General features: G+C 44.6%; 124 protein-coding genes and 2 pseudogenes (2 of these 126 cut by a window edge). 18 read left to right on the top strand and 108 right to left on the bottom strand.

The features are described from left to right. The 4 genes from ABTV53_RS11480 to ABTV53_RS11465 form a co-directional block, all read right to left on the bottom strand. On the bottom strand, positions 1 to 924 hold the 5' portion of the coding sequence (locus ABTV53_RS11480) for an ABC transporter substrate-binding protein (RefSeq protein WP_433753022.1). 393 nt of this gene lie to the left of the window's left edge; 924 of the gene's 1,317 nt are visible here — the first part of the coding sequence; its start codon is at positions 922 to 924; its stop codon lies off the left edge, out of view. Between the two features lie 169 nt (positions 925 to 1,093). Next, complete coding sequence (locus ABTV53_RS11475) at positions 1,094 to 1,945, bottom strand: response regulator transcription factor (protein WP_433753021.1); 852 nt, start codon at positions 1,943 to 1,945, stop codon at positions 1,094 to 1,096. A gap of 23 nt (positions 1,946 to 1,968) precedes the next feature. Next, on the bottom strand, positions 1,969 to 3,825 hold the full coding sequence (locus tag ABTV53_RS11470; RefSeq protein WP_433753019.1) for a histidine kinase: 1,857 nt from the start codon (positions 3,823 to 3,825) through the stop codon (positions 1,969 to 1,971). Between the two features lie 194 nt (positions 3,826 to 4,019). Next, on the bottom strand, positions 4,020 to 4,787 hold the full coding sequence (locus ABTV53_RS11465) for a helix-turn-helix domain-containing protein (RefSeq protein ID WP_433753017.1): 768 nt from the start codon (positions 4,785 to 4,787) through the stop codon (positions 4,020 to 4,022). Positions 4,788 to 4,939: 152 nt separating this feature from the next. Between ABTV53_RS11465 and ABTV53_RS11460 the strand changes: the two genes are divergently transcribed. Further along, positions 4,940 to 7,204 (top strand): FAD-dependent oxidoreductase, encoded by a 2,265-nt coding sequence (locus ABTV53_RS11460; RefSeq protein ID WP_433753015.1) that lies wholly within the window; start codon positions 4,940 to 4,942, stop codon positions 7,202 to 7,204. A 242-nt stretch (positions 7,205 to 7,446) separates the two neighbouring features. Here ABTV53_RS11460 and ABTV53_RS11455 read toward each other — a convergent pair whose 3' ends face one another. The 23 genes and pseudogenes from ABTV53_RS11455 to ABTV53_RS11345 form a co-directional block, all read right to left on the bottom strand. Next, positions 7,447 to 7,869, bottom strand: a complete 423-nt coding sequence (locus tag ABTV53_RS11455; protein ID WP_433753014.1) for a DUF1801 domain-containing protein — start codon at positions 7,867 to 7,869, stop codon at positions 7,447 to 7,449. A 19-nt stretch (positions 7,870 to 7,888) separates the two neighbouring features. Next, positions 7,889 to 8,683 (bottom strand): phosphotransferase, encoded by a 795-nt coding sequence (locus ABTV53_RS11450; protein WP_433753013.1) that lies wholly within the window; start codon positions 8,681 to 8,683, stop codon positions 7,889 to 7,891. A 17-nt stretch (positions 8,684 to 8,700) separates the two neighbouring features. After that, on the bottom strand, positions 8,701 to 8,976 hold the full coding sequence (locus ABTV53_RS11445; protein WP_433753011.1) for a hypothetical protein: 276 nt from the start codon (positions 8,974 to 8,976) through the stop codon (positions 8,701 to 8,703). 176 nt (positions 8,977 to 9,152) lie between these two features. Beyond that, entirely contained in the window at positions 9,153 to 9,692 is a 540-nt protein-coding gene (locus tag ABTV53_RS11440; RefSeq protein ID WP_433753009.1) for a GNAT family N-acetyltransferase, read from the bottom strand. Between the two features lie 204 nt (positions 9,693 to 9,896). After that, the gene (locus tag ABTV53_RS11435; protein ID WP_433753007.1) at positions 9,897 to 11,084 is read right to left on the bottom strand and encodes a glycoside hydrolase family 5 protein; all 1,188 of its coding nucleotides are present in this window, start codon (positions 11,082 to 11,084) and stop codon (positions 9,897 to 9,899) included. Positions 11,085 to 11,374: 290 nt separating this feature from the next. Continuing rightward, entirely contained in the window at positions 11,375 to 12,403 is a 1,029-nt protein-coding gene (locus ABTV53_RS11430) for an alpha/beta fold hydrolase (RefSeq protein WP_433753005.1), read from the bottom strand. A 60-nt stretch (positions 12,404 to 12,463) separates the two neighbouring features. Further along, positions 12,464 to 12,949 carry a hypothetical protein gene (locus ABTV53_RS11425; RefSeq protein WP_433753003.1) on the bottom strand — a complete coding sequence of 162 codons (486 nt, stop codon included), beginning with the start codon at positions 12,947 to 12,949 and terminating at the stop codon, positions 12,464 to 12,466. 146 nt (positions 12,950 to 13,095) lie between these two features. Beyond that, on the bottom strand, positions 13,096 to 13,629 hold the full coding sequence (locus tag ABTV53_RS11420) for a GNAT family N-acetyltransferase (protein ID WP_433753001.1): 534 nt from the start codon (positions 13,627 to 13,629) through the stop codon (positions 13,096 to 13,098). 51 nt (positions 13,630 to 13,680) lie between these two features. Then, on the bottom strand, positions 13,681 to 14,148 hold the full coding sequence (locus tag ABTV53_RS11415; RefSeq protein ID WP_433752999.1) for an NUDIX domain-containing protein: 468 nt from the start codon (positions 14,146 to 14,148) through the stop codon (positions 13,681 to 13,683). 46 nt (positions 14,149 to 14,194) lie between these two features. Then, complete coding sequence (locus ABTV53_RS11410) at positions 14,195 to 14,761, bottom strand: hypothetical protein (RefSeq protein WP_433752997.1); 567 nt, start codon at positions 14,759 to 14,761, stop codon at positions 14,195 to 14,197. Continuing rightward, on the bottom strand, positions 14,758 to 15,300 hold the full coding sequence (locus ABTV53_RS11405; protein WP_433752995.1) for a GNAT family N-acetyltransferase: 543 nt from the start codon (positions 15,298 to 15,300) through the stop codon (positions 14,758 to 14,760). Before ABTV53_RS11405 ends, ABTV53_RS11410 begins: the two co-directional genes overlap by 4 nt. Beyond that, positions 15,297 to 15,803, bottom strand: coding sequence for a GNAT family N-acetyltransferase (locus ABTV53_RS11400; RefSeq protein ID WP_433752993.1), 507 nt, complete (start codon positions 15,801 to 15,803; stop codon positions 15,297 to 15,299). Before ABTV53_RS11400 ends, ABTV53_RS11405 begins: the two co-directional genes overlap by 4 nt. A gap of 25 nt (positions 15,804 to 15,828) precedes the next feature. Then, positions 15,829 to 16,186, bottom strand: a pseudogene (locus ABTV53_RS11395) (NIPSNAP family protein). 413 nt (positions 16,187 to 16,599) lie between these two features. Next, entirely contained in the window at positions 16,600 to 17,142 is a 543-nt protein-coding gene (locus ABTV53_RS11390; RefSeq protein ID WP_421888792.1) for a GNAT family N-acetyltransferase, read from the bottom strand. Positions 17,143 to 17,205: 63 nt separating this feature from the next. Then, on the bottom strand, positions 17,206 to 17,736 hold the full coding sequence (locus ABTV53_RS11385) for an AAA family ATPase (protein WP_433752991.1): 531 nt from the start codon (positions 17,734 to 17,736) through the stop codon (positions 17,206 to 17,208). Positions 17,737 to 17,748: 12 nt separating this feature from the next. After that, a complete protein-coding gene (locus ABTV53_RS11380; RefSeq protein WP_433754159.1) occupies positions 17,749 to 18,234 on the bottom strand; it encodes an N-acetyltransferase family protein in 486 nt (161 codons plus the stop codon). Between the two features lie 64 nt (positions 18,235 to 18,298). Continuing rightward, on the bottom strand, positions 18,299 to 18,826 hold the full coding sequence (locus ABTV53_RS11375; RefSeq protein WP_421888790.1) for an AAA family ATPase: 528 nt from the start codon (positions 18,824 to 18,826) through the stop codon (positions 18,299 to 18,301). 189 nt (positions 18,827 to 19,015) lie between these two features. Next, entirely contained in the window at positions 19,016 to 20,080 is a 1,065-nt protein-coding gene (locus ABTV53_RS11370; protein WP_433752989.1) for a polysaccharide deacetylase family protein, read from the bottom strand. 219 nt (positions 20,081 to 20,299) lie between these two features. Then, positions 20,300 to 21,355 carry an ABC transporter substrate-binding protein gene (locus tag ABTV53_RS11365; RefSeq protein ID WP_433752988.1) on the bottom strand — a complete coding sequence of 352 codons (1,056 nt, stop codon included), beginning with the start codon at positions 21,353 to 21,355 and terminating at the stop codon, positions 20,300 to 20,302. Positions 21,356 to 21,399: 44 nt separating this feature from the next. Then, positions 21,400 to 22,374, bottom strand: coding sequence for a galactofuranose ABC transporter, permease protein YjfF (gene yjfF, locus ABTV53_RS11360; protein WP_421888787.1), 975 nt, complete (start codon positions 22,372 to 22,374; stop codon positions 21,400 to 21,402). Then, positions 22,364 to 23,407 carry an ABC transporter permease gene (locus tag ABTV53_RS11355; protein WP_421888786.1) on the bottom strand — a complete coding sequence of 348 codons (1,044 nt, stop codon included), beginning with the start codon at positions 23,405 to 23,407 and terminating at the stop codon, positions 22,364 to 22,366. Before ABTV53_RS11355 ends, yjfF begins: the two co-directional genes overlap by 11 nt. 4 nt (positions 23,408 to 23,411) lie before the next feature. Continuing rightward, entirely contained in the window at positions 23,412 to 24,923 is a 1,512-nt protein-coding gene (locus ABTV53_RS11350; RefSeq protein WP_433752986.1) for a sugar ABC transporter ATP-binding protein, read from the bottom strand. 85 nt (positions 24,924 to 25,008) lie between these two features. Next, positions 25,009 to 26,031: an ABC transporter substrate-binding protein gene (locus ABTV53_RS11345; RefSeq protein WP_421888784.1), complete on the bottom strand. Its 1,023-nt coding sequence runs from the start codon at positions 26,029 to 26,031 to the stop codon at positions 25,009 to 25,011. A 242-nt stretch (positions 26,032 to 26,273) separates the two neighbouring features. Here ABTV53_RS11345 and ABTV53_RS11340 point away from each other — a divergent pair, with 242 nt between their 5' ends. From ABTV53_RS11340 to ABTV53_RS11330, 3 genes are read left to right on the top strand one after another with little or no spacing between them, the layout of a single operon-like run. Further along, positions 26,274 to 28,085 (top strand): cache domain-containing sensor histidine kinase, encoded by a 1,812-nt coding sequence (locus tag ABTV53_RS11340; protein ID WP_433752983.1) that lies wholly within the window; start codon positions 26,274 to 26,276, stop codon positions 28,083 to 28,085. After that, positions 28,082 to 29,680, top strand: a complete 1,599-nt coding sequence (locus tag ABTV53_RS11335; protein ID WP_433752982.1) for a response regulator — start codon at positions 28,082 to 28,084, stop codon at positions 29,678 to 29,680. The genes ABTV53_RS11340 and ABTV53_RS11335 overlap by 4 nt, the downstream gene beginning before the upstream one ends. Continuing rightward, positions 29,673 to 30,638 carry a sugar ABC transporter substrate-binding protein gene (locus ABTV53_RS11330; protein WP_433752980.1) on the top strand — a complete coding sequence of 322 codons (966 nt, stop codon included), beginning with the start codon at positions 29,673 to 29,675 and terminating at the stop codon, positions 30,636 to 30,638. Before ABTV53_RS11335 ends, ABTV53_RS11330 begins: the two co-directional genes overlap by 8 nt. 451 nt (positions 30,639 to 31,089) lie before the next feature. Here ABTV53_RS11330 and ABTV53_RS11325 read toward each other — a convergent pair whose 3' ends face one another. The 4 genes from ABTV53_RS11325 to ABTV53_RS11310 all read right to left on the bottom strand — a co-directional run bounded on the left by ABTV53_RS11325 (position 31,090) and on the right by ABTV53_RS11310 (position 34,155). Continuing rightward, positions 31,090 to 31,614: a GNAT family N-acetyltransferase gene (locus tag ABTV53_RS11325; RefSeq protein ID WP_433752979.1), complete on the bottom strand. Its 525-nt coding sequence runs from the start codon at positions 31,612 to 31,614 to the stop codon at positions 31,090 to 31,092. A gap of 74 nt (positions 31,615 to 31,688) precedes the next feature. Beyond that, positions 31,689 to 32,135, bottom strand: a complete 447-nt coding sequence (locus ABTV53_RS11320; RefSeq protein WP_433752977.1) for a GNAT family N-acetyltransferase — start codon at positions 32,133 to 32,135, stop codon at positions 31,689 to 31,691. Between the two features lie 139 nt (positions 32,136 to 32,274). Further along, the gene (locus ABTV53_RS11315; protein WP_433752976.1) at positions 32,275 to 33,216 is read right to left on the bottom strand and encodes a hypothetical protein; all 942 of its coding nucleotides are present in this window, start codon (positions 33,214 to 33,216) and stop codon (positions 32,275 to 32,277) included. A gap of 93 nt (positions 33,217 to 33,309) precedes the next feature. Beyond that, a complete protein-coding gene (locus ABTV53_RS11310; RefSeq protein WP_433754157.1) occupies positions 33,310 to 34,155 on the bottom strand; it encodes a methyltransferase domain-containing protein in 846 nt (281 codons plus the stop codon). 193 nt (positions 34,156 to 34,348) lie between these two features. Between ABTV53_RS11310 and ABTV53_RS11305 the strand changes: the two genes are divergently transcribed. Beyond that, entirely contained in the window at positions 34,349 to 34,822 is a 474-nt protein-coding gene (locus tag ABTV53_RS11305; RefSeq protein ID WP_421888775.1) for a MarR family winged helix-turn-helix transcriptional regulator, read from the top strand. 41 nt (positions 34,823 to 34,863) lie between these two features. Then, positions 34,864 to 35,313: a DUF1569 domain-containing protein gene (locus ABTV53_RS11300; protein WP_339302889.1), complete on the top strand. Its 450-nt coding sequence runs from the start codon at positions 34,864 to 34,866 to the stop codon at positions 35,311 to 35,313. 42 nt (positions 35,314 to 35,355) lie between these two features. Here the strand turns inward: ABTV53_RS11300 and ABTV53_RS11295 are convergent, their stop codons facing one another. From ABTV53_RS11295 to ABTV53_RS11240, 12 genes are all read right to left on the bottom strand, one after another. Then, positions 35,356 to 35,952 (bottom strand): HAD-IA family hydrolase, encoded by a 597-nt coding sequence (locus tag ABTV53_RS11295; protein ID WP_433752974.1) that lies wholly within the window; start codon positions 35,950 to 35,952, stop codon positions 35,356 to 35,358. Positions 35,953 to 36,000: 48 nt separating this feature from the next. Further along, positions 36,001 to 36,936 carry an acetamidase/formamidase family protein gene (locus ABTV53_RS11290; protein WP_433754155.1) on the bottom strand — a complete coding sequence of 312 codons (936 nt, stop codon included), beginning with the start codon at positions 36,934 to 36,936 and terminating at the stop codon, positions 36,001 to 36,003. An 86-nt stretch (positions 36,937 to 37,022) separates the two neighbouring features. Then, on the bottom strand, positions 37,023 to 37,502 hold the full coding sequence (locus ABTV53_RS11285) for a DinB family protein (protein WP_433752972.1): 480 nt from the start codon (positions 37,500 to 37,502) through the stop codon (positions 37,023 to 37,025). Positions 37,503 to 37,540: 38 nt separating this feature from the next. Beyond that, on the bottom strand, positions 37,541 to 38,335 hold the full coding sequence (locus ABTV53_RS11280; RefSeq protein ID WP_433752971.1) for an aminoglycoside N(3)-acetyltransferase: 795 nt from the start codon (positions 38,333 to 38,335) through the stop codon (positions 37,541 to 37,543). Between the two features lie 54 nt (positions 38,336 to 38,389). Beyond that, entirely contained in the window at positions 38,390 to 38,929 is a 540-nt protein-coding gene (locus tag ABTV53_RS11275; protein ID WP_433752970.1) for a phosphotransferase-like protein, read from the bottom strand. 54 nt (positions 38,930 to 38,983) lie between these two features. Then, positions 38,984 to 39,466: a DinB family protein gene (locus ABTV53_RS11270; protein WP_433752968.1), complete on the bottom strand. Its 483-nt coding sequence runs from the start codon at positions 39,464 to 39,466 to the stop codon at positions 38,984 to 38,986. 30 nt (positions 39,467 to 39,496) lie between these two features. Next, positions 39,497 to 40,153 carry a DUF4367 domain-containing protein gene (locus tag ABTV53_RS11265; RefSeq protein WP_433752966.1) on the bottom strand — a complete coding sequence of 219 codons (657 nt, stop codon included), beginning with the start codon at positions 40,151 to 40,153 and terminating at the stop codon, positions 39,497 to 39,499. A gap of 6 nt (positions 40,154 to 40,159) precedes the next feature. Further along, positions 40,160 to 40,747 (bottom strand): helicase, encoded by a 588-nt coding sequence (locus tag ABTV53_RS11260; RefSeq protein ID WP_433752964.1) that lies wholly within the window; start codon positions 40,745 to 40,747, stop codon positions 40,160 to 40,162. A 128-nt stretch (positions 40,748 to 40,875) separates the two neighbouring features. Next, on the bottom strand, positions 40,876 to 41,271 hold the full coding sequence (locus ABTV53_RS11255; RefSeq protein ID WP_433752963.1) for a VOC family protein: 396 nt from the start codon (positions 41,269 to 41,271) through the stop codon (positions 40,876 to 40,878). 34 nt (positions 41,272 to 41,305) lie between these two features. Beyond that, positions 41,306 to 41,833, bottom strand: a complete 528-nt coding sequence (locus ABTV53_RS11250; protein ID WP_433752961.1) for a YfiT family bacillithiol transferase — start codon at positions 41,831 to 41,833, stop codon at positions 41,306 to 41,308. Positions 41,834 to 42,116: 283 nt separating this feature from the next. Next, on the bottom strand, positions 42,117 to 42,518 hold the full coding sequence (locus ABTV53_RS11245) for an NUDIX hydrolase (protein WP_433752959.1): 402 nt from the start codon (positions 42,516 to 42,518) through the stop codon (positions 42,117 to 42,119). 53 nt (positions 42,519 to 42,571) lie between these two features. Continuing rightward, on the bottom strand, positions 42,572 to 43,000 hold the full coding sequence (locus tag ABTV53_RS11240) for a hypothetical protein (RefSeq protein WP_433752957.1): 429 nt from the start codon (positions 42,998 to 43,000) through the stop codon (positions 42,572 to 42,574). 129 nt (positions 43,001 to 43,129) lie between these two features. Between ABTV53_RS11240 and ABTV53_RS11235 the strand changes: the two genes are divergently transcribed. Continuing rightward, the gene (locus tag ABTV53_RS11235) at positions 43,130 to 44,320 is read left to right on the top strand and encodes an IS701 family transposase (RefSeq protein ID WP_433749661.1); all 1,191 of its coding nucleotides are present in this window, start codon (positions 43,130 to 43,132) and stop codon (positions 44,318 to 44,320) included. 83 nt (positions 44,321 to 44,403) lie between these two features. Here the strand turns inward: ABTV53_RS11235 and ABTV53_RS11230 are convergent, their stop codons facing one another. After that, the gene (locus tag ABTV53_RS11230; RefSeq protein WP_433752955.1) at positions 44,404 to 44,928 is read right to left on the bottom strand and encodes a DNA topology modulation protein FlaR; all 525 of its coding nucleotides are present in this window, start codon (positions 44,926 to 44,928) and stop codon (positions 44,404 to 44,406) included. Positions 44,929 to 45,125: 197 nt separating this feature from the next. Continuing rightward, positions 45,126 to 45,329, bottom strand: a complete 204-nt coding sequence (locus ABTV53_RS11225; protein WP_036670472.1) for a helix-turn-helix domain-containing protein — start codon at positions 45,327 to 45,329, stop codon at positions 45,126 to 45,128. A 171-nt stretch (positions 45,330 to 45,500) separates the two neighbouring features. Here ABTV53_RS11225 and ABTV53_RS11220 point away from each other — a divergent pair, with 171 nt between their 5' ends. Beyond that, positions 45,501 to 45,788 carry a hypothetical protein gene (locus tag ABTV53_RS11220; protein ID WP_433752953.1) on the top strand — a complete coding sequence of 96 codons (288 nt, stop codon included), beginning with the start codon at positions 45,501 to 45,503 and terminating at the stop codon, positions 45,786 to 45,788. 268 nt (positions 45,789 to 46,056) lie between these two features. Here ABTV53_RS11220 and ABTV53_RS11215 read toward each other — a convergent pair whose 3' ends face one another. From ABTV53_RS11215 to ABTV53_RS11145, 15 genes and pseudogenes are all read right to left on the bottom strand, one after another. Then, on the bottom strand, positions 46,057 to 46,380 hold the full coding sequence (locus tag ABTV53_RS11215; RefSeq protein WP_433752951.1) for a hypothetical protein: 324 nt from the start codon (positions 46,378 to 46,380) through the stop codon (positions 46,057 to 46,059). 373 nt (positions 46,381 to 46,753) lie between these two features. Next, positions 46,754 to 47,696 (bottom strand): annotated as a pseudogene (locus tag ABTV53_RS11210) (IS30 family transposase). A 571-nt stretch (positions 47,697 to 48,267) separates the two neighbouring features. Beyond that, on the bottom strand, positions 48,268 to 48,909 hold the full coding sequence (locus ABTV53_RS11205) for a DUF4304 domain-containing protein (RefSeq protein WP_433752949.1): 642 nt from the start codon (positions 48,907 to 48,909) through the stop codon (positions 48,268 to 48,270). 213 nt (positions 48,910 to 49,122) lie between these two features. Continuing rightward, entirely contained in the window at positions 49,123 to 49,665 is a 543-nt protein-coding gene (locus tag ABTV53_RS11200) for a GrpB family protein (protein ID WP_433752948.1), read from the bottom strand. A gap of 230 nt (positions 49,666 to 49,895) precedes the next feature. Next, positions 49,896 to 50,360 (bottom strand): NUDIX hydrolase, encoded by a 465-nt coding sequence (locus ABTV53_RS11195; protein WP_433752946.1) that lies wholly within the window; start codon positions 50,358 to 50,360, stop codon positions 49,896 to 49,898. Between the two features lie 39 nt (positions 50,361 to 50,399). Continuing rightward, positions 50,400 to 51,200, bottom strand: a complete 801-nt coding sequence (locus ABTV53_RS11190; protein WP_433752944.1) for an inositol monophosphatase family protein — start codon at positions 51,198 to 51,200, stop codon at positions 50,400 to 50,402. Positions 51,201 to 51,319: 119 nt separating this feature from the next. Beyond that, positions 51,320 to 51,847 carry an AAA family ATPase gene (locus ABTV53_RS11185; protein ID WP_433754154.1) on the bottom strand — a complete coding sequence of 176 codons (528 nt, stop codon included), beginning with the start codon at positions 51,845 to 51,847 and terminating at the stop codon, positions 51,320 to 51,322. A 68-nt stretch (positions 51,848 to 51,915) separates the two neighbouring features. Beyond that, positions 51,916 to 52,548, bottom strand: coding sequence for a hypothetical protein (locus ABTV53_RS11180; RefSeq protein WP_433752942.1), 633 nt, complete (start codon positions 52,546 to 52,548; stop codon positions 51,916 to 51,918). A 196-nt stretch (positions 52,549 to 52,744) separates the two neighbouring features. Further along, positions 52,745 to 53,512, bottom strand: a complete 768-nt coding sequence (locus ABTV53_RS11175; protein WP_433752940.1) for a nucleotidyltransferase domain-containing protein — start codon at positions 53,510 to 53,512, stop codon at positions 52,745 to 52,747. A 182-nt stretch (positions 53,513 to 53,694) separates the two neighbouring features. Continuing rightward, positions 53,695 to 54,201: an HIT family protein gene (locus tag ABTV53_RS11170; RefSeq protein ID WP_433754152.1), complete on the bottom strand. Its 507-nt coding sequence runs from the start codon at positions 54,199 to 54,201 to the stop codon at positions 53,695 to 53,697. A 251-nt stretch (positions 54,202 to 54,452) separates the two neighbouring features. Then, positions 54,453 to 54,926, bottom strand: coding sequence for a hypothetical protein (locus tag ABTV53_RS11165; RefSeq protein WP_433752938.1), 474 nt, complete (start codon positions 54,924 to 54,926; stop codon positions 54,453 to 54,455). Between the two features lie 146 nt (positions 54,927 to 55,072). Next, on the bottom strand, positions 55,073 to 55,558 hold the full coding sequence (locus tag ABTV53_RS11160; protein ID WP_433752936.1) for a GyrI-like domain-containing protein: 486 nt from the start codon (positions 55,556 to 55,558) through the stop codon (positions 55,073 to 55,075). 326 nt (positions 55,559 to 55,884) lie between these two features. Continuing rightward, positions 55,885 to 57,081, bottom strand: a complete 1,197-nt coding sequence (locus tag ABTV53_RS11155) for a hypothetical protein (protein ID WP_433752935.1) — start codon at positions 57,079 to 57,081, stop codon at positions 55,885 to 55,887. A 215-nt stretch (positions 57,082 to 57,296) separates the two neighbouring features. Then, positions 57,297 to 58,007: a hypothetical protein gene (locus ABTV53_RS11150; RefSeq protein WP_433752933.1), complete on the bottom strand. Its 711-nt coding sequence runs from the start codon at positions 58,005 to 58,007 to the stop codon at positions 57,297 to 57,299. A 198-nt stretch (positions 58,008 to 58,205) separates the two neighbouring features. Further along, positions 58,206 to 58,430 carry a helix-turn-helix domain-containing protein gene (locus ABTV53_RS11145; RefSeq protein WP_433752932.1) on the bottom strand — a complete coding sequence of 75 codons (225 nt, stop codon included), beginning with the start codon at positions 58,428 to 58,430 and terminating at the stop codon, positions 58,206 to 58,208. A 153-nt stretch (positions 58,431 to 58,583) separates the two neighbouring features. On the opposite strand from ABTV53_RS11145, the gene ABTV53_RS11140 reads away from it, so the two are divergent. After that, a complete protein-coding gene (locus ABTV53_RS11140) occupies positions 58,584 to 58,871 on the top strand; it encodes a DUF6809 family protein (protein WP_433752930.1) in 288 nt (95 codons plus the stop codon). A 178-nt stretch (positions 58,872 to 59,049) separates the two neighbouring features. On the opposite strand, the gene ABTV53_RS11135 is transcribed toward ABTV53_RS11140, so the two are convergent. The 9 genes from ABTV53_RS11135 to ABTV53_RS11095 all read right to left on the bottom strand — a co-directional run bounded on the left by ABTV53_RS11135 (position 59,050) and on the right by ABTV53_RS11095 (position 66,389). Further along, the gene (locus ABTV53_RS11135; RefSeq protein ID WP_253496181.1) at positions 59,050 to 59,379 is read right to left on the bottom strand and encodes a DUF3024 domain-containing protein; all 330 of its coding nucleotides are present in this window, start codon (positions 59,377 to 59,379) and stop codon (positions 59,050 to 59,052) included. Between the two features lie 209 nt (positions 59,380 to 59,588). Continuing rightward, positions 59,589 to 60,311 carry a hypothetical protein gene (locus ABTV53_RS11130; RefSeq protein ID WP_433752928.1) on the bottom strand — a complete coding sequence of 241 codons (723 nt, stop codon included), beginning with the start codon at positions 60,309 to 60,311 and terminating at the stop codon, positions 59,589 to 59,591. 142 nt (positions 60,312 to 60,453) lie between these two features. Further along, on the bottom strand, positions 60,454 to 60,960 hold the full coding sequence (locus ABTV53_RS11125) for a hypothetical protein (RefSeq protein WP_433752926.1): 507 nt from the start codon (positions 60,958 to 60,960) through the stop codon (positions 60,454 to 60,456). A 320-nt stretch (positions 60,961 to 61,280) separates the two neighbouring features. After that, positions 61,281 to 62,378 carry a Gfo/Idh/MocA family protein gene (locus ABTV53_RS11120; RefSeq protein WP_433752924.1) on the bottom strand — a complete coding sequence of 366 codons (1,098 nt, stop codon included), beginning with the start codon at positions 62,376 to 62,378 and terminating at the stop codon, positions 61,281 to 61,283. 286 nt (positions 62,379 to 62,664) lie between these two features. Beyond that, positions 62,665 to 63,837, bottom strand: a complete 1,173-nt coding sequence (locus ABTV53_RS11115; RefSeq protein WP_433752922.1) for a Gfo/Idh/MocA family protein — start codon at positions 63,835 to 63,837, stop codon at positions 62,665 to 62,667. Further along, positions 63,834 to 64,748, bottom strand: coding sequence for a sugar phosphate isomerase/epimerase family protein (locus tag ABTV53_RS11110; RefSeq protein ID WP_433754150.1), 915 nt, complete (start codon positions 64,746 to 64,748; stop codon positions 63,834 to 63,836). The genes ABTV53_RS11115 and ABTV53_RS11110 overlap by 4 nt, the downstream gene beginning before the upstream one ends. A 254-nt stretch (positions 64,749 to 65,002) precedes the next feature. Continuing rightward, positions 65,003 to 65,500: a metallophosphoesterase family protein gene (locus ABTV53_RS11105; protein ID WP_433752920.1), complete on the bottom strand. Its 498-nt coding sequence runs from the start codon at positions 65,498 to 65,500 to the stop codon at positions 65,003 to 65,005. A gap of 34 nt (positions 65,501 to 65,534) precedes the next feature. Next, positions 65,535 to 65,969, bottom strand: a complete 435-nt coding sequence (locus tag ABTV53_RS11100; protein ID WP_433752918.1) for an Rrf2 family transcriptional regulator — start codon at positions 65,967 to 65,969, stop codon at positions 65,535 to 65,537. A 42-nt stretch (positions 65,970 to 66,011) separates the two neighbouring features. Next, positions 66,012 to 66,389, bottom strand: coding sequence for a DivIVA domain-containing protein (locus tag ABTV53_RS11095; protein WP_017689054.1), 378 nt, complete (start codon positions 66,387 to 66,389; stop codon positions 66,012 to 66,014). Between the two features lie 199 nt (positions 66,390 to 66,588). Between ABTV53_RS11095 and ABTV53_RS11090 the strand changes: the two genes are divergently transcribed. Then, on the top strand, positions 66,589 to 67,155 hold the full coding sequence (locus tag ABTV53_RS11090; RefSeq protein ID WP_433752916.1) for a TraR/DksA C4-type zinc finger protein: 567 nt from the start codon (positions 66,589 to 66,591) through the stop codon (positions 67,153 to 67,155). A gap of 190 nt (positions 67,156 to 67,345) precedes the next feature. Here ABTV53_RS11090 and ABTV53_RS11085 read toward each other — a convergent pair whose 3' ends face one another. The 7 genes from ABTV53_RS11085 to ABTV53_RS11055 all read right to left on the bottom strand — a co-directional run bounded on the left by ABTV53_RS11085 (position 67,346) and on the right by ABTV53_RS11055 (position 73,613). After that, positions 67,346 to 68,038, bottom strand: coding sequence for an ArsR/SmtB family transcription factor (locus ABTV53_RS11085; protein ID WP_433752914.1), 693 nt, complete (start codon positions 68,036 to 68,038; stop codon positions 67,346 to 67,348). A 134-nt stretch (positions 68,039 to 68,172) separates the two neighbouring features. Then, entirely contained in the window at positions 68,173 to 69,462 is a 1,290-nt protein-coding gene (locus ABTV53_RS11080; RefSeq protein WP_433752912.1) for an MFS transporter, read from the bottom strand. 260 nt (positions 69,463 to 69,722) lie between these two features. Next, the gene (locus ABTV53_RS11075) at positions 69,723 to 69,998 is read right to left on the bottom strand and encodes a barstar family protein (RefSeq protein WP_433752910.1); all 276 of its coding nucleotides are present in this window, start codon (positions 69,996 to 69,998) and stop codon (positions 69,723 to 69,725) included. Between the two features lie 14 nt (positions 69,999 to 70,012). Next, entirely contained in the window at positions 70,013 to 70,453 is a 441-nt protein-coding gene (locus ABTV53_RS11070) for a ribonuclease (RefSeq protein WP_433752908.1), read from the bottom strand. A 271-nt stretch (positions 70,454 to 70,724) separates the two neighbouring features. After that, positions 70,725 to 71,732, bottom strand: a complete 1,008-nt coding sequence (locus tag ABTV53_RS11065; protein ID WP_433752906.1) for a Gfo/Idh/MocA family protein — start codon at positions 71,730 to 71,732, stop codon at positions 70,725 to 70,727. Between the two features lie 2 nt (positions 71,733 to 71,734). Then, positions 71,735 to 72,109, bottom strand: a complete 375-nt coding sequence (locus ABTV53_RS11060; protein ID WP_036609188.1) for a helix-turn-helix transcriptional regulator — start codon at positions 72,107 to 72,109, stop codon at positions 71,735 to 71,737. A 355-nt stretch (positions 72,110 to 72,464) separates the two neighbouring features. Then, entirely contained in the window at positions 72,465 to 73,613 is a 1,149-nt protein-coding gene (locus ABTV53_RS11055) for an acyltransferase (RefSeq protein WP_433752905.1), read from the bottom strand. A 64-nt stretch (positions 73,614 to 73,677) separates the two neighbouring features. Between ABTV53_RS11055 and ABTV53_RS11050 the strand changes: the two genes are divergently transcribed. Next, the gene (locus ABTV53_RS11050) at positions 73,678 to 74,079 is read left to right on the top strand and encodes a YidH family protein (protein WP_433752903.1); all 402 of its coding nucleotides are present in this window, start codon (positions 73,678 to 73,680) and stop codon (positions 74,077 to 74,079) included. A 169-nt stretch (positions 74,080 to 74,248) separates the two neighbouring features. Here the strand turns inward: ABTV53_RS11050 and ABTV53_RS11045 are convergent, their stop codons facing one another. The 11 genes from ABTV53_RS11045 to ABTV53_RS10995 all read right to left on the bottom strand — a co-directional run bounded on the left by ABTV53_RS11045 (position 74,249) and on the right by ABTV53_RS10995 (position 89,334). Continuing rightward, on the bottom strand, positions 74,249 to 74,851 hold the full coding sequence (locus ABTV53_RS11045) for a general stress protein (protein ID WP_433752902.1): 603 nt from the start codon (positions 74,849 to 74,851) through the stop codon (positions 74,249 to 74,251). Between the two features lie 522 nt (positions 74,852 to 75,373). Beyond that, positions 75,374 to 77,893 carry an ATP-dependent helicase HrpB gene (gene hrpB / locus ABTV53_RS11040; protein ID WP_433752900.1) on the bottom strand — a complete coding sequence of 840 codons (2,520 nt, stop codon included), beginning with the start codon at positions 77,891 to 77,893 and terminating at the stop codon, positions 75,374 to 75,376. Positions 77,894 to 78,045: 152 nt separating this feature from the next. Next, on the bottom strand, positions 78,046 to 78,852 hold the full coding sequence (locus ABTV53_RS11035) for an SDR family oxidoreductase (RefSeq protein ID WP_433752898.1): 807 nt from the start codon (positions 78,850 to 78,852) through the stop codon (positions 78,046 to 78,048). Between the two features lie 373 nt (positions 78,853 to 79,225). Continuing rightward, positions 79,226 to 80,068 (bottom strand): protein phosphatase 2C domain-containing protein, encoded by an 843-nt coding sequence (locus tag ABTV53_RS11030; RefSeq protein ID WP_433752896.1) that lies wholly within the window; start codon positions 80,066 to 80,068, stop codon positions 79,226 to 79,228. Positions 80,069 to 80,078: 10 nt separating this feature from the next. Next, the gene (locus ABTV53_RS11025; RefSeq protein ID WP_076330724.1) at positions 80,079 to 80,831 is read right to left on the bottom strand and encodes a vWA domain-containing protein; all 753 of its coding nucleotides are present in this window, start codon (positions 80,829 to 80,831) and stop codon (positions 80,079 to 80,081) included. Between the two features lie 32 nt (positions 80,832 to 80,863). Next, on the bottom strand, positions 80,864 to 82,936 hold the full coding sequence (locus ABTV53_RS11020) for a hypothetical protein (RefSeq protein WP_433752895.1): 2,073 nt from the start codon (positions 82,934 to 82,936) through the stop codon (positions 80,864 to 80,866). A gap of 157 nt (positions 82,937 to 83,093) precedes the next feature. Beyond that, the gene (locus ABTV53_RS11015) at positions 83,094 to 83,369 is read right to left on the bottom strand and encodes a WXG100 family type VII secretion target (RefSeq protein WP_017689071.1); all 276 of its coding nucleotides are present in this window, start codon (positions 83,367 to 83,369) and stop codon (positions 83,094 to 83,096) included. A 185-nt stretch (positions 83,370 to 83,554) separates the two neighbouring features. Further along, entirely contained in the window at positions 83,555 to 84,103 is a 549-nt protein-coding gene (locus ABTV53_RS11010; RefSeq protein ID WP_339241716.1) for a WXG100 family type VII secretion target, read from the bottom strand. A gap of 6 nt (positions 84,104 to 84,109) precedes the next feature. Beyond that, positions 84,110 to 84,940, bottom strand: coding sequence for a hypothetical protein (locus ABTV53_RS11005; RefSeq protein WP_433752892.1), 831 nt, complete (start codon positions 84,938 to 84,940; stop codon positions 84,110 to 84,112). 16 nt (positions 84,941 to 84,956) lie between these two features. After that, positions 84,957 to 88,961, bottom strand: a complete 4,005-nt coding sequence (essC, locus tag ABTV53_RS11000; RefSeq protein WP_433752891.1) for a type VII secretion protein EssC — start codon at positions 88,959 to 88,961, stop codon at positions 84,957 to 84,959. Positions 88,962 to 89,013: 52 nt separating this feature from the next. Then, positions 89,014 to 89,334, bottom strand: a complete 321-nt coding sequence (locus ABTV53_RS10995; protein WP_433752889.1) for a hypothetical protein — start codon at positions 89,332 to 89,334, stop codon at positions 89,014 to 89,016. A gap of 422 nt (positions 89,335 to 89,756) precedes the next feature. Between ABTV53_RS10995 and ABTV53_RS10990 the strand changes: the two genes are divergently transcribed. Further along, positions 89,757 to 89,996 carry a hypothetical protein gene (locus ABTV53_RS10990; protein ID WP_074094612.1) on the top strand — a complete coding sequence of 80 codons (240 nt, stop codon included), beginning with the start codon at positions 89,757 to 89,759 and terminating at the stop codon, positions 89,994 to 89,996. Positions 89,997 to 90,116: 120 nt separating this feature from the next. Here the strand turns inward: ABTV53_RS10990 and ABTV53_RS10985 are convergent, their stop codons facing one another. From ABTV53_RS10985 to ABTV53_RS10960, 6 genes are all read right to left on the bottom strand, one after another. Then, on the bottom strand, positions 90,117 to 90,269 hold the full coding sequence (locus tag ABTV53_RS10985) for a hypothetical protein (protein WP_164783094.1): 153 nt from the start codon (positions 90,267 to 90,269) through the stop codon (positions 90,117 to 90,119). 244 nt (positions 90,270 to 90,513) lie between these two features. Next, on the bottom strand, positions 90,514 to 91,989 hold the full coding sequence (locus ABTV53_RS10980; RefSeq protein ID WP_433752886.1) for an aldehyde dehydrogenase family protein: 1,476 nt from the start codon (positions 91,987 to 91,989) through the stop codon (positions 90,514 to 90,516). A 167-nt stretch (positions 91,990 to 92,156) separates the two neighbouring features. Then, on the bottom strand, positions 92,157 to 92,696 hold the full coding sequence (locus ABTV53_RS10975) for an N-acetyltransferase family protein (protein WP_433754149.1): 540 nt from the start codon (positions 92,694 to 92,696) through the stop codon (positions 92,157 to 92,159). Positions 92,697 to 92,810: 114 nt separating this feature from the next. Next, positions 92,811 to 93,149: a L,D-transpeptidase gene (locus ABTV53_RS10970; RefSeq protein WP_076208844.1), complete on the bottom strand. Its 339-nt coding sequence runs from the start codon at positions 93,147 to 93,149 to the stop codon at positions 92,811 to 92,813. Positions 93,150 to 93,205: 56 nt separating this feature from the next. Further along, positions 93,206 to 94,315: a ribosome small subunit-dependent GTPase A gene (gene rsgA / locus ABTV53_RS10965; protein WP_433754147.1), complete on the bottom strand. Its 1,110-nt coding sequence runs from the start codon at positions 94,313 to 94,315 to the stop codon at positions 93,206 to 93,208. A 449-nt stretch (positions 94,316 to 94,764) separates the two neighbouring features. Then, entirely contained in the window at positions 94,765 to 95,358 is a 594-nt protein-coding gene (locus tag ABTV53_RS10960) for a metalloregulator ArsR/SmtB family transcription factor (RefSeq protein WP_433752884.1), read from the bottom strand. Positions 95,359 to 95,536: 178 nt separating this feature from the next. On the opposite strand from ABTV53_RS10960, the gene ABTV53_RS10955 reads away from it, so the two are divergent. From ABTV53_RS10955 to ABTV53_RS10945, 3 genes are all read left to right on the top strand, one after another. Continuing rightward, positions 95,537 to 96,535, top strand: a complete 999-nt coding sequence (locus tag ABTV53_RS10955) for a YpdA family putative bacillithiol disulfide reductase (RefSeq protein ID WP_433752882.1) — start codon at positions 95,537 to 95,539, stop codon at positions 96,533 to 96,535. A gap of 5 nt (positions 96,536 to 96,540) precedes the next feature. Continuing rightward, a complete protein-coding gene (locus ABTV53_RS10950) occupies positions 96,541 to 96,984 on the top strand; it encodes a DUF441 domain-containing protein (RefSeq protein WP_433752880.1) in 444 nt (147 codons plus the stop codon). Positions 96,985 to 97,125: 141 nt separating this feature from the next. Next, a complete protein-coding gene (locus ABTV53_RS10945) occupies positions 97,126 to 97,638 on the top strand; it encodes an ADP-heptose synthase (protein ID WP_339302938.1) in 513 nt (170 codons plus the stop codon). Between the two features lie 97 nt (positions 97,639 to 97,735). Here ABTV53_RS10945 and ABTV53_RS10940 read toward each other — a convergent pair whose 3' ends face one another. Together ABTV53_RS10940 and ABTV53_RS10935 are read right to left on the bottom strand one after the other, a co-directional pair. Then, a complete protein-coding gene (locus ABTV53_RS10940; protein WP_433752878.1) occupies positions 97,736 to 98,185 on the bottom strand; it encodes an NUDIX domain-containing protein in 450 nt (149 codons plus the stop codon). A 78-nt stretch (positions 98,186 to 98,263) separates the two neighbouring features. Beyond that, the gene (locus tag ABTV53_RS10935) at positions 98,264 to 98,560 is read right to left on the bottom strand and encodes a HesB/YadR/YfhF family protein (RefSeq protein ID WP_017689086.1); all 297 of its coding nucleotides are present in this window, start codon (positions 98,558 to 98,560) and stop codon (positions 98,264 to 98,266) included. Positions 98,561 to 99,045: 485 nt separating this feature from the next. Between ABTV53_RS10935 and ABTV53_RS10930 the strand changes: the two genes are divergently transcribed. Continuing rightward, positions 99,046 to 100,791, top strand: coding sequence for an ABC transporter ATP-binding protein (locus tag ABTV53_RS10930; RefSeq protein WP_433752875.1), 1,746 nt, complete (start codon positions 99,046 to 99,048; stop codon positions 100,789 to 100,791). A gap of 12 nt (positions 100,792 to 100,803) precedes the next feature. Beyond that, positions 100,804 to 102,894 (top strand): ABC transporter ATP-binding protein, encoded by a 2,091-nt coding sequence (locus tag ABTV53_RS10925; RefSeq protein ID WP_433752873.1) that lies wholly within the window; start codon positions 100,804 to 100,806, stop codon positions 102,892 to 102,894. Positions 102,895 to 103,079: 185 nt separating this feature from the next. Here ABTV53_RS10925 and ABTV53_RS10920 read toward each other — a convergent pair whose 3' ends face one another. The 8 genes from ABTV53_RS10920 to ABTV53_RS10885 form a co-directional block, all read right to left on the bottom strand. After that, the gene (locus ABTV53_RS10920) at positions 103,080 to 103,706 is read right to left on the bottom strand and encodes a YdcF family protein (protein WP_433752871.1); all 627 of its coding nucleotides are present in this window, start codon (positions 103,704 to 103,706) and stop codon (positions 103,080 to 103,082) included. After that, positions 103,703 to 104,284, bottom strand: coding sequence for a hypothetical protein (locus ABTV53_RS10915; protein WP_433752869.1), 582 nt, complete (start codon positions 104,282 to 104,284; stop codon positions 103,703 to 103,705). Before ABTV53_RS10915 ends, ABTV53_RS10920 begins: the two co-directional genes overlap by 4 nt. 62 nt (positions 104,285 to 104,346) lie before the next feature. Next, positions 104,347 to 105,057 carry a hypothetical protein gene (locus ABTV53_RS10910; RefSeq protein WP_433752868.1) on the bottom strand — a complete coding sequence of 237 codons (711 nt, stop codon included), beginning with the start codon at positions 105,055 to 105,057 and terminating at the stop codon, positions 104,347 to 104,349. Next, complete coding sequence (locus ABTV53_RS10905) at positions 105,054 to 106,109, bottom strand: ATP-binding cassette domain-containing protein (RefSeq protein ID WP_433752866.1); 1,056 nt, start codon at positions 106,107 to 106,109, stop codon at positions 105,054 to 105,056. The genes ABTV53_RS10910 and ABTV53_RS10905 overlap by 4 nt, the downstream gene beginning before the upstream one ends. A 5-nt stretch (positions 106,110 to 106,114) precedes the next feature. Further along, positions 106,115 to 107,845 carry an arginine--tRNA ligase gene (gene argS, locus ABTV53_RS10900; RefSeq protein ID WP_433752864.1) on the bottom strand — a complete coding sequence of 577 codons (1,731 nt, stop codon included), beginning with the start codon at positions 107,843 to 107,845 and terminating at the stop codon, positions 106,115 to 106,117. A 279-nt stretch (positions 107,846 to 108,124) separates the two neighbouring features. Further along, positions 108,125 to 108,259: a hypothetical protein gene (locus tag ABTV53_RS10895; RefSeq protein ID WP_256704105.1), complete on the bottom strand. Its 135-nt coding sequence runs from the start codon at positions 108,257 to 108,259 to the stop codon at positions 108,125 to 108,127. A 118-nt stretch (positions 108,260 to 108,377) separates the two neighbouring features. Beyond that, the gene (locus ABTV53_RS10890) at positions 108,378 to 108,713 is read right to left on the bottom strand and encodes a four-helix bundle copper-binding protein (protein WP_062833864.1); all 336 of its coding nucleotides are present in this window, start codon (positions 108,711 to 108,713) and stop codon (positions 108,378 to 108,380) included. Positions 108,714 to 108,777: 64 nt separating this feature from the next. After that, on the bottom strand, positions 108,778 to 109,899 hold the full coding sequence (locus ABTV53_RS10885; protein WP_433752861.1) for a CobW family GTP-binding protein: 1,122 nt from the start codon (positions 109,897 to 109,899) through the stop codon (positions 108,778 to 108,780). Positions 109,900 to 110,071: 172 nt separating this feature from the next. On the opposite strand from ABTV53_RS10885, the gene ABTV53_RS10880 reads away from it, so the two are divergent. Beyond that, the gene (locus ABTV53_RS10880; RefSeq protein WP_433752859.1) at positions 110,072 to 110,590 is read left to right on the top strand and encodes a MogA/MoaB family molybdenum cofactor biosynthesis protein; all 519 of its coding nucleotides are present in this window, start codon (positions 110,072 to 110,074) and stop codon (positions 110,588 to 110,590) included. Between the two features lie 67 nt (positions 110,591 to 110,657). Here the strand turns inward: ABTV53_RS10880 and ABTV53_RS10875 are convergent, their stop codons facing one another. The 5 genes from ABTV53_RS10875 to ABTV53_RS10855 form a co-directional block, all read right to left on the bottom strand. Beyond that, entirely contained in the window at positions 110,658 to 111,206 is a 549-nt protein-coding gene (locus ABTV53_RS10875) for a hypothetical protein (RefSeq protein ID WP_433752858.1), read from the bottom strand. A 74-nt stretch (positions 111,207 to 111,280) separates the two neighbouring features. Beyond that, positions 111,281 to 112,300, bottom strand: coding sequence for an acrylyl-CoA reductase family protein (locus ABTV53_RS10870; protein WP_433752857.1), 1,020 nt, complete (start codon positions 112,298 to 112,300; stop codon positions 111,281 to 111,283). Positions 112,301 to 112,380: 80 nt separating this feature from the next. After that, positions 112,381 to 113,034 (bottom strand): hypothetical protein, encoded by a 654-nt coding sequence (locus ABTV53_RS10865; protein ID WP_433752855.1) that lies wholly within the window; start codon positions 113,032 to 113,034, stop codon positions 112,381 to 112,383. Positions 113,035 to 113,451: 417 nt separating this feature from the next. Further along, positions 113,452 to 114,906 carry a nicotinate phosphoribosyltransferase gene (locus ABTV53_RS10860; protein WP_091017227.1) on the bottom strand — a complete coding sequence of 485 codons (1,455 nt, stop codon included), beginning with the start codon at positions 114,904 to 114,906 and terminating at the stop codon, positions 113,452 to 113,454. 194 nt (positions 114,907 to 115,100) lie between these two features. Then, a protein-coding gene (locus ABTV53_RS10855; RefSeq protein WP_036609245.1) for a cysteine hydrolase family protein crosses the window boundary here: on the bottom strand, positions 115,101 to 115,343 show its 3' end. It continues 315 nt past the right edge of the window; the window shows 243 of its 558 coding nt (coding positions 316-558); its start codon lies off the right edge, out of view; its stop codon occupies positions 115,101 to 115,103.

The following is a 115,343-nucleotide window of genomic DNA, read 5'->3' as shown; positions in this document are numbered from 1 at the left end:
CGCTTCCTGTTCAACCAGTCTCGGGACAGGGGCAAAAGCGATTTTCCAATCCCGAGGGAATTCGGTCATATTGTTCGATGTGCGGATCAGCCATTCGCCGATATTAATCATGGCAGACTCACCGGCAAGGAACATGTTCTCCACCGGCATTTTGGAAGTCAGTTGCTCACCGAGCGGAGGCGTAGTTGCATCCTCCTTCATCATTCCGTTCAACGTCTCCAGCCATTTGGTAACGAGCGGATCGTCGAGGTTCGAAGTTCCGTCTGCCTTAACATAACCGTTCTTCACCAGAACGGAATCGAGCGGGTCCACATAGGAAGCGGTATGCTGCACCAATCCATACTTGAAGCCAGCATCTTTCAACTTGAGTGCATACTCACGGGCTTCATCCCAAGTCCAAGCTGTTGGTACGCTCAGCCCCGCCTGATCAAGCGCTTTCATGTTTAAGGCGAAGAAGGCAGCGTTTTTCTTGGTCGGCATCCCGTAATATTTTCCGTCCACTTTCCAGGAAGCCGCATCTTCACCCATTTTCTCATCAATGTTGTAGTCGGTGAACTCACCCAGATCCAGTGCGGTCCCGCCTTTGATGCGTTTATCCAGATTGGTGAGGGTATAGTTGACATACAGGTCAACGTTCTGACCGGTGGACAGCGCTGTATCCAGCTTCAGGTTGCCATCATCATCATTCACAAACCGCACATACTCCACCTGAATATCCGGATGCTCCGCATTCCAGGTATCCACGACTTCCTGCGGACCATTCTCGGGCGGCACCGCGCCCCACATGGTGAGCTTCACTTTTCCCGCTGCCGCTCCACCTCCGTTATCTCCACCGTTCGTCTCATTTTTACCAACACAGCCGGCAAGCAAGCCCAGCATCAGCGCACCTACGATTAACCCGGTTAATCCTTTTCTGATTCTCATCTGGTCACATGACCTCCCTGAATTGAAGTGTACCTTCCGTTACATCGTAGCAGGGACCTTGCTGGGTTCATAAGATACATATCCATGATTCGAATTGAACAAAAATACGGATTTACCCTTCCTTGTCTAAACACTCGGGTACACATATTCCTTCTACTCATCCTGTCAGTCACGAGCGGTGGCGGTACTGGCTGGGCGTGCAACCGGTCCAACGTTTGAATATTTTGATAAAATAATTATCGCTTCCGAACCCTACCCGGTAACCAATCTCCTGTACGGGAAGATCCGTCTCGCGCAAGTATTCAGCTGCTTTCTCCATCCGTACCCCGTGCAAGTAATGAATCAGGGTATGGCCCGTTTTCTTTTTAAACAAAGCACTCACATAATTCTCGCCCATCATCACATACCGTGACATGGATTTGACGGTAATGTCCTGATCGTAATGCTGTCCGATATACTCAATTATTTTGCTAATTTCCGGATGTTTCACAACCGGCTCACGAACAGGTGTGAACGGAAGATCCGTCTCAGACGGCGGTGCGGAAGAGACGGTAAGGGAATTAGACGAAGCAGGCGATAACGTGAGAACCGGTGTGGACGATGCCACTTCATGATGCGCTGTCTCTGTGCGGGCTTCAGCCGATGCTCCCAGTTCCGCACTTACTTTGCGGAGTGTATCACGCAGTGAATTCACACTCATCGACAGCTTTAGAATATAATTCGAAGCTCCGTATTCCATCGCTTGACGTACATATTCGAACTCCCCCATGCAGGTGAGCATGACAAATTTGGTTTTCAACCCGGCCTGACGAGTCTGCCTGAGTAATTCCAGACCGTCCATGCCTGGCATGACAATATCGGTCAGCACGAGATCGGGTGTATCCTGTAAGATCATCGCCAGCGCTTCGGTCCCGTTACCGGATTCTCCGATGACCGTGAAGCCCAGCTCCTCCCAGGAAATAATCTCTCGCACCGACTCCCGTACAAATACCTCATCTTCTACAAGCAATACCTTCCACATGCCAGATTCCCCTCTCCAGTCCGCTAGTCTGATCGCTTCTGTACGTAAGGCGTCGACAATAAAAAAGGAATGCTGAACCTCACTAATGTCCCTGGCTCGGTATCGATCACTTCAAGTTTACTTTGGCCTTTGAACAATAACCGCAATCGTTCCCTGAGGTTGGACAGACCAATTCCCGGACGCGTGCGAGTCGTCTGCTGACGCCGGGATTCCACCACTCCAACTCCGTTGTCTGCTACCTCCAGCATCAACATGCCTGTGTCTTGCCTATAAATTCCGATGTGGATCTGACCAAGCTGTTCCAGTGGCCCCACACCGTGGTGAATGGCATTTTCCACCAGTGGCTGCAAACTCAGCTTGGGCACCAACGCATATTCCAGTTTATCGTCAAATTCACAAGTGACCTCAAAACTATCGCGGTATCGAATCCGCTGGATATGAAGGTAGGCCTGAACCAACTCGATCTCATCCTTCAGGTATACCAATTCGACCTGTGAGTTCAGGCTGACCTCCAGAAGTTTGCCCAAGGAAACACACATCTCGGAGATCTCCTCATTCCCGCTGCGGATCGCACTCCATTTCATTGTATTCAATGTATTCAGGAGAAAGTGCGGATTCATCTGGGCCAGGAGCATATGAAAATGTACCGCTTCCTTCTGGCGTTCCTCCGCCTTGAGTCGGTTAATCATCTGATTGGCATCATCCAGCATCGTATTGAACGTGCGTGTCAGTTCCAGTACTTCCCCGCGGCTACGGCCTTCGGGGATACGAATCTTGAGGTTTTTGCGAACAACCTCCCTCATCTTATTCTGTAAGTGCGACAAAGGGCGCGTAAACGTTGCCGAAATCATAAAAGCCATCACTACAAATGCGCCTGTGAAACCAAAAAAGGTCAGAAAGTAACGCTGTTTAAGCTCGGATATCTCTGTAAACAGAATGGAAAGCGGAATGCGATTCACCATATACCAATCCAGTGATTCGATGTACACGTAGTTAATCAACGTATCCGAGGATGGATCGGTCAGATAAGCCTGCGCCGGATGAAGAGCTATTTCACGCGTAACGTCCGAGGAAAGCCCCGCTGTTTTGGATGAACTGGCTATGGTCTCTCCACTACCTGTAATAAGGTAGTACTCCTGGTTGCTCTGGGAATCCTTCAGCATGGTCTGGAACCAGTACGAGTAATCAATGCTGATCCGAGCCAATCCATACCGCTTGCCGCCGCTATCTTTCATATAGGCATACAGCGACAACAGATACGGGCTGGAGGATAACTCTCTGAGCACAGGATTGGTATCCCGTGCATCCCAGCGATAGAAGAGTTCTTCCGGTTGAAGCGGTTGTGAATTCACACCGCCTTGTGGAATGGTTATCTGCCCCAGCCGCTCACGAAATTGTTCCAGATAGGGGCCATAAGTCAGTGCTTCTTTCGGCAAATATGAAGTGTAAACGCTATCATAAAAATCCAGCAAGGTAAAGTACACCGAAGGATTATATAGAAAAAAGCTATTGTTGATCATCTTGAACTTTTCTTCCACCAGCGACTTGTTCTCAAGCGACGTGCGACTGTCCGGAGAGGTTAGCACACTTCTTACCGCGGAATCCTGTTCCAGAAAAATAAGCGTTTTGAAAGCAATGCTCATCTGGTCCTCCAAAGAGCGGTACATCTGGACGAGCTGCTCATGACTCTGCTCACTGATTTTCTGCTCGACCAGCGATTCAATCTGCTGATAATTGTAGACATTCAATGCACTAAACGGCAAGAGAATCAACACTACAAACGCACCGAACAGGCGATATCTGAGCCGCTGTGGCAACCAACTCTTCCAATTTGGCTTCTTCATTCCTTTGGCTCGCTCCCCTGCAATTAATGACCCCATTATAGCACCACCCTGCCATTTACAGCCGCAGTTGATTGATTTGCATGGATTTGTGATATTCGTTGCCTGCATTCATCTGATATGCACAGATATGTTCTATTGGTGTTCGAAAAAACTTTATGGATGGATGGATAGATCGATTGAATGGATGAATGAAAGGTTGGTTGGTTGGATGGATGGATGGGACTTTTACCTTACACTTGATGTCGTCTCCGATATTCCGAGGGGCTTATTCCTATGCTGGATGAAAATACACGGCTCAGATAAAATCCGTTCTCATACCCACATCTCTCGGCGATCTGCGTCAGGTTCAGACGGCTATCTGCCAGCAAGGCTTTTGCCTTTTTGAGACGAATCGCTTTCAGATAATCGGATGGTGTCTCTTGAAAGGCCTCCCGGAACCTTCGGGTAAGCTGAACCGGACTCAACGCCAGATGTTCCGCCAACGTTCGAAGACTTACTGCCTCTCCGGCCCACTCCTCCAACAACACTGCCGCTTCAGCCATCAGGGCATCCTCCGTGAACTTCGTTTCCATTAGCCTGCTCTGTCTGCGCTCCCATTGGTACAGTCGCCACAAATCCATCATCAGATGGGTTTTCCATCCTGTTGTAGCCTCATCATTGTCCTCGCTCGCCAGACGCAGATAGGCATAGGTAGAAGCCAGACGCTTCGTATCATTAATGAGGGATTTTCCGATTGGCGGCAGGAGGTTCTCAGCATCTGCGGAGTTACAACGGAACAGCATATAGTGAAATGTCAGCGGGGTTACTGTCTCTCTGCGAAAAGGAACGCGAGGTGGGCACAACACCAGATCAGCAAAGCCCGCCTCTCCCGTCTGCCCATCAATCTCATAACGAAATACGCCCTCTTCCACGGCAAAGACCACCCAAGCGTCGTAGATATCTTCTGCCAGAGCAAATTCAGCTTTCTTCTTCCAGTAGATGTGATTAAGAAGCTCCATGACACACCTGCCTTTGTTATGAAATAAAGTATATGCTCGATGATAATATAGTGTATTTGAAAAGTAAATATATAGAACTAATATGAAATTATAGATATGAAACAAGAAATCTGAGCTTAGGCTTATCCATATTCAATGAGAGAGGTGTTCGGATGAAGCATGAACTCGTAAAACCCGATATCACCGTCATTGGTGGCGGGCTTGCTGGCGTATGCGCTGCCATATCTGCTGCCCGGCTGGGCCAACAGGTTGCTCTGGTGCAGAACCGTCCTGTACTCGGTGGTAATTCCAGCAGTGAAGTACGTGTGTGGGTGTGCGGCGCTACCGCCCACGGGATTAACCGCTATGCCCGTGAGACTGGCATCATGGGGGAACTGTTTGTAGAGAATCAGTATCGTAATCCGGAGGGCAACCCTTATCTCTGGGACTTGGTCATTCTGGAAGCTGTTCGAGCTGAATCCAACATCAGCCTGTACCTGAACACGGATGTCCATGAAGTTGAGGCCACTGGAGATGGCGAAGAACGTATGATCACCTCTGTTACCGGGTGGATGATGGGCTCTGAGCGCAAAATCCGATTCGAGAGTCAGATCTATCTGGACTGCACAGGTGATGGACTGGTTGGCTTTCTGGCAGGTGCCAAGTTTGCACTTGGCCGGGAAGCTCGCAGCGAATATGGTGAAGAATGGGCGCCTGAGGTGGCTGACCAGATCACGCTGGGCAGTACACTTCTCTTTTATACCAAGGATACGGGTACCCCCGTCCGCTATATCCCGCCTTCTTTTGCCAAGGATATCACACAGACGAGTATTCCGATTCGCCGGGTCATTCGCAGCGGGGATTCCGGTTGTCATTATTGGTGGATTGAATGGGGCGGTGAACATGACACGGTTCATGACAATGAACTGATCCGTGATGAGCTGTGGTCCGTAATCTACGGGATCTGGGACTATATCAAGAACTCGGGCAAGTTTGATGCAGACCATATGACGCTGGAGTGGATTGGTTCGCTGCCTGGCAAAAGGGAGTACCGCCGCTTCACGGGTGACTATGTGCTCACCCAGAACGATATCATTAGCCAGCGGGAGTTCCCGGATGCCGTTGCCTTTGGCGGCTGGTCCATCGACCTGCATCCCCCGCAGGGCATGTACGCCGAAGCGAGCGGCTCGAAGCATATGCATGCCGACGGCGTATATCACGTGCCGTTCCGCTCGTTGTATTCCGCCAATGTGCGGAATATGCTCATGGCCGGACGCGACATCAGCGCTTCGCATGTCGCCTTCGGCACGACCCGCGTCATGGCCACATGCGCGGTCATCGGCGAAGCCGCGGGTACGGGCGCAGCGCTCTGCGCGGCCATGGGGGTGTCGCCGCGCGAGCTGTACGCGAGGCATCTTGCGGTGCTGCAGCAGACGTTGCTGCGGCAGGACGCTTCCATCATCGGCGTGCGCAGCCACGATGAGCTGGATTTGGCCCGGCGTGCCAAGGCTACAGCCTCCAGCACGCTGACGGGCATCGCTCTGGAGCAGCCTGGCGAGACGTACCCGTTGGGTACGGATGTTGCCCTGCTGCTGCCTGTGCATCCACTGCTCAGCGGCCTGGAGCTGCTGCTGGATGCATCCAGCGATACCGCGCTGACGGTAGAGCTGTGGGATACGGGGCGTAAGGAGAACTACGTCCCGCATTCGTTACAAGTTACGGCGACTGTTAACGTTACAACAGGAACTAGGCAGTGGGTGCAGCTTCCGCTCGAATGGCGACCGGAAGAACCGCAAAATGCTTTTATTATCATCCGCCGTAATAAAGCCGTCTCACTCTACCATTCGACAGAAGCACACAGCGGGGTGCTGATCTTCTTCAAAACTGAAGAAAACCACGTGTCCAAAAATCTGGAGGACCATGCTACGGATCAGCCTGTCGTATTATGGTCTATGCAAGGGTTGGCACGTCAACCCTTCTGCTGTCGTACCCTCTCTGAGAACACGGCCTATTCAGCGGACAACACGATCAACGGTTACCATCGCCCTTACGGTGGGCCTCAGCAGTGGATGTCGCAGCCGATGCAGTCTGGCAAGCCGGAATGGGTGCAATTGACATGGGAAGAGCCACAAACCGTGGCTGAACTGCATTTGACGTTCAATGATGATGTCAACGAGGATCTGGTTAATTTGCATCACCATCACACAACATTCCGTGTGATGCCTGAGCTGGTGCGTGATTATCGGGTGGAGATATTGAGTCGGTCTGGGGATTGGATCGAGATGGTAAGTGTAACGGAAAACCGCAGAAGAAAAGTCATTCATTCCTTAGATACACCTGTGTATGCACAGGGGCTTAAGGTAAGAATTGATGCTACCAATGGCAGCAGGTACGCGGAGTTGATTGAGATTCGAGCGTACGGGGAAGCAGCACGGTAAGAGGAATTTTGATAGCTGATCCTGGCACTGGTCAACTATACGATGGGTATTTACGTACAGTTCACACAGGTTATATACAAATAAGTCCCAGCTAATGGATGAGATCTAAACAGCAAAGAAAACAGGTTGTCTTAACCTGCAAGACAGCCTGTTTGAACAATATTCACGTATGTTCTGGCGGAGAGAGACGCGGTCTCTTTTCTCAAGTTATTCATTGTGTGTAGATAACTTGTCGAGTTATTCTATTGATCGGGATAGGTTTCTTTTAGAAACCGAATAGACTGCACAATTAGTGCTTTCAACACATCCACCTGAATGTCTGCTATCTTGTTGATGTATACACATGCTTTGCCTGTCGTATGTTTTCCGAAGTCCTTTAATAGATCCTCTCGCTCAATATCCCCTGTGGCAAAATATAAACTGATCTTCGCCTTTCGTGGCGAGAATCCTACTAGTGGTGCGTCCCCTTCGTGACCCGATTCATATTTGTAATGATATGCACCGAATCCAATAATACTCGGTCCCCACATCTTCGCTTCATAACCTGTGGTCTCCGTGAAGATATCCAATAATTGATAGGCATCCTCCCTTTTTTTCACAGGTTCGACCTGTTCAATAAATTCCATAACACTTTGGTCTGTAACGGTTGTTTTTGGTTTGTACACTGAAGATATCACTCCCTATTTAAGTCCAGTCATCGAAATGGTTTTCAAGAAATATAAGCTCTTTCTCATAGTGGGCCAGATGACCTTCTTCGACCATCTTCATAAAAGCGACATCTCCATCAGCCGCACGATCAGTCAGTGTTTTACACATGAAACGGATACGGGATATGACCCAACCCTTCAAATCTGCTGGAACACTCAGCCCGTACGTAGCCATGAATAAGGCAATCCGTTCTTTTCGAACAGTTCCGTGTGCCTGGCTGGCGTATGGCATTACACCCTTTCTGTCCATCTCTGGTGAGAAATCTGCGAGTGGCACAGATGTATACAAGGTATAGGCGATATCCCACATTCGAGGACCCGGACCCGCCATATCAAAATCAATAATGCCTTGAGGAAGGCCATCCTTGTACACCACATTATACGGCGCAAAATCGTTATGACATACAACTTCATCCTCAGTTATGCCTGGATATCTGTTCGTTGATACTGATGTTGTTGTAAATTCAACGGTCGCATCATGGTAACTTCTCAACAGTTTCGCGACTTCAATCAAAGATTCGTTTGACCACATATACTCTTCCAGATCAGGATAATCATCGCCTGGAACGATGCCTTCAAGGTAAGAAAGTATTTCTCGTCCCTGTTCATCTATTCCCAAAAATCGAGGGGCATGATCATAACCAACTTTTTCGAGATGTAAAAGCAGTTCATGCACATATGGATTTGGTTTAGCATGCCGGCGAACCGTCTCTCCAATCCTGATAACCTGATTCACATTACCTCCCGATAATACTTCCTCCTGTTTGACCACTTTTATCCCTCCTCAAGCTAAACTTCCTTGTTATGCCGATGATTACGATTTATCTTATAACTCCCCGGGAACCCCGAGACCAATAGTATGAATCCAACGAAGAACATGAAGTATACGAGTAGACCTGTTGGATGCTCGTTCGTCTGAGCGAACTGTGGCACGTTGCTCCCTCCCGAAGCATATCCTGCTTCTACGATAGCAACAGATACTCGTATTGAGATTCTCTCTATTGTGGAAATAAACACACTGCCAAGCATGAGAATTACACCCAAAATTTTGTTGATATTGTTCATAATACGCCTCCTTCATTAACCGTAGTCCCTATTGCATACGCTTTATCCACTTATGTAACTTTCAATTCTCTATTCCATATTCCTGCATTTTGTTCGAATATGTTCCATTTTCATTCACATCATAACAAAATAGGCGCCGTCATCTCTGACGCCGCTGTTGACGCTTTCTGAATAAGTTACGTGGCTACCACTTGGTGCAGATCCATACTATTTTCGAAAAAGGCTGACCGTTCAACATAATACAGATCATACATCTGTTCATGCATATTAATCCGTTGATAGACTTCTGGATACACATCATTGGCTATTTTCACATATGGCAGTTTTTGTACCGCTTTTCTGGATCTTATATTTTGCTTGCGTATCTTCATAAATACCGTTTCGATGTCATGTTCCAGAAACAATTCCACAAAGAAAGCTGATTTGGCTCTTTGGCTATACCCATTGCCAAAAAAGGGTGATCCAATCCATGTCGCTAAAAAACCGGTGTGCTGCTCAATATGATACAGATCTATCGTCCCAATAGGCTGCCCTGTTTCATTCAAAATCGTTCGAGAAATCACTGTTTTTTGCTCTTCTTCGGCCATCAATTGTTTCGTAAGGAATAGATATTCTTCATACGATTGACATGCATAACGAACGTAAGGCGAAACTGCGGGGTCCATCATGAAGCTGTACAGTGAATGGCATTCCTGCAAATCACGTTTTTTTAACATTCTGTCTACCACCTAGTCCTTTTAGTTCGCTATATCGAGCAAATTAAGTATATAAAAGGTATTGTGGGATTTGATGAATTCTGTAGATGTCTTATGTAAAATGCATTGGCAAATGTTGTTCAGATCACCTCCCGGTAGCACAAAAAAACGGCATGTCCCTTGTATAGGAACACGCCGTTTGCACGGATCAAGCTAGTTCGTCTATTATTGCATACCTTGCATGATTGCATTAATGATGTTTTGTTGCGTCACGGTATTATTCTGACGGTTAAACAAGGCGAATCCATGTTGACCGTTATGTCCGTTATCCCAATAAACAGGAACCATTTTGTATTTCTTGGCTTTTGCTGTAACTGCTTTGGCGTATGCAGCACGATATACATTGTTGCTGGAATCGTACGACGTTTTATCAATCGAGCCAAATTCACCAATCACCACAGGATAGCCCTGAGTCACAAATTTATCGTACATGGACTTGAACTGCGACTCAAGATAATCTTCTTGTCCCCACGTCGACTTTTTGGCAGGATTGGTTGCCGTTGCACCCCATTGCGTGATATTGCCATTTTCCTCACCAGCGAAATCCCACGGAGAGTAATAGTGTGCCGAGATCATAATTCTCTTCTGTGAGCTAGGAATGGCCGAAGATCTGAAATTATCTGTCGGAAGAGCAAAACCATAATTACCAACAGTGTAGTCAATATTGGTGTTCCAGCCCGGAATCAGCAACCATCTGGCATTGTTGTTACCTCCAGTCTGACGAACCGTATCCACGAAGATCTGATTGTAGGCGTTCAGATTGGCATAATACGCCGAGTTCGGGTTGCCATAGTTGCCATCGAATACTTCGTTCATGGATTCAAAAATAAGACGATCATTATAGTTGCTGAACTTGGTAGCCACCTGCTGCCACACCTTTTTATACTTTTCCTTAATGGCCGTCTGATTGCCACTATTCACGAGCAGCCATCCACCCTGTACAGAATTGTATCCATCGCCGTGAATATTGATGATGACATACAGACCCTCATTGTAGGCATAGTCTACGACTTGCTGAATTCGATTCAGCCAGGCTGCATTAATTGTATAATTGGGAGCGCTTCCAATATTACTTAAGTAGGAAATGGGAATACGAATCGACTTGAAGCCAGCCGCTTTTACCTTTTTGATCAACTCCGGAGTCACTGTAGGGTTGCCCCATGAAGTTTCGTTCGGTGTGCCGTTCACCGATGCTTCCAGCTGATTGCCCAGATTCCATCCTGCACCCATCTCAGCCACAATTTGCGAAGCATCTGCTGCAGCTGCTTTTGGGCTCCATCCAGTGAAGGCCACCGCAGCTACCAACATAAGCGCCAAGCTGCTGACGCCAAATTTCTTCCATTTTTTGAACATAACCATACCTCCGCTTATTTTATTATTTTTTAACAAGCAGTGCAGTTAATCTATTATTCACAGATTGAATGAATCGAGAATTCGTGCCTCCTCTCCCTATCGATCAAACAAATGAAATTTTCGTCTTTCATCAACATAATAGCACATTTTTGGAAAATAAATCTATATATTCGATCCGTTTTTTGACTATTTATTACAAAAATCTTCATTTAACCATCTAAATTGATTGCATACCTTGGTTCTCAACAATATCAACAAAATAGCATTGATCTTTCTACTTTCCAAGTATCTTAAAAGAGCTCGTTCAACCACTTTACGAATTTCTCTTTCTCCTCAAACTGTGGGTAATGCGCCGATTCGTTGAATACTATGAAGTCTTTGATCGGTGCATCCAATACATCAAAATAATCACGTGCTGCATTCGCAGTGGTCATATAATCATATTTACCCATCACAAAATAAGTAGGAATCTCCAGATGATCAACAATCTCCGGTAAATTTTGATCTAATGCTTCCCTCACCAAGATGTCTTGTAAACCGAATACTCCTGAGTAAAAGCGGGTCATATCCAGCCCATTGTATTCGGGATTAAGAAGAAAACCTGAGATATAATCTCTATTCTCATTGATGAGTCTGGCTGCACCACCATACTTTTGCACAAGAATTCTAGGTGTCAGTCCCGTTCCTTGCTCAATCGAGTCTCGAACCAGTTCCAGTTTTTGAACGTCCTCTGCGTTGCCAGCCTGGTTCGCTTGTTCTAACGTGTACGCCAAGCTTTCCAGTTCGCTGTGAAACGTATTAGCCATCTGTCCAATGCCTATATAAGCTTGAAACTGATCAGGTGCCTTAGCTGCAGCTTTCATCCCGATGTATGTACCAAATGAATGACCGATTAATATAACCTTCTCTTGATTTAACTCCTTAGATACATAACCACTTAAAGCTATCAAATCATCTACTAATACATCTGTTGTCAGATTCGAGTAATCCTCAAAAAAGTGATAGGACTTCCCACTCCCGCGTTGATCGTAATGCACCACCGTAAAGTGTTGCTCCAGTTCTTTCTGATATTTTCTTACGTAAGGGATCTCCGAGCATCCCGGCCCCCCATGCACAAAAATCAGGATAGGGTTAGTCCGATCAACACCCCTAATCATGACTTCGTGTCCTTCGCCGTTAATTTCGACCTGCTCTAACATGCTGATGCTGTTCTCACCTTTAATTTGGGGTGTCCATGTAGGAAATATCAAAGCTACGAAAATCATTAAAATAATACTAAATATGCTGTACTTGAGTGTTTTACGTATTTTTTGGCGCATGTAATGCTCCTTCATTGATAAGTTTCATATGTTTCGTATGTAATTCTAACAACAGTTCCTTTATCGTAACGGATACAGCAATTCAACGGGTTCTTTCATCAGTTCTTCTTGGAAGATGTAATTGTGATCGGCCCCTATGATACAGAGGATTCGTTTCCCTGGATGAGCTTCAATTGTATTTTTGACTCTTTGAACCATAATCTGATTACGGATCATCCAGCGAAAGTTCTGTGCCTTCGCATTCACCTGATACAACCATTCATATTTTTGTCTGGTTACGCGATCGAACTCCTTTGAATTAAAAGGAATCTCGCCAAACTGATACGTCTCCATTTGCTCCGCAAACCAATGATCATCCTGTTGTTCAAGTTCCTGGCGTTCCTCGCCCGAATAACCGTTAAATGGATCAAAAGCATTCCACACATCCAACTCAAACCAATCAATAGGGACAAATGGGATGTTTTGCTCCTCACACAAAGGGAATACCAAATCCCAATACTCACTGGCCGGTTCTCCCCAGTATCCTCTATCATGCTTGTCCTTCATATACCTCAACCAACTCTGTGGATGAACTTCACCACAAATAAGATCTGGCTTAAACTCAGTTATCACATCCTTGTAAAGGGAAAGCGAACAATGATATCGCTCCCTGAGTTCTGGATTATGAATGGTGCCAAGTATGCCAACCGTTGTCATGTGCCCAGCTCCTTTATCATGTGTATATCTTTCGGCTCTTTGTCATAAAGTTCTTGATCAATCTCACCAGTAATCTGGCTGCCCTGGCTTCTGTAAAAGGATACTGCCGATCTCGTCTCTGTGGAGGAGATATACAGATACTGTGCGCCGCGTTTCTTAGCCTCTTCACCTAATTGGTTTAGAATACGTTTTCCAATGCCTTGCCTTCTGTACCCGCGTGAGACATACATCAAGTCAACTTGTAATTGATTTTGTTCTCTTCCTCTAAGTTGATGTGCCAACACTCCAAATCCAATTAATTGATCGTCAGCAAACGCGCCATAGGCCATGCCACCCTGTTCCAATTCGAAGACGTATCGATTTTGAATCTCCTCCAAAAGCTTTTGATTCCAGTTGGAGCACTCATGATTTTGTTCAAGCTCAACCAATCGGTTCTCTCTCATTTCATAGATGAGATCAATATGTTCCGAGCGATCTATTGCCCGCAGCTGATTCACATCATCCAGGGTCAACGTTCTGTACGTTATCATGATCGTAGCCATCTCTCCTTTAGTTTCAAAACAGTGTTCCTCCAAGTTAAATCAGCTTATTTTAATTACAGGTAACTCATTTAAATGATTTATTTCGATGGTGTATTTCTGAAGCTCATACTTCTCAAGTCCATCCCATCTATCCATAAAATGATAAAACATATCTCCGAAGTTCATGCCTTCAGGTAATACATCCACCATCTTTATTTCATCAATTTCCGAATCTGGTAAGCTACCGAGCAATATAACCTCAGCATAAGAGACCATACCAAAGCTCCTATTCCATTCATATACGCCATAAGGTGTCAATTCAAAATGCACTGCACCTGTCTCTTCATAGAGTTCTCGACTCGCCGTATGTAAAATGTTTTCCCCAATTTCTTTGTTGCCTCCTGGGATCTCCCAACCTCCTCTTTTTCTATTTTTTATAATAATGAATTGATGGTTATATTTAGCGATTATCACTGCAAATTTGATTAACGCTGGATCAAGTTCATCTAAATCAAACCATTGACTCATGGTATCCCTCCATTCTCTCGTGTAACGGGTTGAATGTTTATATCTCTCACTGTATCTCCTCTTTCAGTAATCCTCGATTACCTGTAACATTTTTTCCACTCACATTCAGAGTCACTTTCAAATGATGTTCGATCAACTGTATCACTTGTTTTTTATTCTTCGTGATTGTTGCAGTCTTACGGTTTTCGTTAATTGTACATATAACTTCTTCTATATTATATTGATGGTTCCATTTTACAATCATCTTGCCTAAGTTCTTAAATGATTGCTTGTAATTCCACGGCTGCAAGCCCATTCTGGATAATACAAACCTCTTGATAATCCGATAATCTCTAACGAAAACGTTTGGGGCTAATACAAAAATCAAATCCGCTTCCTGGATGGACTTTAATGTCCAATCTTTGCACTGTGCTCCTTCTATGATCCAAGCCTCTGAACTGACAATAGATTGGACGGATTCATCCCTCACAGTTTCAGGATATCTCAGATTTTCGGCACTTCTGTCCCAGATGAGATTGTCTAATTCATAGCAAGGAATACCGTATTGATCCGACAACTCTTTGGCTAATGTTGATTTCCCACTACCACAAGATCCGATAATTCGAATTCTCATACATAATCTTTCTTCAACAATGCATAAATGACAGTATCGACAAATCGATTTTTCCAACAATAGTTTTCTTTCAATATGCCTTCTTCACTGAAACCAATTTTCTCAAGCAACTTCCTTGATCCCTCGTTCTCTGGCTCTACAAAGGCTTCAATCCGGTTTAATTCAAGGGTGTTAAATCCATATTCAACAATCTTCTGAGCGACCTCGGTCATGTAACCCTGCTGCCAGAACTCCGGTGCTAACTCATATCCCATCGCAGCTTTATAATGTTGTTTCATCCAACCATGAAATCCACATGTTCCAATAATTCTGTTGTCTGACTTCAGAGCAATTCCCCAACGGATGACCTGACCATTTACGAATCGTTCATTCCATCTTTGTATGAGTTCTTCTGCTTGTTTCATATTCGTAAAACTTTCTACATCGTAGAACTTTGTAACTTCATCTGAAGAAAAAATTTGAAATATGTCTTGGGAATCACTCTGTTTAATCTCTCTTAACAGCAATCTTTTGGTTTCTAATTCAGGAAATGGAGTCATAATCCATTCACCTCAAACGAGTACACTGCTACATTTTTCCCAATGATGTCTACGTCCTTCTCGTGTTTCATGCCATTCTTTTGCGCGACTTTCATAGAACCCACATTGCCATGTTGAATTAAAGATATTAATCGTCTCTGATTCAAGTGTTCCAAGCCATATTTTTTCCATGCGTTTGCTTGTTCATATCCGTAACCCATTCCCCAGTATTGCTCTATAACCCAGTAACCAACTTCAAGCTCATCGGTGCCTTCAATGATTTGAGGAATCAGTCCAGACGTTCCAATGAACTTGTTATCCTCCTTATTAAATGCGAGGAACAGCCCCTTATCTTCTTTATTCCAGTTGATGAACTTTTCCAGGCTTTGCATGGTTTCTTCCTTCGTCCAGGGTCCTCCATGTCTTATAAATCTCATCATATTCGGCTCACGTGTCATCTCGAAAAGTAAATCAAAATCATTTTTGGTATATTTCCGAAATATAAGTCGTTCTGTCTCTATCATACTTTCATCTCCTTCTTCTTATATTTCACTTCAAAATTGTTTGTTCGCGATCAACTGTCGATGTGAAAAATGCTTGCCTAATTTCTTCTCGAAATACTTCTTTATAACGATGTCTTCCGATCTGATTAAAACGCGCTTGAACTCGCTTTACGTGTTCTGTATCTGATTTTATCTTCTTCTCAATCTCCTTCGTATTGTTCAAGGGTATCGTATTCCCACATCGCAAAAATTTCACTGGTTTCATCATCGATTGGCGTGTGCCATCTCCCAATCAGTCTTGATCCGTATTTCAACTGTGATGGCAGCAAAATATCATTAAATAGAGCATTAAACTCTTCTACAAAAGAAGTCGCAATAACATAGGTTTTTCTCCTATATATCATCATCTGTACCTCCTTATACGTAATGAAAGGCAAGATTTATCCTAATATCATCGCGTATTTCTCAGATATGCAATTTGGTCATCCCATTAGTAATCAGACAAGGTGAAGTCCACCTTCATAAGATGTAATCGCATTCATAAACATTCAAATATCATGAGGAGAAAGACTAGAGTATGTTTTCAAACTCAGGTGATTTTCTAAGGAACACAGGACGTCTTATTCGGCCTTCAAGTCCTCTTCTTAAATTATAAGGAACCTGAGACATCTTATTTCCCATAATCATCTGACAAAAACGCTACAAAAGACTATTTTCCCCCATATAGCGTGTCTCAGACTCCTTATATTTCGGAGAGCGTCCCAAATCCGCAAATAAGACGTGTCAGGTTCGTAAGATTTATCACCAGACCGATAGACTATGACTTCTCATATTCAGTTTTTAAGATACTCATGCAAACACTATCCCAGTACTTCCCCTTTTTATATATCTTCTTTCTGTATCTTCCTTCTTCTTTAAAGCCACATTTTAAATAACATTTGTAAGCAATCTCATTATACTCGTACACTTCAAGTTCTAATCTGTTTAAATTTAGCTCTTCGAAGACAAACTTCTGTAGTACACGGATTGCTTCACTCCCATAACCTTTACCTAAAAATTCTTTTCTACCTATTACAATTGCTAAAGATGCAAAGCGGTTCTTCCAATCTATTTTGTATAGATCAATTTGACCTATATAATCCAATGAATCTTTTAATCCGATAATAAAACTTTTATTTGAAGACTTGCCTTCAACCATTGACTTAAAAAAGGAATCCGTCTCATAACTCGAATGAGGATACAAAAAATTATCTGATAATGTCCCTGTGATTTCTGAATCGTTGACCCATTGTTTGATGTAATTCAAGTCAGAATCCTGGTATTCTCTTAACACAATTCTTTCTCCATAAATACGAGACACTTTAATCTCCCCCCCAATCAATGCTTATACCTAACTATTATTAGCTAGTCAGCGCTCGTGCATTTACATCACCCGATATTTCTCATTATTTATAATTTCACTTACGATTTCAGGTAATTGATCTTCTGTAAAATGATGAGTATACAGTTTGTTATCGGCTCTCACATTCCGATGATTTTCAAACTCTTCCAGCAGAAGCACACTTCTTTCTTTCATTTGATGTTCTTCTGCCCTTAGACAGTCTCTATGAATAATGGTTTGACGATCCACCATTAATACAACATAGATTACGCGAACATGATAGTCTGCCAATTCTGTCATTAATCCTTCAATGTCATCCGGAAAAGACACATAGTCCAAAACGATATCGTATTTATAATCCAATAAGTTTTTCACTAGACTAGATATATTTTTCCAGGTTAAGTCGTTTGTATCCTTATCAAGCCAGGGTTTACCTCGCCCTTTAACCGGAAGGTGGCTAACTGCATCTCCAGAGATGTATGCACTTTTATCTAATGTCTGAACCAGCAGCTTGCAAGTTGTAGATTTCCCCACTCCTGGGGGTCCAGATACAATATATAGGTTGTTACTCATTTCATATTCTCCTTACAATATCTTTTGGTAACTTCCAATATCCAGTTTTCTATCAAATTTATATCCGATCTCTTTGAACAGAGCACATTGTTCATAACCATTTCTCTCGAATAATGATTTACTTCTCGTATTCTCCATGCAAATCGTTGCAATTAGGGTATGGAATCCTTGTTCTTTTGCAACCTTCTCAATAAAACGAAGTGCTTGTTTGCCCAAGCCTTTTCCCAAAATATCGGGCTTCAAATATATAGTGACTTCTCCGCAGATGTCATAGGCCTGTTTACTCTTATATTGGGTGATCAGAACATAGCCCATCATTTGATTATCTTCAAATATTACGTAAGTTTTATACCGCGTATCCTTGTTCATCACAGAGGATTTAATCTGATCAAGATCTAACTCCTCCGTATGAAACGAAATCGTTGTATTCCTTACATAATAGTTATAAATCACTCTAATTTCAGGAAGGTGCTGCTCGGTTACCTCTTCAAAAGTCACTGTTGTCAATTACCATCCATCCCCTGCTGTTCATTATACATATATTCCCATATAACTTCTGCTTTTATTTTAGGACCTGCTTCAATATAAGTTCAATAATTTCACTGGTTTCCAGATGATCGGTAACAATGTGGGTTTGAAATTGTTCATTCTTGAACGCTTCAACACACTTTGGTGCTTGTTGATACTGCCAGCCGCCAAATTTATCTCCGCGTTTAGCCAAACGATGATAAATCGTCTCTTCTGTAGCCGTTAGGCAAAAATGATGGATGTCCTGATCGATCTCTCTCATCCCGTTATAGATGTAATCGAAGTTTTCCTCTTTATAGATGGTCATGGGGATGATTAAGTGTTTGTTGTATTTCTGCTTTACTTCTTTAGCCGTCTTTACGGTTAGAATTTTCCATAGTTCGATATCTTGAAAATCGTCCGTCCGTTCCCTTTCCTCTCTACAACTCTCTGGAAGAAGTTTTCTCAACATGTAACCTATTTCTTCCGGATCGTAGATCATGCTGTTGGCAATTAAAGGCTGAAGAGCTTCTGCTGCAGAAGTTTTCCCTGAACCAAACGCTCCATTAATCATAATGATCATTGGATCAATTCACTCCTATTTCATAAATGGTTTCAATACACACCAGATTCTACCTATCGGCAATTTCATCCATTATAAATGTTTTCCCTCCACTGTGGTGTTACAAAATATCCAAAAACATGATGAAATCCCATTGGGTCGACCCAACGGGATTTCATGATCGTGCTTTTTCATTCAACCTTGAGCTTGTTAATGTATTTCCAAGTAATCGATGTATATATCCCATGTTCCGTCATCGGCTGTTACAACCAACTCAATGACCTGATTTCCCGTCCCATGGCTGATATTATTCAGGGTATAGACCGCTGGTGCGTTCCCGCCAAAGTAAAACGTTCCCTTCGTCTGTCCACCAATCTTCAGATCAACTCTAGCCATGTTGGCATTGTTTGAAGCTCCACGAAGTGAAAAATTGTGAGTACCCGTTGCAAAATACTGCGTGTATTTAACCAGATCATTATTAGCGTAAAGGACCACGCCATTGAAAGGAGAACTGATATTGCCGGTGTATTGCCCACCTTTGGTCATATTCTCAGCTTCCACTTTTGTTCCGTTACTTGGCGGATTCGTAGTGCTACTATCAGGTGCGACTGCCCGACCAGTAGTTGGTGAGATCATGCCGGAGCAAAGGCCACGATTCTTCAGATTTTGTGCAATCTGCGGAATCGCCTGAAGTGTCGTCTGGTACTGATCATGCATTAGAATGACGTCACCACTTTTCATCGTGTTCACAGCCGCTACGATCTGGGCTGCGCTGGCACCATTCCAGTCTTGGGAATCTACGTTCCACAGCACTTCAGTCAGGCCATTTTGGCTCACAACGGATTTCAAGGTTGCATTGGTCGCACCATAAGGAGGTCTGAACAGTTTAGGTGAACTTCCGGTAATGGACTGGATCGTCTGCTGTGTCCGTGTAATCTCTGAAGACATCTGAGCGCTGCTTAATGTCGTCATATTCGGATGAGTGTAGGAATGATTGCCAATCCACATGCCAGCTGCCACCTGAGCAGCAACCAGCGATTGATTGTTTTGCGCATTTTGTCCAACATTGAACATCGTTGCCCGTAAACCCGCCTGCTTCAACGCGTTAAGCATGTTTGTTGTATTCCCGGATGGACCATCATCAAACGTAAGACCTACATAACCATTTGGACAACTTGCATCTGCAGCACGAACATCGGGCACCGCCGGAATAGAAAACAAGGTACCGAAAACTGCGAGTGACATTACCACCTTTGCCAGCTTTACTTTAAACATCAAATTACCTCCTCATATTATATTTACAGCATAATACCTTCTACACTCCCTCTCTTTATCGGACTTCCACCTCTCAAAAAAGCGCTTTCAAATATATGTAGTTCTCTGCGTACTTTCTCTCAGATAAGCACTTTTTGTTCAAGGTGAATTCAGTATAAACGATACCTGTATTTAAAGTAAATTGAATTTTATCCAAAATGTTCTATTTTTTCACAATCGCTAGAATCGCCTGTTGTACATCTCCCTACTGGCACTCTCCTGTGTAAAAATGTCCTCCGGGGGCGCCATACGCTTCGGAAGTGTTCGTCCTGCAATAATTTCTTTTGTAGCCTGCATAAGCTGAGGGCCAAGCAGTGGATTACATTCCACCACAGCGTTGATCTTCCCACTCGCCAGAATTTCAAGTGCTTTGCGGGAGCCGTCCACCGAGACAATGATGATGTCCTCTCCCGGCTTCAGCCCGGCTTCTTCTATCGCTTGAATGGCGCCAAAAGCCATTTCATCATTATGGGCAAAAAGAACCTGTGGCCTTTCTTCTTCCGGAACCTGAAGGAAATCTTTCATCACTTGTTTACCATTATCCTCCGTAAAATCAGCAGGAGCACTTTGTGTGAAAATGACATCTGCTCTGGTGTCCAAAATGCTTCTAAATCCCTCCCCACGCTGAATGGATGGCGTAGAACCACTCGTGCCTTGCAGTTCGGCAATTCGTATCGAACCCGGATGATTTCGCATCCGATCCTGAATGTACTTCCCTGCCTTCACACCTTCCTCATAAAAGTCCGATCCAATCGTTGTCACAAAAAGTGAAGTGTCTTTCACATCAACTGATCGGTCTACGATGATCACCGGTATGCCTGCATCCTTGGCCTCCTGAAGGATACCATCCCAGCCCGATTCCACGACTGGTGCAATGGCAATGACATCCACCTTTTGCCTGATAAACGACCGAACAGCCTCGAACTGTTTCGTCTGAGACTGTTCTGCATTTTTTATCACAAGAGAGATTCCTGATTCTGCCGCAGCATTTCGAATAGACGTCGAGTTTGCCAGCCGCCAGGCACTCTCTCTGCCGAGTTGTGAAAAACCCAAGACAATCGGTTTCGTAGAGGTATCCGTCGCCACTGCTGATTCCATCCATTCCTCAACGGACGGGAGAGTTTCCAGGTTGTTAGACGAGATAGGAGGAGGCACAGATTCAGACTCCTGTGTTGTGCAACCGACAAGCAGTAGCAGCAGTATGAACAAGCACAACCCGTTCACATATCTTCTCACTCATGCTCCCCCCCATCCCCATGTTAGAATTTCATTCGATCAACTTAATGCAGTGATTTCGAGGATACACGCCGCCCGCTAAGAAGTCGTTGGAACAGAATAAAGACAAACAGCATCAGGCCAATCACAATCTTGGTCCACCATGAGCTGAGCGTACCTTCGAAGCTAATTATAGTTTGGATAGCCCCTTGGATCAATACGCCAATAAAGGTTCCCGCCACATATCCCACACCACCTGTTAGCAGCGTGCCTCCGATCACAACAGCCGCGATGGTATCGAGTTCAAGACCCATGGCGTGTAATCCATAACCGGATAACATATAAAAGGTAAAGACGACACCAGCAAGCGCGGAGCACAAACCGCTGAACGTGTACACCAGGATTTTGGTACGTGCAACCGGCAGTCCCATGAGCAGTGCGGATTGTTCGCTTCCGCCAATGGCGTAAACGTTGCGCCCGAACCGGGTATAATGTGCCAGGTAAATCGCGAGCAGTAGAATGACCAGTGCAATAATCACATTAATGGAGACAAAACTCCCCCCGGGCAGTGAAATTTTCGACTGTGCAACCTGGGTGTAGAATGGATTCGTAATCGTAATCGTATCGAGACTGATGACATAACACAGCCCTCGTGCCAAAAACATGCCGGCCAGCGTCACGATGAAGGGCTGAATTTTAAAATAGTGGATGATCGCCCCCATGACTGTACCAAACAACGCGCCCATGACAAGTACCATCGGTATAACGATGGCAGGTGACCAACCCTGTTTCTCGACCAGACTTGCGCTAATGATGGTTGTCAACGCAATGACAGAGCCAACCGACAGGTCGATCCCTCCCGATACAATCACAAAAGTCATGCCAATCGCCGTGATAATTAGAAAGGCGTTATCAATGAGAAGATTAAACAGGACCTGTGTGGAAAAGAACCCCGTATACCGGAAAGAGCCTATGGCAAACATCACGGCCAGCAAGCCGAAGGTGACAAAGACCGGGAGATACTTACGATTAAGAAACATGGCGGTTAACCCCCTGTTCGGCTGGAAACTTCCGTTTTTTCCAACGGATCATCATGGAATTGCGGAATGAATCGGATTGAATTAAACATACGGCAAGTACAACAAAGGCTTTGACAACCAGTGTAACTTCTGGCGGTACACCAATCATATAGATCGTTGTTGTTAAGGTTTGGATAATAAGCGCTCCAACAACGGTACCCATTAGATAGAAACGTCCGCCATTGAGTGAAGTCCCACCGATGACGACAGCAAGAATAGCATCGAGTTCATACCACAGACCTGCGTTGTTTCCATCCGCACTTGATACATTCGAGCTGAGAATAAGCCCGGCAATGCCGGCACACAGCCCACAGAAGACATATACCGTGAGAATAACCGTTCTGGAACGAATACCTGCCAGTCGGCTCGCACTCGCGTTACTTCCGACCGATTCGATAAACAGTCCCAGTGCCGTTTTCCTCGTCAACAGAGAGGCAATAAGCAGGACAGTCAATACGATGAAGATGGAAAAAGGTAATGCTGCTAACGAACCGGCCCCGATATAGGCGTAGTTCGCGTTGGATACTGTAATAATCTGTCCACTCGTAATCAGTTGCGCAATCCCACGTCCAGCTACCATCAGAATAAGCGTCGCAATAATGGGCTGGATTCGGGCAACCGAAACAAGCGCCCCGTTCCATATGCCCAAGATCAGGGAAAGACCTATAGATAATCCAAGGGCACCCAATACAAGCCCGAAGGAACTCTGATCTACTCCTCTGCTGATGCTCATACAAGCCACGGCACCGGAGATCGCTACAATGGAACCCACGGACAGATCGATACCTCCGGTCGCAATGACCAGCGTCATGCCGATCGATACCAGAATTAAAGGCGCTCCAAAATTGAGAATATCAATTAAGCTGCCATATAGATTTCCTTCACGCATAACCAGGGAGAAGAAATCCGGAGAGTACAGCAAATTAAAGATTAATAGTAAACCAAGCATACATAACGGCCAAAACAAATGATGTTTACGCATCTTGCCCGCCATCCCTTCACCCTCCTGCCATTGCTTTCATAATTTGCTGTTGGTGGATCTGATCCCCGCTGAGTTCTTTCACTTTTTTGCGGTCCCGAAGTACGGCAATCCGCTGGCTGACACGAATCACTTCTTCCAGCTCGGACGAAATGAACAGCACGGCCATGCCCTGCTTTGACAAAGAAAGTACCAGTTTCTGAATTTCGGTCTTTGCACCAATATCAATGCCACGCGTAGGTTCATCGAGTATCAACAGATCGGGGTTCATCAGCAGCCACCGTGCAAGCAACACCTTTTGCTGATTACCGCCGCTCAGATTTTTAATTAAATGCTCCGGGTTTTTCGGATGGATATTTAACAGGTTGATGTACTTTTCGGCGATTTCATCCTGCTTCTTGCGTGAGATCGGTTTGGACCAGCCACGTGTCGCCTGTAAAGCCAGAATAATGTTCTCCCGGATGGTCAGATCATCAATTATGCCTTCGGTTTTACGATTCTCGGAGCAAAAAGCAATATTTTGATCAATCGCATGACGCGGCGACTTGACCGTACTTCCTGTATCCACAACAAGCAGCTTGCCTTCTTCCGAACGATCTGCACCAAAGATTAGGCGAGCGATCTCGGTACGACCAGACCCCAATAACCCAGCCAAGCCCACGACTTCTCCCTTGCGAATATCCAGATCAAACGGCTCAATCGCGCCTTTGCGTCCAAGTCCTTTGGCGGTAATTAACAGTTCTCCCGACTTGGTCTCGACAGCATCCGTTTCCTTCGGAAGCTCCTCTAACACTTCAAGCTCTTTGCCGATCATCTTGAGCACCAGTTCCATGCGTGGAAGTTCTGCAGCTATGTACTCTCCTTCCAATTCCCCGTTACGGAGCACCGTTAGACGATCCGACATCTCGTAGACCTGATCAAGAAAATGAGTAACAAAAAGAATGGCGAGACCTTCGCTTTTTAATTTGTGCATAATTCGAAACAGTTGCTGAACCTCGTTTTTGTCCAGACTGGATGTGGGTTCATCCAGGATGAGCACTTTGGCCGAGATGCTGAGTGCTCTTGCAATCGCAATCAGTTGTTGAATCGCGACCGAGTAGTTCTGTAAAGGAGCCTTCACGTCGATGGACAGATGTAATCTGTCTCGCAGCAGGTTCTCCGCATCTTTGTTCATTTGCTTCCAATTGATTTTGCCAAACCGCATCGGTTCCCGCCCGATATAAATATTCTCAGCGACCGTTAAGTTCGGACAGAGATTGACCTCTTGGTAAACGGTACTGATTCCCGCCTTTTGCGCTTCAAGCGGACCGGAGATCAAAAGATCACGGTTATCCATCGTTACCGTTCCTTCGTCAATGGAATAAACGCCAGTCAGAACTTTAATCAGCGTCGATTTCCCCGCTCCGTTCTCACCCATCAAGGCATGAATCTCGCCTGGAAACAAGCGAAAGCTGACACTGGATAGCGCTTTAACCCCGGGAAATTGTTTGGTGATACCTGTCATTTGCAAAATGGGGGCTTGCTCGGCCATATAACCCTCTCCTTTGTTATGGGAAAAAGTCATTTAGCGACAGCCTGGTCGAAAAATGACTTTTCGGTGTTATACGAATCAGCTTTTAATATTCGCGTGTGGGCAATGCTTCTTTGGCTTGTTCCGATGTGAACGTTGTCTCGTCCGTTACGATTCGGGCTTCGATGTCTTTTCCGTCCACTACCGCTTGCACCGCTTCCATTAATTGAGGTCCTAACAACGGATTACATTCAACGATAAAGTTGATTTTGCCATCAGCAGCAGCCTGCATTCCATCCTTCACGGCATCAACAGAGATAATGGTGATATCTACGCCTGGTTTTAGTCCTGCCGCTTCAATGGCCTGAATTGCACCAAGTGCCATATCATCATTATGTGCATAGAGAACATCTATTTTTTTATGTGCTTTGAGGAAAGCTTGCATGACTTCTTTACCTTTGGCACGTGTAAAGTCACCCGATTGTGAAGCAATCACTTTAAGCTTCGAATTGGAAGCAATCAATTCCATAAAGCCCTCTTGACGGTCATTTGCTGGTGCGGAGCCCGTTGTGCCCTGCAGCTCCACGATATTGATCTCATCTTGTGTGTCCTTGTATTGGTCACTAAGCCACTGACCTGCTTTGCGTCCTTCTTCTACAAAGTCGGAGCCAATAAAGGTTTTGTAAAGGGTTTTATCCGGGGAATCCACAGCACGGTCCGTCAAAATCACGGGAATGCCTGCATCCTTTGCTTCTTTCAATACGGTATCCCAACCGGATTCCACTACAGGGGAAAAGGCAATTACCGTCACCTTCTGCTGGATGAAGGATCGCAGAGCTTTAATCTGATTTTCCTGCTTCTGCTGCGCATCGGAGAATTTCAAATCATAACCTGCTTCTTTGGCTGAATCCTGAATCGACTTGGTATTTGCCGAACGCCAGCCACTCTCTGCCCCAACTTGCGAAAAACCGAGCGTAATGGTTTTGGCGCTGGCAGGTGCACTGCCTTCCCCGCTCGTTGAAGTTGCATTATCGGAGCCTGCTCCTCCATTCGTACTGTTACATGCCGTACTGACCAGCATCACCATAGCCAATGTTATGGCAAGCCCCCACTTTTTTTTGGTTCGCATGTTGTGATCCTCCCTTTTTCATTTCACCTTGAGGTGTGACCACATTATAAAACGCTTTCATTCCCAGCTTATATGGAGTCTCATGCTTTTTTATTGTAATCATTTGGCAATTTCAAAAACGGAGATTTAAAACGTGTAATTTCTTTGTTTAATTGTGTAGTATTTAGCGAATCTCTTATATATTAAAAAATCATGTTATACTAGTGGTACATTTATGATCCCTTCAGATGGAGTGGAATACGTTGAAACTCATTCAGTGGATTACTTCAAGCCTCAGGCTTAAATTGCTCAGCATGTTTATCATCCTCAGTTCAGTGCCACTGATCGTGGTTGGATTAATTTCTTACCACAAATCCTATACGGTCGTATCGAATCATAACAAGGCCTCGACACAACTGGTCGCTGACCAGCTTGCCAGAAACATCGACATCTTGTTTGAGGATACGGAACGGCTGCTCGAACTGGGCAAGAACCCGCAAGTGCTTCAATACCTGTACTCTCAATCGGAGTCCTACCCGGAAGCCAAATCCATCCTACAGACCTACAATCTTTATCGGGAAACCTACAAGTATGACAAGGTACTTAATATCTCCTTCGTGAATTTTTATGGAAAAGGCATAAGTGAACGAAAAGGCGTCTTCAAGCTCGAACGGAATCCGCTGCGTAACCCGTACTTCAAGTATCTGATCCAGTATCCGGATGCCATTCTGCGCATCCCTCATTCTGCAGCCTATGCCGAATATAACAGGCTGGATGGTTTTGCTTACCCTAAACAGAATGCGCTTTCAATTATAACCACGGTTAAAGAGCGAATTACGCATGAGGTCATCGGGTTTATCGTAATTGATTTGAATGATTCGTTCATTGATGATTTTTTGACGAGTACTCCCATTAAGGATTCCGGTTTTTTCTACATTAGTGATCAACACGGAAATACACTCTTCAAGCCAGATGCCAACCCGGCATCCATAACCATGATGGATCAGATCCGATCGGTCCCTTTACATCTACAGCACGACAGCTTTATCCTGTCTGCAGGATCCAAGCCCCAGTTTGTTGTATACAGCACCTCCAAACAGACCGGATGGAAAATGATCGGGGTAGCTCCTTATCAGGAAATCATTGCAGAGGCCAATAGCATTCGCCAATTAATTATCATCACGGTTTTATTAAGCGCCTTCTTTGCGATATCGTTATATTTTTTCCTGAATAATCGACTAATTCTTCCCATCCAGATTCTGATGAACAAGATGCGTAAAGCTGCAAACGGTTACTTGGAAGCCAAAGTCACACCACACGGCTCGGACGAAATTGCTGATCTGGGCAAAAGTTTCAATGTGATGCTGGATAAGCTCAAAATGTTAATCGAAAAGAGCATTCGAGAGAATGAACAGGTGAAAATAGCTGAACTACGAACGCTGCAAGCTCAGATCAACCCTCACTTCCTCTATAACACGTTGGAATCCATTCTATGGATGGCTGAAGCAGAGAAAAAAGAAAATGTAATCAAGCTTGTGCAGGCCCTCTCGAAATTCTTTCGTTTGAGTCTGAACAAAGGATTCGACTGGGTGTCCATTCAAACCGAGCTTGAGCATGCGCGCAGTTACCTGGTCATTCAACAGATGAGGTACCACGATATTCTTACTTACGAGATCAGCGTGGATCGTGAGCTTCAGGATTATCCCATTTTGAAAATGACCTTGCAGCCCTTGATTGAAAACGCGCTCTACCATGGCATCAAGAACAAACGCGGTCAGGGACTGATATCCATCCACGGATATAGTGAGGACCATAGCATCATCCTCACTGTACAAGACAACGGAATCGGCATGTCTGCAGATCGATTGGCACAATTACGTGAAGAGTTGGAGAAGCCAGCAGGTTCCCGTTCACCCCAAGATGACGATCAGGAAGGCGGATTCGGTCTGCTCAATGTACATCACCGGATTCGGCTCTATTTTGGACCATCTTATGGTGTTGAAATGGAAAGTACGTATATGGAAGGAAGCACATTTATGATTCGTATCCCCAAAAGCAAGGAGGTTAACCGATGAAAAAAGTGATGATCGTCGATGACGAAATTGGAATTCGGGAGAATATACGCAGCTGCATTGATTGGGAAAAGGAAGGTTTTCACTATTGCGGGGATGCACCTGACGGTGAGCTTGCTTTACCTTTAATTCAAGAATGGGCTCCGGATATTCTGATTACCGATATCAAAATGCCATTTATGAACGGATTGGAGCTGACCTCCATCGTTCGCACTCAACACCCTGATATCAAAATCATTATCATGAGCGGTCATGATGAATTCAGCTATGCCCAGGAGGCCATCCGGCTTGGTGTGACCGAGTACTGTCTGAAGCCCATTAGCGCAGCAGACCTGATCCAAATGCTTCATAAGGTCAGCAAACAAATGGATGAAGAACATCAACGTATCACAAGCCGGACAATCACCAAAGAAAAACTGCTGGCCGATCTGTGCGGAGGACTCATCGGGACAACTGATGCGATTGAATCAGCCAAACAACTCTCAGTTCCTCTCTCAGCCAGGTATTATACCATTGTGATTATCGATGTTCGACTAACCGATCATTCCCCGGACCCGGAATCCCTGATGAAGGAGCTTCTTCCTATACTGGAGGAAACTCGTGATCCCCACGTAGAACTTCTTCCTTATATTCGAAGCCGGACGGAGCTTGTGCTTTTGCTCAAATATAACTCCGATGACAGCATAAACGTATATCTGGAGCAGCTTCGCGGGCGGGTTCGTACGGAACTTGAGCATACGTTCAAATGTAATCTGATTCTGGGCATTGGCAGTCAACAGGAGCGTCTGCAAGGAATTCATGTTTCGTATCTGGAAGCGGAGGAGGATAAGTATATTACCCGGCTCACCCTTCAGAACAAAGCTTCTCTACGTGAAATCAACCTGGGTGAGCATACAACTCTTTTTCTCGACAGGAATTCGTTTCTTGAATTTCTCAAAATCGGCAGCCCCAATCTGCGTGACCCTTTTGTGCAAGAGTTTGCCGCTCCATTACAGTCCTTCGACTGGAAGTCTTCATCGTATGGCTTCTACCTGTTGAATGATCTTACGCTGGAGTCCTTTCGGCTCGCAAATCAGCTGTTCCGCATGAGTGACCATTCGGATGAGAACATAACTTCCCTGCAGCAGACAATCCGAAAGATTACGTGCTGGGCGGATTGCACCCAATATCTGTGTTCCCTGCTTAACCTGTTATGGGAGAGAAGAGCAGCGTGCTCTGGAAAATACAGTGATGTCATTGATCAGGTGAAAGCCTATGTATCCCGTGAATACAATAACGAACAGGTCTCGTTGAAGATGATTTCTGCACACGTCAGAATCAGTCCAAGTCATCTAAGCAAGATTTTCAGTCAGGAAACCGGTCACACGATAACGGAGTATCTAACCCAGATTCGAATCGGTAAAGCCAAGGAGTTGCTGAAAACGACAAGCAATAAAACCTTTGAGATTGCTTACAAAGTTGGTTACAACGATTCTCACTATTTTTCCAATATATTTAAGAAGACAACAGGTTTTACGCCCAGAGAATACCGAACTCAAGGAACCGAAGAATCGCAGGCCAGACCATCAGATATGAGAAAAGAGCCCATGTATGAATAAAGCCAGATTTGCACTTTTACTTACACTAATACTGCTGTTCCCGATGATCCTTTCATCCGGTTCGGCACACATTCGTCCACAGCCAATGGCTGCAACACTTCCAGCAACTTCACCCGTAGAGAAATCTGTAGCGAGCAAAACTTTCGGAATTATATATCCAATGACGTATCCAACGTATGAGATGATCACAACGGATGCAACGGAGTATGCAGGTACACACAATATCAAGTTAATCGTAAACGCACCTGATGAAGCCAATACCGAACAGCAGATTCGTATCATGGAGAATATGATCAAACAGCATGTGGACGGCATAGCTATATCTCCTGTGGATGCTGCTGCACTTACCCCCGTTATTAATGCAGCCCAAGCTGCGGGTATTCCTGTCATTACATTTGAATCAGATGTCCCATCCAGTCATCGAATCGCTTATGTGGGTGCCGATAACTATCGCACTGGTCAACAGTTTGCGATGACGACTACGCGACTTTTGCATAATCAAGGCATGATTCTTGTCGAGAATGGCTTGGAGGAGATGCAAGGTTTGCAGCAGCGGCTTAATGGATTCATTGACTACATCCGCAGTAAAACAGACATCGAAATCTTGGAGGTTCGTTATCATCAAGGGAATGAAGATCAAGCCATGTCCGATATGGAGAACATGATTCAAGCTCACCCTCACTTCAATGCGATTATCGGGCTTGATTTTGTATCCGTCTCTGCCTCTACCCTGATCTGGAAAGCAAAAGGCCTTAACCGGCATTTGATCGCGTTCGGTGACAGCCCGACCAGTGAAAATGGGTTGCTCAACGGTCAATTGTCTGCCGTTATTTCACAAAATGAAGGAGTCTGGGGTGCCAAAATGATGGAGACCCTGTTACTCGCTAGCGACGGTGTGCCTGTGAAGAAATTTATTGATACGGGGATCATTGAAATAAATCAGGAAGGAAGTCATTAAGGGATGTCCCCCTGTCATTCTGATGACAGGAGGACATCCCCATTTAAATTTCGTACACGTCGTTATTACATCCGTTCATCGAAGTGTTTCTCAAGAAAGATGACCTTTTTTCCGAGAGTTGTTCAGATCTACCCTTTACGGTTAAGCTTCATGATGAGCCTATCTAGGATAAACCCCGCTCCTCCCCAAAAAATCAAATGGAACAGGCATATCAATGGCCTGAACAAAAAAGTCGTCTCTGGATTGGTATTTATTTTGGTCAACCAGTTATTCAGGAACAGATTTATAGGATTTGTTAGAAAAATCAGAATATTCTTATCATCGTTTCCTGATAGATTAATGAAACATACGGTTAGCGAAAAAATGACAAACCAAAAAGTCAGCTTTTTCAGTACGTTCAGCATGACGAGTGGGTAAACCTCCTCTCAAGTATATGATCCCTTTTGAGAAGCTATTTTTTCCATTCGTTTTCTAATATGCTCATCTCGATAAGATTCCAGAAGGTATCCTCATATCTTCTCGCATCACGAATAAGTCCTTCTTGTACAAAGCCCGCTTTTTCATAACATCGGATGGCTGAGACATTAAAATCAAATACGCCCAGACTGATCCGGTGTAACTTCTCCTCTTCAAATCCAATTCGAAGTGCCTCATCGATCATTTGCTTCCCATAGCCTTTACCCTGATATGACTTGCCAAGAAGCACCTTACCGATACGCCCTGAACGATTATATCGATCGATACCGCCAAGAGCAATATGACCCACAATCTCCTGAGTCGAATCATCCAGCACTTTATAAATGAACTTATTCGAAGTGTTCTTATCATTCGCACCCTGCAAATAATCAGATAGCTGTTCTCTGGAAAGTGGATATTGGAACTGAGGGCCGGCCCACTGGAGCAGAAATGCTTCATCTCCACTCCATTCGATTAGTTGATCAAAATCCTCCGGTTCAAAGTATTGAAATGTAATCATGTTGATCTGCCCTTTCTTTTTTTATGTCATATCATAACTTATTTCAATTCTCTTGTGTCGGGTGAAATTCGGTTCTACTTGCATCTTAGAAGCCGAACGACTTCGCCATCAATCAGCCCTTCACTTACTCTCTGAAAACCAAGTGATTCATACAGATTTCCTGCGATACCATTTTCCGGCCTGTGTCCAATCATGATGCGTTTGCAACTCAGCGATTCTTTCATTAGATCAATCAACTTCTTAAGCGCTTCTCTTCCATAACCTCTGCCCTGATATTTGGTATCTATCATTAGAGCAAGAAGCCAGTAGTTATCCTCATGATCCGGTTGATCAGAGTAGACAGCAAAACCAATCAGATCCGAATCGAAATAGATGGCCACGGGTTGAAAATCGGTCATGACCTTGGATTCAGCGATCCAATATACAACCGGCGCGGGAAAACTTTTTTTCTGTTCTTCCGTTACATCCAGTTGAGTGCAAGCATACCAATTATCCACAGACACACGTTTTAAATGAATCATTGTTTGAAATTCCTCCTTGGGTCCTATGCGCTAGACAAAAACACCTCTGGCAACTTTATTTCTTCTACTCGGAATTGTATTGTTTCTCATATCACATCACTCCTTTCACCGTTGTTGTGCAAACCTTTGGTAACTTCAATCACATCATGCTAACCTTGATCTCTAATAGTTCAGGAGTATGTTTTACAAGGTCAGCTATTTCATAAGAAGCATTAACTGCTAATGCATCTTTAACTGCCTCAGTCCCTCTTGTCTTCCATATCGAATATATCCATTTGGAAAAACCATATGAATTCATGTGGTGACCACGTTCCTGTATCTGCATAAACAATTTCACACTTTCCTCATACCTTTCAATATCCGTTAAAATACAGGCCAAATTGTTCAACGCAATGTTGATATCTCTCTGCGAATTTCTAGAGACATTAATATCCTCCCAGCTACCGACCACTTCATCTTTTCTTGAAATAGGCATTGCTCCATCATTGATTTTATCAATCCAGTCCATCGTTTCGTTTACAAGAGCTTCGACTCCCGCAAAATCCCCGGCATGATAAAGCCTAACCAGACGTTGTTTGTTGTACGTAATCCGGGCAAAAAGAGTATTGGACCATGTCTCATCTTCTTGTATGAGTTGGTTCATATTTTCAAGCACACTGTCCATTTCACTGTATCTCTCCAAAACCCAAAGTGAACCACCCATAGCCCGATGGCTCTCGAATCGAACACCTCGGTTGGTATCCAACTTCGGGGCATGATCACAAGCATATCGGTACCAATCCATCCAATGATCAAAGTAGTTTCCCAGAGATAATGACAACGCTTGTGTTGAATCTGACACAATCCAGTGTAACTGTTCCAGAGCGAGATTTTCTTTCCCCCATTCGAAGAATGCCCGGTGATTGGCATATAGAGGTTCAGGCTCTCTTAACAAGGCATAACCATCGGAAACATTCCAATAAACCCAGCCCTGTTCATGGACAGATAACCTGCTGGATTGTTCATATTTTTTCAGCAAATCAATCATACCTTGATGATTTCCTTGCACTACAGTTTCCTGGAAAGCTTGAGCGATATTCATTCCCATCCTCCGTCTCTTAGGAAGCTTAGACTGTCATAGAAGACAGTGTCCGAGCACCGAGCAAGTAAAGCTGATTTCAAACGTACACAGTTCTTACAATGGCTTCGTGCCGCAAGCTGTAATGAAATTCATCATGGCATAGGCTTCCGAAGAATGATTTATCGCATCAGAGGCTTGTTGCAGCTGAGCAAACTCCTCTGAACTGATCACACCTTTTTCGGCAAAATGTACAAAACGATTAAGATTAAACTGCTGCTTAAACCCTTCTATGCCTAACAGATCACTATGTTGAAGGACAGAATCAATCTCAACATCGATGTACCCGCTCCCTGAGAGGAGACGTGGCAGACTTCTGCCAATGATGCGATTACCGCCGTGTTGTGCCACATAGTCCGAAATTTTCATTAATACCGTATGCAAAGCAGGGACATCAGGATTCACTGCTCCAAAAACGCCGTCATCCACATCAATAATGGCAAGACGACCGCCAGGCTTCAGTACACGATATATCTCTCGTGCAGCTTCGTCAGGATTTTTCAAGTGAAGAAAGATAAGTCTTGCTACGACAAAATCAAAAGAATCATCAGGCAGATCCATCTGGTAGATGGAAGACTCTACAAATTGCAATCGCTTGGAAGGAATAGCTTTCAGCTGTTCTTTGGCTTGTGCTTGCAGTGAACGATCAATCTCAAGCGAGGTAAGCTCGCTGTCTGGCAAACTGTTCAATAATTGCTCTGTAATGTAACCTGGTCCGCTTCCGACCTCCAATACACGCATTCCATTTTTCAAACCATACCATTCCAGATTTCGGAACTCTTTGGGCCACCCCATTACCGCCTGCATCTTTACTCTCTCTAATTCCTCTTGTAAACTTAAAACTGCCGTTTGGATACTGTATGTTGAACGCGGATCACTCATATATTCTCTCCTGTTCTTCAGTAGAATAATAAAACATATACCCTTAGACTTTTTTCTTCCCTAGTAAAAAGTATCCTTATGATTCAATTGTTCCCCTGTGGCTTGTCCCGTCCCGCAACCGATTTCAAGATGTCCTCCAACAATGCCATTAACCGAACAGCCACCCCGTTTCGGATATATTGACAGCATACTGTCAATGAATTAAGATAAACATATGAAATACAACCAAAATATAGAAGATCCGCTAAGCAAGTTTTCCCTCCACATCTTTCAGATTCATGGGTTATTGATGCGTTCGGGGGACATCGTTACACGTCCACTCCATCAGAGCAGTGCCCGATGGCAGGTATTGGGTCGCATTGGACATGGTACACCGACAGTAGCCAAAATCGCCCGTGATATGGGGCTAGCCCGCCAAAGTGTACAGCGCATTGCAGATGTATTAACCGATGAAGGGCTCACTATGTACAAAGACCATCCGACAGACCGACGAACCAAGTTGCTTGAATTAACGGCGAAAGGAGAAGAAGTGCTGGAAGCGATCTATACACAGTACGATGAATGGAATCAGTATATTATGGCTCACCTTGATCCGAAGCAATTATTAGAGATAACGAATGCTCTCGGCCAAGTCGGAAAAATTTTAGAAAAGGAAATTACACAGTTTAGCAATAAGGCGAATGAGTAGAGATGCTTAATCTAATTCAAAACAATGATTGGGGTGTTCATATGAAAAGTATTTTCAATAAAACGCATGCTGTGGAAATCGTAGAGCGTATTGATAGACTCAGTGCAAATTCCAAGCCTCAATGGGGAAACATGCAGGTCCCTCAAATGCTGGCACATTGCTCGGCATTTCAAGACATTCCCATGGGGAATGCTTTTCCACCTAGAGGATTGCTAGGGAGGCTCGTTGGAAGGTTCGCCAAACCGATGTTTTATAACGAAAAGCCATTACCGCATAATATGTCGACCATCCCAACAATTATTATAGAAGACAACAGAGAGTTTATCGTAGAGAAAGAGAAACTGAAACAAAAGATTACAACTTTCCAAAGTCTTGGTCCAAGAAAATGCTCCTCTCACCCCCATCCTTTTTTCGGAAGATTAACACCTGAGCAATGGGGTATAGGCATCTATAAACATTTAGATCATCATCTAAAGCAATTTGGAGTGTGATTCGTAAACGAACATTTTTTTAGAACTTATGGATTATACTTGTTATGCATTGATGAACTTCCTTAGCAATGACTCAACTTCATTAACCCAATCTCCTTCTTCGTCAGCCAGTAAAGTCTCCCAACCGAGTAGCTTAGCAGAATGTAAATTTTTCTCTTGATCATCTATAAATATAACCTCTTCTCCAGCTGCCAGGAAGGTTGCGACCCGTTGGTATATCTCAATTTCAGGTTTGCATAACCCCACTTGATTAGAGATGGTTACACTTTTGGTATATGAGCTTAAATAGCTCAGATTCGGTTCAATCCATTCCTTGCAATGATTGCTGAGCAGATGGATATCGGCGGACTCACTCCATCGCTCAAGGTATTGAGTGGTTGGTAAGGGAACAATTGAATTGTACAAGATGTCCTTCGCTCGGCTTATTGATAATTCGGGATACATCTCCTTCAACGATTGCCAGAACTCTTCTTCCCTCATCATTCCTGTCCAGAGCTTTCGTTTGATTCCTGCAAAATGTACTTTCAAAGATTCTGCGGATAGGTTGGTTTCCTGAATCATATCTCTCCAGCACGTTAACGACATATTACTTAACAAAACACCTGCGATATCTAAAACGATCTGTGGTCTGCCTTTCATTTTATCGACCTCCAAGTTCATCTAATACGACGTATAACAGGCTTCAAGTTACTTCAAAGCATCATGCGGAAGGACAGCATGCACACCCTTCACGCCATTCACAATTTGGGTGATACGCAGGTCAATTACCGCGCTTCCAAGCGCAATCGCTTCCACACGCTGCAAGCCGTATAACTCCCCCATCAGAGTGAGCATCCCGTCTAATGCTTGAACGGTAGCCTCATTCAGATCTTCATGAAAACCGAAGGTAAGCCAGCCGGATGGCGTGTGTGCACGAGGATTGGTCAGAACTAGATTATCAATTACGTTGATGGTGATATCCACAAGTTCCATTGGACATTCAATCGCCTGACAGCTGACTTCACCATCTCCCTGGCGTGCATGACCATCACCAATTGCGAGATAACCTCCGTCTACGGGGATAGGTAAGTATAATTTGCTTCCCTGCACCAGTTCCTTGCAGTCGATGTTCCCTCCACAATAACGAGGCGGCCAAGTCGTATGAATTCCTTTTGACTCTGGTGGCATGCCCACGACTCCCATGAACGGTGAGAGAGTTACAGTGAAGGGTTTCCCGTTTATTTCACAGGTTCCACTCATCGTTTCGCGATCAAGTGTCCAATTCAGCGACAGTTCTTCAACCTCTGTTAGATGTAATTTCTGGTTCTGCCAGTTCGGATATCCGCCGGCGGAAGTAAACCCGTATTGACCGGGTACAATCTCATTGAAAACAATCTCCAACGTCTGTCCTTGCTTGGCATCATCGATATAGATCGGACCTATTAATGCATGCCCTCCATCTTTTTCACCTTGTCGATCAAAAGGTTTCATGCGTTCCGCATAACTCACACCCGTTCCCCAGCCCGCATCCAGTGTCTGAAACCGAATGGAATCTCCAGATTTCACGCTCAGCATGGGAGTTACCTCATTGGTAAAGGAACCGATTAGATTTCCCTGAGTTAATTCAATCTTATAAATGGTCATCATGTCCCTCCCTGGTTTGGGATACATATTATATACAAAGCACGCCACATGCTGTATTCCATGCCGCCCACCGCTTGCTAAATCCTTTACGCTTCGAGTTTAGCAAGGTATTTCTTCAATGGTTCCATATGATGCTGGTCATGCCATATGAAATCTTTAAGATATTGGGGAATATAAAATACGTTACCCTCTGCATCCAAATACGTCTGATGAAGCGATTCCTCCGATAACCCTCGAATGTCATTCATAATTTTATAGCGGTACGTGATAGCCTTATTTACGATTTCGGATGTCTCTGTGCGTTTCCCGTACTCAATAGCTTTGCGATTAAACTCATCAAAATCCAGATGTTTCAACATAACAGGCTGCCTCAGAGCAATCTTCTCAATCGCTTCCTTGTAAAAATATCGATCCCATAACATGATATGACTTACGATTGATTTTATCGTCCATTTCCCTTCTTCCAAGCTGGAATTCCATATCTTTTCTTCAAGATTAGTCAACGTTCTGACAAAGAGCGTCCACTCTTCAAAAGTTTGAAGCAAATGTTCAATCTCTTTGGTCATGATTACATTTCCCCCTTCTTTCTCTTTGAAATGATTCATTACTCTATAGGTTCTCTTCGGTTCCGATTCATCCATCCCAAAGCATAATCAACCATTTCTCTCTGGGGTATCAAATAACTCACAGCTTTCCCTACCTTTCCTTCGGTAACAGCGATAGTCTGGATCTTAAACTCATTAAAAATCAATTCAAAATCATCTGATTCATTGTTAATATCATCGTATGTAGTCCATTGTTCAATCCCATCCACCAGCATTTTTACTCCCCAGACTTTTGGCTTAACAAATGAATTCTGCTGTTTATATTCGGCCAGGTGCAAGGAAGTATTACTATTTGTAGGCGCACCAAGTAACAGAATGTATCCACTCAAATTATAGATTTTTCCTAACGGTGATTCCTCATTTAATGCATAATGCAAGTTGTGATTTTCCGTTATCCGTTTTGCCTCTTTCCCCCAGGCAGCAAAAGACATGTGTGGATGTGAGCTTCGTAACACACCATTTTGCTTCCGAAACACCTCAGGAATGATACCCATATACGAGGTTGGTGTTAGATCAGGATAATAAGTAGGCATATTGTCTTTGATGAAATCAACCTCCTCTGAAGACAGCTTCGCGTCATGCTCTGAAGGTTCACAAAGATGTTCTGTTTGAGTCGGCATGACAATGGTTCCATTGGTTCCAACAGCTTCTTCCAGAGCTAAAATAACACTTACCGGTCCGCCTATAACATTACCTATTGCTTTGAAGGAGGAATGAACGATTATCGTCATGCCCTCCCTTATCCCCATTGACTTTAAATCATTAACTATAGTCTTTTTTGTTTGTAATTCCATTGTGATTCCTCATTTCACCCGTATCGATTCCACTACAGCTTTGTTGTATCATCTTTACATATTTTTCAATGGTTCATGATGGGACTTGAACAACGCTGCAATAATCTTCTCTGCACATTCTTCCGGTGTGTTCATACTTGTATCAATGGAGTACCTGTAGTTAATGTTTTTGGCCATGATTTGATGCTGCTCATCGGATTGCTCTTCTCTGCGATCCCCACGTTCGATGTTCCGCTGACGGCAGATGTCGAGGGGGCAATATAACTCCACAATATCCAGTGGATACCCTTCAAAAATCTGTTTGACTTGTTCATAATGCGGCGCGAGCTCCGGTCTTTCTACCAGTATGCCATCGATCAGAACATGCTTTCCATGGTCTGAAAATACTTTTGCCGTATGATACATCATTACAATCGCTTCACTCAGATACTTCCAGTAATTCGTCTGAAGATGTTTATCACCAATCGTATTTTCAAATAAATCATTAGCCACAACATAGAAAAACGGATCATCGTATGATTGCATCGCCTCTACAATTGAAGTTTTACCAGAGCTGGTTACACCGTTCAAAAATATAATTTTGCCTTTTTCCATGATAGTCATCTTCCTTTGCTTAAGTATAATTTTATAAATGTAATACAGCGTGTACTAGGTGTGTTTCATTGATTTTTTGAGCAGCATGATCTGGCCAATATGATAGGCATTATGAATACATAGATTTGATACAACTCCCCACCATGGCGCGTTGAAATAGGCAGGGATTTCACGGGTCAATTTATGTTCTTCACTATCTTCGAGTGCCCTGTTCCAATCACTAAAGACGGTTTTCAGTCTATGTAATGTCTTGCGCCACTCCACATCATTCAAGTTAGACGTATTTATGTCGAATGTATCCTCATTATTCACTGAATTCTGCCCGTCGACCTGTTCGGCAATATATCTCTCAAGCCACTTCTCATTCCAGAAAATAAGATGATTGACGATCGCCCAAATGGAGTGCTCCCCCTCATTCTTTACATAAGCGGCCTCCGCCGCATTGAGGTCTGTCAAAATATCATGAAGAGGAATAAACCAGCTCTTGTCATGATAACAGGCGTTTAATTGGTCTATGAGAATAGCTTTGTAACTCATCGTTGCACCTCACTCAGATTAATATAAACATTATCCGTTCATAGACTTCGCAATCTTCATCACAAGATCTTCTGACATGTTTCTGCCAATGATCTCGTATTGCAGCGCCTTCCCATGCACATCCTCTTCAATCCATATCAATTGGGAAGTTTCATTATCGAAAATATAAAATGCTTGGACGCCACGTATGGCTGCTTGCTTAACCGTAGTACCATCATGATCAGGCAATGCGATCCGACTCTTTGTTGTCCCGAAAATGTTAAGTTTATAACCACCATACTCTTTATATGTGATGCTGATGCCCACAACCTTCTTATTAGGCTTCAGGTCTCGTATCACTACATTTCTGCCTGATCTGTTGCTTTCTTCAATCATTTCATCGATTTCTTGCGGAGTTAAATTATCAAATCCATAAAATACATGAATGGCATCTATATCAGAATCATTCGGAAATTTCGGCTGCCATGGAGAATAAAGTCTTTGCAATTGTTCCAAACCGTCTTCCCATGGAATGGCTGCATAATTGGTCTGTTGCGTAAATTGGTTCTCTGTAACCTCTGCGGTATATATCGCCTTCCCTTCACCAGGCTTTAAGTCAATGACAATCCGGTCAATCGCATGATCATTGCGTAAGGATTCAATTTGAATTTTTCCAAGCACATCTCCGCTTTTGTTTTTGATATCCATTGATCTTCACTCCTTTCCTTTCAAAACATCTTCCTGATCCTCATACAATAGAAGCTGAGCCCTGCAAAAGATAAAGCGATCATGAGGGCTCCAAATATGCAAATGGTCGGCAAGATATCCTCGTAACCATAACTCGTCGTTTATTCGTCTGAGATAAAAACCTTTTGGAAAATCAATATCCTCCGTAAGGGCTTCAGATGCTATGGTGATGGAGCCGGACGGAGCTTTGTTGCCCTCTGAAATATTGGTAGAATATAACTCGGGCTGATCCAAATATTGCATTCTTAGATAAGGTCCTAACTCAACCGGACAACATTCCAACCCCAGATCATTTGCTCTTCGAAACAGCTGAAAAGTCGTAGCCCCATCCGAAAACCCAAGTTGTCTGACGGTCAACTCAACTGTTTGCAAGCTTTGCTTTGTACTGGAAACTACAAATCTCTCATCATTTAACAACTGTTCTCCATATTTATTCAATAGAATAGAGTGTTGGTCCAGTTTCTGAATAAGCTGTGGCTTTGTTAAGCCGCCAATGTCTACAGTTCTTATTTCAACTGAACAGTCAGGGTATACGTTCTCATCTTCAATCAACATCCGCATCCCCCTAATCTAGATTCACTTCTATTATTTGACTTTATATATCAAATGCAGTCACTCACCTAGTTCTGAATCCGTTTACATACACATCCTAGTGATTTATAGCAGCAGACCAAGGCTCCTCATTAGAAATTCAATTCACAATCATGGTGTTCCCACATATCAAATAGGTTGCCGTCCAGATCTTCTAACACAAAAAACTTCCCATACTGTCCCTCATCACTAATTGCCCCGACCTTCACATTCTCTAATGTTAAATAGTTATGTAAAACAGCAATATCATCAGTGAAAAATGTAATGACCCATCTCTTTTTCTGATGCACTTCAAATGTCGCTCGTGTTTCATTATCGCTTTGGATCAAGTCCAAAATTGGACGATTACCCCGAAATAAACTCAAATATCCTTCGCGCTGGTGGCGAATGTTAAATCCAAAATGTTTTACAAACCAGGCGGCTGACACTTCTAAATCTTTCACTGGAATTACATTATATGCTATGCCCAGAATCTTTCCATTCCCCATATGTTACCTCCACACTTGAGATGTGTATAAGACCCTACCACCCTTGCGATGTTATACAAGATTTAATTTGAGCAATATGATGCTGCCCGTGCCATACAAACCTTTGAATCGCGATATCCAGTGTAATTGCACCTAACAATTCTGTTCGGAGTGTTCGTCTAAACTGATCGGGATGTAAACCAAACAACAGCGTGAGAAATCGCTTGTGCAGTATCTCCATCAGCAAAATTGAATCTTCGATGGTCGTATTCCTGTAATCATGTAATGATGCCCATAAATCCTCTCGATATGAGCTTGCCATCGGTTCATCTTCAGTCAAGGCTCTCTTAAATCTGATATAAGCGTTCATGTCATTGTCCGCAAGGTGGTGCACAATCTGTGTGATTGTCCAACCGCCATCACGATAAGGAGCACAAAGTTGTTCATCATTGAGTTGTAGTGTAATCTCTCTTAAGGACTTCGTAATTCCGGGAATTTGACCAATGATGTGGATTCGGTCCTCATTAGAGAATTTAAGACTTGGCTCAAAGTGTCCTATCGGAAAGCGTATATTTTCATCCAAGGTTGACCACCTCTCCATTTCTCTACTATAGAACCAAATCATATCCAATATAACCCACAATGTTCCATTTGCGAAGTGTAAAAAGCAAAAAAAGCGCCCCGATCTTGGGTCGAATGGTGTTTGTCTAGAACATCATCAACCAAGATAGAAGCGACTTTAAGTTGGAATCTATCATAATGCAGAGCTTATGGAGTGTCATGAGGAGTAGTTTTCTCTCCAAGTTATTGAGGTCTCATCTTCGGACCGAGGAAGTAGCGTAAATTTATTGTTCTGAAGGATGCCCTTATTCTGAAAATTCAATCAAAAATGGATGGCTTTTCTCATCTAATGCATTTTGAATTCTGTCATAGAAATTTCCCCATGTTATCATTTGCCCAGCTTCTTCTAAAGTAAAGTAGCCCACCTCTTCACTTTCATCACTGGTAGTTAAAGCTCCACCAATCGGTTTTCCAGTAAATATATTGTTGCATACGCCACGCGTTATGTTCTGGTACAAACCACAAAATTTAATTAATTCAATGTCAATCCCTGTTTCCTCTTTCACTTCTCGAACTGCTGCCTGCCTGATCGTCTCTCCTTCTTCAACACAACCTTGAGGCATTTCCCAACCTCTTCGACCTTTCATGAGTAAAATCTCATTATGTTCATTGAGAACGATTACACTAGCAGAAACGATAAATTTCATTCTAACTCCTCCTATGGTGTTTTAAATAACCACTCATCCTCGAATAGCTATGGCTAAATCCCTAGAACTGAAACATAATCTTGAGTTGTTAATTGCTTTTTAATCCATACACCAAACTCTATGATTAATTCACGAAGTCTCTGAACACTATTGAGAAAATCTTGTTGAAACTCATCTTTAGAACTGCCGAAGTAGAAATACACATGTTCACTTATTAATTCCATTGTTACTTTTTCATCAAGGAGATTAGCAAACGTTCTCAGATCCTCAAGGATCACCTCCCACGTTTTTCGATGTATTTCGTTAAATGCATAATGATCATATCCAGAAAAAATATTTTCTATTGTTTTCTCTATATAGCCGAATACTTCCTCATCAAAGTAAATTGAGTTTTCATTCCAACATTGCCCAAGGTACTTCCCAGGTAAAACTTCAATATAACCAGTTCTTTCAAGCTCTTCCCTATCTCTTATTATCTTCATTGTTCACCCTCGTTAAATAATTAACTGTACTTGCTCAAAATCAGTTCCAATAAATAGAAAAAGAGACAAACTTGACTCTCTGCGTAAAATAGAAGTACCACCAAATACCCTACGCAGGAGAGAAAAGACATGTCTCATACGTATACTTTATCACAATCAAATCCTTGGAACAATCGGTTAGACGAGTGGAAACTTCCGCTCTATTTCTCCAAGCCTGCTCTTCACCACATCAAACACTTCGTGGATGGCATGCTTTCGACTGGTTTTACAGGTACGTTAACGGATATTCATCGCGAAAGCTTGCAAGAGCGAGATCGCCGAACCCTGAGCCATTTCTTAACTCATGGGAACTGGGACAGCTCGTACCTCAAACGCATCGTTCAACGTGTCGCTTTTCAGCAGATTAAAGCGTGTGCTCAGCGTGATCACAGTCCCATTTTCGTGATTCTGGATGATACCGTGTGTGAAAAAACCAAGCCTTCGTCACAGGCTACCCACACGATTCAAGGCGCTTCGTTTCAGCATTCTCATCTCAAGGGGCGGCATGTTTACGGGCATGCTGTGGTTCAAACGCTACTCCGCTCGGGTGAGCAGGTGTTTCCTTTTGCTTCAGAACGTTACGATCCGCAAGGGAAAAGTAAAATCGATCTGGCTTGTGATCTGATTCAGGCCGTTCCGATGTCTTCCTACCGAACCTACGTCCTGATGGATTCTTGGTATCCGTCGGCTTCCGTGCTTCAAACGAGTGCGGAGCGTGGATTTCACGTCATTAGTGGTTTAAAAACCAACCGTATCTTCTATCCGCAAGGCATCCGACAATCGCTCAAAAGCTTTGCTTCCTACATCTCGAAAACGGATACCGATCTGGTGACCATCGGCTCTTCCGATTACCGGGTATATCGCTATGAAGGCAAGCTCAATGTCGTAGAGAACGCCGCTTTGCTCCTCTGTTGGAAAGATGGAGAAGGCTTTGATCCCAAGCAAATGAAAGCCTTTTTAAGTACGGATGTTTCCCTAAGTAATGAAGAAATTCTGAGCTATTACAGCAAACGTTGGGCGATTGAAACGTATTTTCGGACAGCGAAGGTTAGGCTGGCTATGGATCGTTACCAGGTTCGATCGACTCAGGCGATTGACCGTTACTTGGCCCTGCTCCTGTTTGCCGCGCTATGCTGCAGTTATGGTAGCCATGGAAGCTTGATTGATGGGCTACATCGCTACCACATTCAGAAAAAGCATGACATGATTGAGTATATTTACAACCAAACCCAAAGCGGAGCTACATTAGACCAAATTAAAACGCGCCTCATAGTGGCATAAGGATACTGTCAGGCTTTTTAACTTACAAATATTTGAAGCGATTATTGGCAAGTACAGTAATTAAGTTGATTTCACACGCGGAGCTATATGATTATACTGCCTTCATTGAGTAAACTAATTATTTTCCTGTTGGTTTTTAAGAATATCACTTTGTCTTTATAGGGGGACAAGAAACTACAGATCTCTTTCCGATTAGTAGTATTAAATTTATGATTCCATATAATCATTTCAATTAGTCCTCTTAATGTTTGTTTGTATATAGATCTTTCGGTGCCTAATCTTTGTTTAACAAATCTCATGATAATTCTAAAATGTCGAATCAACACATTAGTATCTAGGTAATAAATAACATCTGCTCTTGAAAAGCTATCAGAAAGCCATTTGTAATATACTCCCTCTACAATCCAACTATCATTATCAATTATTTTATGTAGTAATTTATCTCTCACGTCTGGAGGATTCTTCCCTGAAAATTCCACTCTACTGCTCCACATGACTGTATCTAATTCGTAGAATTTAATATTTAACTTCTCTGATAAAACTTGACCAAGATATGTTTTTCCGCTGCCCGTAGAACCAATAATATGAATTCTTAAAGGTCTAGACATAATTAGCTTCTCCTCTTTAATTTATTGCAGTGATTTCTAATCACCTTCCTGTTTTTATGCAGTTCAACAAACTTGGAGGTGTATACCATAATATCATCTTCGTTCCATCAAGTAGACCAAGGCTCCGTGAGGAGCCGCTGCTTTATGTCATACGACGGAATCTCAACTTTGAGTAACCAGCAGATATTATCATCCCATCATTGATCTGCTATATGCTCCAATAGATCTCCAGGCTGGCATCCCAATGCCGTACATAATTTATCAATTACTTCTAAAGATACATACTCATTCGTATTGAGTTTTGCCATCGTTGCCGATGAGATCCCCGTGATTTTCAATAAATCCTGCTTCTTAATCTCCCTGTCAATCAATAATTTTTGAAATGGTTTATAACTTATCATCTGGTATCCCTTCATTTCTGAATTAAATTATTCTTTAATTATATGAAACTATATTTTCTTAATCAAAAATATCTTTGACATGTCTTGAATATAATTTTTATTATGATAAAATAATATTTAATAAGTTGAATTTTTATTCGTAAAATAAAATACAACGGATGGTGATCATTTATGCACAATTCTTTAGAAGTCCTACTTGATTCTTTGATACGTAATCGGATTGAAGCTCTATATATGGATCTTCTCAAAAATAACTCTATTTATAATCAATACTCCTCCGATCGAAATCTTTACTTCAAACAGTTACATGAGCTTTTACCTCAGGATATGCATAAAACTCTATTTCTTTACGATGACGCAGACCTTTCTGTTCAAGCAATCTTAGAACGTGAAATCTACTTACAAGGTTTTAAGGATGCTCTTCAATTACATAATGAATTAAATATATCATCTAATTGAGAGCCAAATGGCTCTCTTTTCATTTGAATCTGTCGTAAAAGCTCCTTCATTCACGACTCCCACCGACTTAAAGAGAAGATGTGGCTGAGTGTGATGCGCTTAGTCGGTGCGGATGTGTAAGGGAGATTCCGCTTCCCTGCAGCTACCAAATACTTCTCCGAATCCTCATCTTACTTTGGCCGGACCGAGCGCAATTTGACCCGAAGCGTGAACATGTTGTTATAAGATTGGTCAGACTTCTGCGAGATCACTTACCGTTATCCATTTTCTAGAAGGCCCATCTATGCTCCTCTGGCAAACACTCATCACAAAGTAATTGCCCTCCAACAACTGCTCCATTATTGAGTTCATCAATATGATTAGGTTTTTCTCTATCAGTTGCCCATGAATTACATTTTGCGCACCTCCCACAATTCAATACTTCTGGATCGAGATATATAGAGGAACTGCTCTCCCAATGTAATTTCAAATCTCTCCTTAATGTAATTTCATTCTCTAGTAAAGGAGTCAAATCCCCATCGATTTCTTTATATTCTTCGTCAGTTAAGTCAATTAGATAAGCTACATTTACAAGATATGTCTTCTTATTCATTTATTTCATCCTTTGATTTTCATAATTTATACGTTCTTCCTGCCTTTCGTATAACATTACCAGTGCTCATGGACCTAGATCTTCAGGCAACGCAGTTTCCGTGTGGTCACTTAGCCTTGCAGGGTTGATCGCCTGACACCTTTCCTGTCTCCTTACCTTCTGGCGACCCAAGAAACGTACAGGTCCGATGGGTGAAAACAATGTTATTTGCTGTTGTCGACATCATCGAGTTACATTCTAAAGCTCTTATCCGTTGTAGACATCAAGTAGGTGTTTGGCTTCGTTTCTAATAATAAGGTTTTTGTAGTGTCTTTATCATTTAGTATAATCTTTAATATTTCCTTTGTATTAGATTTTTCTATTTGACGGATTGTCAAACCAAGTGCGACAGTTCCTCTGTGAAGGATTCGTGAGCGGTTCTCCAACCCAAGCATTTTCGTGGTCTGTGATTCATTAGATCGAGTGAACGGGCGAGAGCTTCATCCTCCACTTGAGCGAGATCGGTACCTTTAGGGAAAAACTCTCGAAGTAACCCGTTTGCATTCTCGTTGGAACCGCGCTGCCAAGACGAATACGGATCAGCAAAATAAATGTGCAGGTTATGGGTCGTTTCTAGATTGGCATAGCATGCAAACTCCTTTCCTCGATCAGCTGTAGCTGTAAGGAAGGTCCCTGTAGGGTACTGTGAGATCGCTCTCCATCGACAAAGCGGTACGGTCTGGCATGAGAACAGCGGTATACAGGCGTGTTTTACGTTCAATCAACGTGGCTACGCAGCCTTTACTTTTCCCACGACCCGATACGACGGTATCCAGTTCCCAGTGTCCAAACGTTTCGCGGGAACGAACCTCTTTGGGACGATCTGAAATGGATCTGCCGACGGCGAATTTACCGCGAGTTTCTGCCGGTTTCTGGCGCTTCCCCTTGTGCCGAAGAACCTGTAATACACCTCGAACCAAGCGCCCAGCGTAGATCCAGCGATAGATGGTTTTGAAGGAGACTGCACGCCGGCCTTCGATACGGAAGCGTTGAGTGATCTGTTCTGGAGACCACGTTGCCTCCAGTTTTTCCTCCAGTGAAGCAGCCAAGCTGTCTGACCATTTACCTGAAGAAACAGAGGCTTTACGACGCTCCTCATAAGCGTTCTGAGCGTGTTCTGCCTGATAGGGATGCGATGAATTAACACGATCTAGTTCACGGCAAATCGTGGATGAGTGCCTTCCCAGCTCTTTTGCAATAGCTCTTGAGCTTTTGCCTTGTCTGTGGAGGATTTCTAGCTTGCTGCGTTCGATTATGCTAAGATGTGAATAACTCATGGACTGATTCTCCTTGTGTGAATGCTGGTGTGGTAACTTTCATTCTACACGAATCAGGCTATGAGCCATTTTTTTATTTCCAGCGGGTGTCGCACTTCATATTACAATCCGTCATTTCCATTCCAACTACATTTTCAAAACTAAGATCATAAATAGAGCTATTATTCACCTTAAGATATAACGATAAAGTTTTATAAGCTGGTTGAAGAAAACATACTAGAGTAACATCATTCCTTTTCAGTGAAAAGTTATTATAATACCATAGGACTTCTTCATCAAAAATTTTAGGTTCTGACTCGAATAATTCGACTAATTCATAGTCTTTGGGAAATGGGTTCACTTCTTTAAAGTTCCTTTTACATTAGCTTTTATATTGTTCTGAATGTGTAATTGCAGATAACGTTACTGTATCCACGACCCTTCCTCTGACTTAAGCGACCAAAGGGAGCGGCCGCGATTGCGGTTAGTCCGTACGGATATATCCATTGAATACACTTCCCTGCCATTCCCTTTTAGCGGACCGAGGAGCCTTTAGGCGCCGAAGCACGCATATGATGTCTCACAAACTCCCTCAGCCTGTGCCCTCAAAGTCCTTAATGAGTCCTTTTGCTTCCCCAATATTATTTAATCCCCATTGAGCATATTCTTTCGCGTCCCTATCATTACCTAGAAATTTATGCGTTCGTGCAATTAACAAAGCCAACCTTAAATCAAGTGGAGCTCCAAAATCTTCAATCTTCTTAGATCTAGCTATTATCTCATCCAATGAAATTGATGTAATCATCCTAGGAAAATCATTGAATTGAGAAAAATAACTCATTCCTTGATCCAAAAATAACTGTTTCATTTCATTTATAGTAACTATTGTATCATCCTCTGTTTCTCCGTATTGAAACCATCTTTCACGCTCCACTGTAAAAAATCTCTTCAACCAATTTGCTTTTTTATGTAGACGTTTTCTGAATTCACAATCATAGGTCGTGATTTCATTTGAAGACTTAAATTCACCAATAGAATTAGGGAGGAAATCTAGATGCACCCCCATCTCCATAACACAAGATCCACCGGATTTATCTGCCTGAATCACCAGAGTATAAATAAAGTGATGATCAGTTGTCTTAACAAAATGATGATCGGTTCCCATAAACCCAAGCTCATTTAGTTTTGGTGCAAAATACACCCTGATTAGTTTTCTAAAATCTTTAGTATTCACGTTTTCATATCCTTTGTGAGATTTCCGATAACGTTGTGGCGTTCAAAAACCCGAGAGGCTTAAAAGAGCACCAGGGACTGGGTCGAAGACTTAGCCTCGTAGGAGTTATCTACCTGATATTACTTCCTCGAGATATCTCTGGAAGCAGACTAAGGGGCGTTAGCCCCGCAGTGTGAATAATTTGTTATCGGATGTCTTAGTACATTGAACTACCTACAAATTCTTTCCACATTTATTTAGTACTTTATTTACAAATTCGGTCTTCCCATCCGTATAAGACTGGCGATTTTCTCTATATTTAATAGCAAGTTCTTTCTTTAGATTGGCATATTCGACTACAAATTCGAAATTGCTAATTAATGCATCTCTGAAGGATATATGTCTTAATAACTCTTTGCTCTCTTTATTACAAACATATAGATGATGTTCAGGTTTCTGTATTTTCACTATACTATAGGGAACATTTTCATCTTTCCTTGCAAAAGCTTCCCTGTTCTCAACACCCAAATTCCCTTCATGATCGTAACCTAAACTTTCTAATCCTTGAATTACATCTGGAAGCAAGTCCATAGAATCAATTACTACATCAATATCTAAAATAGGTTTTGCCGCTAGTCCAGGTACTGCGGTACTACCAACGTGCTCAATTCTAAGTACTAGATCCCCGAGTCTTTGTTCTATGATGGATTTCAGGTCAGAAAACATTTCAGACCATTCATTGTTGTAATCTTCAATAATTATTGTTTTTTTACTCATCCTTGAGATGCCCCCAAAAATAAAGTATTTACGAATATTTCCGATAACATTCCTTTATCTACGAAACTGAGAGGTTTTAAAGTCCATCGCGCCGGGTTCGACGGATTTAACCTCGCAAGGTTGCCCAGCTGTTTTCACTTCCCTGCTCTTAACTTCGGCCGGGCCTAAGGCGTTAGCACGTAGCGTGAATACGCGGCTATACGGCCTCCTCTTCTTCATATTCCCTAAAGCTAGCGTTTACTTATATGTTTAATATTCCTTCCATCTGTTCCGTCTTGAAGCAACTCTAGTAACCCATCTGGTACCAGTTTCACTGTCAAATTCCCCTTAAAATAATTAAGTGGCTTCCATACTGCTTTATAGGTTTTTTCTCCTTCTATTCCATCTATTTCTTTCAAATCATAAAGTGATCTATTCATAAGTTCAGCCTCATAAATAAAATCATTTTCGTGTCCAATTTGATCCTGGTAGTTGAATATATTCTCAATTACCCCAATCAAGGTAGGTTCTGAAATATCTGCATCAATTTCTTCTTTGACTTCACGAATTACGGTAATTTTGCTACTTTCTCCATATTCAACGGTTCCCCCAATAGGTCGATAATAAGTTATGCCTACAGCCTCATCAAAAAATTCTTCTAACAGTAGTTCTTTCCCTCTTCGTATAACACAAAGTGAAACTGTTCTAATTATCACTATATCCTCCCTGCTTCTGTGTATTTATGCTTCTAGGTGTTAACTCAAACCTTCTCTTATAATTTGTAATAATTCTTCTTTGTGGTCTGGGTGACATGCAATTAAATAAGGTTCTTCTTTCATTCCATTAAAATTATTTCCTTCAAAATCTATAACAAGCCCCCCTGCTTCCTTAACCATTAAGATACCTGAATACAAGTCATCACCTTCAGAATTGTACAGAACAATTCCATCAATATCTCCTTTGGCCAACATACACCATTGAAGTGTTGGAGCCCATAATCTTAACATTCGCTTAAATCTAATATCAATGTATTGTCTTAGTTTTACTGCTAGTGGGTCGTTTTGTACTCTGTGACCTTGAATCCAACCTATATTTCCTTTGAGAATATTCGGGTTACTCTTCATTTGTATTCGTCGATTATTAAAACTTGTCCCTTCACCAATCACAGATACAAATAAACGTTCTGTTAGAGGTTCATAGACCACTCCAAGAACAGGCTCTCTTTTGTACATTAAGGTAATTGATATCGAAAAAACAGGTAAACCAATTGCAAAATTATTAGTTCCATCTAAAGGATCAATTAACCATAACCAATCGTGCTTAGTTCCGATAAGCCCTGCCTCTTCACTGTGTATCTGATGATTTGGAAATACGTTCTGTATTTGTTCGATAATGATTTCTTCACAGATATGATCAACTTCAGTAACCACATCCCCAAATTCATCTTTAGATCTCAGTTCAACAAAGTTATCAAACTTCTCCTTAGAGATTAGACCTGCTTCGCGAATAATTGTTATTGCAGTCTCTTTTGCGGTTTGAATAATCTTACGATCCATAACGCACCCCTTATTGATTTTGATTTGCTTCTTTGAATTCACCTCTAACTTCTGCCGGACCGATGGTAGCCCGATGAATGAACATGTTGTTATGTGGAGTCAGTCATTTCGTTGATTACTTACAAATTGATTTTTGAAATCTTTCTTAAAATTATGCTTATAACTTCTTCTGTTTCTTTATTATCTGTGTCAATATGTTCTTGAAATTTGATATCTTTGAATGCAAGTACACCTGCGTTTGTTTGCTTCTGATACCAAAAATCAAATTTGTCTCCACGTTTTTCAATTCGTTTTTTGATTGTCTCTTCAGATGCTAAGAGGCAAAAATGAAAAGTATCTCGATCGATACTTCTAAATCCATTTAATATGTAATTGAAATTTTCGGACTTATAAATGGTCATTGGAACAATAAGATGTTTCTTATACCTGTTCATTAATTCTTGAGCTGTCTGTACTACAAGTATTCTCCATAGTGCGATATCCTGAAAATCATCCGTTCGTTCTTCTTCCAAGTAGATCTCTTCTGATATGATCTTTCTCAACATATATCCAATTTCTTCAGGATCATAAATCATGCTATTAGGTATTAGAAGCTGCAGCTTTTGAGAAGTCGAGGTGTTGCCGGATCCAAATGAACCATTAATCATAATAATCAAATGATCACTCCTTCTGGTTTAGTTTTACATCGTGTACTTGACTGAGCTGGGACATCCGGTTAAGCGAAGTCGTTGCTCTCCATAATTACCTTTATATACTCATCCCAATCCTTACCGTCTGTATTGATTTCGATTGTTGGCACTCTTGAAATTTGAGCTTGATGTCTTAATACATTTTGGGTTTTTAATAATTCACTTACCGACGATCTTACTTCTTCTTCTGTTTTATAGATCCATTCTTCGGGTTGTCTGCTTTTAATTCTTTCTTCTACAACTTCGGGCGAGATTGTAAGCAAAATACACCTGGCGTTTAAAGACTCAAGCTGTTCTTCTATTTTATTTATCTCATCCAAATCCGAATCTGCAAATGCAGCTCTATGATTTAAGTGAAACCTCTCCAGCACATAAAATAGTCCCCTAGATCCTCTAGATGCAGGACCAAGTTGAATTGCCCAATCGTTAAGTTTCTTTAGCATTTCAACTCGCTCTTTAAGTAAATCAATGTGTTCTTCTCGCGTTAGACTCACATATTCTCCATGTTTATTGTTCAAAATTTGAGAATAATGTTCTCCAAGAATAACTACGCTCCGTTCTAATGAATCTTCTTGTGATTGATATCGTTTAATCGCTTTTAATACTGAAGTCTTCCCGGCATTTGAGTACCCCTCAAGAATTACTCCTCTAATATGCATTTAATTCTCCTCTCACTAACCATTATTTTACCTAACGTTCCTGTAATCATAACGTTCAACATTAGTTGAATGGGTTCGATGAAGCGCTTCCACAAAATATGTCTAGCAGACCATGGCTCCGTGAGGAGCCGCTGCTTGAATATTATGTTATACGACGAAATCGCTTCTTAGAGTGACTAGTATCGTCAAAATGTTGTTAGCCAGAGGAAGTTCTGGAAGCAGCCATTCTATTTAAGACATTCTCAAAATAGTGATATACTTCATCTGCAATCTCCAGAAACTCTTCAACAGATACATCGCTATCCAAATAACAAGCATACAGATACTCAACTAAAGCGCCGTCAATCGAGCAATAGTTTATTATGGCATCCTTCATCTTAATGATTTCATCTTCCCATACCCCTGTATCTTCTAAAACCAAAGAGTATAATGCACGAATTAATCTCTTAGAGTAACCTTTAATATATCTAGTTTTCATTGAGTGATCACTAGCAGTAGAAAGTGAACGACGTACACGATCTACTTCTTCCTTGGTCTCTATATTTAAGTCTAAAATAAATCGTGGAGAAATTATAATCGGTGCTACTTTTTCACCAATATCATCCCCATATATGCAAACACAAATGATCTTAACCCAAAAACCCCAATCGTTCGGTCTACTTAATACATCATCAATCGAGCAAATGATCGTATCTATCTTAGTGACGAATGGATATTCTTCCAAAAGCCTGTCTTTGATCTTTGACAATCTTTCGTAATCAATATCTTCTGGATTTGCACATACAAACGTAAAGTCTGCATCAGACTTAAAAGGTGTAGCTGTTCCTTTGGGAATCGAGCCACACATATAAATACTATGAATTTTATCTTTGAATTCGTTAAGGATATGATCCACATACTTATCAACCAAATCCTTATATTCACTTTGTATGGCAATTCTATTGATAACTTTTTCTAATATCATATAGACTCCTCCTAAACAATGAGCTTCTTTCGGCTAACGTTCCTGTATTCACGAACCCGAGAGGCTTAAGGCCACCGACGGGAGCTGAGTCGAAGACTTATCCTCGCAAGATTTTCTGGTTTCATCCACTTTCCCGATTACTCCTCTGCCAGCCCGATGCGTGAAAACAGTGTTAGATGAGGTTACTTTGAGCTACTCACAAAATCCCTCATGCCCTCTCTTAGCAAGCTAACCCCTTCTTCTACACTCTTCATATTCTCATCGTCATTCATATTATTCCTTGCATGTAATAATGCCGGTCTTAATGATTCTACTGAATTTCCAAATTGGTACATCCATTCATATCTAGGAACCATCCATAAATGAAAGTGATGTGTTGTATCTTCATTATAAAAATAATAGACCTTATCAATTCCCAATCGTTTTCTTTGTTCACTTCTGAGCTTATGGATTAACGAAATAAATTCTAATCGCTCTTCATCTGTCAATTCATCCATGCAGTAAAAATGCCTCTTTGAAGCTAATATAACTAACCCTTTAATTGGGTAAGCAATATCTTGATGGACATGAAAGTTGCTTGACTCAAAAATTACTCCACCTGTTGAAGAAATCAAACCACTTGTCAATGCGCAGCTTACACATTCAACTTCTACTGATCTTCCATCAGCCAATGTAATTAGTCTTGGCATTATGCACCTCATATTTTTGATTTTGATAAGAACTTGCATCGTAATTTCATCTAACGTTGTTGTATTCACGACGCCCACCACCTTAAAGGAACGAAGTGACTGGCCGCAACGCGGTTGGGCGGTGGAGATGGTTCGCCTGAATCCACTTTCAGCTTTGCCTCATCGGGCGCACCGAGGGGCGAAGGTCCCGAAGCGTGAATATTTTGTTATCTGAAGGAAAAGGATCGGTCTGCTTTAACTACTATCAATAACTATTCAACCTTTACTTCAGCAATAAAGAAATTCTCTCCAGGTATTGAATCTCCAGCCATTCTTCTTATCATTGACAATTGACCAACATGTGTCATTACATCTGATAATGGTCCTTGAATCATTTTTTCGACAATTCTATCTTTATTTGGTATTCCATTTGATTTCATTAGATTGTCTAAGTTATGCAGCTCATTAAAAAATGTCTGTACTTCGTCATTCCAGTTTCCTGATTCTTTCTTAAGTTGTACTTGGTTATCAAAAACGGATTGGGCATATCTTATGACATCAGACATGTGAGCCAAAATTTCAATTGGAGTTCTTACACCGTTACCGAGCTCATAATTCGGGTAATTACTTGGAGCATTTAGAATTGCTATAGAACAGCGATACTTGAGAGACGAGAGGTAATGTCTTAAAAAGTGAATTTCATCCATTTTAATTATCCTCTTTTCTATTCTTTTTGATTCTGTCATATAACGTTCCTCGCATTCACGAACTCCCGCAGGGAGTTGTCGCAGCAACCACTTCCCCGAACCCACGTCTGCGACCGAGGGCGCCAGCCCAATGCGTGAATGCGGTGTTACAGGATGTATCCGCCTTCCTTGATTTACAAACAAATTTATTTCATCTCTATTGGAAAATGCAAAATAAAATTTGATGTCCTACGTTCTAGTGATGAATGGATAGTTGCATACAATTCAAAACCATAGGATCCTTTTTGCTTATATTTAGATTCATTAATCCAATTATACAATTGGTCGTACGCACTCCCTGCATTGTCAATATTTCCTTCGTAATGAAAGACAGCATATGTTCCAGCAGGTATCACATAACTAACCATATCTTCTATTAATTCGTTCTCGAATTCACATTCGACTCCCGCGATCCAAGTAAATAAATCCGTATCAGGATTATAATCTTGGGGATCTATAAAAACTCCATACGTTGTAGGAAGATTTACAGCACCTGGAACCTCCTTAACAACTTCATTAAATCTCTGTTGTAATTTAGGTATAATATGCTGCTCTTTAGTGTCCCTTAAAAGAGTTTCTACTTTAAGGCCGACAATTCTGGTTTCCGTTCTTTCAATAATTTCAATATGCATATGAATTCTCTCCTCACCTTATGTTTTTGCGGATATTTCCTATAACGTTCCTGTATTCACGAACCTCGAAGGGGTTGTCTGCTGAAATGCATCTCCGAAATCCATCTCGCAGACCAAGGCTCCGAAGGAGCCGCAGCGTGAATATTATGTTATACGACGGAATCACTTCTCTGATTGACTTACATCTTCTTTTCTACTTTAACTTTGTTTGGGACCTGCCCTATGTTCCAATAAATCTCCAGGCTGTCATGACGAATCAAGGAGCGTAGCGACGCAGCGTGAATGGTGTTATGCGATGGTGCATACTTCTCTGAATAACTACAAACCTAAATTAAATTCTTAACCTTGTAGTTACTAATAATTCGCGCGGAAACTAACTTTATTAACTCTATATAAATATGTAATTCATCATTAGTCTTTTCAAATGAATATTTAGTGGTGAATTTTCGATTTGAATGTGTACATTCACATCTAAATTCATAGATTATCTTTGCTAGGTTTGATATGTTTTTCAATTCATCTTCTTTCTTCAACAGCCCCAAACGGTTTTGTAAAATAAAAATGATATCTTTATTTGCAACCAAATAAGCAGAATCGTGGGTTTCACCTTTAAAATACTTCTCTAGTACTAAACGCAACTTTTCATGATCATTTTTCTTAATATTATATTGTTCAACTATTTTAATCATTTGAGTAACATGATCATCGTTATATGAAGAAAACCAGTTAGAATTTATCACTTGTTTTACATCCTGAACTAATTCGTACTGAAAGACTTCATCAAAGATACATTCTAATATTTGATAAAAAGCTAAGTACTTAAACTTTGAATCATCCATCATTTGTGCTTTATAGTAATATTCCAACAAATCACTATCATATGAATGTTTAAGTGACAGAACATTGACCTCTTGAAGTCTGTTTGACGTATCAAATACTTCATCAGCATCATCGTACTCAGTATCATCAATTATTTCATATAATTTTAAATCTACTGAATGTCTACTGGATAAATCAAACAAAATATTCTTAGCAATATATATATAATGATCTACAATATTTGGATCATCAGTAGATATTGCTAATGTAGAATTAATATTTAATATTTTTATACTTGTAAACCAATCTTCCTCAAGATCAGATTGATAATCTTGATGGAAATTTAATAACTTCATTAACTCATGAGAATAGGAGCTAATTTCGTAAATAATGCCTCCATCGCTAATTTGAGTTTCATCAGGGATTAGGGCAACACCATCAAGTCCACTTCCCCAGGTAACTGAACTAAGGTTTAAAATTAATTCAACATAATTATCACAATAACAACCTAAATAAGGGATGTACCTCATCTTAAAATATCTTTCAATTTGATTTAATGTTTCTTCTAGATTTTCGTGATCAATACTAAAAGAAACGTAATCAGCCCAACTATTGTTCGAAATAATAACTTCTTCATTATCTTCAACTTCTACTTTAGCATCAATGTTGATTTTTTTAAGTAATTCTGTTATTTGTTCTTCCATGTAATTACCTCAATTCTGTTGTTTTAATGTACTTTCGCATAACATTTCGCATTTCCGACGTTCAACTGTCTAAGTGGCAGGTCCGGGTAGCTCAGCCACTTAGACAGTTGAATGTGTCTCCTGAATTTAAGCTTCCTCGAAATCTAACTAGAGACCGAGGAGCTTCAGCGACGATGTGGAAATGTATTAGTTAGAAGATTCTTTTTTTGCCGCAATTACGCTTCCAACTGTTCATCAAGTCCTAAAGGTGTAATCTTAGTATTCTTAATCTTAGATCGCGCCTTTTCAAGTTGATTTATTTGTTTATCTAATTCATTCTTTTTCAACCTTTCTTTCCATGTTATATAAAGTTTAACTGTATTAGCATACGGAGCACTAGATCTACAAACACAGAAAATATCATAATTTCTATCAATTAATCTAACAAATGTTTTACCTAATGGCTGGAATGCAAGTTCCTCATCCGCCAATCTGCTTGTAAATGCAGAAGAAAATAGTTCTATCTCATTAAACAAATCATTAGCCTCGGTTTTTATGGTTTTATCAAAAGCCTTTTTAAAATCGTCTTGATTTGAAAAAGGAAATTCCTTAATATCAATAACGTCCTCAGTATAAAAACTATATTCATATTGCTCCATTAATTCTCTATGCTTTACCGCGAGGGGAAAAATAGTATTTTTATATCTTTCAATAAATTCAATCGACTTTTCGACAGAAAGGCGCTTATTTCTAACTTCAATATCATGCTTTAATAAGCTGACCTGCTCCATTCCTATTTCAACCTGTTTTATTGAGACTGTTAATTGATCTAATGCAATTTTGAACTGCCGCAATCCATAAATCGCTATTATAGCCAAAACTATTCCAGAAATAAAATAAATCAACTCAATAAATGATCTAATAAGTTGATAAATCATCTCATACATAACTTGATATTCCCCCAGTATAGCTATATTTTCTAAACATTCTAAAAGGTTTCGGCTAACGTTCCCTTATTCATGAACGCCGAAGGGTTGTCTGCTGAAATCCCTCTTCGAGATTCAACTTGCAGACCAAGGCTCCATAAGGAGCCGCTGCTTGAGTATTAAGTTATATGACGGAGTCGCTTCTAGACACAGCTCTCACTAATTGTTTTCTTCTGGTACATATTCGATCAAATCAGACAACTTACAATTAAACGTATCACACAACTTAAAAAGTGTTTCTAGTTTGGTTGTTTCTATATTCGTCTCCCTGTATAACTTGTTGATTGAGTTACGACTTAAGCCTGATCTCACCATCAATTCGGTTATATCATCTATTCGATGTTCTGCCATGAGTTCTCGTATATTGCACTTGATTACGTTCATCTTTTCCCCTCCATAGTTCTATCTTATCTTCCACATTAGTATTCATCAATGAAAAGCGAAGTTTTCACTCTACAAAGTCAAATATTCACCTTGTAATTAACTTCATAGAGTTATATAATGACTCTATAGAGTTAATCGAAAGGGGAATAAGATATGTTTAATACATTAGAATCGCTAACAGAACCACTTATAAGAATACGTCTAGAATTACTCTATACTGAGCTTTTAGAGTGTCATGCGGAATACACTCAACTTTCTTCTGAGGCAGATCAATACTTCAAAACACTTCGTGATGCTTTGCCCGATCAACTTCAACATACGGTTTTTCTTTACGAAGACGCTCAAATTTCTCTTCAATCCATCTTAGAAAGAAGTATCTACATACAAGGTTTCAAAGACGCTCTACAACTCTTTAGTGAATTGCAAAACTCTAGCATTTAGAGGATCATATGATCCTCTTTTCTATTGTTCTTGATTCTGTCGTATAACGTTCCTGTATTCATGAACCCCAAAAGGGTTGTCTGCCGAAATTCCTCCTCGAAGTCCTTCCCGCAGACCCAGGCTCCGAAGGAGCCGCTGCTTGAATATTATGTTATGAGATGTCATTGGCTTCTGCGATCTATCCCCAAAACATTCCGTTGTGTCCTTCATCCACTATCTTTAACTGTGTTTCAAAATCCTCACTCGGTTCGATGTCATCTATGAAATGCCATTTCCCTTTACTGTCCTGCCAATATATCTTCCATTCATTATCACCTAATCTAAACTGAGCTACTGGCATCTGCACCCATTGATCACTTTTAAATCCTTGTCTTTCTTCAATCAATGTCACATGATTTCCTCTGATCTTATAACTGATTCTTATTTGGCTTTTCACATGTTCTGGTACTGCATTTTTGGTGTATTTGTCCATGATCTTCATAATCCGCTTCTTTGTAAAGTCATCCATAGTTTGTATCTCTCCTGCCTTAATCCGTTTTACTCTACTTATATCACAATGATGTCTCATAACGTTTCTGTATTCACGACCCAGCATATGCTGGGTGTCTGGCAAATGCCGGACCAAGAGCGAATGCTCGCAGCGTGAATATGATGTTATGCGACGGAATCACTTCTCTGATTTACATACATAGTTATTGAAACTCTATTGTAAGGTTATTAATTTCTAAAAGTATATTTTATCCAGCTTTTTGTCATAAAGAAATTTTCAGGAAGTTCAAATTCATTTGAATCATAAATATCATCAAGTTCTAGTTGGCCAATCTTTTCATCATTGATGATTTGTTTTATTAATAATCTTTCAATAGGCATTGGATCGCTAGAAGTATTTCCAGCCCCTACCTCACAACTCATCCATTTAATAATCCATTTTGAAAGTGCATCCCACTCTTTGCATTCAAAAGTCTTACTAGTTTGTCCAATAGGTATCTCTTTCTCAATACTATTAATCGAATTAACTTTAATGCCTCCTCGTAATTCATCAACTACCATAACAAAACTTCTTTGCTTAATCGGTTCAAATTGTGAGGCTTGTTGTATTTGATCTCGCAAAAGTTGAGCCTTATAATTTTCGCTTTTTTTTAATTGAAGTAGTGCTGTTTTTGAGAATTTTTGGTCTGGAATAGAAATTGTAACTGCCAGGTCTGAACCATATTTATCCGTTTGATTTTTACCCTTCCTATGTAGGATATGCTGTTCAACCTCTACTTTATAAACTTCAGTAGTTCCTACATCGCACTTCCTTCTCTTTGCTAAAACTTCAGTAAGCCTATTTAAAAATGCTTCTTCGCTACACGGTCTTCCAATTAACCATCCCCTTGTTTCATTTTGTATTTCTTTCAAAATTACCGCAAGAATTTTATCTAAATCTAAGTTATTCATAATTTCTCCTTCTCTAAAGTTGATTCTTTGATATTGCCATCTTGATTCTGTCGTATAACGTTCTTGTATTCACGACTCGACGCATGTCGAGTGTCCGGCGTATGCCGGGCCAAGGACGGATGTCCGCAGCGTGAATATATTGTTATCCGAAGTCCTTAGCTTCTTTGAAATCCCCTAATATGCCCTTCAATACGGTTTCTCTCACTTCTTCACTTGATTGATCTAACATTTGGGCTAACTGACTTGCATGATAGATCACATATGAAGGATCTAATTTAGAACTTTGTTCAAAAAAGTTTTCAGGATATTCATTTCGTATAAGATCTTCTTCCTGAACAGCCCCGAAGTAATCAAATAGATCTCTAAATCCTCCTTTTTCAATGAGTTCGTCAATGACTTGTTCAATTCGGTCACGACTTATACGATCTACAATAATTATTGGTGAGGAAGCGCACCAATAGGCACCATTCAAGCAATGGCCATTCATTAAGTAATCTTTTCTCATTGATTCAATACATTTAATCGTATAGAAATTTGAAATCCATTTTGTTGAATCAGGGAATGTTACGACGACATCCACGTGAGCATCTTCTAAACCTTCCATCCATTCTTCCGCACCTATCCAAATATGTCTCTTGTTTGCAATCAATTTTTTACTCCTTTGTCTTTAAATATTTTTCATATGCTTCAAAGGATTTCGGATAACATCATATCTACGAACTTCTTAAATACCTCTCTTTTTAACGAATATACGAACTACATATAATATAACCCAGATTAATCCATCTGCGAAGTCACGAACGTACTCAAAAAAGCAGCCCGAGTAAACTGTCCCTTATGTTAGCCATAACTAACATGTAGGATGCAGTTTACACCTGGGCTGCTCTTTCCTCACTCAACAATAGAAGAATCGCCGATAACCTTCAGTGGTCAAACTTTTCTCCTCTTGCTCCCCTTCACCTAAAACATTTACTTCGCTCCGCCACTCCACACCACCCGCTCGCTCATCGCTTTATGTTGTGCAATCAGGCAGAGTTCTGCTGCTTTGAATGCATGTTCTTGTGTCATGGCTGTCTCGGTCCGGTCCAGACAATCGCGAATGAGTTGGCCGAAGAACGGGTAACCGACCTTGCCTTTTACATTGTATCGGTACTCCCCTTCATGATTGACCAGATACACCTGATCCCCCTGAGGTTCCCTTGCGATGTCGATATACTTCCGCAGCTCGATATAACCGTCCGTTCCCAGAATAACCGTACGCCCATCGCCCCATGTACCCAGACCATCCGGTGTGAACCAGTCCACTCGGAAGTAACCGGACGCTCCGTTGTCACCGATCAGGGAAGCTTCGCCGAAGTCCTCCAATTCCGGGAACTGCGGGTGATTGAAGTTATGCACACGACTGAACCCTACCTCAGCGTCCGAACATGATGCAAACGTCAGAAATTGTTCGATCTGGTGACTCCCGATATCACAGAGAATGCCGCCATACTGCTCATGCTTGAAGAACCAGTCGGGTCTTCCTCCGGCATTTAAGCGATGTGGACCAGTACCCATAACTTGCACTACTTTGCCGATTGCCCCTTGTTCGATGAGCTGCCCCGCATAGATCGCACTTTCTACATGCAGTCGTTCACTGTAATACACCATGTACTTTTTGCCCGTTCGCTTCACTTCTTCTCGTGCAAGCTTTAATTGCTCCAGCGTGGTAAATGGCGCTTTGTCTGTAAAATAATCCTTGCCTGCGGCCAGAACTCTCATGCCAAGCGGCGCACGATCTGAAGTGATCGCTGCACTTGCCACCAATAACACCTCATCATCGGCAAGCACCTCTGCTTCAGATCCAGCCACTTGAGCCTGTGGGAATTGCTTCCGAAATGCCTCTACCTTCGCCGGGTCCGGATCATATACCCACTTGAGGGTAGCTCCGGCCTCCAACAATCCCCCAACCATGCCGTAGATGTGCCCATGATCCAGCGCAACAGCAGCAATAGTGAACTCACCTGGACCACATACGACCTTTTTGGTAACACTTTTCGGTGCGTAGAACATTCCGTCTTTAGCCATGTCATCCCATCCTTATTATAAAATTTTGTTTACAATGAACTCGTCTATATAAGCTGAACTAAAGATTATCTACACTGATACTACGATGACAGAATTACCTTCCAATCACTGTTATCCCCAGATTTTTCTTATCCTTTTTCCAAAGGGGAAAATCCGGGGATAAGCGTATGCTTCCGATGTAGCTTTCTTTCAGAAAGCTTTTAGGCGAACGCTTCGCTTTTTCAGGTATTTTCTGTCCTCTCCGTTTCGTGTAAATGATTAGTTCAACTTATATAACAAATCTTCTTCATTTAAACGTCTGACTCAAATCAGCAGGTTGACTGCCACTGAATGCCTTGTCTTTCTTCGTCGTTGAACCAGCAATGCGTTCCTGCAGATGCTCGAAGAACAGATCCTCGTCGATCGGCAGATCCACCCAATTATCCGTCCAAGTGGACAGCAGCATCGCATTCGATAATGTTAATCCGTGAATACCATCCTCACCGGGAGCAATAAGTGGGGCGCCTGTACGAATCGCATCAACCCAGTTGCGAATCAGACCCGGGTGCCCGGTTTCCACACCTGTAATCGGGATTTCACACTTCCAGCATTCTGGCTGTCCAAAACCTCCGGTAAACCGCTGATTGAATTCAGGCTCAGATTCCCGAAGCCGCCAGAACGTCAACTTTCCATCTTCGATTACGATTTTCCCCCGGTCTCCGTTGACCTCGAATCGGTTCGTACCCGGTGCTTCGCCAGTAGTCGTTACAAAGACACCTGTTGCGCCATTTTCATACTCCACATAAGCGGTTACATCATCTTCCACTTCAATGTTCCGATACTTGCCAAATGAACAGAAAGCACGCATTCGCACCGGCATCATGCCGATGGTCCACTGCCACAGATCCAGTTGGTGCGGGTCCTGGTTAATCAGCACACCGCCGCCTTCCCCTGCCCAAGTTGCCCGCCAGCCGCCGGAGTCATAGTAACTCTGGGATCGGTACCAGTTCGTAATAATCCAGTTGGTACGGCGTACCTCTCCCAGCTCCCCCGAAGCGATCAAGTCTCTCAGTTTGATGTAGAGAGGGTTGGTCCGCTGGTTGTACATCATGGAAAAGACTTTACCACTGGCTGTGGCCGCTTCATTCATCTTGCGTACCTGTTTCGTATACACACCGGCCGGCTTCTCGATCATGACATGCAAGCCATGCTGGAAAGCCTGAATGGCCTGTTCCGGATGGTCATAGTGCGGCGTTGCAATTATGACTGCATCAATCGTACCCGAAGCCATCATCTGTTCAGCATCCTGCCAATAGGTGACCGTAGCCGGAAGATGACTCGATACCCAGCTCTCCATCTCTCTTCTTACATCACATACAGCGACCAGTTCTGCACCGGGTACTTCTCCGGCAACCAACGTTCTGGCATGTGCTGCTCCCATGTTGCCTATACCAATAACCGCTACTCGTACGATACTCATGACTGCTCCTCCTCGTCCACACGACGCTCAATTTCGGCAAAAACGTCTGCAAAATGCTGTAACATCGCCTTGGATTCCAAGGCCCCACTAAAGTCTTCAATTCCGTAATATCCGTCATACCCGACGGCACGAAGATCCCGCACCATCTGTACCCAATCGACCATGCCTTCAGTCAGGGGGGTCCATTGACATTTCCAGGCTGTATTTAGAGCCAATCCGCTACTCTTCTCAGTCACATTAGCCTTTTGCGAATCTTTCCCTTCTGCTTCAAACCACCCGGCATTTTTTACATGTACATGAGCCAGATAAGGGCCCAGCAACTCAAGTCCCATTCGATGATTCTCATATCCTTCATGTACCATATTGCCTGGATCGTACAATACACCCACATGCTGCGGGTCGAGCGATTGCACAAGCCGATAGGCCAGCGATGCCGTCGGTGCAATCGTCTGATGATGTGTCTCTACAATTGCCTTGATGTTGTACTGTTTGGCTAAATCCTGTACTTCAGTCAGGTAATCAACGGCTTTGCGATACAACTCAGGATAATGGGTCTTACGATCATATCCAGGAACACCCACACGCATCATGGATACTCCCAACCCAGCCGCAGCCTGAAACGCCTGCTCGGTGGCAGACAGATCTCCACAGTTCAGATACGGTACAAGTGCAATGGATTTCCGACCTTGCCCTGACGCTGCTTCACGAAAAACAGGAACCTGTTCCTGCCAGCGGCTCGGATCTACGGAGCATCGATTATTTCTCCAGTAAGAAGGCTCCTCGGATATCGCATCTTCAGGAATTCCGCGGAAACGCCACTCTATTCCATCAATCCCCGCTGCTGCCGCAGCCGATGCCAATTCTTCTGCATTCAGATCAGGGGTAGCCACGGTGAATACAGACAGTTTCATCATGATCCATCTCCTCATGTAAACGTATTCATTTTATGTCGTAAAGGCATTGTATCACTCCACTGAACGTCACCATAGGGGAAAACGCCAACAGATGAATGACAGATAACGAACAGAGCACATTCCCCATTCAGAGATAACCTCTCAAGATCATGTTATGATCTCATATCAAAAAAGACATCCTTGGAACAGATCTCAATTCTGTTCAAAGATGCCATGTACAATATTTATATATAGGATGAAATCATATCTCTCTAATCCCGGTCAAAGAACACGTGTTCCGCCTGTATTTTTCCCTGATCTATTGTCATGATTCCAAATGAGTATTGTTTTTGAAAACGTTTATCCGTAGGCGACCCGGGATTAAATACCAGTGTGTTGTCTACGGTATGCATCACCGGGATGTGCGAGTGTCCGTAGATCACAGCATCCACATGCTGGCCTGCAAAGGTATGAATTGCATTCTGCTCCGTGCCCTTTGATCCCAGATGACCGTGCACAAGACCCAGACGAATTCCCTCCACTTCAACAATGCGGGAATATCCCAGTTTTTCAGCGATTTCGGACGGGTCCGTATTACCAGCTACCCCTTCGACAGGCGCATACTCACTAAGCAATGGATATACGCTCCAATCCGACCAGTCACCCGCATGAAGAATGAGATCGGCACTCGCAAGTGCATCAACGAGCCTGGCAGGTAACCTCCGTGATTTACGTGAACAATGCGTGTCGGAGATGACTACAATTTCCATATCCCTCCCCCCCTTCCTTACCTCTGATTACAATCTACTCTGACTGCGATGGGACAGCTAACATCTGGGAACTGGAACGTTCCATATCTTCAAGTGTAATCGATGCGAAGAACTGCTCCACCTTCTCCTCGGCAACCTGATACAGATTGGTCAGCAAGCTGTCTATATGCAAGCCCACTTCACAATCCGGGTTACAATTGCCGTGAATCGGGAACAATGGGCCTTCATCCTTGGCAGCTTGATAGATCATGGCCAGCGTAATTTCACTTGCCGGCTTAGCCAGATAGAATCCTCTTGTTCCAGGAGAAGAGTTCACGAGTCCCGCCTTTTTCAGCCCGCCCAGAATACGTCTGACGACGACAGGGTTGGTATTCACGCTACCTGCAATGTGTGCAGATGTGATTCGTTCAGGCGCGCTGAGTGACAATAACAACAAACAATGCACACTGACCGAAAAATGAGTACTCATGATTAACCACCTTTATTTAATATAATCCAGGACATGCTGACGTTATTCAGAGAACAGATCCTTTTCGGGACGTGCTCTGATCTTGAGCTGCCGCACACTGTATTCCAGTTGTTTCACAATATCATCCAGCTGTTTGCGATCAATCTTGGTCGGATCTTCCACCGGTTTCGCGGACGACTTGAGATCGCGGATCGTTAACTGCTGCTCTTGCCATTTGTCCATTAGATCTGCAATATTGGCATAGAAACGTTCGTAGTCTTTGATGACCAAATCAAGATAAGCATCTACCTCATCCGGATCATAACCACGAAGTTTATAATTGAATTGTTTTTCATGAATCGATAACGCATCTAGCTGTACACCCAATTGTTTGAACAATTGTCTCTGTTTATCCAATCTTCGTTTCATATGTTCATCCATATTGACAACCTCCATTATAAGCCAAGCCGTAGTTCTATTTCCTGTGAAGAACATACGGCATTTTCTCTCTCTATTTTTTATAACACATAATCCGTCAGATATAAAATGATACGACCCTATTCCTTACGAAAATGATTGCTTTTCATGCAATTCGGGTAAAGACTCACTACACCCCACAAAAGGAAAGGAGCATGTTCTTATGAGTACATTAACCCAAGATCAACGTCAAGAATTGAAAAACGCCCTTTTGGAGCAACGCGAAAACTTGCAGCGCCATTTTGAATCCAGCATGGAAGACGGTGCTCCGGCCCAGTCGCTGAAAGATTCAACGGGTGAGCTGTCCTCCTATGATAATCATCCGGCAGATGCCGGTACAGAAACATTTGAACGCAGCCGTGATCTGGCGATTGACGATACATTAACAGACGAATTCAATCAAGTGAATGATGCATTGGAACGTATGGAACAAGGTACATACGGAACTTGTGTGACGTGCGGAAAAGATATTCCCTTTGAACGACTCGAAGCTATCCCCTATACCGCTTACTGTATAGATGACACGCCTAGCCGGGAGATCAGCAATGATCGGCCTGTTGAAGAAGAAGTCATGACCATGCCTCCGAGTGGTGCTGGCGAAGGAAGACAGCAGCGGGCCGGCAAGTTCGACAACGCGGATGCCTGGGAAGCGGTTGAAGAATACGGTACATCCAACTCCCCTGCAACTGCAGCCAAACGTGATGTGAAGGATTATGATGAGAACATGTAACTTTGTTATGAACTGAATCGGTAAGCGTCAAAATCGAATTTGATTCGATAGGCTGCTTCACCATTAGTCTTCATTATCACGCATCAAAAAGCCGCCAATGGCGGCTTTTTCTAGTTTTCTGCAATGTGGTCCCGCACGTTTGCCTTTACATGCTTCCAGCGATAGCACTGAAACCATATATTTCGTTCATCTATTCTTCCGACTCACTACCAGATGATGCAGATTCCTGCCGCTTCGAGACAGATCGAGATGCTTTCGGAGTGGATTTGGCCTTACCCGACGTACCTTTCTTTTTCTCTTTTGCATCTGTCTTGGAAGCAGGTATTTTCATTATAGGTTTAGAAAGGGCAGAAAATAACTGAAACACCTCATGTTCCCCTTCTTGATTCTCTTTCGTTGTATAGGGTTCACAGAGTTTTATGATGTTCTTATACAACTGCTCTACTTCCTCACGGGTTGCATACAGCGTGATGTCCGAGAGAAACATCCGATCTTCGTTCTCCGCCTGATGCATGAACCGCTGACGACTCTGTTCGAACATCTCATTTAATAATTTGAGCGTTTCAGAGCGAAACACCTGTTTCAATGGTGAGTTTTCATTGTCTTCATCTTCATGACGAAGATGGATTTCTCCGGTGAATGGTTCGTAGTATTTTGCGATAATGCCATTAATCTCACGTGTGGAAACGATAGTCAGCAGACCAATTTTCTCCAGCTTTTTTACATGATAGTGAACTTTGGCTGGCACCTCACCCATCTGGTCGGCGATTTCTTTGACAGTAGATGGTCTGCCCTGCTTGTTAAACATATTCATGATCTGTATCCGATACGGATCGGAGTAAATTTTAATTTCTTCAATGGTTGAAAGAACCTTGTGCTCCATCCCTGTATCCTCATTTCCGGGGTACCTGTTGTCCATCAATGTCTCTATTATACCGCTGCGTCAGGGCTTCGGTCAAAACGAGCCGGAAATGACTTGATACAGAAAATCGGCTAATGATTGCTTCTGAATGTACTTCACAGAGCACTTCGAAAACTTTTGCTAAATAACAGCATACCTGCTGACATGGCAAGCATAATACCAAAAACGATAAACAGAACAGGCATGCTCATCCAATCTGCAAGTGCTCCCGAAACCAGGCTTCCAAGTGGTGCGACACTCACGACGAGCATACTCTGAAGAGCATACACTCTGCCCAGCATCTCGGAAGGGGTAACTTCCATAAGATACGTAGCCAGCGGGGTCGTAGCCAGTGGTATACCCATTCCCATCAGTAGACAAAAGGCCGCTGCAACCGGCAGTTGGAAGGAAGTCATATAAGCGGGTAGTGCCGTCATCGCATAACTGAGACCCAACATGACAATACCGCTGATCACTAGCACACTTTTACGATAATGTGCCCCTTTTTGGGTTAACCACACACCACTTAGCAGCATGCCTCCCACCATCAGTCCACTGAGCAGACTTAATCCCCCAGCGCCAGCATGCAACGTTTCAATGACATAGGGTGTACGGAGAACATTGAACGGCATCAGGCAGAAATTAACGAAGGCAAACAAGATGGAGACGATTAATAATAAGGCATGTTTACGGAGAAAATAAAAAGCTTCCGCCATTTCGGAGAATATACTAGCTTTTTCGGATGGAAGAGAATTCATTTCAGTGGATGTTTTATTATCATTGTTAGCAGATGTCGAGACCTCAGGGTAGCCTACTCGGCTCATCATTAAAGCACTAAGCGCAAACAAACCCGCATCAATCAGGATCGTCCAGGTAATGCCTATTGTAGCAATAAGGGCACCCGCCACTGCAAGTCCGGTGAGTTCGGCCACTCTGGTTGCGGAAGAGGACATCGCATTACCCGAAAGCAGCATGGATGGGGGAAGCAATCTGGGGACACTGGACACTTCCGCAGGAGTAGTGAAACATTCCAGCAAAGAATTCAGAATTGTCATGACAAACAGATGCCACACTTCGAGTTGCCCCAATCCGAACAACAGAGCTGTAATCCCAACGGACAACCCACGACCGGTGTTGGTAATCACAATCACTTTTTTGGGAGACATGCGATCAACCAAAGCCCCGGCGAACAGACCCAGAAGGATATTGGGCAAAAAATTCACCGCCAGCAACGTACCCATCAGCACTTTCGAACCGGTTAGGATATATACCATCCAACTGTAGGCAATCGAATCAATGGAATCACCAAATCTGGATACCACTTTACTAAGCATAAACTGCATATACGGTCTGATTCGTATCAACTCACCCATACCTTGTTTGCCAACGGCTGTGCTATCATTCATGAACTTCCACTCCTCAACGTTAAAATATTTTTCATGTTAATTTTATTTTAACGTAAGTTATGCAGAAATCAATACCTCCGTGATAATAATTTTAACGTTGGGTGAACAAAGTAAACTCTCGCTCTGCTTTCAGATGATTCGTAATCAACATCACGACTTTTGGGCCAACCTTTTGAACGATCTGCTATAACACAAAAAAACAGACCACAAGTGGTCTGCTCGGCTGGACAGATTGTATTTGTACTGCCTTTATATGCTGCCTACTTCTCAACACGCAATATAAATCCAGACTGTTCAGCCTGTACCTCCAACATCAGATCGCGTACCCGTCCTGCTTCATACTCCATGCGTTCCTCGCTAATTCGGTAGTTGGTCCACTTTAACTCTAGTGGAAGTTCAATCGTACCCGTCAAGCAATCCCACAGAGCATCGAGATTACCGCCATAAAAATCCGGCAGCTTCAGCTTATCCTTTAATTGTTGATGAAGTTCAGCGCTACTAGCAAAGTTTTCTCCATCCAGAATCACGGTGTTCATGGCTGCTCCTTCCTCTATTTCATGCGTGTAAATGATGCATAGTGATCTGTCGTTTTGTAGATGAGTCCATCATTGGAGTACACAATCCGATCCGAATTACGGAAACCGGAAGTATAGTTAATATCTGCTTCGCGCCATGTACGTCCACTGGCTGAAGGCAGAAGCCCCTCCCGATTGCCAAATACATCTCCGCCGATGCTTTTCCCAGGAGCCACTACAGCCAAGTTTCCTTTTGACGCTACCCAGCCAAGTCCTGTTGCCTGTGATTTGGTAATAAAGTTACATGGCAACGTTCCGTTTGCACTCAAATAGTTTGCTACACCCGTAAACGTATTGATGATGGTACATGTTGCAGCAGATGCCTTCTGCTGTCCGACTGGAGTGAACTGTGAACCTGTGAGGAAAACAAACGTTAACAACAATGCCAGTAATGCGGTGGATATCAACTTTTTCATCAAAATTCGGCCTCCCGATCCCTCAAAGTAGATGAACGTTGTCACGATATGCATACTGCAAGCTGTAACTTTCTAGTTGTGCGTTCTGCTAGATTATAGTAAACAAGTCATCTCATGACTATTTATATCACATCATTTTGGTATAAATATCAAATGAGGACATTTAAATTGTAAAATATTATAATTGTAACATTTTAAGACAGAAAAAAAGACTCTCATCCCTGAAGATGAAGTCTGCATTTACTAGTATGTTTAAACTGACTTGACTTATCTAATCGATCAGTTGCACACGTTGACGCGTTCGCGCCGATTCCAGGCACGCATCAATAACGCGCATGTTCTGAATGGTATTTTCCGGACTGAAAGGTAGGGCTGCTCCATCAAGCACAGCCGTTGCAAACGTCTCCACCTGAAGCACATAGGAATTCGACACCGACACACGCTCCTCACGGCTAACCGAATCGGTGTGCACAATAATCTGAGGTGGAATATCACTGTTCTCCCAGCCAAACACTTTTGGCAGTTCAATCCGCCCTTCCGTACCGAGAATCTCCATCTCCGCTCGTCCTGAAGCCCACATGCCACAGTCAAACGTTAAAGCTACCGAATTCGGAAATTCGACCAGTCCCGACGCCATCATATCCACGCCATCATGCTCGTCCGAGAATAGAGCGTGTACGGTCACCGCTTCCGGTTCCTGTCCCAGATACATCCGGGCCGCCGAGATCGGGTACACGCCAAGATCGAATAATGATCCGCCGCCCATCTCTCTTTTGAACCTTACATTTTCCTTGTCATCAGCGGTATTACACGTAAAGTTACCATGGATGGCTCTGACGATGCCAATCTCTCCACTAGCTATAATCTCTTGCACACGTCTGTGCTTGGGATGATATCGATACATAATCGCTTCTGCAAAAAGAACGCCATGCTGATGACATACCTCGATCATTTCTGCCGATTCATCTGCATTCAGGGCAGCAGGTTTCTCACACAACACGTGTTTGCCAGCCTGTGCCGCTTTGATGGTCCATTCTTTGTGCATATGGTTAGGCAAAGGAATATAGACGGCTTCAATGTCCGGATCAGCGATGAGCTCTTCATAACTGCCATACGATCTGGCAATGCCGAGTTCTTCGGCAAGGGTTTCCGCCTTTACTATGCTGCGGCTGGCAATCGCCAACACCTCACCACGCTCGGACTGCTGGATCGCTGGAATGACTGCATTTTTGGCAATGGTTGACGTACCGAGTACCCCCCACTGTAACTGTCTGTTCATGCTCATCTTCCTTTCGTACCGTAATTGTCCTCTTCTGCCTTGTGTAACATGCCGAGACAACGATCCAGATCCGTTTTGACCTGTTTCTTGTATAACTCAGCTTTCTCCGCACCATCATCCGTGAAATGATATAAAACAATTTCCTGAAAATCGACCTTTGGATCATTACCTTTCAGCTTCTTCGTGCGATAAAATACCCCCTGCTGTACCAATTCATGCAGTGCCCGATATACCTCGCTCTGGGGTGGTACATAACCGTAATCTTTGAATTCCTGCTTCATCGCCTCCAGCATCTCGTAACCATACCCCCTGTGCTGTTCAACCATCGTAATCAGATACAGCTTGATAAATGCCCGCTGTGCAATCATAAAAGCCACGTTCATTTCCCTCCTGTCAGAACCTATATATCTAGTATTATAAAACTTATGTTCGGGTTCTGCCATCTTTCTCCGCTTTGCCTCCCTTTTATCCAACTTCAAAGAAGGCGAGCAAGAAACCATGTGGATACGGAATAGCCTGGGGTCGCACGGAAAAAGGTTTTCTGTTGTGAATTTTTCATGTATTGAAATTTTAAATAGTATTGAAAAGTTTGTTTTATTTCAGGAACTTCTGAATCCTGTATCCTACCACCTGAATCCTGTGTAGCCAATCCTGAATTCCTATACCAAAATTGACCCTGTACAATCCTGTACAGTTGTGATTCTGTTATGAATTTTTCATATGTTGATGGATTCATTTGGTATGGACAGATTTCGGCACGGCTCCCACAATCCATTTCCCCCAACTTATACGCGAGATGAGCCATGTCAGCACACAGGATAATGTAAGAGCGAGCAACCAGGTAATGATCATGCGAACAACAGGGTTCCAGCCCATAGCAACATAGAACAACTCATCCGGAATATAGCTGTATCGCAGCATCAACATATGCATCAGATAACCGCCATACGATACACCGCCAATCCATCCGAGCAATCGTGTAGCCCTGAGATTATGCAGTTTCCCGGACAACTGGTACATGACCATAATGGAAGCGATTAGAAAGAGTGCCATATCAGGGCGGATCAGGCTGACCGTATAAAACGTAATTTTGATTCCCTCCGGCTTCTGAAACTCCTGCATTAATAAGTAAGTAAACCTAAGACCCAGAACAATAAACACTGTCCAGTATATCCAGCGCAATCGATGAATCCATTCATTCCAATGCTGGATGGATAACCCCGCTGCTGCACCAAGTACAAAATAAAAAAAGAAATAGAGGAAATTACGGTCTGCATACGTTGTAAAAGCATCTGTCAGCACCGGGATATTCAGCCGTTCCATGAATTTGGCGATGTTTCTTAATTGATCTGCAAGCACAAGATACACCACACCAGAAAATAATAATGCGATCATACGCCCCTTGGCCTGATATCGGTGATATACAAAACGAATTGCACGCAAAAAGAGCGGAAATAACAGATAAAACTGGATCAACATAATGATGTACCAAAAGTGTGAAGTTGTTTTGCCCGTCATCAACTTCAGGCCTAGGTCCGGGATATCATTCCATCCGAATCCGGTCCAGCCACGCGGTGCAAGTGTAAAATAAATGAGTGACCAGATCAGATAAGGCACAATGACGTCGTTTACTCTTTTTCTCATGAACGGGCCATAATGCAGCTTGTCTCCCGTGTTATAAAACAGCACCAATCCTGTTATGAATATGAATAAAGGAACTGCAAATTTGGAGAGCATCAACAGTATCGCCAGTAACACGCCATCCTCCAGTTTCGTTTCCGGGACCAAAGAGTAATGTGCGATGGAATGCTGAAGAACCACCGCTCCAAAGGCGATTCCCCTTAAGCTCTCTATTTCTGTAATTCGTTCTTTGCGAGGCATACATTCAGCCATCCTTTCTTGGTTTTACGATAAAAGATATAATGAAATTGAAGTCGTATATCTGATGAACGGGGTGATTCATATTTCTTTAGCTGACAAGGACATCGCCACTATCGACTCCAAATATGTTCAGCAACATCTGGCTAACGAACGAACTTTTCTGGCCTGGGTTCGCACAGGTATTGCCATGGCGGGTATCGGCTTTCTTGCTGCCGGATTTGGCTTCAATTCGTCGGCGTATAATCAACTTGCACATATTGCGGCGATGATTACCGGGATCACATCTCTGATTGGTGGTATATCCATCATTGTGTATTCGGCAGCAGCCTATCATCGGAAGCGTACACAAATCAATGAGCAGACGTTTCTGGCATCGACAGGATTAATTCGATTTCTCACTTTGATGTTACTGGTGATTGGACTCGCTTTGGCTGTACTGTTATATGTATTGTTATTCCCTGCTTGACTGGGCGAAAACACCAGTCGCCATTATTGAACTCCATGCAACACAGGGACAAAAGCCGGCTTCCCTTAAGGAAACCGGCTAATGACCAGCTTGTGGATCATTTATGTCATTCCGTTTGGCAGATATAATATCATTTGGTTCTATTTCGTATCAACCGAATGCGGTAAGATTACAGGAATGTATTGTTACCCAATCGCGCTGCTTTGGTTTGAGCTTCCAGTCTGCGTTCTTCCATATCCAGATCCGGCCGTTCAGCAGGTACATCTGTACCATGAACTTGCGCTCTGTCCCGATTAAATTGGCTGTTGCTGCTAAACACATCGTACACATCGGTATCCCGATCGGTGGAGTCTACAAGCAGCAGAATTTTGCCATTCTGTACATACTCCTCATACTGTTTAGCATCCTCTTCCGGAATCCCAAGACCCACAAGTCCACCCACCAATCCGCCAGCTCCTGCACCCACAGCTGCACCGGTAAATGCTGCTGCAATCGGACCTGCGGCCAGAATGGGACCTATGCCGGGTATAGCAAGTGCACCGATCCCTGCAAGCAGACCCGCTACGCCACCAAGTACACCACCTGTTGCTGCACCTGCAGCCACACCCTCAGGGGCTTTGGTACCTGTCTCTTCCCGAATCGCCTTCAATTCATCCCGATCCTGGGTAACAACGGAGATCTCGTCTGAAGTGAATCCTTGTGCCTTCAAACCCTCGATAGCCTGTGATGCTTCACGTTCTGTATTAAACACACCTACGATTTTCTTTTGCATAATGAATCCCTCCTCATCTTATTGAGTGGTTCGTTATGTTATTACCCGCCTTCGTTTCTTTCAAACGTTTGCAAGTCAATATAATATGTGTTAATAGCAATGAACGGCTGAGGCTCTCTCCTTTTCATTCCTCATCAGGGTACGCGCTCCAACTCAGGCATGCGATACGTTGTCAGGCATACTCTTACGTGGGAGGACGTCGGCGTCCAGAACATCTTGAAGTACAGGCTGGCTGATCCTGGTGAATGATCCAGACGATTTTCTAAGGAACTGAGATCGTCTTATTTTGCAATTGCGTCCTCCGTTTATTGGGTAAGAAACATGAGACACGTTATTTACCAAAATCACCTGACAAACCCGTAGTAAACGCTAATTATTCGAATATAACGTGTCTCAGATTCCTTAGATTGCTGTAGGTGCTTCAAATCGCTGAATAAGACGTCACAGGTTCGTTAGCCCTCCCGCTTCACCTTCTGCTCCAGACACATGTCGTTGATATCTGAAAAAACAAAAATAATTTATCTATTTCCCCCGTGGTTTGGCTCGATTGGTGGCGACTGCTTCAAGTGGATTATCCGGCCAATAGTGCTTCGGATACCGACCTTTCAGATCTTTTTTGACGTCAAAGTATGTCTCTCGCCAGAAATTAGCCAAGTCTCGTGTAACTTGTACAGGTCGCTGAGCCGGCGATAACAAATGGATGGTCAACGGGACCCGCCCACCAGCTATACGCGGTGTCTCCTGTTGTCCAAACATCTCCTGTAATCTTACCGCCAGCGCAGGGGCCTCTGGACGGCTGTAGTCCACCGGAATACGAGATCCACTCGGCACCTGTATATGCGTCGGTGCTTCATTGTCCAGTTGTTGTCGTTGCGTCCAGCTCAATCCACCCAGTAATACATCCTGCATCGACAATCTCTTCAGGTCGGCTGCCGATCGCATGCCTGTCAGATAAGGGGTGAGATGTTCTGCCAGCTCTTCGGTCAGATTATCTTCAATCAGGTCAGGCCACTCAGGTAGATGGAGATGCAGGAACCGCAGCCTGTCCGCAAGTTGTCTGGATGTTTTTGTCCAAGGCAGACAATCCAGTCCTTCCATCCGTATTCCAGCCAACAGTGCTTCCAGCACCTGATCTTCAGGTGGTTGTGCAATACTGCTCTCTTTCATCACAAGGGCCCCAATACGAAGTCTCTTATGCGCTCGCACGCTGCGGGTATTGGCATCCCAGGCCACTTGCACTTCATCGTGCAGCAGGTGCTTAGCTGCCTGTAACAATGTCTGCTCCTGCAACGGCGCAGCCAGCAGGATGCGCGCATCTGCGCCCTGGTCGTCTGCCTCGGCTGCGACCAGATACGCTGAACGGCTCAGCGATTCTGTCGCTGCGAGCCGTACGCCGCGGCCGCTGCTCAGCAGATAGCGGCCGTCCTCCCTGCGTTGCCCAATCCGGTCCGGATAGGCGAAGGACAGCAGCAATCCGCAGCTGTCCTCATCCGGCCGCACCGGATCGGCCGCCGGGCCGAGCGCCGAGCGCAGCTGGCGGCTCTCCTGGAGCATGCGCCGCACGGCCGCGCCGTCTAGGGCAGCCGCTGCCGCTTGCGGCATGCCGCTGCTGTCCGCGGTCAGCAGCGCCTCTACGCGCGGGCGGAGGTCCGTGCCCGCGCCTGCACTGCCACTGCTGCGTAGGCCGGCAGGCTCCTGCAGCAGTGCCGCCAGCATGCTGGCGTAGCTGGCCAGCCCAAGCTCCGCCGCGCGGAGCAGCATGCTGGCCAGTCGCGGATGCACGCCAAGCGTGTTCATCCGCCGCCCGAAGGGCGTGATGTGGCCTGCGTCGTCTAGGCCGCCCAGCTGGCGCAGCAGCGCCTGTGCCTGGCCGTAGGCGGCGTCAGGCGGGGTGTCCAGCCATTGCAGCTCTGCTGGGGACTGGACACCCCAGACGGCAAGCTCCAGCGCCAGCGGCGCAAGATCCGCAGAGGTGATCTCTGGGCGAGCTGCCTCAGGCAGTCCCCCATGAAGCTCTTCGCTCCATAGCCGGTAACACACCCCCGGGGCAATTCGCCCTGCACGACCCCGCCGTTGGTCTGCTGACGCCTTGGACACTGGCAGGGTAACAAGCCGGCTCATGCCCGTGCGCGGCGAGAATGCCGATGCACGACTCAGCCCTGCATCCACCACAATCTTAACGCCAGCAAGTGTGAGGCTGGATTCCGCGATCGAGGTGGACAACACCACTTTGCGCGAGCCCTCAGCCGCCGGGCGTATGGCCTCATCCTGTTGTTCAACCGGCATACTGCCATACAGGGAATGAACTTTCACATCTCCAGGAAGAGAACCATTTGATAACTCCCCCTCTGTACGGCGTATCTCTCTAGTACCAGGAAGGAAAACAAGCACGTCTCCCTCGTGTTCGGCTAATGCCTTGGTCACCGTCTGAGCCGTGAATTGTTCCAGCGGCATAGCTGCTGGTTTCGGCACATATCGTGTTTCCACCGGAAACGTGCGACCCGGACAATGAATTGATTTTGTGCCTTCACCAAGCAATGCACAGACCGGAACAGGATCTAGGGTAGCCGACATCACCAGCAATTTCAGATCTGGACGTAACATCGCTCGGGATTCCAATGCCAGGGCCAAGCCCAAGTCCCCATGTAGATGCCGCTCATGGAATTCATCAAATATAATCATCGCCGTATCCTCAAGTCCTTGATCTTGCTGCAACATCCGGGTTAATACCCCTTCCGTCACAACTTCAATACGTGTCCCCTGACTCACCCGGGTATCCATGCGTACACGATATCCTACGGTCTGTCCCGCTTTTTCCCCAAGTGTAGCCGCCAGTCTCGATGCAGCCGAACGCGCAGCCAGCCTTCGGGGTTCCAGCATGATGATTTTACGTCCTGCAACCCAGGGTTCCTCCAACAAAGCCAAGGGTATTACAGTCGTTTTGCCCGCCCCCGGTTCTGCAATTAACACACCTGTATCTTGATCCCGAAATAACTGTCTTAACTCAGGAATAATCTCTTGTATCGGTAACTCTATATGCATATGATCGCTCCTAATGAATGTACCCTGCTGCTCTTCAGTATCTATTCGAATGTTAGCATTATAACAAAAAAAAGCCGTTCCAGAGGAACGACTATCGCAGACACATCCTAAGACATGTCTTGGTAAAAATGAAATTTATCCAGAATGCTCCCTTAGCTGAGCAATGATTCAGCACCATCAATGACGATCTCTGCTCCGGTAATATGTCTGGATTCGGACGATGCAAGGAAGCTTACCAGATCGGCAACATGTTCCGGTTGACCCGGTCCGTCCGCAAGCGGCTGCTGTCCTTCCGGGAACTCCATCGGAATAATGATCTGTTGCAGATCATCCGTTTTGACCGTACTCTGATCGATATTCGTCGCAATTGCTCCTGGGCAGATCACGTTCACACGTATCTTGAACTTCGCCAGCTCAAGCGCAGCCATCTTGGCAAAAGCAACCTGCCCTGCCTTGGAGGTGCTGTACGCCGACATGCCAAAGCTTGAGAATCGTTGATTGCCGTTAATCGAACTTGTAATGATAATGCTGCCGCCACCCCGTTTCTTCACGTGAGGCAAAGCATATTTTACGGTGAAAAATGTACCGTTCAGGTTGGTTGTGATAATTTGCTGCCAATCTTCAACCGAAATTTCCTCAATGGGTGCTGATACACCGTTAATGCCCGCATTGGCAAAAACAATATCCAACCCGCCGAATAACTCAACGGTTTCCAGTACGGCCTTTTCCACACGTGCCGGGTCAGAAATGTCTACATCAAATGCTCTTGCCGCACCGGGGTGCAGCGCATTAATCTCTGCTTCCGTTTCCGAGATTCGATCATTCACCAGATCAAACAATGCAACATGTGCACCCTCTTTTGCCAGCTTGACCGCAGTGGCCTTTCCAATACCGGAGCCTGCTCCGGTAATAATCGCAACCTTGCCTTGAAACCGTGACCTGCCGTTTTGTTGTGTCATTATCCATTCCACTCCTTTGATTTGGCAATTATGTAAGAATGTACGTTCAAGCTCATCGTTAAAGAGGTTGTTCAAAAAGTCCGCTTTTGATTACGAAAGGTGCCTAACGGCATCATCAACATCGAATATGGAATTCAGCCGAAATGTCCGTTGCTCACGTAGCTCTATCTACGCTCCGCTACTCCATTTCTAGCTTTATCCCATCTTCTTGGTACTGAAAACCGACCTTTTTGAACACACACTTAAAATCAATTCTTCACAAGATTACCCAAAAAGAGTGTCTTTTAAATCAACACCAGCAAGTTTTTTCACCTTTGGTCTACACCAATGTTACAGCAGCATCTGGATCGGTCCACAACTTTATAACTGGCACTCACCATTCCAACTCAATGAAAGCGGCATCATCTTCAAGACCGCCGGTATGTGTAGCATCCAGCAATACCTGAATGTGTTCATCCGGAACATAGGCTTGAATGGCATCCAGATCATTTAACCCATCCGTGTATAACTGGAGCCGCAGTGAATCTCCTGCGGACCCTTTCATCTCGCAGATGTGCGGTTTACCTCCAACAGGACCTTCGAGTGTAGACCAACGCTCATTGGTCTTGCAGTGAGTCTGAAATAAATCAGAATCTTCCTGGCCATTACGCCAAAGGCGAATACGGGAATCTCCTTGCCACGCAAGCCACACCCGACTTTTGCGACCGCCTCCCGTAAGCTCGATCCGTCCACACACATACATGGCCTGACTGCCTCGACTTCGCTTTTCCATCAACACTTCACGCAGCAACAAAGGAGAGCTTTCCAGTGGCTGTAATTTCTCCAGCTGCTCAGATGCAGGAAGGGTCAGATCCCGAAGCAGACGCTCAACGCCCTCTTCTGTCGGGTGTTGCGTCGTTTCCAGCCAATCCAACAAAGCATTCCCCAGAAAACGTGCTGCAAAGTCTCCCAGGTAACTCATGCCTACGCCATCACACAATACAAAATTGCAGACATTGCCTTTCATACGTACCGCAGCAAAGTCCTGTCCAGTATCTCCCTGATGTACCGTCTCAGCCGCTCTGCCATAACCATATCTGCACTTGAATGTGCCATGATAGCAGGTTAGTGGCTGTTCTCCCGTCTGTACACTCACATAGCGAAAGTTGCCATGCCGTTGCTCGGCATGGCCTCCCTTATCTCCAGCAGACAATGTTGCCAAACGCATTGCTCTCATGATTCCCCTCCTATCTCACAGGCGTAGCAGCGGACATCTGGAACCCAATCGATACCAGTTCTGCGCAGGTACCTGGCAGCATCATGAGTGCACCGGGTGCAAGCAAATAATCAGCTTCAACGAGCATTTCCCGATAACTTTCGGGCAGAACAGAAGACATATTCCGCAGCTTCTCTCCATGCTCATCCTGTAGATTTGTTTCCGAAGAGATTCCCTTCCATCTTCTAGGTTCAGCAATCGGCCCTTCCAGCAGATGATCGGATATAAAAATATTCTCCACCAGCACATTGCCATCAGGTACACTCATGCCCATGATTCTTTTCGCAATGGGCTCGGGATCTTCACCTGTGGCTACCCCATCGGTCATGTGGCACACAAGTGGAGCAGGACAATCCTGCATATTCGGAATTTCGGCCTGAAGAATCTTTTCCGCCTGCAGGAAAGCCTTCGCAGAATCCGAGAACCGTTTCGGGGTCAGGTCAGGCAAAGATCCAACTGCAGCGATCTCATCGATTCCTTTGATGCCGTTCAACAAGTCATATACATCATCGCTGTAAGCCAATATGGCTATGCGATAGCGAGGTGTCAGACGATTTCCCTTAGTGGACCGAAATACCATTTGGCGTATCGCGAGAGATAAGGCATCATAGACGACGTCAATCCGCCGACGATTTTCCAGAACCATGTTCATGGAAGCACTAATATCAATCAAATATATAATAAGTGCAGGTGTACGCTGTGATGCTTGAATCGTGTAGTTCATCTAGGGTGAGTCACCTCCGTCGTTCACGTTATTTATAAGTTGGGTAACGTGTAGCTATTATCGCTCAGGAATTTGTTAATGGCACTCATTCGAGCCGCCACTTTGCCGACCCCTTTGAAATAAGCAGCATCGGTATTATAAAGATTTTTGAAATCACGGGCATACGCTTCCGCATTTTCAATTTTTCTGCCTTTTTGTGCGTTATACGTTTTATTGTAATGAGCAATCAGCGTGACCACATTCTGGGCACGTTTTTTCTTGAGCGCGGCTTTCTGAGCAATCTCCTGTTGCCGTTTAACTTCAGCTGCCGCTTTACGCTCCGCTTCCTGTTTTGCAAGCTTGGCATCATTCTCTTTTTTCCAGACCAGATAAGCTTCATATTTTGCCTGTTTATCGTATTTCTCCTGCTGCGCTCGCTTGGCAGCTTCTTTTTTCTGCTGTTCCTGCTTCACCAGATAGGCCTCATACTTCGCCTGTTTGTCGTACTTGGCCTGTAACGCCTTACGTTCTTCTTCTTTTTTCTTTGCTTCCGCTTCCTTCTGTTTGGCTTCAGCGAGCTTTTTCTTTTCCTCTGCATCCAGTCTCGCAGCCTCTGCGGCCTTTTGCTTCTCTTGCTCTTGCTGCTGTTTGAGCGCAGCTGCCTTTGCAGCTTCAGCCTCTTCCGTAGCCTTGACCTCTGCCAGTCGTGTAGCTTCCTGCTGTTCTTTCTGCTTCACTTCTGCCTGATCGGCCAGTATTTTGACCGTTGGCACACCACCTGCCAGCAATACAATAAGCACAGCGGAGGAAATCATGAACTTTTTGGATCTGTAGAATGGCACAGGTACTGGCTTGTCTGTGTCTTCTTTTGGATTAAGCTTGGCATCCAGTTCCTTAATTGCAGCCTCGACTTCCATCTGCATCGCGCTGTTATGAGGTATGAAATGATAAAGCGAACGATACACTTCCAATGCCGCAGCCGGTTTATCTTCATCCTCCAAGGATCTTGCTTGCAGGAACAGACGGTTCACAACCGCTTCCTGATCGGGAGATTGTGGCGTTTGAGGAATGTCCCCGTCTTTCGTATTCACCGGTTCACTTACTGGTTCTGAGCTCTTTTTCAGATTCTCGTCAGCTTCGGACGCATTGGCAGCTTCTTCTTCCGATGTCGCAGCAGCAGCATTGGCCTGATCCACATCTACCGCAGCCAATGCAACATACCACTCGCCAAACGTCGGACAGCTGCTCAGATCGTGACTTTCCCAAGCTCGAATGAACAGATCGGACAGTTTGGAACCCCAACGTTTCTCTAGGGACTCCCGCATCGCATAATACCGTTCACTCACCGTTTGCATTTCATGCTGGTCAAAATAACTTTCGCCCCACGCTTTCTCTACAATCACGGGGTCCGACCAGCTTAACATTTCAGCAATGATAACAGCTCCGGCAAATCGGTCAGCATATGAACTCCACAAACCGCTGTGCACTGTTCGATGGGCTGCATAACCGGGCGACCCGGCAAGCAGGGCATCCGGACGATCCATCTTGGAACCGTACATCTGCTCGACATCCACAAGTTCTACCGCAGACGCCTTGCCCAGGTTCTCCACTTCGGAAAAAAACGGAATCATTACATTGGGAGCGGACATATCGCAATGAGCCAGTCCACGTTGTTCCATAGCCGAACCCGTTCCAGCAAGCGCTCTGGCCAGCTTCAGGCTCTCCTCAGCCGTCAACTGTCTCTGATCACTGATCACATCGAACCAGGTCTGACCTTGCACCCATGGCATCAACACCGCATATAACAGATCGGGATGTTTTCCAATGAGCGCTCCGTTTCTTTCCGGAGTGAGCACATCACGCTTGCATACCTGCAAACCTGGCAGTTCACTATAAGACTCCATATGCTCAGACTGATATACCATAGCCGGAATACGGAATTTTGGAAAAAATACTTTTAGTGCTTTGGCCCCATGAATGGAACCATTTCGGGGTAACAACTGATAAACAATCCCCTGCCTTCCGGCTTGGGCATAAGCCAGGCCCGGCGCAGCCGGATGTTGCCCAATCGTATAGGCAATGTCGTTAATCACCACTTCATCCCCGGGATTTGGTTGAAAAGACATGCTTATCCCTCTCTCTGTCCTAGTGTCATAGTTGCAGCAAAAACCGGGTGTTGTGACAACGCCCGGTTTTTGCTGTAGTTGTACATCTTCAGCTTGCTACCCGCTAATGATTCAGGACGAATTCAGACTTCAAATCGGCCCGATCTATGTAAGCAGATTAACGAGCTTGGTCAGCTGTACGGAATTTGTTAGCAATAGCTGTAAGTTCAGCGCTGATGCTGTTCAGCGTTTGAACGAATGATTGCATTTGTTTGCTAGCTTCTTGGAACTCCTGGAAGAAGCGTTGCTTTGTCATACCTTCCCATTGTCCTTCCATGCTTGTGATGGATTGAGTCAATGTAGATACGATTTGCTGACTTTGCTCACCGCTTTGTTTAAATTGGTTGGAAACCTGATCAAGCTGCTCTGGGGTAACTAAAATACGTCCTGCCATTGGTAAATTCCTCCTTGGTTTGTGCAATTAAATTTTGACTTGTTCAAATTGTACTATACCAGGATCGATCGAACAAAAGTCGAAGGACCTAATCCTATTTACCCCATTTTCAGCCTTTGAAACTTCTCCTAACAGCCTATTTACAAAAAAAATTCACTTCCTGCTGTTACTTTTATCTACCCTGTTCAGGAAACCACAGGCTCGGTCCCTCTTCTTCCCCGAAAGGAAGGATCTGTGAATCTCCATGCTACCGGCTCAGGCTGCATAGCCTGAACCAATGTAGCAGGGGAGCCATCCGGCGGAGCGGCATCCTGTACACGATATACGGCAGCCATTGCGGAAAGGGGATCGGATACTACAGCTACAGTTGCAGAATGTGCAGGCATGATTTCTCCTGTACGATTGTTCTGAAGAACATTCAGCATATTGACCGCATTACCATAGGCTGTGTTCACATGACTCAGCACGGAACGATACTCCATGTCTGCCTGCTGGAATAACAATGCTTTGCGTCCCAGCTGTACGCTTAAGTCCATTAATCGACGAAGCGCATCCTCGCCCAGTCGTTTACTGTGATTCCATTCACTCATCACCGCTGCGCGGGATTCAACCTCCCACTCCAGCGAATGAATCGCCTGATCCAACACTGTCATCTTTTGCTGTATTTGCTCCGCTGCATACTGAATCTGCTTGCTCAGTGCCCGAAGCACATCCGGTTCCACACGAATGCGCATTTACCATCACCTTTCCTCTTCCCCTGCAGGCTGTTTAAGCCAGTCCAGCAGCATCTCGTGAAACTGTTCTCTAGTCGTCAGTGCTGCAACTAGCCAATCATCTGAAGCCGCAGTGCTCATCCGGAACAACCAATTGGATACCGCACTTGCAGCAAATGCTGCAGACTGCGACTTCCACCCGTCTTCATTCCATACGAGCAAACGAAGCTCCCCATCTGACTCCTTACCCACCAGACAGCGTGCCAGCGCAAGCGAGCCCTCAGGATCACTTGTCTCCTGTGCGAGTTCATCTGCTACGGTCTGTACCCCGCTGTTCTCAAGCTCATTCATGACATCATAAAATTTTTTCTTGGAGCACATTAGTGCCGGTTTCTCCGCAGGAGAATGGCCGCTCCATTTCATCCGCTCTATCAGAACATCAATGGCTTCACGAACACTTCCCAGATCGCTAAGCCGGAACGAGTCCGGTACGTCGTCAACACGGGAAACTTCAACGACCCGCTCATCCGTGCAATGTATATAACTTTCATACGACTTGCCGTTGATCGTGTATCGAATCCAACAAGCTCTGTCGGACAATCCGGCAATGGCTACCCTGGAGAAAACGGTCGGTGTCATGATCAGCTCATCGGTGTCCTGATCCCGAATCAGATATCCTTTGTCAAGCAGAGAGGTTTTGACGCTCTCCCACTCCATAGCGATATCCTCCGCCATATAGCCGCGAAACGGATCTTCCACACCAAGCAGTCGGTCTGAACCGAGAATACCGGCCAGGAAAAAAAGTTCTTTTGTTTGCAACGTGACTACCTTTTGCTTAGAATCATGAACCGTCAACATTATGAGCCACCTCCCCTCAAACTACAACATGCCATCGGTCACGAATTTCAGAAATCCAATCGGTCATTTTCCAGCTGTCATCACATGGAACTGCACCTTTAATCCTGGAATATTTACGTTTTACATAATAACCTTGACCCGGAGGCAGTACCTTCAGCCCACCTGAACTACCTCCAGATTCGGAATAAGGTATACGGAAGAACGAGAGATCGTTAGGGTCTAAAGTCCCGAACAGCATTCCACTCTGGGAAGCCTTCACATCTGTTACCCAGTCAGAACCAAAGGTTGGGAAGTCTGCCGGAACCCCGGATAGAATCACGTGTACACCGCGATCCCTTCCTTGACGAACAATCGCTCCCAATTGATCTTTTACATTAAAATCGTTTAGCTGCTTGGACAAGGTGTCCGCATCGTCGATAACGAGCACAAGTTCCGGTCCACCGGAAATCTCGCCTCTTTTCAGAACTTCATCGTACAACTGTTGAATCACAGGTGCAAGCTGTTCTTCTCGCGATACATGTCCACGGACATGTGGCAAACTGCTAATTTCCCCCAGTCCACCTGCGCCATAACGCATATCTACTGTGTATATTTGTACATCTTCCGGAGAAGCATGATAAGCCAGTGATAACATCCATGTCAACAAAAATGTCGTTTTGCCGCCTTCCATCGGACTCGTTACCATGAAATGTGGACCTTCACGCAGATTAAGCTGGAATGGTTCAAGATCATCCGTAAGCAGTCCCACAGGGACAGTTACAGATGATGTATCCCATGCCTGACCATATGATCCTGTCTGAATGAGCAGATCCTTGAGTCTGATCTCTTCCGGAAGCGGAGCAATCTGAGGCGCTTCTTCCCCTGTCCAGCCTTGGCGAATCTCAGCGATCGTACGGCGCAATGCCGATGAGCGTTTGCCCTCATCTGCCCCGGAAGAAGGTAATGCCGCCTGGAACATCAACGGAGGCACTTGCCCTTTGACCAGACCTCTTCCTGGCGGAAGTTGGCTTGGTGCTTTGGAAGGTCTTCCCACGGCATAATAATAATCACTTGGATCGGATAACTCAAATGAAACCGCATTGGGAATATTGCTTCTGAATTTTTCAAATACATCGGTTACCCGATTCGCAGTAAGCACAAAGGTGATACCCAGACTTCCGCCTTCACGCAGGATCGTCTCCAGAAGTTCATTTTCTTCCGGATAGGCATTGCGGAATGAAAGGTAACCATCGATAACGACCACAACCTGCGGGACAGCCGCGTGAGCTGTCCGGCGGTAAGCCGAAATCGTTTTAACCCCCGCCTCCGAGATGATATCTTTGCGTTGTGCCGACAGCTTGAGAATATAGCGGAATAACCGTTTGATCCGGTCTTCCTCTTCCGCCATCATCACGCCACCGATCTGAGGTAGTGCTGCAAAGTCCTTCATCATGCGACCCATATCGATAATGTAACCATGCCAAGGCTCAGTTCTGTGAGAACGGGCCAGAGACATAAGCAAGGTTTGCACAAATGTTGTTTTTCCGAGTCCCGGCATGCCGTAAACGACCAGATGGCCTTGATCCATAGGCAATGCGAGCGGTTGTTGACGCTGATTGGGAAGATCATCCAGCAAACCAACCAGTGGTTTCAGACCAATCGCTCCTCCATCAAGCAGCAGATCCCGATTCTCTTCTTCCTGCCAGTCCTGAAGACCTTCCCATTCCAATGTCTCTGGTAGAGGTGGCAACCATGGCCCTGGCAAACGACGGATACCCGCATCCGCTGCAGACTTCGCAACATAATCAATAAATACCTGAAGCTGTTTCGGAACATCTTCACCTTTGAGAACGGCTCTCCGCTCTCCGGTTAACAGAGGCTCCCGCTTACCGTTCAGGCGCACTTCCATAACAGGTAATACCGTCGTTGAATCCTCCTGCTGGTTATACGGTGCACCACTCCATGCAAATTGCATTTCTTCAAACACTTCATCACTACCAACCTGGAAATATCCACGACCAGGCTTTGTAATCCAGGCAGCATTTGGAATCTTGATCATGTCCCTGCTATCTCCCTCACTCTGTACGCGAAGGCAGATCCGGAAGCGCGAATTACTCCATATTTTATCGTCCACAACACCAGCTGGCTTTTGGGTTGCCAGAATTAGATGAACCCCAAGTGTCCGGCCAATGGCCGCGATACTGATCAGTTCATCCATGAACTCCGGCTGGTCCCGCTTCAATTGAGCAAACTCATCAATGATAATGACCAGATGCGGAAGTGGCTGCTCATGTCTGGAACGCAGAATCTTGTAGTATTCATCAATGTGCTGGAGGTTTCCCGCATCATTTAATATTTTTTGCCTTCTGACCAGTTCGGCCCGAAGTGAGATATTCGCCCGCTCGATCAGATTTCCATCCAGATTGGTGATCGTCCCCACCACATGAGGCAGATCAACAAATGTATTGGACATCCCGCCACCTTTATAGTCAATCAGCATAAAAGCCAGATCATGGGGATGGAATTCAGCAGCCAGCGAAGCTACGATGGATTGGATGACTTCACTTTTACCTGAACCGGTTGTACCTGCAATCAAACCATGAGGGCCATGACCCTGACGTTCAATTTTGTCATGCAGGTTTATCGCTATTTTTTTGCCGCCAGCTCGTACACCCATTGGTACGGGCAGTGTATCAGGATATCTCGTCTGCCCCCATCTGGACACCACATCCAGATCTTCCACGCGTGATGTGCTCAGCATATCGAATAACGGAAGCACTTGCGGGATATCTGATGCAGATGACCGTTTTAAGCGGATCGGTGACATATAACGGGAAAGCGCCTCTGCCATCTCCTTCGTGATCACATCAGGCTTGTACGTTTGTTGAATAACATCCGCATCTTCCGTTTTTTTGATATATACGCCTTTGCCTTTGGAAGCATCCATAATCAACTGACAATGCATCGGTAGAGACTCCTTGCGATTAGCCAGTATGATGGTGCATACATCAATGTCTTGAGCCGATTCAAGTAGCAGCGGAAGTAATGGTTCTTCTTCAATCAATTGCGTATCGGAGAGAATCACAACGTAACACGGCGTTTGTATGCTTTTCTTGTAGCGGTCTTCCTTATTGTTACGGCGCCGGTTCAACACGGAAAACAAGCTGTCCGCCAATTGATGCGCACCGCTGTGCCTGTCGGCCATATAGCGTTGTCCCTGGTCTTCATCCCAGATATGGGGCATCCAGCGAAGCCAATCCCATTCTTTGCTGTCCTTTTCTTCATAGAAAGCAGCAAGCTTCAGTTCATCCGGGGAGTGACGTACCGTCAGTTGTGAGATGATGACTCGCAGGGAAGCAAGCACTTCCTCCCGATCACCGACCAGTCCCATAACCTTCGATTGGAACAAAGGCAATGTAATGGAAGCATCCGGTACCGTCTGGAATTCACCCGCAAGTTCATGGACCGCTTCAATTAGCTCATCCTTCTCATAACCATCAATCCGTGGAACCTGTAGTTTGATACGGAATGGAATCTCTCCCGTACCAATGCGCACCTGAAGGAAATCATCATCCTCTGGTGAACGCTCCCACAAGGAACTGTTCCGGTTCTTCACCACTTGAAGACACACACCCGGATCCCCATGAATTTCGTACAGGCTCTTCACTTGCTCCGCCTGAGCTTCCTTCAGTTCTTCCCGGTGTTTGTCCAGTTGGGCAAGATACATGGTTTTTCGTTCTTCCAATTTTTTGCGATATGATTTCTTGTTGCTCAGATACACGAAGAATGGAATGGTGTAAGAAGTAAGCATCATCATGACCGTCATCATCTGAAACATCATATAATTGCTGTTGCCCATTTTGCCGGTCATATTGATATATACGTAGAAACCAATGCTGACCATGGTCATCATGATCGGCACAATAATGGATATCATGGAAAACGTGGGTTTGCTCGGTTCTGTTGGAGGCCTGAGTATTTCGAGTCCTTCTTCCTTGAGAACCGGTGTCATTCTTGGAGAACGCTGATATAACACATTCACGAAGAGAAGACCTCCTTTAGTTCGTTCAATAGAATGTATACGTTCAAAAGCCCTATTCGTTGCTGTCCTTTTGAAATAATGAACGTCTCCCATATACAGGCGCTTCTTCCGCAGTCGTTGAAAAAGCCCGCTGGACACGTACGCAACTGCCTTGCCGCAGCCCTGTTTCCATTAACTGCTGTGCGTTCTGCGGAGAGAACCACAGCCCTTCCGGAAACTTGGCTTCAAGGATGTACTGAATGCCGTCTCCCGGTGCCTGTCCGAAAATGCGAACGCCAAGTAATGTCTTCAAATGTTCAATGGTGCATTCATCCGGAACATCGATGTCGAACCATTCTCCTTCCTCGCGGCCGGAAAACACGGTTAGAATCATCCGAATCCCTCCCATGGTCTCATATGTAAATTGTCCTAATGTCAGATTAAATCAAAAAAAAGAGAATGAATCGTTATATCAACCCTATTTTCTTACATAAACACCCTGTTTGCAATGTACCACCTGTAATTTTGTTACATATGACCCACGTATATATTAAAATATCGTACATTTGACTCAGAACTTTCGTGGCAGTTATGCATTTAAATATTGCGAGGATACGAAACCTTTTATTTTTTGTTCCATTTAAATGGTAATTAAGATTCGTTTTTCGGGACTTTTATTCCTTCGCTCACAATTGAATTGTGAACACTTTTCAAACATTACCCACCTTTATGTTTTCATAAGCTGATTTTAAGGTAATTTTAAGCATTGGAATTTAATATTACCTGTATGAAATAACAACCGTGAGGTGATTTCAAGTGAGAACCCTAATAACCTTTCAAAACAAATCAATCCCTGTATACTTTAATCAAGAAAACAAACAACCTATGCAGAAGACATTAAGATTGCTTAGCAGTGCTCTGGAGCATAAAATTAGCAACGGTAAACGTGCCATTCAAAAATGTCTGCATTCTTTAATTAGTATTGAGATTGTGAATGGAGAGGCCATTCTCCACAGTCGAAGTGAAAACGACTCCCTTGCTTTATCATTATATTAAAAGGAGTCCCTCAGCCACATTCATTACAAGACATGAAAAAGGAAGCTGTCGTTTTAGACAAGCTTCCTTTTTGAGGTGTATACACGTTAACAGCGGATTGCAATTATGATCAGCCTTCACTCAATGCAGTTTGCTTAGGACATAGGCGGCATCATGCTCTTCCGCAATCTCGGCTTTACGAATACGAATGACAAACAGCCGAACCAAATTGGCACGTGTATGTTCTTCCTGACAGGTATTCAGTTTCCTCAGAATAAAGCGGTCAATGGACATGAATTTAAAGCCCCTTTGCCATTGGATTTACGGATCAATTCTTCCGTGTATCCATAAATAACCAGATAGCATCAGACCCAAACAGCTTTCCCCCTCTTATATCAAGCCGTATTTTGCTGTGGTGTAAAATTGTGCAAAAAGCCCGTCCCACCAAGCTGGATACGGACTTTCGCATGTTTTGTCGATCTTTTTGCACCCATTCTAATCATTCATAAATATCTCTGCCATTTCAACCTTTTTCGACTTATTTCACTCCAGGATATTCCCGATATTGGTGCTGTATGCTGATCCAACGAGTACGTGTAAACTTCTCAATTGCCCAATCACCACCGAAACGTCCAATCCCTGAAGCCTTTTCACCGCCAAACATCACATGCGCTTCATCGTTCACAGACTGATCATTTACATGCACCATACCCGATTCAATGCGCTGGGCAACCTGATATCCTCGATTCAGATCTTTGGTGAATACGGAACCACTAAGTCCATAAGGAGTATCATTCGCCAAACGTACAGCTTCATTCTCATCTTGAGCCTTCATGATCACTGCCACCGGGCCAAACAATTCCTGCTGCACGATATCTTGTTCAGGTTTAACATCGGCAAGTACAGTAGGAGACAGTACACTACCTTTACTCGTCCCACCGAGCAATAAACGTGCGCCTTCGTCCTTGGCTTTGTTCACAAGATCCTGCAATCGTGTTACCTCTTTTTCCCGAATGAGAGGACCCACGAGTGTTTTGGCATCTGCCGGATCACCCGCCTGCACATTCCTCGTTTTGACAACAAATGAATCGACGAATCTGTCGTAAATATCAGCATGCACAATGATACGATTCAGCGCCATGCAGATCTGTCCCTGATGCAGAAACTTGCCAAAGACCGCGGCTTCGGCAGCACGTTCAATATCCGCATCTTCCAGCACAACCATGGCGTTGTTGCCGCCTAGCTCCAGTGCCGTTTCTTTTAAATGTTCACCTGCCAGCTTACCGATCCCCTGTCCAACTTCTGTGGAACCCGTGAATGAAATTACTTTGGGAACCGGATGAGCGACAAAGTAATCCCCGATCTCACTGCCACTTCCGGCAACGACATTCAGCACGCCCTCAGGTAGACCGGCTTGTTCGAACAAATCGGCAATGAGCCAACCTGCCGTAATCGGAGTGTCTGATGCTGGTTTAATCACCACACCATTGCCGAGAGCAATCGCTGGAGCTACGGATCGAAGGCATAGATGCAAAGGGAAATTCCATGGCCCGATAACACCGACCACACCCTTCGGCTCCCGAACCACACGGTTCTCTTTGCCAGGGGTATTGGACGGAATAATCTCACCCTTCATGCGATAAGGGAAAGATGCTGCTTCATCCACAATGCGTTTAGCCGCTGCAAACTCCGCCTCCGATTTGATTCGGGTACTCCCGGATTCTGTGATCAACAGTTGAATAATCTCCTCTTTTCGCTCTGTCATCAGGGATGACACTTTACGCAGTACCTCTTCTTTCACAGCAGGTAATGACTTCGCCCACTCAATTGAATTTTTCTGAGCAGACTCATAAGCCTTATCTATGTCCTTCTTATTGGAAGAACGCCATGTGGCAATAACTTCTCCCGTATAAGGGTTGATATTCTCCATTGTTTTCTCACCGGAGCCATCTACCCATTTGCCATTAATATATTGTTTCGTCCATGTTGTATGTTTGGTGTCCATTAAAGTCATTTGAATACGCCTCCTGATCAAGATTAAATGTCACACCTGCATAACGGTGTAATACTTCATTAACCTTGTTCAGAAATACGCAAACGTGTAGATCTGAATTAACCTTCCATTCCTTACGCTTAAGGAAACAACACAATTCACAATATTTTGCCGCCCCTGCACGTCTTTCATCTGTCAGGCAGGCTCTTCTCTCCAAAGAGGCTCAAGTCTTCCCATCCGTAGCCAACTTCGATCAGATCTTGACCACCAATACGGATGGACTGTGTCTGGACTGGAGTGCCTCCCATCTTTTCATAGAAGCGGCATGCTGAATTACGCTCCAAAGCCCATATGATCAAACGTTTCATATTGTGGGTTTGCAGATGATGAACGACATGTGTCGCGAGTTGCTGACCTATCCCCGTTTGTTGCACTTCCTTCAGCAAATATATAGCATACAACTCTCCATCATAAGGTAATTTTCCTTCACGCTCCTTACCCCCACAAGCAAATCCGACAATATTCCCATCATCCTGTTCAGCTACCACCAGGATCCGATCCTTTTCGCCAGAACGAATGGTCTCCTCCCACTGGGACAATCTTGATTCTATAGTCAAATGATCCAAAAAATCGTCAGGCACAATTCCCCGATACGTTGTTTTCCAACTCTCCGTATGTACATGGGCTATTCCTTGCGCATCCCCTTCACGCGCCGGCCTGATCAGCATAGCTATCACTCGCTTTCTCTCGTAACTGCCGCAACTTTACCATATTATATGTTCTTCTTTCTTTAATTCCAAACTCATCCATTGAACACGCACTTATAAAGTAAAATCCGGCCCCTACGGCCGGATCGTTACTCTCGTGCCCACAGATACCTTGGAAGACAGATCCAGTACATCCGAGTTGTACATGCGTATACAACCATGGGAGACGGATTTACCAATGGACCAAGGCTCATTGGTTCCGTGTATGCCATAATGGGGAGCAGACAGTCCCATCCAGAACACGCCAAATGGGCCACCTGGATTCGATTGTTTGTTAATAATAGTGAACTCCCCGCTCGGAGTCTGCGTGAGCATCTTGCCGGTGGCTACGGGATAGCCCTTAATCACCTGATTGCCATCCAGAAGATATAACATGTGGTCAGACAAATCTACAATAATCCTGTAATCTGGCATAATGACATCCCTCCTGACCTATCTTATGCAAGATACCGGATGATGCCCGCCTGATTTCAGGCTTCCTCCCACTCTTTCACACTACGGGAGTGCTTCGGTTTGCGACTATTGGCCGGTTTGCTGGAGGCGGTACGCCTTCTGGATGCTACTTCTTCCTTGCGCTGCTGATATTGCAATTCCTTCTGCATTTTCAGATAATTATTCAGTCTTTTTTCATCCAATGAACCGTCCTGTATGGCCTCTTTCACTGCACATCCAGCTTCCCGTGTATGACTGCAATCCAGAAATCTGCACGTGGCCGCAAGTTCTTCGATTTCTCCAAACGCATGTGACAGCCCATCATTGCCTTCATCCCAGAGATTAAGCTCACGCATTCCTGGAGTATCGATCAATACGGCTCCCTGTGGAAGCACAAACATCTGACGGTGTGTTGTCGTATGTCTCCCACGGCTATCCCCCTCGCGAACAGATTGTGTAATCTGCACATCCTCACCCATCATCCAGTTCACCAGCGTAGACTTGCCACTGCCAGAAGATCCTGTGAGCGCAACAGTCAGCCCAGGCAGCAGATAACGTTCCAGTAAGGATTTCCCTTGATCCTCCACAGCAGATATCGCAAGCACTTCAACACCGGGAGCAATCCCTTCTACACTTCGGATCTGTTCTTCCACATTGTTGCACAGATCACTTTTGCTCAAGACAATGACCGGCCTTACGCCACCATTCCAAGCCATCATCACGTATCTTTCGAGTCGTCTAAGGTTGAAATCATGATTAAGTGCAGCCACGATTAACAGTGTATCTACGTTTGCGGCGATTAATTGTTCCTTGGTCACTGGACCTGCCGCCTGTCTCGATACCCTGCTCCGACGTGGCACCAGATTGTGAATAATTGCTTCTTCACCTGCCTGACCTGTAATCGCCACCCAATCTCCAACCGCTGGTACCAGGCTGGTCTCCAGACTATCATGACGCATTCGGCCCGAAATTCTTCCCCAGCATTCGCCCTCTTCTGTAATCAAACGTTGCAGATGTCCATGGTCTGCGATAATTCTGGCTGGTTTTCTCTCCTGTTCTTCCAGCCCTGTCTCTTGCCACAGTTCCTGCCACTTTGCAGACCAGCCGTACTTCTCAATATGGTTATCTAAAATAAAAATTCCTCCCAAAATAAGTTGTTTACTTCGTTCAAGCCGAGTGAACAATCATCTCCGGTTCAGATCAAAACAAAAAACCACGAGCAGAAATACACCCGCGGCAATAAGTAGTTAGCTGAATTAAAGATCATCCCTTCTTGTAGATCTACCGGATAAAATACTTAACCCTCCGATATAAACCATTCAGGAACACCCTTTTATCAGCAAACAAAAAAGCCACGGGTGCGTCACCCGTGGCTTCATTTGAGCATGCGATACTTCACGTTACAATGGATACTGCTATCCAGCTAACGCAAAATTACATGCTTTGATCCGTTCCGGAGACGCTGTTCATATTCAAATTAACGTATACTGCATTTAAGTTTGTCATAAACAATCGCCTCCCTTGTAGAATTATCCATTATGTTACACACTGAGCTTAACAATTGTCAAGCCCAAACTTTTTTTTACCACCAGCTACTCTATTTAACCTGATCCCAGCGTGTCCACATTTCCTTCGGATTCAATTCATAGATCTCCTCTTCCCGATACATGAACTGATGCATGATAAACTCCCGCCGAATGGTTGCAAAATCTTCATGATACTGCTGTATAAATGTATTGATTTCTTTCTCCGTATACTTCCGACCGAATTCAAGCTGCTCCACCAGATGACCAAGTACGATCAGTTTTTTCTTGTATTGAGCCGGTATCTGACGTAATCGTCCATCTTTGGAGAAAAAATTTCTCATGACCGACGCTTTCAAGGTTTCATTCACTTCACTCATATCCGTAACCTCCTCTCGCTTAAAGATAAAATCAACCGAAGCCTGTGCATTCTCACGGATAAACGAAGGATTCAGTGTGAAATACACTGTATTTTTCTCCCGTCGCTCCTTAATCAGCGCCGCCTCTCTCAGCTTGGATGCATGATGTGTCACGGTTGGCTGTGACAGATTCAGCCGCTCGGCAAGTGCCTGTCCGTGCAGTTCACCCTGTGCCAGCAACAGTAGCATGCGAAGCCGGGTCGGGTCAGCCAACGCTTTATGATAAGCCACAATTTTCTCCAGCTGCATTATCGTTCATCTCGCTTCCATTTAGATAAATATCTAATTTGATATTAGTCTTTTCTTTTCTCCACGTCAACTCCTTTGAATTCAAGTAAACTTGTCTGAGTTAAACTCATGCTTGAACTGGCATTGGCTCGTTATTTACGGTAGGATTATATTGCTTGAAATAAGGAGGATTAAGAACATGGAAGATGTCATTATTATCGGCGGAGGCCCATGCGGTCTATCTGCTGCCATTGAATGTGAGCGGCTGGGACTGTCCGCTGTGATCGTTGAGAAATACAATATCGTTCAATCTATTTATCTGTATCCAACCCATATGCAGTTTTTCAGCACAGCCGAACTGCTTGAGATCGGAAATGTTCCGTTCAGCACACCTAATGATAAACCGTTTCGTTATGAAGCACTTGCCTATTATCGCAGGGTAGCCGAACATTTTGGTCTGCGTGTTCATAACTATGAGGAAGCCCGTGAAATTAAACGCAAGGATGATGGCACGTTTGAGGTACATACGCTCAATCGCCGCGGGGAGGCCATCGTACATGTTGGACGCAATGTCGTTGTAGCTACCGGTTATTTTGACCATCCTAACTATTTGGGCATCCCTGGAGAAGATAAAGATAAAGTAACCCACTACTTCCGGGAAGCCCACCCTTATACCCGTACACGTGTCGCTATTATTGGCGGAAGCAACTCCGCCGTGGATGCAGCCATGGAATTGGTGCGGGTCGGAGCACATATTGATATGGTTTATCGCGGCAGTGGTCTGTCCCAGCATATTAAACCATGGGTACGTCCGCTATTCGAGAGCATGGTGACAAAAGGTCGTATCACACTGCACTTGGAATCACGCGTAAATGAAATACTGGATGATTCGATTCGTCTGATACACACAGACGGTTCCACTCAGGAACTGGATAATGACTTCGTACTGGCAATGACCGGTTTTCGTCCGGATCGTCAACTACTCACGTCGGTAGGTGTGGAGATGTCTGATGATATGGATAAACCTCTATATGATGCACAAACGATGGAAAGCAGCGTCCCTGGTGTATATGTGGGCGGAGTCATCGCTTCGGGTCGTAATGCCAATGAAGTCTTTATTGAATCCGGACGCTGGCATGGAAGGTACATTGCGGAACATATCGTTAGCAAACAACGTGGACAGACTGAAGGGAAATGAAAACAATGGATATAACTTCCCTGCTGTTGCTCGTATTTGCGGCTCTCGGGATTATTAGCAGCAACACACCTGTGACCGTAGCGATGGTATTTCTGTTGTTGCTAAGAGTCCTGAACCTGAATCAGGCATTTCCATGGCTTGAAAAATACGGACTGACACTGGGCATTATCATTCTGACCATTGGTGTAATGGCACCTCTTGCCAGTGGCAAAATGAGTATGCAGATGATCGGTGAGTCTTTCCTGCACTGGAAATCACTGCTCGCCATTGGCGTAGGATTACTGGTGGCTTATCTCGGTGGACGCGGTGCTACGCTGATGGGCACACAACCAACTGTCGTTGCCGGGCTGTTAATCGGAACGGTGCTTGGGGTTGCCCTATTCAAGGGTGTACCTGTAGGACCATTGATTGCAGCAGGTATTTTATCATTGCTACTGGGCAAATCCTGATTCTAGTGGTGAGGGTCGTGTCCTGACATGCTCTGCAGATTGGCTGTATTTCCCACCGTTGTGTGATATACTTCTATTCAGGCAAATGATGTACACGAGTTCACTTTGCAACTATTAATGGCGCAGGAGGATTAAGGAACCATGTCACGTCAGTTTATTACAGAAGCCGTGATGGTGGCCATTTACGGTCAATTGCTAGCGCCGCCCGCGCCTGTTGAATATATTGTTCCTTATACCACCATCCTTGAGCTATATGAATTCCAGACCAGTCCTGATCCCATGATGGATAACCCGGCAGATGATCAACATGTGAAATCCAAAATCAATGAAATGATTTCTTATTTCGAGGAACCGCTGAATAAGAAAAAAATAGAACGTGCGTTACTTGTTCCATGGGCCAAAAGCCCCTCCATTCTATTCGGTGATCAAGTATCCATTGCCATTATCAATGCAATAGATACGGCACAGTACGGAGAGTATTTCGATCCCATCGAGACTGAACTGCTCCTCACATCTCAGCGCCTGAGTATCCCGATTCTCACCGATCAAGTCGAACTGATCGCACGTATTATTGAATCGGAATCACCTGTACAGGTATTTGATATTGATGATTTTGATTTTGCGATGGATGATGAATCACTGGATCAGGTGTAATTCATCACGGAGCACACGGAAATCCGAACACAAAAAATGACCTCAGTACCCATTTTATCGTGGGTGCCAAGGTCATTTTTTTGCGTCAGCACTTATTTTACTCCGCAATATCCCGCGCTAACAGAATTCGGCTAATCTCATTCAGAGGTGGTAACGACTCCAGAGCAAAAAACTTCAGACCCGCATCGCTATTTACACGCGACTCCACAAGGTCATCCTGAATGATCACTGTCCGGAACAGGGCAATGACGTAATACTCTTCATCCCCACTGGAGTGCAGATACCGAAGGTCTGGCCCCGAATAGAGACCTTCCAGTGTCATGGCATCAGCAGTCCAACCTGTCTCTTCCCATAACTCCCGATGTGCAGCATCTTCAATGGCCTCACCCGGGCGCATCTCACCTGCTGGCAACCGCCAGTGACCGCGCTCAGCATGCTGAATCAGCAGTAATTCACCTTGTTCGTTCTCAGCCCGCACAGCCGCCTTTACAACAATATGAGAGCGTTTCGCGATATACTGGGCCAAATCTCGTGCTGGCAGATTCACTGCTTATCCCCTCCTCCTACTCGGAAGCCGGTGGCGACCTTTAATCCATCTATTGCTTAGCAATACAAAATTCAAGAATTAGATTTCGGTATAACGATATTCGATATCCTGACCTTCATCAACGATATCGACATGCAGTTGGTGCCCTTTCAGATACCAATAATCATGATCTTCCATAAAGAATTGAATCCCCGACACTTCGGTCTGATCCGCAGGATGTCTTGGTTTCTCCACAGCAATGCCGAGCGAAAATCCAGGATGAAGACCTCCGCCAGAGCTATAACGGGCAAAAAATCGAATGCTGTCTCCCTCGTTCAAATTCAGTTCTTCCTTGTACCAGCGAGCAGCTTGATCGGATACATGTATGGTACTCATTTGGTGTCAGCTCCTTCTGTATATATATGTTCCATCATATCTCGACAGGGACTTGAATACAAACCCGGGAGAGCATATGAAGACAAATTAAGTTGTGAAAAATGTTTGACAGATTGTAAAAGCTGGTGTTAAGATGCAAACATACGAGGTCTACATTGTATTTATTTCCAAAAAAGAAAGGGTGATTACGGTGTTTAACAAACATATGATAGGTCAATTCAGCACACAATTAAATACCGGAGCACACCCGAAATCATTATTCCGTTCATAAGTCGGCATGACAAGGCGTTCTTTCATTAGAACCTCTGTGATGTTTACTCACAATCGAACTTATATATGGTGACGGCTCTGTTCTCGGAGCCATGCTGCCGTATGATTATATGAAGACATACCGCCTGCGTGCGGTATGTCTTTTTTTGTGGGTACATTTCGGCATACATGAACGGAATCTGCATTTCTCGGACATCGAAAGGAAGGGATAACACTTGTTCTCTGTACTTAAAAACCTGGCCTGGTTCTTCCGGCTGGAACGCAAACGATACCTAACCGGTGTCATCTTGCTTATTCTGGTGGGCATTGCCGAACTGCTGCCCCCTCGTCTTCTTGGCAATGCCATAGATGAGATTGTGCGCGGTTCCATTACCGGCACCTCACTTACCCGTTATATCTTGCTTATTCTGGGAACGGTCATCATTATCTATCTGGTTACATACGTTTGGATGCACAAACTGTTTGGAGGTGCCAATCTGGTGGAACGGCTGCTCCGTTCACGCTTTATGGATCACTTGTTACGGATGACTCCTCCTTTTTTTGAGAAAAACAGAACGGGAGATCTGATGGCTCGGGCCACCAATGATCTTCGTTCCATTGCCACTACAGCAGGCTTCGGCATGTTGACCTTAACAGACTCTACAGCCTTTCTGGCCACCGTATTGTTCGCCATGGGTTTCCTGGTTAGTTGGAAACTGACCTTGGCGGCAATCCTGCCTTTGCCTTTTATCGCCATTGCCATGATGATCTATGGTAAAGCTGTACATCAACGTTATACCCTCGCACAGGATGCATTCGGAGATATGAATGACCAAGTGCTGGAATCCATTGCAGGGATTCGTGTTGTGCGTGCCTATGTGCAGGAACGTCTGGACGAGAAACGGTTCGCCGACGTAACCGAAGATGTGTATCGCAAAAACCTGGCTGTTGCCAGAATGGATGCCCTGTTCGAACCGACGATCCGACTCTTCGTTGGACTCAGTTATGTGATTGCACTTGCCTACGGCATATATCTTGTATTTCATAATGAAATTACTTTGGGGGATCTCGTATCGTTCAATATGTACCTGGGTATGATGATCTGGCCCATGTTCGCCATCGGTGAGTTGATTAACCTGATGCAGCGCGGTAGCGCTTCCCTTGATCGGGTCAATGAGACTTTATCGGTAGAGCCCGCTGTACAGGATGTGGAGCAACCAACTCCTGTTACGAATCCGGAAGAAATTGCGATGCAGGACGTTACTTTCCGTTATCCCAGCTCCACAGTTGACAATCTCAGTCATATCAGCTTCTCGCTGCGACGGGGCCAAACATTGGGTGTGGTGGGTCGTACGGGTAGTGGTAAGTCTACTCTGCTCAAACAACTGCTTCATGAATACCCTGCCGGTTCGGGCACATTAAGCATCTCGGGTCATCCGATTCAGGAGATCGCCAAAGATGACTTGCACAGCTGGATCGGGTACGTACCACAGGAACAGGTTCTGTTCTCCAAATCCGTTCGTCAAAACATTCAATTCGGTAAACCTGGAGCCAGTGATGAAGTCATCATGGAGGCCATTCGTACCGCCGCTTTTGACGGGGATCTGGGAACCTTGTCCGATGGACTGGATACACTCGTTGGTGAAAAAGGAATCTCGTTGTCCGGTGGACAGAAACAGCGGGTATCGCTGGCGCGTGCCTTTATTGCTAATCCTGACATTCTGATCCTCGATGATGCCTTGTCTGCTGTCGATGCACGTACCGAAGCCAAAATCATTGAAAATATTCGCAACAAACGCTCGGGTAAAACCACGCTGATCTCGACTCATCGCCTGTCTGCTATTGAACATGCTGACCGAATCATCGTTCTGGAGCACGGAAAAATTACGGAAGAAGGCACTCACCAGGAATTGTTAGCCATGAACGGCTGGTACCGTGAACAGTATGAACGGCAACAGGTCGAGTCCAATCTGTCCACGTAGGAGGTCAACTCATTGAAGTCTAATACAGGCAAAAGGCTGCTTGATTACGCCTTGAAAGCCAAAGGAACATTTATCGCCGCATTAATTATGCTTACCATTGGTGTTGCGGCCGAGCTTGCCGGGCCGTTCATCGCCAAATCCATGATCGACAATCACTTGCTCGCGATTGAGCAACCGTTCTATGAGACAACAGCTTCAGATGAAGCCGCAGTCTACAACGGTAAGAACTATAAACGCGAAGGCTTGTTCGAACCGGATGAAAAAAAAGGTTCCGAAGTGCGGGTATTACAAGCCGGCAAGAGTTTTTATTTTGTAAACGAACCGGTCAATGCACCTGACGGGGACCGCACATATGCGGATGGAACCCTCACGGTTACACGCGCAGGTGAAGTGACGGGCCAATATGCGGCAGCACCCCTGTCCGCTGGTGAACTGTTTGCTTTTTACAAACCGGAGATGCCCAGCATCTATCAATTAATTGTGTATTACATGATCTTCCTCGTGATTTCGGTCATTATGGAGTTTGGTAAAACCTTCTGGCTGCAGTCCTCGGCCAACAAGGTCATTCAACGACTGCGTAACGATGTCTATGCCCACATCCAGCGACTGCCGGTGCACTTTTTTGATAACCTGCCCGCAGGTAAGGTTGTATCCCGGGTCACGAACGATACAGAGGCAGTCAAGGATCTGTTTGTTGCCGTTCTCTCGAACTTTTTCTCAGGGATCATCACGATTACAGGTGTGTATGTTGCACTCTTCCTGCTTGATGTTCGTCTGGGTCTGATCTCATTATTCGTGGTGCCGATGCTCATTACATGGATTGTGCTCTATCGTAAATTCGCCACTCGCTACAACACGATCATTCGGTCACGACTGAGTGAGATCAATGCAATCATTAACGAGTCCATTCAGGGGATGTCCATTATCCGCGTATTCCGCCATCAGAAACAAACCAAACAGGAATTCGAGGATCTGAATGATGACTATATGAAACACCAGAACAAAATGCTCAACCTGAATGCCTTCACCTCACACAACCTGGTTAACGTATTACGGAATATCGCCTTTGCGGTGGTCCTGTGGTACTTCGGTTCCAGCGTGTTGGATGGCACAAGTATTATCTCCCTGGGTGTTCTGTATGCCTTTGTTGATGTCCTGGGCCGCTTGTTCCAGCCAATTACCGGCATGGTGAATCAGCTCGCCAACCTGGACTCCTCCCTCGTATCCGCTGGTCGCGTCTTTGAGCTGATGGATGAAAAGGGAGAAGCCGTAACCGATGGCTCCATGCCAAGATACAAGGGGAATGTTGTCTTCGACGATGTATCCTTTGCCTATAAAAAGGACTTCGTGCTTAACAATATCTCGTTCAAAGCATCACAAGGTCAGACGGTGGCTCTGGTCGGCCACACCGGTTCGGGTAAAAGCTCAATCATCAACCTGCTGTTCCGGTTCTATGATCCGCAAAAGGGCAAGATCACGATCGATGGTCAGAACGTCAAGGATCTGCCTAAACAGTGGATTCGAGAGCATATGGGGATTGTACTTCAGGATCCGTATCTGTTCACAGGCACCATTGCTTCCAACGTCAGTCTCGGCGATGAGAAGATCTCCCGTGAACGAATTGAACAGGCGCTGCGTGATGTAGGCGCTGAGCGTATACTGGCTCATTTGCCTCAAGGCTTTGACGAACCTGTCATCGAAAAAGGAAGCACATTGTCTGCTGGACAGCGTCAATTGATCTCCTTTGCTCGCGCACTGGCGTTTGATCCGGCTATCCTCATTCTGGATGAAGCGACTGCCAATATTGATACGGAAACAGAAGCACTCATTCAGAACGCACTCGAAGTCCTCAAAAAAGGACGTACCACCTTCATCATTGCTCACCGTCTCTCCACCATTCGTTCGGCAGATCAGATTCTGGTTCTGCATCGCGGGCGTGTCGTTGAGCAAGGTGCACATGATGAACTGATGGAGCTTAAAGGCCGCTATTATAAGATGTATCAACTTCAGCAAGGTGCGCAAGCAGCAGCGGTCGCAACTGCGGAGAATCCGTCAGGTAATTCCGTTCCAACCTCAACCTCCTTTGCCGGAGGCAATGCATAACAGAGTAAAACAGAAAGCTCTTTAAGTAACCAATCAAAAATGATGTACTCGACGGCAACACAAAAACCGATCTACACAGCTACCTCAGGGTTTGCGGTGTAGATCGTTTTTTTGTATTTTCATCAGGACCAATGTTCCGTTACTGTTTATTTCGTCCAGACAAAAAAAAACAATCCGCATACACCTCACGGTTGCTGCGAATTGTCTATCCATCCTTTGAGCGTATATCCCATGTACATCACGGTCTCCCTTGCGAGAAAAGGAAACTTGCTGCGCCAGGTTCGATAAGCCGTTGTTCGTGTCGGAGAGGGTACGGCATCCATATCCAGACCGGCAGCCAGCTTCATGGCCCGTTTCATATGTAACGGATCACTCACAATCGTATAGGTTTGATAACCGACCTGTTCACCAATTGGAATTGAATTGACCAGATTCTCCTCGGTAATTCTGGATGTGGTCTCTATGCGAATGTCCGCAGGATCTACTCCATGTGCGATAGCATATTTCTGACCCACTTCAGCTTCCGTATGTTCTCCATCACCACTTGATCCACCTGTGAAAAGCAAATTGCGAACTGTACCTTGACGGTATAATTCAATCCCGTGTTCGATACGTTCACGAAATACAGGTGAAGGGTTATCCCCTACCACAGCTGCACCCAGAATGATTGCTGCATCCGATATCCTGGATGAATCCTCATCCGTATATGCCGATATACGTATTGCCGTAACCACAGTCCAAAGGATTCCAATCAATACTACAGCCAGAACCATAATTAATATCCAGCGTTTCGTTATCCGTTTGCTTGTCATTCATCCTCTTCCAAAGCCCTTGCTTGCATACTCTCGGTATGTATACGCTCCAGTGTTTGCAGGGCTGCCGCGGATTCGGCATCCAGACCAAGCTCTGCAATCCAGGCACCCGTATATTGCTGAAGACGGATCTCCAACTCCTGTGCGCGGTCTTTGAAATCCTCCAATTCCTTAATCATGCGTGAACGTCCTTCCGGACTGAATGTCTCATGAATGCGTTCCTTGAAATAATGATGTACGATACGGTTACGTTGCTGCCATAATTCATTCAATTGGCGAGTCTCTTCCTCAGAGAATGTAAAATGATGGCGCACTTCGTGAATGAGCTGCCCCAGTGAACTACTCATTTTTCGTTCGTACAGATCTTCCAGATCTTCTTCAGACACAGCCTTGCCCTGAGACATTTTCATTAATAAAATCAGATTGACCAGCTGCTGTTCAAGCGCCTGCCCGTAGTAAACTGCCAATCCGTAATAGGCAAACAATTCCCTGGAGTGTTCGCTGTCCAGCATGTCACCATTCTGGATATCTGTATTTTGCATTGCGAGCGCCTCCTTCAACCGTACAATGGTATCCATTCCATGTCCCTCTATCCTAACCAAACCAAGAGCAACATTCAAGTTATCAGGAAGCGCGTCTTCTAACCCCGCAGATCTCTTCTACCGGACAGCCACACATGGATAATCAGTAACCCCATTGCGTAGAGCACCGTCCAAAGCATAACCGAAACAAACGAGTCCATCTTTGATCCATCAAATAACATCATCTCACGAACCAGATAAAAGGCTGGTGGAAGAATACGCCCAAGCCAATCTAACGATTCAGGCAAACGTTCACTTAAGGAACCTTGGATAAATGATAGTAATAATACAATAATGAGGGCAGGCATACTGCGACTAAGCATGGGAATGTACGATTTTTGAAAGAATACACTGATGCCCAATCCCAGCAGCGATAATCCCAGATGTCCTAACCAGGTCATCATCCATTCCTCACCTGTCGGTTGTCTTTCGAACATTCCAGCGAACACGGGATACAGTACAGTGATTGCGGTGAGCATGAATTGCATTGTCCAGGCACAGATGAGTTGACTTATTACAACCTTACGCCTGCTCCCTGCATGAAGGACGAGTAATTGAACCTGCTTCGCAGGTTCGGTATTCATCACCATGACTCCATGCCAAGCTGCTGCCAGAAATAACAACATAGCCGTGACACTGTAACTGTCCGCAATTGGGTTGGGTTTGTAGGAATAGATCAGCAGCATGGTGATGACATACAAGATAACGGGTGCAAAATATTTCTGTGAGCGAATGTGATGCCTTAACAAATATCCGGTCAGATAGATCATTCGGCTTCTCCCCCCGCATCATCCATGGAAGAGCTTAAGTCCACAGATTCTGTGACACCTCCAAGACTCGCATGTGCAGCTGGATGTTGTCCTTCCAGCAGACTTTCCATATGTAATTGACTTTCTTCCTGTTGTACAGACACAACCGAACCTTCAGATGCCAGGATCATTCTTAGGACATCATCTGTTGATTGTTGAACCACTTTCCAATCCCATACCCAAGATTTTGCGTTCCCCAAGCTCGTATTACGAACTAAAGACAGTACTCCCGGTTGTTGTACACTGGATGGATCGTTAGCCAGATCCTCACCAGCTTTCGTCAGACTTTGAATACGTACAACTGGTTCACCGGTTTGTAGTATATCCTCACGACTCCAGTAGCGGAGCACACAGCCTTTTTTCAACACAATCACCTGGTCTGCCAAACGTTCAATAAGCAAAGGTTCATGACAAGCTGTAACGATGGATGTCCCTTCATCCTTCCATTGCCCCAATAAGGATACAACTGCCTCCTGAGCTGGAATATCCAAACCGGATAACGGTTCATCCAGCAACAAAAGACCACCCGGTCCAGGTAACAGGGCCTGAATCAAATTCACTTTTTGCAGTGTGCCCTTTGACAATAGAGATAACTTCTGATCGATCGCGGTATCCAGATATAAAAGTTCACTAAGTTCTCTAATCCGCTCACGCAGTATTTCGGGGCGAATGCCCCGAATCCGCCCCATGTCCCACAAGTACTCTCTTGAGGTGAAAGGTACACGCGGCAGGCCATCTACTGCATACTTCTCAGAATCCTTCAATGTACGCTGAATCGATCCTGTATCAGGTAACAAAATACCCGCCAGTATACGTAACAATGTACTTTTGCCTGAGCCGTTTCGGCCAACAAACACAGCACATTCTCCTTGCTTCACTTCCAGATTAATTTGATTCAATACCTGAGTATTACCTAATCGTTTGCTCACTTGTTGAAGCAATATACCTCCATCTGATGAGTCTGGTACAGCTTGATCAGAATTGTTGGAAAGTCCACGTTTACTCCATATCACTGGGATCACATCCGTTCCGGAGCTTGCACACCAAGCAAATAAAGACTGTATGCAAGGCGTTCGGCAGTCCGTTCGGCCAAGGCCACCCGGAAAGATCTTACATCAGATGGCGCATCCGCAATCCGTTCAGCGTGATAGAAGCGGTTGAACGCTTGAGCGACATCTATCGTATATTTGGCAATGACCGAAGGCTCATTCCGATGAATTGCTTTTTCCAGATACTCGGGATAATCACCAAGCAGTTTCAGCAATGACCACGCGGTATCTCCGATCAAGAATGAAGTGCTCACTGTTTCATTCTCACCATCTGCAAGGCTGGGGTTGGTCAGATGGGTTTCATTTTCCACGCGGATTGCCTCTTCTGCCTTGGCAAGCACACTTTGAATCCGGGCATGGGTATATTGCACATAAGGTCCGGTCTCTCCTTCAAAACTCACCGCATCTTCCAGTGAGAAGTCCACATCATTTAACCGATTATTACGCAGATCACCGAAGATAATGGCACCTACCCCTACAGCCTCGGCTACCTTCTGAGGGTTCTCCAGATTCGGGTTTTTCTCCTGAATAATCTGCAAGGCACGAGCGACTGCCTCATCCAACACCTCCTGCAAGAAGACGACTTTACCGCGGCGTGTGGACATTTTCCGTCCCTCAAAACGCATCAATCCAAACGGGATATGTTCACACTTCGCAGACCATTCATGCCCCATGCGGGATAGGACCGCAAATACCTGCCGGAAATGTAACTTCTGCTCGCCTCCGACCACGTATAACAACCGATCTGCCTTCATCACCTCATGACGATAAACCGCTGTAGCCAAATCCCGTGTGGGATAAATTGTCGTTCCGTCTTTTTTGATAATCAGGCACGGGGGCATGTTCTCGTCCTCCAGACGTACCACGAGTGCTCCATCACTCTCTTCAAGCAAACCTTTCGCCTGGAGTTCTTCAACCACCGCACCCATCTTGTCATTGTAAAAGCTTTCTCCCAGCGTATGGTCGAACTGTACATTCAGACGTTCATACATCCGATTGAATTCCTGCATGCTCACTTCCACAAAGAACGCCCATAACCGCTGTGCTTCTTCATCCCCTTGCTCCAGCTTGCGGAACCAGTCCCGTGCCTCAATCTCCAGAGAAGGATCGCTCTCCGCCTCATCGTGAAAGCGCACATACAGTTCCAGAGACGTACGGATCGGGTCTGCCTGCAAAGCTTCATCATTGCCCCACCGTTTGTACGCTGCGATCTGCTTGCCAAACTGGGTGCCCCAGTCTCCCAGATGATTCACACTTACAGAGGTATAACCCGCTTCGTTATACAACCGATACAGTGCTGCACCGATTACAGTAGAACGCAAATGTCCAATTCCGAAGGGTTTTGCGATGTTAGGGGAAGACATATCAATCACAACACGCGAACCTTGACCAAGCTGAAGCTTACCAAATGCAGCATTCCCCAGTTCCTTTAACAGATTGGGCGCGATCTTCTCCCGATTGAAACGGATATTTACATATGGCCCGGCGGGAGTCGCTTCAATTCCAGAGGCCTGCAATCCAGTTGCGAGTTCAGTCGCAATGACTGCCGGTGCTTTTTTTAATGGCTTCGCCAATGCAAAACAAGGGAATGCTGCATCCCCCATCTCCGCCTGAGGTGGAATTTCGAGTAATCTTAGAACCTCTTCTTCATTCAATCCCGTTAAAGGGGCAATATCGGCCGCAGCCTGCTTCATCAACATATTGAACACTCCTTATCCATTCATTATTGGCTGAAAATAAACACAAAAAAGCTCTCGTCTCTACATAAGAGACGAGAGCTGACTTAACAGTTCCCGCGGTACCACTCTAGGTGAACAGTTGCACTTCATATGCATCAACATGCATAACCGTAGAACCTGTTCCGCTCGATGCGTATAACGGTCGCAAGCCGGGTTACCCTCAGACAGATATGGTACATCCACGATCAGGATGCATTACATCTTTTCGGATAACCATCTCACGGGTGCGGTTCACTCAGGTCATGTCATACCGGCTTCCACCTCTCCCGGCTCGCTGTCATGTATGGATCTGGCTACTCTCCCGATCATTGATATTCTTCGTTTCAATTCATTGCCATCATTATACATACCACGATCAGACTTGGCAACCTGCATTAAAAATCCCCTACTGAAAGACAGCACATAGGCACATCGTCTCAGATGCCTGTGTTTACTGCCTTCCCTTAGGGGACAACGGTCATTATCGGTTTTATTATATTCAAAGGAGTGATATTTACGCTACTGCTGCCATCAACCGGCAAGCTTCTGCACATCTGCGGCAAGCCTCTGCACATGCTTGGCAGTGATCGTGCTGGTGTTTGCCACACTCTGCGGCACAAGCTTCACAAGCTTTCACACACAATTCGCATATTTCGGCAATGAAATCACTTCCACGTGTCATCGCTTGTGCAGCAAAGCTGCAGATCTCCGCACATTCCCGATTCAATCGAATGCAATCACGCAGCATCGCCAGATCATATTCTTTCAGACTCGATATGTAACATACGTTGCAAGCATTCATGCACTCCAGGCAAGCATCGATACATTGTTGATATTGTTGTTGTGTCATTTAAAGTTACCTCCCAGGCAAAGTTTGCTATGCTTCTTAATACCCAGTACGGAGGAACATTGAATCATCTAACCAACTTTATCGCTTCCAATTCCAGTAATTGGTCACGAATGACAGTTTGATCAAAATGTTCACCTATAAACACTGCAACATTAGGGACATCTCCCTGAGGTGTAATCTTCATATAGTCCGATTCACGGTAGGCATACTGGAACCAGAAACGGCTCGCCGTATCACTAAATGATAAAATGCCTTTTGCCCGATACACATCCCGTGGCAATGCAGATACAAATTGTTCAAATGCTTCGCTGTTCACCGGATGACTGAAATAATGCGTATATACCATGACATGTTCGTGTGATGCATGAGGAGCGGAATGCTCGTGACCGTGGTCATGGACGTGGCTATGGGATGTGTCAGTATCCGTAGCATCGCCTTGGACTGTGTGATGTTCATGTCCATGACTGCAGCCATGTGTATCACAGGTTTCCGTATGCACATGATGCTCTTGTTGAGCATGTTTACCTACTTCAGAAGCTGAATCACGCACGTGTACGTCAGCCCCGCTACGAAGCAACAGATCCATATCCACCTCACATTTGACCGTAGGAATTACAGGTGCGAAGCCATTCCATTTTGCCAAAAGCTGTTCCAGATCCTTCAGTTCCTGTGAGCTTACACGATCCGTTTTGTTCAAGAGAAGAACAGATGCACAGCGAATCTGCTCCTGCATCAGTTTAAAGGTCTGCCCCTTCTGCTCCTGATACAGTCCAGACAGATGTGCTGCATCCACAACGGTAATGAGACTTTTCAGTTCCAGTCGCATGTAGAGTGAGGTCTCCGTGACCGCATCCAGTATCTCCATTGGATTCGCCGCACCGGTTGCTTCAATGATGATCACATCAGGTGATTCCTCTTGAACAAGATCAGCAAGTTGCAATCCCAAGTCACCACGTACGGTACAGCAGATGCACCCACCTAACATCTCTGTCATGGGAACGGTGGAATCCACAATCTGACCATCCAGATTAACTTCGCCTAACTCATTCATAACCACTGCGGGACGCAAACCCTGCTGTTGCCAATGTTCAATCAACTGAACAAGCAGTGTTGTTTTGCCACTTCCCAAAAAACCTGACAGTATATATACAGGTATGGATTGTTCTTTTAAAATCGTTTCATTCATGTGTATGCACCTCTCTGATTGTCCTTCTTGTAACCTGATCTATCTATATCTAGCGAGTGTACACCATCCCGCATTCGTTGTGCAATAATGTTCAACTCTTCAGCAGTACATTGCCTGATGTTAACAGATGGTCTATGCTATGGAGGACATGTGGATTGAAGGAGGAAGTTTCATGACTAATTCAGTGGAACAACATCGCCAGGAAGCTCCGAACACGGTATCGTGCATGATTGTTACAGTGTCTGACACGCGAACTAAAGACACTGATACCAGTGGCCAGCTCATGCATCATCTTCTGAGTGAAGCGGGTTACCAGATTGTTGAATACATCATTACACCTGATGAAACAGAGAACATTCGAAGCATCCTGCAAGATGCAGCCGTTCGTGATGATATTGAAGCTGTGCTGCTTAGCGGTGGAACAGGAATTGCACCCCGAGATACAACTTACGAAGCAGTATCCTCACTACTCGACAAGGAACTTCCGGGTTTTGGTGAGATCTTCCGTTTTCTCAGTTACACTGAAGATATCGGTTCCGCTGCGATCCTGAGCAGAGCTGTCGCTGGAACGATTGGACGCACAGCCGTATTCTCCATGCCAGGCTCCAAAGGAGCTGTCAAATTGGCCATGGAAAAACTCATCTTGCCCGAGCTGCGGCATGTGATGCGTGAAATATATAAACCCGTCTGAAAGATCAGACGGGTTTTTGGGTTTATTTTCAGCTGTAAAGTACGAAGGGGATCTCGCTGTACTTACCTTAGTTGCCCAGCACATGTTGGAACACCTGCAACACATCCTGTTCATACTTGTCCTTTTCCCCACCCGAAGCTGTATAAACAAGTGAGACGTATCCTTTGCTTCGAATCGTTGTCCGGCCAAGCGCATTCTCCAAGACAGCCTCATCACGATTCTCACTATACATTTGTCTCATGCTGGCAGCCCGGGTTGCTGCATCACTGAAAATATGGACTTTTACGATGTGCCTGCCACTTCCATTTAACAAGTACATATAAGAGATCCCACCATGGCCATCATCTTCAAACATATTATTCATCAGCTGAATGCCTTTGGCTTCAAAACTCTTACTGATCTCACTCACCAATTCACCGTTTAATCCGTGTCCCTGACTCTGTGCTCGCATATTTCCTTCATCTGTCGCTTCGCGGGTGTAAACCTTCCGCTCCTGCTCAATGGATGATGCCGAACAAGCCACCAGGGACCAGACACTCGTGATCAGCACTCCACTTACAAGTACCGACTTCATTGTTCTTCGAACTATATTTCGCCCTTTTCTACCAAACCACATGCCAATCCTTCCTTTCCAGCCACGTATACTGTGACCCATTCAGGTAGAATTAGCATGTCTAAGGACATAGAATCTTATGCGGATGGCAGATCTGATATTGTATTGACCACAGTCCGACCTACTGCACCACCTTGGAGTATCGTCTCCAGCGTATGAGGCAACTGATCCAAGGAAATTTCCCGGATTCCCAGTTCCAGCGCGCGCTCCGGTTTCCATTCTCCGCCAAGCAGTTCCCACAGCCGTTCCCGACGTTCCATTGGGCAAAATACAGAGTCTATACCAATAAGCTGGATACCACGCAAAATAAACGGGAGTACCGTAGATTCAAAAGCTGTGCCGCCTGTTAACCCGGATACCGCTAACGCACCTCCGTATTGAATCTGTTTCAATCGCTCCGCGAGAGCTGGTCCTCCTGTTGGATCAACAACGCCCGCCCATAGCTGTTTCCCCATGGCTCCTTTGGCTGGAGCATCAGCTTCTTCACGAGTAATCACCTCTGAGGCACCCAAGTTTCGGAGCAATGACTCCTCCTGATCCTTCTTGCCTGTGCTGGCTGTTACTTCAAAGCCAAGTTTCGCCAGAATCGCAACTGCCATACTTCCAACGCCACCCGTTGCACCCGTGACCAGAACCTTGCCCATCTCCGGTGTAACTCCAGCTTGTAGAAGCGCATCTACCGAAAGTGCAGCCGTGAATCCTGCGGTTCCAATCGCCATAGCTTCCTTCTCACTGAGACCCGGTGGCAGCGGCACCAGCCATTCACTGCGCAGACGCGCATACTCGCTGTACCCTCCGTAATGAGATACACCCGGTTCGAACCCTGTACTGATCACCCGATCTCCTGGTGCAAAACGTCCACTTACCGACTCCTCTACCGTTCCGGCCAGATCAATTCCCGGTACCATCGGGTATTCACGAACGACACCACCCTTTTCAAGAGTCGCGAGTCCGTCTTTATAATTGACACTGGAATACTGCACCTGTACCGTTACATCTCCGTTTGGCAGATCTTCCTTCTTCAGTTGCTCTATAGCAGCTTTCACTCCGCCCTGTTCTTCTTTACGGACAACATATGCGTTAAATTGATTTTTCATTGATAGCCACTTCCTCTTCCGATTTTGTATATTTTTCCATTAAACACATGAATTGTTCGCATTCAGGCTTAACCTAATGATCAAGCTCTGTCTCTCCTGAGCGTCAACAGATAGATTAGCGGACCCACGATAGGGATAATTCCTGCCGCGGCCCAAGCTGGTGAACGTCTACTGCCTTTGGCATCCCTGTATATCGCAATCATGGAAAGCAAGGTCAACAGTACAAAATCAATGGTCATGATATGTACAAAGGAAGATTGCCTGAACGCGTCCATATATACATCCGGATCCCCCTGCGTCACAGCATAGAATGCTGCCCCCAGCGCCAACAGCAGAAGGACTACATGCGTCAACTTGTGGGCAGCTACCCGTCCAATTCCCGAGTCCCGGTGACGACCAAAATGCAAGCTTGCGTAGCCCGAAGAACCATATGCGGATGATGACCATGCATAGTAGGGAAGCAGCGCAAAAGCACCTAATCCAAAAGAAAGCAAGACAAAAGGCCAAGCCGGTACACGTCCACCTCGTTCTTTCACAGATGTTCTTAACAGCATACAAGCATACACGGCCGGGAAAATACCTAACCACGAAAACACAGTAAGTAACCAAGGCTCTTGGCTTTGCATTGTGATCAGTTCTTTGAATATCGGATCACTTCCTGGTGACTGTCCCGGTGCCAACAACAATGCATAGGCAATAAAAGCGATCCAGACCAGTCCTAGTATCCATCTCATGTCTGCACCTCCTCTTACTTTCATCCCCTACAGCTGCGGGATTGAATCAATAGATGCAGAATTTGGCGTCTCCTGCGCTTTCCCGAGAAATAATTACTGCGTTGCCCCTTTATACACGTGTTCAAAAAGTGTGTTCTCCAGAATAACTTCTTATATTGCGCATGACCATTTTCAGTATAGCCTGCTACCTTGGCAGTCTGTCCATGAGATTTCTTACATACGGGTCCATGTCATCGGATCATATAAAAAATGTCTATCGACATACTTTCTGAAGACAGACCGCGTTTAGCTGAAATTTTGCTTGCGATCATCGAATCGTTCAAGCTTCGCTAAACACGTATACATTCCATGATCATCAAAAAGGCATAAGCCAGTATTCTTACCTGGTTATGCCTCATTGTCATTCTTGAGTTTAGATCATTCCTCTGTGGATTTCACATGTTCCGCAATGAGCTTCTGCTTCATATTCCATGCTGCAGGGCTGATGTTCACACGGTAGATCTCCGGGTTGAGCTTCCGCTGGTATTCAGGCCAGAAGAGATTCATCTGTTCCCGGTGGTACGCCCGAATCTCATCCAAATTAGGCAGCTCATATACTTTGCGTCCATTCACAAAGATCGGCTCCAGCATATTGACCGCTTCGTAGCGGGTAACGGTTTTTTTCAGGTAAGGGTGTAGCGGGTTGAACAGCTTGAGCGGTCCGCCCTGTAGCGGCTGCTCTTCATCTGGATAGCAGATATAATCTGCTATCGCTTTGCCATGTTTCGGATCAATGATCCGGAACACTTCCTTTTTACCTGGCGTGGACACCTTTTCAGGATTGGCAGAAATTTTGATCGTAGGCAGCATGGCACCGTCCACTTCACGCTCCACCAATTTGTACACTCCACCCAAAGATGGCTGGTCAGACGCGGTAATCAACTGTGTACCAACACCCCATGTATCAATCCGTGCTCCTTGTGCCTTCAGGTTGAAAATCGTATTTTCATCCAGATCATTGGATGCAACAATTTTCACATAATCCAGGCCAGCCTCATCCAACATCTGACGTGCCTGAATCGACAAGTACGCAAGGTCACCACTGTCGAGACGAATGGCATTCATCTTTTTACCCTGGCTCTCCAACTTCTTGGCTGTCTTGATGGCATGAGGTACTCCACTGTTCAAGGTGTCAAAGGTATCGACCAGCAGCGTAACCTGATCAGGCAACACTTTGGCATACACGTCAAACGCCTCCTGCTCGCTCATAAAGCTCTGTACCCAGGAATGGGCATGTGTACCTGCTGTTGGGATTCCGAAGCGTTCTCCGGCCAGCATATTAGACGTTGCATGAAAACCTGCCACATACGAAGCACGTGCGCCCCAGATGGCAGCATCCGCTTCCTGTGCACGCCGTGTGCCGAATTCGAGCAACGTATCCTGCTGCGCTACCTGTTTGATCCGCGAAGCCTTGGTTGCAATCAACGTCTGATAATTCATGAAGTTAAGTATCGCCGTCTCCACCAATTGAGTCTCCATAATGGAGCCTTCTACCCGAATGAGCGGTTCGTCAGGGAAAACAATTGCACCCTCCTTCATGGAATGAATCGTCCCCTGAAATGAAAACTGGAGCAACTCTTCCAGAAAGACCGGATCGTAATTTTCCTCTTGTTTGGATAAAAATTTGATGTCGTCCATCGTGAACCGAAGCTGGCTGATATAGTTCACAATGCGTTCCAATCCGGCAAATACCGCATATCCGTTGCCAAAAGGAAGCTTACGGAAATAGGCTTCAAATACCGCCTTCCGCTTATGAGTACCATTCACCCAATGGGCGTACATCATATTGATCTGATATTTATCCGTATGTAAAGCCAGGCTAGTTGTCTGCATTTGTCTCATCCTCTCTGACTTCCGCTCGTGTCCCCAGATTTGATCTGTAAACACGGGTTAACATAAGGAGACTTATTCATGATTCTGTTCATCCGTATTAAACAAACAAGTCTCCCGTAAAAAACTCTATACACCATTCACCACATTCATCCGGTTCCTAACATGAGGTCAACCAAACATGACTATGGAGTAAATTAAGCCAAGACTGTCTCGCTCGCCTTAACCACCGAAGCACCAAGGCTGGAACGAAAATGTCCAAGTGCCCACTCATGCCCTGCCGGATTAAAGCTGGCAACGGCATCTTCATATACCGTAATATGAAAACCTTTATTGTAAGCATCCACTGCGGTATGCAATATGCAAATATCCGTACATACCCCAATCAGTGCAATATCCGTAATACCACGTGCACGCAGTCTGAGTTCCAGGTCGGTCCC

Source organism: Paenibacillus amylolyticus, from assembly GCF_050990605.1.
Lineage (GTDB): Bacteria > Bacillota > Bacilli > Paenibacillales > Paenibacillaceae > Paenibacillus > Paenibacillus amylolyticus_H.
The sequence above is the reverse complement of the archived record's forward strand: the minus strand, read 5'-3'. Positions and strand labels throughout refer to the sequence as shown.

Excerpts from the sequence above, each read along its gene's own strand:
- ABTV53_RS11010 (WP_339241716.1), bottom strand. The coding sequence starts at position 84,103 with ATGCGCATTCGTGTGGAACCGGATGTGCTTCGGGCACTGAGCAAGCAG.
- ABTV53_RS11280 (WP_433752971.1), bottom strand. The coding sequence starts at position 38,335 with ATGGAATTACAAACAAAAAAGACTATAGTTAATGATTTAAAGTCAATG.
- ABTV53_RS11015 (WP_017689071.1), bottom strand. The coding sequence starts at position 83,369 with ATGGCAGGACGTATTTTAGTTACCCCAGAGCAGCTTGATCAGGTTTCC.
- ABTV53_RS11085 (WP_433752914.1), bottom strand. The coding sequence starts at position 68,038 with ATGGAGCACAAGGTTCTTTCAACCATTGAAGAAATTAAAATTTACTCC.
- ABTV53_RS11235 (WP_433749661.1), top strand. The coding sequence starts at position 43,130 with ATGTCTCATACGTATACTTTATCACAATCAAATCCTTGGAACAATCGG.
- ABTV53_RS10960 (WP_433752884.1), bottom strand. The coding sequence starts at position 95,358 with ATGCAGCTGGAGAAAATTGTGGCTTATCATAAAGCGTTGGCTGACCCG.
- ABTV53_RS11265 (WP_433752966.1), bottom strand. The coding sequence starts at position 40,153 with ATGGATATCAAAAACAAAAGCGGAGATGTGCTTGGAAAAATTCAAATT.
- ABTV53_RS10975 (WP_433754149.1), bottom strand. The coding sequence starts at position 92,696 with ATGCTGATCAGGCCGGCGCGTGAAGGGGATGCGCAAGGAATAGCCCAT.
- ABTV53_RS11035 (WP_433752898.1), bottom strand. The coding sequence starts at position 78,852 with ATGACACAACAAAACGGCAGGTCACGGTTTCAAGGCAAGGTTGCGATT.
- ABTV53_RS11405 (WP_433752995.1), bottom strand. The coding sequence starts at position 15,300 with ATGACTCCATTTCCTGAATTAGAAACCAAAAGATTGCTGTTAAGAGAG.
- ABTV53_RS10955 (WP_433752882.1), top strand. The coding sequence starts at position 95,537 with ATGGAAGATGTCATTATTATCGGCGGAGGCCCATGCGGTCTATCTGCT.
- ABTV53_RS11220 (WP_433752953.1), top strand. The coding sequence starts at position 45,501 with ATGCACAATTCTTTAGAAGTCCTACTTGATTCTTTGATACGTAATCGG.
- ABTV53_RS10870 (WP_433752857.1), bottom strand. The coding sequence starts at position 112,300 with ATGAAAAATCAATTTAACGCATATGTTGTCCGTAAAGAAGAACAGGGC.
- ABTV53_RS10950 (WP_433752880.1), top strand. The coding sequence starts at position 96,541 with ATGGATATAACTTCCCTGCTGTTGCTCGTATTTGCGGCTCTCGGGATT.
- ABTV53_RS11130 (WP_433752928.1), bottom strand. The coding sequence starts at position 60,311 with ATGAATAACTTAGATTTAGATAAAATTCTTGCGGTAATTTTGAAAGAA.
- yjfF (WP_421888787.1), bottom strand. The coding sequence starts at position 22,374 with ATGTTTCTTAATCGTAAGTATCTCCCGGTCTTTGTCACCTTCGGCTTG.
- ABTV53_RS11295 (WP_433752974.1), bottom strand. The coding sequence starts at position 35,952 with ATGAAAGGCAGACCACAGATCGTTTTAGATATCGCAGGTGTTTTGTTA.
- ABTV53_RS11435 (WP_433753007.1), bottom strand. The coding sequence starts at position 11,084 with ATGTTCAAAAAATGGAAGAAATTTGGCGTCAGCAGCTTGGCGCTTATG.
- ABTV53_RS11160 (WP_433752936.1), bottom strand. The coding sequence starts at position 55,558 with ATGCATATTGAAATTATTGAAAGAACGGAAACCAGAATTGTCGGCCTT.
- ABTV53_RS11050 (WP_433752903.1), top strand. The coding sequence starts at position 73,678 with ATGAACGGGGTGATTCATATTTCTTTAGCTGACAAGGACATCGCCACT.
- ABTV53_RS11215 (WP_433752951.1), bottom strand. The coding sequence starts at position 46,380 with ATGAATAAGAAGACATATCTTGTAAATGTAGCTTATCTAATTGACTTA.
- ABTV53_RS10935 (WP_017689086.1), bottom strand. The coding sequence starts at position 98,560 with ATGAGTACCATACATGTATCCGATCAAGCTGCTCGCTGGTACAAGGAA.
- ABTV53_RS11290 (WP_433754155.1), bottom strand. The coding sequence starts at position 36,936 with ATGACCATTTATAAGATTGAATTAACTCAGGGAAATCTAATCGGTTCC.
- ABTV53_RS11270 (WP_433752968.1), bottom strand. The coding sequence starts at position 39,466 with ATGAGTTACAAAGCTATTCTCATAGACCAATTAAACGCCTGTTATCAT.
- ABTV53_RS11285 (WP_433752972.1), bottom strand. The coding sequence starts at position 37,502 with ATGACCAAAGAGATTGAACATTTGCTTCAAACTTTTGAAGAGTGGACG.
- ABTV53_RS11185 (WP_433754154.1), bottom strand. The coding sequence starts at position 51,847 with ATGATTAATGGTTCATTTGGATCCGGCAACACCTCGACTTCTCAAAAG.
- ABTV53_RS11180 (WP_433752942.1), bottom strand. The coding sequence starts at position 52,548 with ATGCATATTAGAGGAGTAATTCTTGAGGGGTACTCAAATGCCGGGAAG.
- ABTV53_RS11025 (WP_076330724.1), bottom strand. The coding sequence starts at position 80,831 with ATGAACTACACGATTCAAGCATCACAGCGTACACCTGCACTTATTATA.
- ABTV53_RS11065 (WP_433752906.1), bottom strand. The coding sequence starts at position 71,732 with ATGAACAGACAGTTACAGTGGGGGGTACTCGGTACGTCAACCATTGCC.
- ABTV53_RS10945 (WP_339302938.1), top strand. The coding sequence starts at position 97,126 with ATGTCACGTCAGTTTATTACAGAAGCCGTGATGGTGGCCATTTACGGT.
- ABTV53_RS11240 (WP_433752957.1), bottom strand. The coding sequence starts at position 43,000 with ATGAAGATAATAAGAGATAGGGAAGAGCTTGAAAGAACTGGTTATATT.
- argS (WP_433752864.1), bottom strand. The coding sequence starts at position 107,845 with ATGTTGATGAAGCAGGCTGCGGCCGATATTGCCCCTTTAACGGGATTG.
- ABTV53_RS11355 (WP_421888786.1), bottom strand. The coding sequence starts at position 23,407 with ATGGCGGGCAAGATGCGTAAACATCATTTGTTTTGGCCGTTATGTATG.
- ABTV53_RS10880 (WP_433752859.1), top strand. The coding sequence starts at position 110,072 with ATGACTAATTCAGTGGAACAACATCGCCAGGAAGCTCCGAACACGGTA.
- ABTV53_RS11155 (WP_433752935.1), bottom strand. The coding sequence starts at position 57,081 with ATGGAAGAACAAATAACAGAATTACTTAAAAAAATCAACATTGATGCT.
- ABTV53_RS11030 (WP_433752896.1), bottom strand. The coding sequence starts at position 80,068 with ATGAGAGCAATGCGTTTGGCAACATTGTCTGCTGGAGATAAGGGAGGC.
- ABTV53_RS11200 (WP_433752948.1), bottom strand. The coding sequence starts at position 49,665 with ATGAGTAAAAAAACAATAATTATTGAAGATTACAACAATGAATGGTCT.
- ABTV53_RS11325 (WP_433752979.1), bottom strand. The coding sequence starts at position 31,614 with ATGATTACATTTCAATACTTTGAACCGGAGGATTTTGATCAACTAATC.
- ABTV53_RS10920 (WP_433752871.1), bottom strand. The coding sequence starts at position 103,706 with ATGACAAGCAAACGGATAACGAAACGCTGGATATTAATTATGGTTCTG.
- ABTV53_RS10970 (WP_076208844.1), bottom strand. The coding sequence starts at position 93,149 with ATGCCAGATTACAGGATTATTGTAGATTTGTCTGACCACATGTTATAT.
- ABTV53_RS11225 (WP_036670472.1), bottom strand. The coding sequence starts at position 45,329 with ATGATAAGTTATAAACCATTTCAAAAATTATTGATTGACAGGGAGATT.
- ABTV53_RS11135 (WP_253496181.1), bottom strand. The coding sequence starts at position 59,379 with ATGGATGACTTTACAAAGAAGCGGATTATGAAGATCATGGACAAATAC.
- ABTV53_RS11440 (WP_433753009.1), bottom strand. The coding sequence starts at position 9,692 with ATGTTAAAAAAACGTGATTTGCAGGAATGCCATTCACTGTACAGCTTC.
- ABTV53_RS11170 (WP_433754152.1), bottom strand. The coding sequence starts at position 54,201 with ATGCCAAGACTAATTACATTGGCTGATGGAAGATCAGTAGAAGTTGAA.
- ABTV53_RS11090 (WP_433752916.1), top strand. The coding sequence starts at position 66,589 with ATGAGTACATTAACCCAAGATCAACGTCAAGAATTGAAAAACGCCCTT.
- ABTV53_RS11460 (WP_433753015.1), top strand. The coding sequence starts at position 4,940 with ATGAAGCATGAACTCGTAAAACCCGATATCACCGTCATTGGTGGCGGG.
- ABTV53_RS11315 (WP_433752976.1), bottom strand. The coding sequence starts at position 33,216 with ATGAATATCGCTCAAGCTTTCCAGGAAACTGTAGTGCAAGGAAATCAT.
- ABTV53_RS11175 (WP_433752940.1), bottom strand. The coding sequence starts at position 53,512 with ATGATATTAGAAAAAGTTATCAATAGAATTGCCATACAAAGTGAATAT.
- ABTV53_RS11055 (WP_433752905.1), bottom strand. The coding sequence starts at position 73,613 with ATGCCTCGCAAAGAACGAATTACAGAAATAGAGAGCTTAAGGGGAATC.
- ABTV53_RS11190 (WP_433752944.1), bottom strand. The coding sequence starts at position 51,200 with ATGGATCGTAAGATTATTCAAACCGCAAAAGAGACTGCAATAACAATT.
- ABTV53_RS10860 (WP_091017227.1), bottom strand. The coding sequence starts at position 114,906 with ATGCAGACAACTAGCCTGGCTTTACATACGGATAAATATCAGATCAAT.
- ABTV53_RS11300 (WP_339302889.1), top strand. The coding sequence starts at position 34,864 with ATGAAAAGTATTTTCAATAAAACGCATGCTGTGGAAATCGTAGAGCGT.
- ABTV53_RS11275 (WP_433752970.1), bottom strand. The coding sequence starts at position 38,929 with ATGGAAAAAGGCAAAATTATATTTTTGAACGGTGTAACCAGCTCTGGT.
- ABTV53_RS11005 (WP_433752892.1), bottom strand. The coding sequence starts at position 84,940 with ATGTTGACGGTTCATGATTCTAAGCAAAAGGTAGTCACGTTGCAAACA.
- ABTV53_RS11475 (WP_433753021.1), bottom strand. The coding sequence starts at position 1,945 with ATGTGGAAGGTATTGCTTGTAGAAGATGAGGTATTTGTACGGGAGTCG.
- ABTV53_RS11400 (WP_433752993.1), bottom strand. The coding sequence starts at position 15,803 with ATGATAGAGACAGAACGACTTATATTTCGGAAATATACCAAAAATGAT.
- ABTV53_RS11165 (WP_433752938.1), bottom strand. The coding sequence starts at position 54,926 with ATGACAGAATCAAAAAGAATAGAAAAGAGGATAATTAAAATGGATGAA.
- ABTV53_RS11420 (WP_433753001.1), bottom strand. The coding sequence starts at position 13,629 with ATGATAACGTACAGAACGTTGACCCTGGATGATGTGAATCAGCTGCGG.
- ABTV53_RS10915 (WP_433752869.1), bottom strand. The coding sequence starts at position 104,284 with ATGGATACCATTGTACGGTTGAAGGAGGCGCTCGCAATGCAAAATACA.
- ABTV53_RS11415 (WP_433752999.1), bottom strand. The coding sequence starts at position 14,148 with ATGAGTCAATGGTTTGATTTAGATGAACTTGATCCAGCGTTAATCAAA.
- ABTV53_RS11140 (WP_433752930.1), top strand. The coding sequence starts at position 58,584 with ATGTTTAATACATTAGAATCGCTAACAGAACCACTTATAAGAATACGT.
- hrpB (WP_433752900.1), bottom strand. The coding sequence starts at position 77,893 with ATGCATATAGAGTTACCGATACAAGAGATTATTCCTGAGTTAAGACAG.
- ABTV53_RS11075 (WP_433752910.1), bottom strand. The coding sequence starts at position 69,998 with ATGAACACCGTGATTCTGGATGGAGAAAACTTTGCTAGTAGCGCTGAA.
- ABTV53_RS11470 (WP_433753019.1), bottom strand. The coding sequence starts at position 3,825 with ATGGGGTCATTAATTGCAGGGGAGCGAGCCAAAGGAATGAAGAAGCCA.
- ABTV53_RS11245 (WP_433752959.1), bottom strand. The coding sequence starts at position 42,518 with ATGAAATTTATCGTTTCTGCTAGTGTAATCGTTCTCAATGAACATAAT.
- ABTV53_RS10865 (WP_433752855.1), bottom strand. The coding sequence starts at position 113,034 with ATGAGATGGATACTAGGACTGGTCTGGATCGCTTTTATTGCCTATGCA.
- ABTV53_RS11385 (WP_433752991.1), bottom strand. The coding sequence starts at position 17,736 with ATGAGTAACAACCTATATATTGTATCTGGACCCCCAGGAGTGGGGAAA.
- ABTV53_RS11045 (WP_433752902.1), bottom strand. The coding sequence starts at position 74,851 with ATGCAAAAGAAAATCGTAGGTGTGTTTAATACAGAACGTGAAGCATCA.
- ABTV53_RS11320 (WP_433752977.1), bottom strand. The coding sequence starts at position 32,135 with ATGATTCATTTAAAACGTGTGTCTGTGGATAATTGGTATGCTTGCACT.
- ABTV53_RS11120 (WP_433752924.1), bottom strand. The coding sequence starts at position 62,378 with ATGGCTAAAGACGGAATGTTCTACGCACCGAAAAGTGTTACCAAAAAG.
- ABTV53_RS10895 (WP_256704105.1), bottom strand. The coding sequence starts at position 108,259 with ATGCAGGTTGCCAAGTCTGATCGTGGTATGTATAATGATGGCAATGAA.
- ABTV53_RS11410 (WP_433752997.1), bottom strand. The coding sequence starts at position 14,761 with ATGAGAATTCGAATTATCGGATCTTGTGGTAGTGGGAAATCAACATTA.
- ABTV53_RS11080 (WP_433752912.1), bottom strand. The coding sequence starts at position 69,462 with ATGAATGATAGCACAGCCGTTGGCAAACAAGGTATGGGTGAGTTGATA.
- ABTV53_RS11255 (WP_433752963.1), bottom strand. The coding sequence starts at position 41,271 with ATGGGGAATGGAAAGATTCTGGGCATAGCATATAATGTAATTCCAGTG.
- ABTV53_RS11305 (WP_421888775.1), top strand. The coding sequence starts at position 34,349 with ATGAAATACAACCAAAATATAGAAGATCCGCTAAGCAAGTTTTCCCTC.
- ABTV53_RS11230 (WP_433752955.1), bottom strand. The coding sequence starts at position 44,928 with ATGTCTAGACCTTTAAGAATTCATATTATTGGTTCTACGGGCAGCGGA.
- ABTV53_RS10980 (WP_433752886.1), bottom strand. The coding sequence starts at position 91,989 with ATGACTTTAATGGACACCAAACATACAACATGGACGAAACAATATATT.
- ABTV53_RS10995 (WP_433752889.1), bottom strand. The coding sequence starts at position 89,334 with ATGATTCTAACCGTGTTTTCCGGCCGCGAGGAAGGAGAATGGTTCGAC.
- ABTV53_RS11020 (WP_433752895.1), bottom strand. The coding sequence starts at position 82,936 with ATGTCTTTTCAACCAAATCCCGGGGATGAAGTGGTGATTAACGACATT.
- ABTV53_RS10875 (WP_433752858.1), bottom strand. The coding sequence starts at position 111,206 with ATGTGGTTTGGTAGAAAAGGGCGAAATATAGTTCGAAGAACAATGAAG.
- ABTV53_RS11330 (WP_433752980.1), top strand. The coding sequence starts at position 29,673 with ATGAATAAAGCCAGATTTGCACTTTTACTTACACTAATACTGCTGTTC.
- ABTV53_RS10885 (WP_433752861.1), bottom strand. The coding sequence starts at position 109,899 with ATGAATGAAACGATTTTAAAAGAACAATCCATACCTGTATATATACTG.
- ABTV53_RS11095 (WP_017689054.1), bottom strand. The coding sequence starts at position 66,389 with ATGGATGAACATATGAAACGAAGATTGGATAAACAGAGACAATTGTTC.
- ABTV53_RS11070 (WP_433752908.1), bottom strand. The coding sequence starts at position 70,453 with ATGAAAAAGTTGATATCCACCGCATTACTGGCATTGTTGTTAACGTTT.
- ABTV53_RS11260 (WP_433752964.1), bottom strand. The coding sequence starts at position 40,747 with ATGTTGATTGAAGATGAGAACGTATACCCTGACTGTTCAGTTGAAATA.
- ABTV53_RS11335 (WP_433752982.1), top strand. The coding sequence starts at position 28,082 with ATGAAAAAAGTGATGATCGTCGATGACGAAATTGGAATTCGGGAGAAT.
- ABTV53_RS10890 (WP_062833864.1), bottom strand. The coding sequence starts at position 108,713 with ATGACACAACAACAATATCAACAATGTATCGATGCTTGCCTGGAGTGC.
- ABTV53_RS11150 (WP_433752933.1), bottom strand. The coding sequence starts at position 58,007 with ATGTATGAGATGATTTATCAACTTATTAGATCATTTATTGAGTTGATT.
- ABTV53_RS11430 (WP_433753005.1), bottom strand. The coding sequence starts at position 12,403 with ATGCGCCAAAAAATACGTAAAACACTCAAGTACAGCATATTTAGTATT.
- ABTV53_RS11110 (WP_433754150.1), bottom strand. The coding sequence starts at position 64,748 with ATGAAACTGTCTGTATTCACCGTGGCTACCCCTGATCTGAATGCAGAA.
- ABTV53_RS11425 (WP_433753003.1), bottom strand. The coding sequence starts at position 12,949 with ATGAAGGACAAGCATGATAGAGGATACTGGGGAGAACCGGCCAGTGAG.
- ABTV53_RS10910 (WP_433752868.1), bottom strand. The coding sequence starts at position 105,057 with ATGATCTATCTGACCGGATATTTGTTAAGGCATCACATTCGCTCACAG.
- ABTV53_RS11145 (WP_433752932.1), bottom strand. The coding sequence starts at position 58,430 with ATGAACGTAATCAAGTGCAATATACGAGAACTCATGGCAGAACATCGA.
- ABTV53_RS11345 (WP_421888784.1), bottom strand. The coding sequence starts at position 26,031 with ATGCGAACCAAAAAAAAGTGGGGGCTTGCCATAACATTGGCTATGGTG.
- ABTV53_RS11105 (WP_433752920.1), bottom strand. The coding sequence starts at position 65,500 with ATGGAAATTGTAGTCATCTCCGACACGCATTGTTCACGTAAATCACGG.
- ABTV53_RS11100 (WP_433752918.1), bottom strand. The coding sequence starts at position 65,969 with ATGAGTACTCATTTTTCGGTCAGTGTGCATTGTTTGTTGTTATTGTCA.
- ABTV53_RS11465 (WP_433753017.1), bottom strand. The coding sequence starts at position 4,787 with ATGGAGCTTCTTAATCACATCTACTGGAAGAAGAAAGCTGAATTTGCT.
- ABTV53_RS11445 (WP_433753011.1), bottom strand. The coding sequence starts at position 8,976 with ATGAACAATATCAACAAAATTTTGGGTGTAATTCTCATGCTTGGCAGT.
- ABTV53_RS11375 (WP_421888790.1), bottom strand. The coding sequence starts at position 18,826 with ATGATCATTATGATTAATGGAGCGTTTGGTTCAGGGAAAACTTCTGCA.
- ABTV53_RS10985 (WP_164783094.1), bottom strand. The coding sequence starts at position 90,269 with ATGTCCATTGACCGCTTTATTCTGAGGAAACTGAATACCTGTCAGGAA.
- ABTV53_RS11350 (WP_433752986.1), bottom strand. The coding sequence starts at position 24,923 with ATGGCCGAGCAAGCCCCCATTTTGCAAATGACAGGTATCACCAAACAA.
- ABTV53_RS11370 (WP_433752989.1), bottom strand. The coding sequence starts at position 20,080 with ATGTTTAAAGTAAAGCTGGCAAAGGTGGTAATGTCACTCGCAGTTTTC.
- ABTV53_RS11115 (WP_433752922.1), bottom strand. The coding sequence starts at position 63,837 with ATGAGTATCGTACGAGTAGCGGTTATTGGTATAGGCAACATGGGAGCA.